Here is a 115,343-nt window from a genome sequence, read left to right on the forward strand (position 1 = left end):
AAATGGGCCGATCCTGAATATACCGGCTTTTTTTACGTTTTCAGAAAGGAAGGCAAGACATGAAACAGTATGTTCTTTTCCATCATCCCGACGGAGGGATGCCGGATGTTTGATCTGCTAGATTCTTTATTTTGGCTGAAAATATTTTTCGCGTCGCTTGCGCTTTGTTTGTTAAGCGCACTGCTCGTCCTGAATCGAAAGGTTCCATTGGCATATGTACGGATTCACGCCAAGATCATCGCCCTGCCGCCGCTTGCCGCGCTGGCAGCATTGATAACGGCAAATCCCGGGCAAGCTGGAGCTCCTTGGCGCTTGGATTCGCTGGCTTGGCTGATCGCCTTGTTTGTCTTGACAATCGGCTTCATCGTCCAGCGCTACTCTGTCCGGTATTTGTTCGGCGACCGCTCCTACCGTAAATTTTTTGTGCTGCTGACGCTTACAACAGGAGGCGCTTCATGCGCCTGGCTGAACGATGATCTTCGCTGGCTCCTCTTATGCTGGGGTATCACGCTTTTCGGCTTGACCGCGCTAATCGGCTTAAACGGCGCGTGGCAAGCGGCCAAAAATGCCGCTTTGTATGCGGGCCGGATCTTTGCGCTCAGCTGGCTGGCGATAGCAGCAGCCGCTCTTTGGCTGTCTCTCGCGACAGGACACTGGCAGCTATCATCCGCCATAGCGGAGGAAAGCCTTGTACAGCTCAGCTCATGGGAGAAAACCGGGATTGGCCTCCTTATCATTTTAACGGTGATGATTCCTGCGGCACAGTGGCCGTTTCATCGCTGGCTGCTCGATTCGGCAATCGCGCCGACTCCCGTTTCCGCGGTCATGCACGCCGGACTCGTAAATGTAGGCGGCGTCATGCTGACCCGTTTCGCACCGATGTTCAGCGGTGATGGGCTGCAGCTTATTCTGCTTGTTCCCGCCGTCTTTTCCGTCTTGCTCGGAACGGGCATGATGATCGTCCAGACGGACTACAAGCGGCAGCTCGCAGCTTCAACGGTCGCGCAGATGGGTTTTATGCTCGTCCAATGCGCATTAGGAGCCTATATTGCGGCTGTTATTCACCTCATTTTGCACGGCCTGTTCAAAGCCGCCCTTTTCCTGCAAGCCGGATCAGCGGTGCGCCGTTATGAATCGTTCGCCTCTAAACGGGGCAGACCGGCTCTTTTCTGGGACATGATAGGCGGCGCCTTTGCTCTTACTGTCGTCATCGGAATCTGGGTCTCAGCTGCGGACGATGGCTATCAATTGATCAGCGCCCTTGTTTTAGGCTGGGCATTGTTCATTGCTTGGAGACAGCTTGTCACAGCCAATGACGGTCGCGTCACACGAATGGCCGGGCTTTTCATTTTAACGGGGGCTTCACTCGCGTTTGCCATCATTCATTCCGGTTTACACGGGCTCCTGAAGGAAGCTGTTGTACAGGGGGCGCAACCGCCCGTCATGGCGGCCGTTTTAACGGTAGTCGTTTTGTTAGCTGGTACTGCGGCCAGCGCCTTGATCGTTCGGCAGCGGTTTGCATGGTCCGGCGCACTTTATCTGCGTCTTGTAAAAACGGGTGAGCCTCATTTTGAATCGGTCGAAGAACGGCCGAATTATCTTGACCAATATCTTACTCAAGGAGGTCGTCAATCATGAAAGCAGCACCCACATTGTCTAAACAATTGATCTTCAAATATGAACATCAGACAGCGGACTTTAATATTGATGAATCGGTTCAATCAGCAGCACGAGTCATTGCGCCGCTTTGGCCGATTGAAACCTTTGCCGCGCGCCATCCGTGGATGGGTCTTGAAGAACAGACATTTGAACAGACGGCCCGGCAGCTTAAACAGCAGCTTCAGGTTGATATATACCCAAAGTCCTCCATTTTCCGCTCCGCAAAACAAAGGGGAGAAATCGATGAGGCCATTCTTGAAAAAAAGCTGACGCATTGGCTCGATTCACATCAGCCCGGCATGCAGAGGGAAACAGCGGAAGCGTTTTGCAAAGCCGCGCTCAAGCTGGATGAAATCCCTGAAAAGCTCTTGAGATCCCGGCAAGTCGAAAAGCTTGCCAAACAAGCGGCGCGCGGGACAATCGATGATCAAAAAACACGCTTGATCAAACCGCTCAGCGTTTTTGCCGGACAAAAAACCGCTCACCTTCTTGATCATCATGTGATTAAATGGTGCAAGCTGTTTCTCGATGAATCACAATCGGCATGGCGGCTTCCACATCGCGAGAAAGGGTTTTACAGCGCTTGGCGGCAGCTTGTTGAACATGATCCCGCCCTGGCGCGAGCGGAACGCCAACGACTGAAAGGGTGGCCGGAGGAGCCTCGGGACGCGATGAAAAGAGCACTCCGAGCGCTTGATATTTCTGATGGAGACGTTCAGGCATACCTTGAAGCTCATTTGCTCTCTCTTCCGGGATGGGCCGGGATGATGCTTTGGCGTTCCCAGCAATCGCAGGACGAACAAGGGCTGCTTCTCGAGTATTTGGCCATCCGGCTTTCAATGGAATGGATGCTTATTGAACCTTATGTGCCGCTGTCTAAGCCAAAACCTGAAAAAGAGATGCAGATCGTTCCTTTGATTGCGGCCTGGCTGCATTGGGGCGGCCTGACGCCTGACGAATGGCTCAAACTTTCAGCAGCAGAGCAAAAAGCAAGATTAACACTCGCCCGCCGCTTTGATGATCTAACGCGCAGGCGCATCTGGCTGGAAGCATGGGAACAATCATACGCTGCTGAGGTAAGGAACCTCATCACGGCAAACAAACCTGCCGCTGCCGCCAAAAGTGAAGCGGCGCTGGCCCAGCTTGCATTTTGTATTGATGTCCGTTCAGAGCCGTTCCGACGGGCATTGGAAAAGTCAGGCCCTTTTGAAACGTATGGAACAGCGGGCTTTTTCAATCTGGCAATCGAAACGTGTGAACTTGGCACTAAGCACACTCACAGCTCTCTGCCGGTCATCCTTAAACCTCAGCATCGAGTAAATGAAACGGCCGATGAATCAAGCTTTAAATCGTATCAAGAACATAAAAAAGCAGCAGCTTCGCTGAGCTCCGCCTTTAAAAAGATGAAACAGAATCTATTGGCGGGTATGCTCCTTCCCGAAGTGAGCGGGCCATGGCTGAGCCTGCAAATGGCCGCGCGCAGCCTGGTCCCCCGCACAGCCGGGCAAACTTTCCGGAATGCGCGGAAAACATGGCTGAAAAAGCCTCAGGCAAAGCTCTCGCTTGATCGTATGGAAACATCTGATGCCGATATTCCGGTCGGATTTACGGATGAAGAAAAAGCCGCCTATGCCAGACAGGCATTAAAGATGATGGGGATCACCGACCGGTTCGCTCCGCTGGTTGTCATTTGCGGGCACGCCAGCAGAAGCACGAATAACCCTTATGCATCGGCATTGGACTGCGGCGCCTGCGGAGGCGCATCAGGCGCTTTTAACGCACGCGTCCTAGCCGCTTTATGCAACCTTCCGAGCGTCAGACAGAGGCTCCGCTCCGACGGCATTTTTATTCCGGATGATACGGTATTCGCCGCCGCAGAGCACATTACAACATTGGATGAACTGCAGTGGCTCTATGTACCTGAGCTTCCGGCTAAAGCTCAACAAGCGTTCGACCGCATCAACTCGGTGCTTCCTGATGTGAGCCGTACTGTCGGAGCCGAACGCTTAGAAGAGCTGCCGCAGCTCGGCTACCAAAATCCGCGGAATGAAGTTGAGCGCTTCGCCGAAGATTGGAGCGAAGTCCGTCCAGAATGGGGGCTGGCACGAAATGCTTCATTCATCATCGGCACACGCCGGCTTACACGCGAAGCTGATCTTGAAGGAAGAGCTTTTCTGCACAGCTATGACTGGCGGAATGACGAGGACGGCTCCATCCTCAGCGGCATCATTTCAGGGCCTGGAACAGTAGCCCAATGGATCAATCTGCAATATTACGCGTCAACCGTTGCACCGCATTATTATGGAAGCGGAAATAAGGCAACTCAAACCGTCACTTCAGGCCTCGGCGTCATGCAAGGAAATGCAAGCGATCTTTTGGCCGGTCTCCCGTGGCAGTCCGTCATGCGGTCGGATGACGAAATATATCATGCGCCTCTCAGACTCCTGATCGTGATCGAAGCACCGGATGATGCTATCGAACGTCTCCTTGACCGCGATCACAGCTTCCGGCAAAAGGCGGAGAACGGATGGATCCACCTGGCATCTATTAACCCGGAGGGAAAATGGAAGAACTGGACAAACACGATAAATGAATGAGGTGAAATGTCATGGAAGAAAACAAAAAAATACTGATGATTATCGGAATGGAGAAACAGCTTGAACAGACCATCTGCCGGGCAGGGAATATTCAGCCTGAGAACGCCCTTGTTTTAAAAAGCGTCTTCCCTGATATTTCACAGCCCTACGGTGATATGATGAGGGATATCATTACCCTTGTCCACCGGAACAAAGCGGAAGAAATTTGGATTGTCCGCGATAAATACGAGCAAACGGCAGATAAAGATATTTCTGACCTTTTAAATAGAAACAAAGATTTAAGCGATAGAATGCAAACTTTAGAGTACCTTTTCCAAAACTGCAGTCCGGAATTTCCGTACGGCAGCATCGATGAATGGCTGTCACCGAGCGAAAATGCGGCCGAAGGCGTCCAAAAAAGCGTCGCCGCCATCCGACAGCACCCGTTAATCCCTTCGCACGTCAATGTAAAAGGATTTCTAATCGAAAATTCGGTTTTAACGGAAATTGAAACCTTAAACAAAAACGGAGCCCGATAACAGGGCTCCGTTTTGTCTTAAACACAGGCATTCTTTACACAACAGCAGACCGCTGATAAAATCTCTGAATATGCATGGTAATATAGCACAGCTCTTTTTCCGGAAATTCAAAGCCATACTCCCGCTTCACAAATGCCCCGATTTCTTCTGCGCACATAAACGCTTGTCCAAACTTCTTTTTAATGAGGCTGATCATTTCACCATCCATTTCGTAAAATGTCTCTCCCGATTCAATATGCTGAATGGCGAAACGGAGATGGTTGACAAGCCGCTCATACGAAATCGTCTCATCCTTTATTTTAATGTTGAGTTTATCTTCGATAATCTCGATAATATCCTTGATCATCGTTGTGAGATCGAGCGTTTTTGTCATATCTCCCGCGTTTGTTTTCGCTGTATGAATATGAAGCGCAATATTGGCGACTTCATCCTCCGGAATATCGATCTTCAGCTTATCTTTAATGAGGGCCTTTGCCCAGCGGCCGATTTGAAATTCTTTCGTATAGAGGACTTTAACTTCCTGAAGCAGCGGATTTTTAATGACCATTCCCTTGCTTAACCGTTCTATCGCGAATGATAAATGATCTGAAAAAGCGACATGGATTCGCTCATTGATTTTGATCCCGAGCTCTTTTTCCGCATGAGAAATAATGTCCTCCGCCACCTGAATATGATCTTCCGGCAACGTTTTTAAGATCTCCTCGAATTGGCGGTATTCTGTTGAATCTTTCATCACAAATATTTTTTCAATTTTAGATCTATCGACAATATCATTCTTCTTTTTTTGAAATGCGATTCCGGAACCTAATACGATCTTTTCCTCGCCGCCATCCTTGACGACGAGCGCATTGTTATTTAAGATTTTTTTTACTTTCATAGCTGCCTTCCTTTCATCCTGTTTTAATGAATGAAAACGGAATTATTCTTTTTCATCTTTAAAGCCAAGACACAAAGTCGCAATGAATGCTGAAATCACCGCAATCGCAAAAGCGATTAAATAATGAATGAGATTGGCGGTGCCAAGAGGGAGAATGATTGAAATCATCGGGATGCCGGACAATCCGTAAGAGTTTGCCGCAACGTGTGTGAAGACGGCGTATGCCCCTCCGATGGCGCCTCCGATCGATGCGCCGATAAACGGTCTCGCGAGCTTCAGATTGACGCCAAACATGACAGGTTCGACGATTCCCAAAAAAGCGGTGAGAGAAGCCGGAATCGCAATCTTTCTGATAGCGGCATTCTTTGTTTTCAAAAATACGGCGAGCCCCGCTCCTCCCTGCGCGACATTGGCCATCGACCATATTGGAAGCAGAAAATTGACCCCATATTCGGGATCTGCAAGCAGCGACGCTTCAATCACATAAAAACTATGGTGCAGGCCGCTCAAAACGAGTAAGGAGTAAAGCCCGCCAAATAAAAATCCGGCGCAGGCCCCCGCAAAATGATAAACAAACCCGAGACAGTCGCTTACGAAATGAGCGATGATCAGTGAGAGCGGCCCCATGATAAACAGCGCGGCAAATCCGGAAGCCATGACTGTAATAAACGGTGCGACAAGCAAATCTAAAGAACGGGGGACGATTCTTTTTAAGAATTTTTCGATTTTGCTCATTATGTAGACGGATAAGAGAATCGGTATGACCGTCCCCTGGTATCCGATCAAAGGGACTTCAAGACCGAATACTTCGACGGATTCCGGCTTTTGGCTGCCGAGCAATGAAGGATCGAGTAAATCGGGATGGGTCAGAATTCCGCCGATGACAGCGCCTAAAAACGGATTCGCTCCAAACTGTTTAGCCGCACTGAACCCGATCAGCACAGGCAAAATGACAAACGCTGAGCTTGAAAAAATATCGAGCATTTTCATCAGCGGGCCGCCATAAGCGCCGAGGCTGAATTCTTTAAGCACACTGATGAGACCCATGAGCAATCCGCTCGCAACGATTGCCGGAATGATCGGCACAAAGATGTCTGACAGCGTTTTGGCAAATCGCGTCAATACGTTCATGTTTGGCGGCGCCTCCCGCCGGGCTTCTTCAAGAGGAGCCGGATCGCTGTATTGAATCATTTCCTTATAAATCTTATTGACTACACCTGTACCGAAAATGATCTGAAACAAACCGTATCTGAAAAAAGTCCCCTGCACAGACTCCATCTTTTCAATAGCAGCTATATCGATTTTTTCTTCATCTCTGACATTGAAACGCAGCCTTGTCGTACAATGGCTGATGCTGATGATATTCTCCGCGCCTCCAATGAGGGGCAAGAGAACTCTTGCAATCTCTTTATGCAGCACCCGGATCTACCTCCTCCAATTTTTCTATCCTATCAAATCAACAGAAGACGATCAAAATGAAAAATGTGCCATCACATCCAAAGACCCCCGGCGAAAGGAATAAAAAAAGACCTAAAACATGCGAAAGCATCAGCCGATAGGCGCAAAAAAAGCACACTAAGGTCTGTAGTTCCTTTAGCACATTTTAGGTCTTGCCTGCCTTACCAGTAACAATCCCGTCAATATTTGTTCTTAATATGATTCTATTCGCTTCGGCCTTGGACATCAATAGTGCAAACCGCCTATATATCCCCCGTATAAAAAAAGAGAAGGCGTTAAAGCGTCTTCTCTACATCTTCAATGGCTATCGCACGGTCCTTTAAAACATGCACACTGTACTTCACATAGCCTGGCCGGTCTTCCCCGTCTAAGCCCATACTGTCAATCTCAATGTTTTCATAATGGTAGCCGCTCAATAACTTTTTCACCACTTTTGCCTGGTCATAGACCTGCCTCCGGCCGTCCCGGCCTGAATTCAAGGTAACTATAACAGCGATCGGTTCTGTTTGCTTCAGTTTTTTCCAATTTGTATTGACATCATAGCTTCCTGATAGAGAAACTTGGACGTCAATTACGTTTTTCAGCTTTTTTTCAAGCTCTCTCTTGATCTCATTTGAGGCTTCTTTGCTTATTCTGGCTCTCGTCTTTTCCTGTCTGGCTTCTTTGATGCCATCGTTTGTGACAGCCGGGTGCAATCCGCCTTTCACGCTGAAAATGTACTCATCATTCCGCTCATCTGACACACGAAAAAGGTATTCAGCAAACTTGAAATTATAGGAGCTCCCTTTCATATTTAAGGTTTCACCGGCGTGTGCTTCCTGCAAGTATGCCGATAGCTTTTGTTCAGCCAGCGCGCGGCTGAACGGATTTCCGTAAAAGGCGTTATACACATAACAGCCTGTCACAAGAATCAACAACGAGAGACCAGTAATGATGGCTTTCTTTTTCAATTCAATCAACTCTTTCCAAATTCTCGCGTCCCGTCCATTATGAAGGAGAATTCGGACATTAGGCAAGCTCTTTCTGCTTCGTCTCCGTCCCCAAAAAGAAGATCGCCGCGACAGCCGCAATAACGGCGACGCAGAAGATCAAAAAGATCATTGAAATCTCTGTTCCCCGGGCGACGAGATAGCCGACAAGAAGCGGGCCCAGGATGCCGCCGATTCGGCCAAAGCCGGCTGCCATTCCTGCGCCGGTCCCCCTGATTGATGTCGGGTATTGTTCAGGCGTATAAGCATAAAGCGCGCCCCAGGCACCAAGGTTGAAAAACGATAAAAACATACCTGACGCAAGCAGAAGCGCCAGCGATTCAGCCGATCCGAAGAAGTAGGCGCTGACAGCCGTCCCTAACAAGTAGACGGTAAGCACCATTTTCCGGCCGGCTTTTTCAATCAGCCATGCCGCGGAGAAATAGCCGGGCAGTTGAGCCAGCGTCATGATCAAGACGTACTCAAAGCTCTGGATCATGCTGAATCCTTTCATCACCATGACGCTCGGCAGCCAAAGAAACATGCCGTAGTAGGAAAAGACAACGCAAAACCAGACAATCCACAGCATGGCCGTAGGCCGGGCATATTTGCGGGACCAGACGTTTTTCACATTTTCCACGACGGTCGGCTTCCTTTCCTGCGCAAGCTTCTCATATTTCGGAGAATCCGGCAGGGCGATCCGCAAATATAAGGCGTAAATAGCCGGTATCGCGGTTATTAATAAAGCAATCTGCCAGCCGTAGGCCGGAATAATAAAATACGAAATGAGCGCTGCGGCCAGCCAGCCGAATGCCCAGAAACTTTCGAGCAGGACGACGACTCTTCCCCTCCGCTCCGGCGCAACCGTTTCGGATACGAGCGTAGATGCGACTGGAAGCTCTCCCCCAAGCCCCATACCGACGAAAAAGCGCAGGACTAAAAATGCCCACAATGTCGTCGTCAAAGCGGATAACCCGCTGCCGATCGAGAAAAACAGCAGCGTAATCATAAAAACGTATTTTCTTCCGACACGGTCAGCCAAAAGGCCAAAGACAAACGCCCCGACTGCCATGCCGATTGAGTTGACGCTGCCGATCCAGCTCATCTCCTGCGGCGTCAACTTCCATTCCACGTGCAAAGCGGCGATAATAAACGATAATATGCCAACGTCCATAGCATCAAAAAGCCAGCCGAGACCGGCGATGCCAAGCAGTCTGCGCTCTGAAACAGGACGGTTCTTCTTCATACTCACTACACCTCTTTACTCTCTTAGCAGTTTACATGAGTATTAGTTTACACCTGTCTTTACACTTTTGTCACGAAGAAAATGAGGCGCCGTCTATTTCAGTTTAATGAATATGATGCTTGTGAAACTTTTCTTCTTGGTGCCTCAACTTTGGCAGAAACCCGTTTTCCCGCTCTTTTTCATAGCGCTTCTCAATATGAGATTTGATTTCTTTACCCCTCTCCTGATCAAGGATTCCGTACTCCACATACTTATTGATCAGCTGTTTTTTCTTTTCCACAATGTCCTTTTGCAAAGAAGCCAGTTCATTTTTTTGCTTGTCGGTCAACTCTTGATAAACGCGTGTTTCCCCGTAGGCAGAAGACATGACAGCCGTACATGACAGCGGAATGACGAGAAGCAGGCAAACGCACAGTTTGCGCATCATGCAACATCCTTTCTGATCTATGATTCATTCTATTTTTATCTGTTTTGCGGAGTTTATGCATAAAAAAAGCCGCTTGGTAAAGCGGCTTCAGATTGTTGACAAAATCCCAAAACGACTTTTAGTTTTGGGATTTTGTCATCCTTTCAGCGTGATTGAAAACCCTTGCAGTCTAGGAAGGCCGAGCATCGGAGCGGAGCGAATGTTGGAATTCGTGAGCACCGACGCGCAGGCCTGACAACGAATGCGAGGGTTTGTCGACACGCTGAAGCCGCTTGGTAAAGCGGCTGGGCTTTCTATTAAGGCTGCAGCGATTTCCGCGCCGTATATTCATCAATGCGCGCCAATGCGTCTATCATGTCCATGCAGTTGCTGAAGCTTTCATCAATTTTTTGAATGCCTTCCTGATACTTTCCGTCAGTAAGTACTTGTTCTGCTGCATCCCTCAATCTTTCAGCATTGACCTCTTCTGCAAACAGCGGATATCCAGCATTCAGTTCTTTCAGGCGCTGGGCGATCATCGGCTGATCTTTATCATGCGGAAGCACGACCATCGGGACACGGTAATGAATGCCTTCATTGACGCTGTTCATGCCGCCGTGGGTGATGAACACATCGGCTTCTTTAAGCACCTCTAATTGCGGCACATACGGTGCAATGATAAAATGCTCCGGCACTTCTTTTATATCCGCGTAGTTCGACTTTTCGCCGGCGGCGATGACAACCTTGCCGTCGAAATCACGGAATGCATCGATGCACATATTGAAAAAATCCTCAGTTTTACCAAGTACGGTTCCCATTGAAATATAAATGACTTTCTCATTCTTTAACGATTCTATCGGAAAATCGGTCTTGTCCAGGCGCTTCGGAAAACGCGGACCGATAAACAGCACATCATCCCCAAAACGGTCGCTTTCAGGCTGAAAATACCGGCTTGTATACACAACCGTCAACTCCGCCTGATTGCTCATAAACTGTCCTGTATGCCTAGGTGAGACGCCGTACTTTTCTTTCAGTTCACTAAGCATGTCTTCACATTCTTTGTCCAAGTGCAGCTCCGCGCCTGAATCCGGATGCAGCGGCAGAATCTTCATATGTTCTTGTCCGAAGAGAAATGAAGCCGACGAAGCGATTCCCGGAATGTTCAAATAATCCCTGACCAATTCACCTGCACCGAATGTGTCATAATACACGGCATCGAACGAAATGCTTTTGGACAGCTCTTTTACAATGTCTAAAATATACAGCGAGGTTTTGAGATGAATTTTTAAAAATTCAAGAAGGCCGGACGGTGAATTCGGATCAATATGCGCGTTTCTTACCAGATCTTTGTATAAATGGACGGTAGCCCCGACGCCCTCCAGCCTGTCTTTATACTTTTCTGTTGAAAGATAGTGCACATTGTCGCCTCTGTCAGCAAATGCTTTGGTGATCCCTAATGTAGGATTGACATGCCCTTCCGCCGGAAAATTGACGATTAAAATATTTTTCATGATTAAAACTCCTTTTTATCCTTTTTGAAACGGGTTGACATCAATTCAGCGCCTGATTAGACTGGTGTTAGTTACTACTAACTATCATAAAATGGGGGTATACACCTTTGCAAGAGACGAACGAACGGATCATATCTGCTGCTTTAGACTTAATGCAAAAATACGGTTTCAAGTCGGTGACGGTAAAGGATATCGCGCTCCATTCAGGCGTCAGCGAGATGACGGTCTATCGCCACTTCAACACAAAGCTCGGACTTTTGGAAGCGGCCGTTCAGCAATTTTCTTATATACCAGCCTTTCAGCGCGTATTTGAAAATGATATCACTTGGAACCTGGAGAATGACTTAACATTGATTGCAGAATCGTATTTGCTTCATATGGAAAAAAACAAGCCCCTCTACCTTATCGCTGTTCAAGACGGCGGAAGGATGACTGATCTTTTCGGTTCTCTGTTAAAGCATATGGAAGAACTCCTTCGTTATTTAACAGACTACTTTCAAACGATGCAGGACAAAAGCCTGATGAAAAAGGGAGATGCGGATTCACAGGCCTTCGCTTTTCTGTCATCTTTATACGGATACTTCTCTTCTGGCGCATTGGCTGACGGCCGGTTTCAAAAAGTCGCTAAAGACACTTATATTAAACAGATAACCGCCGCTTTCTGCGGCGGTTTGCACATCTGATCAAACCTTTCAGACTGAAGGATGGATCGCTACTCATTTAGCTCCTCAACATCCTTCAGCCTGGTATCCGTATTTTTTTCAAAGAAGGTGCTGTATTTGACATAGCCGGTCTCGTCGTCTTTGATATCTTCCCCCTCAAAAATGTTGGCATTAATCGTCACGCTTTCATAGTCGTACCTTTCTTCATTCAACAGGCGCTGAATCTTTTGCGCCGTTTTGTATACGTCTTTTCGGTCGGCATTTGCGGCATCAAGTAAAATATGAATCTCCATCGGCCGCTCTAAGCGGAGGCTTTTCTCCCATTTTGCGTCCTCTTTCAGCTTTCCTTTTAATACTTCCACATGCACGTCAACGTCTTTCAGATGGTTTATGTTTTTCGATAAAAACGTTTTGATTTCTTTTCCGGCTTCTTCTCCAAGCCGCTCCATCAGCGGTTCGTTGAGGTTCTCTTCATAGATACCGTCCGTGTGTACTTCTGGTTGAACAAACCCTCTCAAAGAAAACAGATAGGGATCTTTGCGCTTTTGATCGCCGGTATCCGTGACTTCAAATACATATTCGGAGAACTTGAAATTATAAAGCCCGCTGTCGATCCGCAAGTCTTTTTCAGGATAGCGGTCAGTCAAATAATGCTCAAGCGCCGTTTGAGACAGCTTCTTGCTTACGGGATTTCCGTTGAAGGCGTTATATGCGGCAAGCACAAAAGAAACGAGCAGCACGATCAATACGCTATACAAGATTTTCTTTTTCATCATATCAACTACTTTCTTTCAGCTTTAAGAACAGCCATCCGATCATCATCCCGGCCGCGGCGAAAAAACAGTGAATAACAGCAAGCATGAAAGCGCCAAAGACAGAATACAGCAGGTGCTCCACAACCCCTGTACCGTCGGCTGCATCCCAGCCGGCCAGAATATCCCCCATCCCCCAAATGAAAATCGGCGCAAAGGAGAGGAGAATCACAAGTTTCATATCCCGGTAAAACAAGTACACCGCAAGCCCAAGCACGGCGTACCACAAAATAAAGCCGAAGCTCTCATTTAACAGGGATGTGTGAATCGCGAGAAAAAACGAAATGGCTGTAAACATCAATTGGTACAAGGAGAGCTTCCGATTGATTTTTTTAAACATTTGACTTTCATGAACAGTCGATTCGATATGTTCCTTCGGAAGCTCGGCCTCCGTCATCTTCAAAAGCTTTTGAAGCTCTTCATCGTTTTCGGCCGCTTCCTCAATCCATTCAGCCGACTCTTTGCTTAACAGCCCCTCATGGTATAAAGGAAGCAAATCTTTGAATACACTGCGTTCCTTATCCTTCATCATAGCCCTCCATTTCTTGCTGTAGCTTGAGCTTTGCTCTGTGAAACCCGACCCTGGCATAGTTTTCGGTTTTGCCTGTGAGCATGCCGATTTCTTTAAATGATAATTCTCCGTAGATACGGAGGGTGACAATTTCCTTTGAAGCCTCATCAAGCCGGTTGATTTCCTCGAGAAGCCGCCGCTCTTTCTCGGTTTTCAGAAGGTGTTCTTCAGGAGATAAGCAAGCCGCTTCCTCATGCTGAAATATCATGTTTGTCCCGGCTTTTGACGCTCCTGAACGAAAGTGTTTTTTCAACACATTTTTAGCAATCGCAAACACCCATGTTTTGATTGTCGACTTTCCCGAAAATGTATGATAGCCTTTCACAGCCTGATAAAATACTTCCTGTGTTAAATCTTCCGCTGTTTCTTTATGAAATGTCTTAACGTAGAAAAAGGCATAAACGGAAGGCTGAATACTCTTGTAGACTTCCTCAAGCTTCATAAAGCCCCTCCCCGGCTGGGCTGCCGCTATTTTTCCATTCACTTATTAGTACCGCTGAACCTCTTTTTGTTACAAAAAATCGCATAAAAAAAGAGGCAAAAATGAATATTTCATTTTGCCTCCGGATATCCCAGCCGCCAAACAAATGCCTTCCAGATCATGCCCTGCCCTTATTTAGGCAAACCCGCCAGCGATTTTAAAAAACTCACTTTCTCTTCAGTTGTTTTCAGGTTCACTAAGCTCCCGGCCTTCATCGACAGCCCGCTTCAGCGCCTGCAGCATATAGCCGATTCCCCGATAGCCCGCCAGCGGGTAAGTGATCTGCTGGCGGCTGCCAAACACGTTCCTCAAAACAGGCCTGTATTTTTTCCCGCCGAGCATAACGATTTCGTCATAATCCATCAAGTTTTTCCGTTCACCTTGCGCCTTCAGCTCATCATCCGCCATAATCTCCGGGTGGTCCATCCCGAATGTGACATCATAGTTTTCAGGAACGATATCTTCCGGTTTTAAAAAACCGTGTTTTGCTGAAAGAATCACCCAATCCGCAAAAAACGTCTGCGCATATGCGCCGCACGCCCGATGAAACGGACTCAGATAGACATCCTTTGCGGCGGACGGGCCGATGCCCGGATCGACAACCCAGATTTTCTTCGCCCCGCACGGGATGATGCAGAGTCTTTTCATCATATGTCCCCCCTTTTGGTTCCGCTAAAAAACGCCTTTAAAAAGGCGTTTTATTTCAGCTTCAGCGATACGACCGATTCGACGTGCGCCGTCTGCGGAAACATATCGACAGGCTGAATGTATTCGACATGGTAATCCTTCGCTAAGTACTGCAAATCTTTCGCAAGTGTTGACGGATTGCATGAGACATAAACGAACCGCTTCGGCTTAACCTGCCTGATCGTATCAAGGAAGGTGCGGTCACAGCCAGTTCTTGGCGGATCGACGATGACGACATCAGGCCTGAAGCCTTCTTTAGTCCATTTCGGCAGCCAGTGCTCCGCCGTTCCTGTGACATAACGCGCATTATCAATTCCGTGCTTTTTGGCATTTTGGTTGGCGTCATCGATCGATTCTTTGATAACGTCCATGCCGCGGATTTCTTTTGCTCCGTCGGCGATCCACATTCCGATTGTGCCGACGCCGCAGTAGGCATCGACGACTTTTTCGCGCCCGCTCAGTTTCGCCGCTTTTTTCACTTCGTCATACAGCTTGACCGTCTGGATCGGATTAAGCTGAAAAAAAGCGCGGGCGCTCAGCTCAAACGTAACCTCGCCGAGAAATTCCTGAATGACCATATTGCCGGCTAGGAGCCTTGTATCATCGCCGAAGATAACCGATGTCTTGGCTTTGTTGACGTTTTGAATTACGGATGTCACTTCAGGCAGACGCTTTTTGATTTCTTCTGCAATGAGCTCCTTGCGCGGCAGGTCTTCTTTTGACGTGACAATGACAACCTGCACTTCCCCCGTCTCAAAGCCGACCCTCGTCACGATCGTGCGGACGTCGCCCGTTCGCTTCCGTTCGTTGTAGACGGAAATGCCGAAGTCTTCAAGAATCTGCTTGACGGTTTGTGTCGTTTTGTTCGTCGCCGGATGCTGAACGATGCATTCCGTAATCGGGACAAGCCGGTGTGAGTCAAGGCCGTACAGCCCTGCTACCATCTTTCCATTTTTCGAAAGCCCGAGTTGAAACTGGCTTTTATTCCGGTAGTGCCAAGGGTTTTCCATGCCGATCGTCGGCCTGATGTCCATTTTGCCGATGTCAAAACGGGTGTGCCGTTCGAGCGATTGAATGACGATGTCCCGTTTTCCTTTCAGCTGCTCTTCATAAGCCAGATGCTGGAGCTGGCAGCCCCCGCATTGCTCATAGATGATGCAGGGCGGCTTGACGCGGTGCTCTGAACGCTTGCGCACCTTTTTGACCCGCCCTTCGGAAAATTTCGGATGAACCTTTGTCGCCTCGACGACGACTTCTTCACCCGGCAGTGCGCCGGGGACGAAGACGACTTTTTTCTTGAAGTAGCCGACGCCTTCGCCATTGATGCCGAGGCGCTTGATCGTCAGCGGAAATTGCTGTCCGACTTTTAATTCTGCTGATGATCCTTTTTTGTCACGTTTCACTGATGTTCTCTCCATTTCTACTCAATGCTCCTCCATAAATACAAGGAAGCATAGCTTAAATAAGGGTGCCATTCTTTGCTCATTTCAAGCATTTGTTCTTTTGTCGGTTTATCGTTTAAGCCAAAATGGCGTTTGATGGCATTTTGGATGCCGATATCGGCGGCCGGAAACAGATTGGGTCGGCCGAGTCCGAACAGCAGAACGTTTTGGACGGTCCACGGGCCGATGCCTCTGATTTTCACCAGCTTTTCCATAATGTCTTCATCTGATAATTGATCAAGCTCATCAAGATTTAAACGGCCGTCTGCGATCATCCTTGATGTATCGATGACGTATTCAGCCTTCCGCATGCTGAATTGAAGTTCGCGCAAGTCGTTATAGTCGAGCTGTGCAATCGTTTCGGGAAGCGGATAAAACCAGACCCCGTCCTTTTGCTCTCCATAAGTGTGAACGAACCGCTCTGTGAGCGTATAAGCAAAAGACAGATTAAGCTGCTGGTGGATCATGCATTTCATCAAGCAATGATACAAATGAAAATCGAGCACCAGCGGCGTTCCGGCATGCTCTGCGAAAATTGATGACAAGCTTGATTGTGAAAAGTGATCCAGTACAGGCTGAAGATTTTCCTCCCATCTGAAGATCCGTTTCACTTCTTTCATCATGGCGTCTCGATCGTCTGTACCGCTGACGGCAAACGCCGGGGCTTCGACAGTTCCCGTCGCCTGCACAGCGACAATCCGGGGCTCTTTGTTTTGATTGCGGAGCGGCAGCTTGACCTCCCTTTTGTCAAGGTTGACCGCATTGAGCGGATCAAGCGAAAGCCTGTCCAAGACGCGGTCAAAATGATACGGCGGTGATACGCTTACAGTTTCCTTCCACATCGCTTCCCATCCCTTTTTCTTCTTTGTCCACAGTATACCATGTTTCAAATTCTCTTAAAAAAGAACAACATTTTATTTTTTCACCGAATGAATCACAGGGCATCGCAGCATCCTATGGAAGCGGAGGGGTGCCGATGATTAAACATTTTGCGATGACAAAGGACGGAAAACTTTTATCTACCGACATCAAAGCAGAAAGGCTGACAGATCAAGATATTGAGTGGTACTGGACGGACTTCGATCAGCCTTCGGATGAAGAAGTCTCTTTACTCAAAAGCCATTTTCACTTTCACCCTTTAGCAGTTGAGGACTGCGTTCATCATTTGCAGCGTCCGAAGCTTGATCAATACGAAGAATATCTTTTTTTCGTCATACACGCGTTGAATCAAAGGACGCTGGCGTCTGAAGAAGTTGACTTATTCGTTGGAAAAGATTTTATCATCACATTTCACTTTCATCGTTCAGACGGTATTGAAAAAGTAAGAAGACAGCTTTCGGAAAACAGCGAGTTGTGGAAAAAAGGACCGAGCCATATCGCCTATATGGTCATGGATCAGCTTGTTGACGAATATTTCCCGATTCTTTACAAAATAGAAGACCGCCTCAATGAAATTGCTGAAAGCGACAGCAGAAAAACGTATGGAACGCTGATGAATGAAGTGTTTGATATCCGGAGCGACCTTCTAAAGCTTAGGAAAACAATCATTCCGATGCGGGATTTGCTTTACCGGATTTTAAACATTGAAATCTCAAAAGAAAACCGCGAACGAAAAGCGTATTACAGCGACATTTACGACCACCTCTTGAAGCTGACCGAAATCGTCGAAAACAACCGCGACATGACCGCCGATTTAAGGGACAGCTACCAGACGCTCAACTCCAACCGGATGAACGCCATTATGATGACGCTGACGATCGTCTCAACGATTTTTATTCCGCTCACCTTCATTGCCGGAGTGTACGGCATGAACTTTGACAACATGCCTGAACTGCATTGGCGCTACGGCTATTTTTTCATCCTCGTCATGATGGGAGCCGTTGTCGCCGGCATGATCTTCTGGTTCCGGCATAAAGGATGGTTTGACATTTTCAAGTAAAACCGGAAACCTTTTTCCTCTCTGTTCGACTATTTCTATAACTGAGGGGGGAAAGAAATGAAGGTACATACAGGGCTTGCCGGCATCTTCTTGATCGTTCTCGGCTTGTTGATTAGCGCCGAAAATCATCAAAGCGTGTCTGCTGCAGACGCGCTTTCGGACTTTTTCAGACTGCCTGTCCGCAATTTAGTGGTTCTGATCTGCATGTTGATGCTCATCATCGGCTTCATTATGGCGTGGCGCCATTATTATGGAGTACCGTGGATCCGCTTTAAGCTGTTTTTGTTTATTATCGGCATTTCAGTATTTTACCCGCTGGTCACAGAACAGCTGATGCTCTTTCAAAAATGGAATGCACAAGGCGATGATGCCGTGGAATATATGAAAAAGAGAAGCACTTGCAGCTATCAGAGCGATATGGAGGAAGGAAACATGGACTGTGAGGTGAAAGTGAACAATTACGGAAAAAAGACCGAACGCATCCAGCTCATCCCTGATATAACGAGCGAATTTGACTTTCAGCCGGAAGAGCTGGAACTGTCTCCGCATTCACAAGAGACGTACAGCGTCACCTTTAAGGCTCCGGGAAATGAGGATGTGTATGAATCAGGGATAGAAGAAGAGCCGAGGATGAAGGTTGAAGTGGTGAAATGAGCGACTTCACTCGATTCAAGCAGCACGCTTTTGGAAACTTTTAAAAATATTACATGGAAGAGAAGGTTTAGAAGTAAAAGGTATACAGAAAAAACGAACTGCAAACAGCCGCTTCACAAACTAATAGACAAACCTCAAAGAAAAAAGCCGCTCCTTCACGGAAGCGGCTTTTCGTCTATTAATCGCGATAAGATTCTGCAATCGCGTTGGCGGCGACGATCGCATTGTAGACATCGTCAGGGGTGACTGGGAACGGCATGTTGCCCATTGTGTCGCCTTCTGCGCAAGCGCTTTGAGCGACTTGGCGCCATTCCTCTTCGACAAATTCGTCGACTCCGAGGTCTTTTAATGTCAACGGCAGACCGACGCCTTTGATAAAGTCAATGACGGTCTCCAGCTCTTCGGCTGGCGCGTTTTCAAGAACGAGCTGTGCCAAAAGGCCGAACGTGACTTTTTCGCCGTGCTGAGCTCTGTGCAAAGAAGGAACGGCTGTCATTCCATTGTGGATCGCATGTGCGGCGGCAAGACCGCCTGATTCGGCGCCGACGCCGCTTAAATAGATGGTCGCTTCTATTGTGTCTTCAACAGCTCGTGTAGAAACGCCATGCTTGATCGCCTGCATCGCTTTTACGCCGTTTTCCAATAGCGTATCGTAGCAAAGGCGGGCAAGTCCCAATCCAGTAGTTGAAGGCTTCATCAGCACGAGGTTGTCGCCGTTTGCTTTAAAGCAGGCGCGCGCTTCAAAATACGTCGCCAAGGCGTCTCCGATACCGGCTGCGAAAAAGCGCGGCGGCGCGGATGCCAAAATGTCAGAATCCGCGAGAACGACATCTGGGTTTGTCGGCAAAAACAGATATCGATCAAACGATCCGTCATGTTTATAAATGACGGCAAGGGCCGTACATGGAGCATCTGTTGAAGCAATTGTCGGGAAAATCACAACCGGCAGCTTCTCGTAATAAGCGGTGGCCTTTGCTGTATCAAGCGTTTTTCCCCCGCCGATCCCAACGATGATATTAGCGCCTGCATTGCGTGCAAGCTCCCGGTTACGATCGATTTCTTCCTGTGTGCATTCGTAATTGAATTTTTCAAAAACAGCTTGATTGCCGGCTTTCTGAATCGAATTCCCCGCTTCTTTTTGAGCGCGTTCCAAAATGAATTCATCGCAAATGATATATGCGTGATCACCATAATCTTCAATGTAATCGTTCAAGTTCTCAAGGAGTCGTTTTCCTGTAATAAATTTTTTAGGCGATGTGACTGATTTTACTAATTTTGACATGGTAATTCCCCCTTCACTATCAATGATATACCTATTTTCTTTTTAAATCTAGTAATATATGTATATAGAATGGATTTTTATTCTATGGAATTGACTAGGGGAAATAAAAGAGCCTGAACCATCAACTTTTCCGCTCAAAGCAAAAACCCCGTCTCAGCGTCCGGGGCATTTCTTTCAAAAGGGCTTTAGCATCATAGATTTTTCAAACATCAGGTCATCAAGGCTTTTAAATGTATAGCCTTCTTTTTTTAAGTCGGTGATCGCCTGATCAAGCGCTTCGGCATTGTCTTTCGAGACGGTGTGAAGCAAATAGACGGCGCCGGGATGGGCCTGTTTCATCATATTGTCGTACGCATAGCGCCACCCTTTTTGGGCATTGATTTTCCAATCGACAAAAGCAACAGACCAGAATACCGTTTGATAACCGAGCTTTTTCGTTTCTTCAAGCACCCGCTCGCTGAAAACGCCCCGAGGCGGCCTCAGGTAGAGATTGTTTTTTTCGCCTGTGATTTTGTAAACCTCCTCATCGACCGATTCCAATTCCTCTTGTATCACGCGGCTTGTTTTCGTCGTGAGATCCGGATGGTGATAGGAATGATTCCCGATGATATGTCCTTCCTCGGCCATTCGCTTGATCAGCTCCGGCTGATCTTTGACAAAATGGCCCGTCACAAAAAAGGCAGCTTTGACGTTTTGTTTTTTCAGAACATCTAGCACCTTAGGGGTGTAGCCATTTTCATAGCCGTTATCAAAGGTCAGATAGATCGTTTTTTCCTTTGTGTTGCCCAAATAAAAGGCGTCGTACTGCTGCAAAAGGCTGTTCAGCTCTTGTCCCGCATCTGCCGGCTGATGGTTTTTGCTTTTTGAAAAGCCCCAATGGATCGCCTTGTTGGAAATCGCTTCAGCATTGCCGCTGAAGGCCAGCATCAGCAGGAATCCGCAGCATAAGGCATAGAATCGTTTCATCATCTTCTCGCTCCCAGTTTTATTTTTTCTTATTGTGCAGAAGGGCTGAGCTTTTCATACCAAGCAACACTTGGAAAACAAAAAAACCGCGGCAAAGAATGCGGCGGTTTTATTTCCAGTCTTTTTTAAAGCGCTCGTATTTGGCTTCCAAGTCGTCGAGCATGCTGATCAGTCTGTCAATATCTTCAAGGTCGGTCGATTCCGGGTCTAAAGAATCGATGACTGACATAAACATATCCAATCTGTTTTTTAAATAATTGACTTGCTGTTCTTTGTCATGTACTGCGTTACCCATGATTCTCCTCCTTTTGTTCCTTTATCGTAGCCTATAAACGGCCTTTTTTCAATCATCCATGACTTGCACGCCTCAAGGATCAGGTCTAAAATGAATAGTTGGGCTATATTAGTATGTCCTATCATAAAGGAGTTAGATATGTCATGACAGAAAAAACGCAGGTTCGTCCGATTACCCCGGAATATGATCCTTGGGAAGCCTACATGGACGTTGACCAATATGGAGATATACAGCTGACGAACGTTGAATTTACGACGACGACTCTTTGCAATATGCGCTGCGAGCACTGCGCCGTCGGGTATACGCTCCAGACGAAGGACCCGGACGCGCTGCCCGTCAGCCTTCTGTTGAAACGGCTTGATGAGATTCCCCGCCTTCGTTCTTTAAGCATTACGGGCGGCGAGCCGATGCTTTCATTAAAATCCGTAAAGGAATATGTCGTTCCTTTATTAAAATACGCTCATGAACGCGGCGTGCGGACGCAGATCAACTCAAACTTGACGCTCGATATCGGGCGCTACGAGCTGATCATCCCCTACCTTGATGTGCTTCATATTTCCCACAACTGGGGAACAGTCGAAGACTTTGCAGAAATCGGCTTCGCCATGATGGATAAAAAGCCGACGTATGCCCAGCGGGCGCGCTATTTCGAAAAAATGATCGAAAACAGCCGGACGCTTGTTGATGAAGGGGTTATGGTATCCGCCGAGACGATGCTCAACAAACGGACGCTTCCTCACATCGAGCATATTCACCGGCAAATTGTCGAAGACATGAAATGCCAGCGCCATGAGGTTCACCCGATGTATCCGAGCGATTTTGCAAGCGCGCTTGAATCTTTAAGCTTACAAGACATGAGGAAAGCGATCCACCGCCTTCTTGACATTCGCGACGAAAATACGTGGATGCTGTTCGGCACCCTGCCGTTTTACGCGTGCAGCCCTGATCCTGAAGACCACGCTCTTTTACAGCGGCTGCGCGAAGCGAAAAATGTCACGGTCAGAAACGACCCTGACGGCAGATCGCGCCTGAACGTCAATATTTTTGACGGCAATATCATCGTGACCGATTTCGGAGATACTCCGCCGCTCGGCAACATTCAAACCGACAGCCTGCCAAGCGCCTATGCGAAGTGGAGAAAAACAGAGCTTGCCAAGGAGCTCAACTGCCACTGCCCGCACGTCCGATGCCTCGGGCCGAATGTGCTCGTCAAAAACAGCTATTATCAAGATGTTGATTTTACTTCCAGAACAGCAAGAGTATGAAAAAGCAAGCCGCAAAAGGCTTGCTTTCAGATTGTTGACAAGATCCCAAAACGACTTTTTGTTTTGGGATTTTGTCATCCTTTCAGCGTGATTGAAAACCCTTGCAGTCTAGGAAGGCCGAGCATCGGAGCGGAGCGAATGTTGGAATTCGTGAGCACCGACGCGCAGGCCTGACAACGAATGCGAGGGTTTCTCGACACGCTGAAAGCAAGCCGCAAAAGGCTTGCTTTTTTATTTCGGCTGATGGCTGAGCTGAAAGCCGAATGTGAGGTGATCCTGTACAGGAATCCAGGCGCCGATTCCTTGCGAGGTGATATTTTTGACGACCAGCTTTCTTTTGTTGCCTTTTAATACAATGTACACTTCACCGTAGGTGACCTTCCCTTTTTCATTGACGGCAGGTGCATAGGCGTGTAAATTCCCCAGCTTTTTCGGCTGCACTTTATAAATCTGATCGCGTTTTGTGCCGGCGCCGACGACTGTTTCAAAGGCGAGCGGCAGCTTTGTTTTTTCCATGGCTTCAAGCATCATCATGTTTTTGACATCGTCCGCTTTCGGGACTTTCGCTGTTAAGCCGCCTTTGATTTTGCTCGTCTGTTCCTGGGAATACGTGAGTTCGGCAGGTGCTTTCCCGCCCCGGTTGTCAAAGCGGTTTGTGTTGATTTTGCGGTATTCCCAGTTCGCAACGGTTTCATTCGAGGTATACCCGAGCGCCCATCTGCCCAAATAGATCGTCGCTCTGTAGCCGATTGCCAGCGGTGTGCCGGAAATGCTTGACTCATTCAGCATTTTGATGAGATGCGGATTTTCAATCGCGATATCGGTTGTTTTCAGCAGCTCTTCAGCCAGTTCGCTCGGCTGCAGCCTCGGCTGATCCTGGGAGGCGTTAGGGTATGTGTTCTCTTTGGAAATATTCGTGACAGAGCTTGGAATCTTGATCGGCTTGGCTGCATCAGCTTCCTGTACAGCGAAAAAACTAAAGGATAAAAACGCAGTTAGCGTAAAACACAAAAGCTTTTTCATACTATCACTCTTTCTGTTTCTTTTCCCTTATTGTTTTCCGGATGCTCTCCGTTTATCCCAATTTTTTTAAAGAAGGAAAAAACCGATTCCCATGATGATATAAGCAGCCAGCAATGTCGCACCCTCAAACCAGTTCGTATCCCCGTCGTTTGAAATGACGATCATCAAAAGGACGGCGGAAGCCATGGCGACGAGTTCCGGCAAGGTAAAGACGAGCGGCATGCTCACTGGAAAAAACAAAGAGCTGATCACAAGAACGGGTGCGACAAACATCGCGATCTGCAGCGTTGATCCGATCGCAATTTCAACTGCGACATCCATTTTGTCCTTATAGGCCATAATGACGGCAGAAGCATGCTCTGCCGCGTTTCCGACGATCGCGACAATGATGACCCCGATGAAAAGCTCCGACCAGCCGAATTGTTCGGCCACCGTATCAAATGTGTGGACGAGGTGCTCGGAAATGTAGGCAACGGCAATGGTCGCCAAAAATAAAATCAATGTTGCCCTCTTTCCCGACCATTCCGGCTCTTCATGCGATTCTTCCCGCTCATTTTGATTCGTCTGGTAAACCCCGCGGTGGCTGACAAGCTTGAAATAAAGCGCTGCCAGGTAAAGCAAAATCATGATGATGCTGATGCCGACGCTCATCGACAGCTTCCTCGGCTCTGTCATTTCGGCTGAAAATACTTCTGGGATGACGAAAGCGACAATCACCGCGAACATGAGCAAACCTGAATTGTGTCTCGCATCATACACGTTGAATTCCTGGCGCTTATATTTCAGGCCCCCGATGAAAAACGACAGGCCGGCGACCAGAAGAAGGTTGCCGAGGACAGATCCTGTCAGCGATGCGAGCACAATGCCGGTCAGTCCTTCCCGCAACGCGAAGATCGAAATGATCAGCTCAACGGCGTTTCCGAACGTCGCATTTAAAAGGCCCCCGATCCTCGGACCCGCAATAATCGCAAGGCTTTCGGTGGCTCTTCCCATATAGCTTGCAAGCGCGATAATCGTCAGGCAGTATATGATGAACAATAAAACCTGCGGCCAATGCAACATGCTCCCTGCGACAGAAAGGGGAACTCCCGCAGCCATCATCCAAAAGAAAAAACGGCCCATTTTTCATTCCTCTTTTCTTTTTTGGTGTAGGTTATTTTTGTGCGAACTTTTCAGTTTATATACGGCATACTGATCTATTCCGCATTGACGCAGGTTTTTAAACATCAGCGAATCTGAAATGTTTCGATGATCTTGATGCTGTTTTCAACAGATCTCACCATGGCACAATTTTTCATCGCTACTTTCAGCGCCTTTTGAATTTGTTCTGCACCGAGGTTTTCTCCCTTCAATATGAAGTGAAGATGGATGCTTTTGATGCGGCCCGCCTCTTCGGAAATGCGTTCTTCTTTTGTCTCGATGGTCATATCTTTCAGCTGTATCCTTTTCTTTTCCAATATGTTATGAAGAACGGTTCCGCTGCATGCCGCAATCGAAGCGGCCAGCAATTGATAAGGCCTGAATCCTGCTTCTTCATTGCCTGATATCTTAAGCTTTCCATATTCCAGATCAGCCTCAAAGCCGTTCTGATTCCACACGATTTCCATGATTCACACCTCTTTTGACAGAAAAAGAAAAATCGCCTTGCCTAAAAACTTGTGAAAGTTGTACGATCAAAGAAGGATTACGGATAAGGAGAATCGGCCGATGACTAGATTTCACTTTTTCATTCTCGTTTTGATTGTCAGTATATCAGGTTTTTCGCAAGGGATGCTCCTTCCTGTCATCTCTGTTATTTTCGAACAGGAAGGCCATTCGGCTGCGCTGAACGGTCTACATGCGACAGGCCTCTACATCGGCGTCCTGATCGCTTCGCCGTTTATGGAAGCACCGCTTCGCAGGCTCGGTTTTAAACCGCTGATCGTCATCGGCGGGGTGATGGTGTGCGCGAGTTTGTTCGCCTTTGTTTTTATTCAGTCGTTTATCGTCTGGTTCTTTTTACGGCTCTTGATTGGAATCGGGGATCATATGCTGCACTTTTCAACGCAAACTTGGGTGACCACATTATCGTCTGAAAAAAACCGCGGCCGCAATATCTCTTTGTACGGCCTTTCGTTTGGTTTGGGATTTGCTGCCGGTCCTTTTTTAACGCCGCTTGTCAACATTGCCCCGTCATTGCCGTTTATCGTCTCAGGTGCATTCAGCCTGCTGGCGTGGCTGTTTATTTTTTGCCTTCAAAACGATTTTCCTGAGAAAAGCGGCTCTGAAAGCCGCAGCGATAACAGCTTGAAGCGCTTCGTCCAAGCCTTTCTACTAGGATGGGTCGCGTTTTTGCCGACATTCGGCTACGGCTTTTTGGAAACCGCCCTGAACGGCAATTTTCCCGTCTACGCGCTCCGCTCGGGCATTTCCGTCGAAGGCCTATCAATTATTCTTCCGGCTTTTGCGATCGGAAGCATCGTCTTTCAGTATCCGCTCGGCGTGTTGAGCGACAAGTATGGAAGACGAAATGTGCTCCTTGTCATATTGGCTGTCGGGGCAGGCTGCTTCTTTGCGGCAGGCTTTTCCGATTCCGTCCCCTTGCTTGCGGCATGTTTTTTCATAGCCGGAATGGCTGTTGGATCAACTTTTTCACTCGGCATCAGCTTTATGGCCGACCTGCTTCCAAAACGCCTTCTCCCGGCCGGAAACTTGATGTGCGGAATCACCTTCAGCTTCGGAAGCATTTTCGGCCCGGTTGCCGGCGGCTGGTATATGCAGACATTTCATAACAGCAATCTGTTTTATTTGATTACAATCGTGATGGTGTTGATCTGGATCGGGGTGCTCTTTGGCAAAACGAAGAAAAACGGCGCTCTCGAACAATCTGAGGCGGCGCCAATGTAAAAAAGGCCGGCTGCTTACTATAGGCAGCCGGCCTTTTCGAAAACGTCAGGCAGTTTTAATGATATCCGTTTTGTCCGTTGGCGCTTCCGCTCGTTTTGTTTTTCGAACTTTGCTTTGAATTTTGTTTATTATGGCTGCCGCCTTTTTTCGTGTGTTTTGTCATGATGATCCCTCCGCTTTTGAACTCATGAAACGTTCTTTTATAGATTGCTCATTTCCGCGGATTTTCTTCAGGAATGATTTTACGTTTATGTAAAAGGGCATTGATCTCCCCTCCAAGAATAATCATCATTCCGCTTAAATAAAACCAGATCATCAGGACGATGATGCCGCCGAGGCTTCCGTATGTTGCGCTGTAGTTTGCAAATTCGCTGACGTAGTATGAAAACAGCATGCTGACGAGGATCCAGCCGGCTGTCGCTGCAACGGCTCCCGGAAGCACGAATTTAAATGACAGCCGCTTATTCGGGGCAAAAAAGTATAAAGCCGTAAAGACGATCAGCAGCACAAGCGGGCTGATTCCCCAGCGGAGCGCTGACCATGCCGCTAGAAACATTTCCGGCGTACCGTCCAGATTGGCGATGAAATGGCCGATGGCCCTCCCGAATACCGGAAGAAGAAGCGCGACCAATATGGTGAAAACCATCGCGGCGGTCAGGAGGAGTGATGTCAGCCGAACCATGATGAATGAGCGGTTTTCCTCCACTTCATAAGCATGATTAAAGGCCCTGACAATCGCGTTCAATCCGTTTGACGCAGACCAGAGCGCCGCGATGATCCCGAAAGAAAGCAGGCCCCTGTTTCCTGTATTGAGCGTCTCTTCAATAACGGACATCGTGTCTTCTGGAGCATACTGTTCAATCAGCCCGATGACATCGCCCGTTTTGACAGGCAGGTAGCCGATCAAAGTCAATAGGAAAATCATAAACGGAAACAGGGACAGCAGGAAAAAGTAGGCAAGTTCCGCCGATTTGCTCGGCCCTTCATGAAGGAAAAAACGCCAAGCCAGCTCTTTCAAAAAGCTCATTCTTTTTCCGGCTCCGTACGCCCTTTGGATTTAGCTGTGAAGTGATCCCTCGTTTCCTCGATCAAACCGATCACTTTTGGCGTCGTCTCTTTCAGTTCTTTCATCTGTTGATTTAAGAAGCTTAAATCGTCCGATATGGAAGCGGTCAGTTTTTTGGCTTCGTCCATTTTTTCTTTCACGCATTCGGTGAACATTCCGGGATTTGCGCGGTAAAGGCGGACTTTGTTTTTGCACGCGTCAAGCTTTGCGCCGCACGCTTCTCTGGTCGGTTTGTGCAGCAGTGACATAACCGCCCCGACCGAAGCGCCGAGGAGGATATTTCTGATGAAAACGCGGTCGTTTTTCATAAAAAATCTCTCCCTTCGTTTTTTATAATTTGTGTTCTTTTCGAATGTCATTTAGCAATTCGCTGCATCCTTTCGCGACGAGTTCGTACACCTCATCAAAGTTCCCGGTGTAGTATGGATCAGGAACATTTGCCGTCTCACAGTCCTCGACATAGTCGAGCAGCCTCCGGATGACGGCTTTGCTCCCGTAGCCGGCAAGGCTTCTCACATGGCCAGCGTTTTCGGCATCCATCGCGATGATATAATCGAACGCTTCCGGGTCTTTGTCGGTAATCTGCCTCGCGTAAAGGCCTTCGCAGTTGATCTTTTTTGCAGATAGCAGCGACCGTGTGCCTTCATGAGGCGGTTTTCCGACATGCCAGTTCCCTGTCCCCGCCGAATCGGCTTCAATTCGGTCCTCCAGGCCGCTTTTTTTGAGCATGTCGTTAAATACAGCTTCTGCCATCGGAGAGCGGCAAATATTGCCGAGGCAGACAAATAGCACTTTGATCATCAAACAAGAGCCTCCTCTATTCTTTCCCCACATTTCAGAAAGAAAAAACACTTTTGCTTTTATACTAAAGATTTTTTTGTTTTTTTCAACTTTGGGAAGAAAAGATGACAATGCTATTGACAAATCTAACAAACTTTCAGAATATTCTAGTTAGACACAAAATTAAAGGGGGATATTTCGCCTATGGATTTTATTTCACATATTGTAGATACAATGAACGGTTTTTTATGGGGACCTCCGCTTTTGATCCTCATTGTTGGAACAGGTATTTATTTGACTTTCAGGCTGGCTTTTTTGCAGATCAGACTTTTGCCTTACTCATTAAAGCTTGCCTTTTCAAGACGTCAGGATAAATCCTCCGAAGGCGATATTTCCCACTTTCAGGCGTTGATGACTGCCCTTGCCGCTACGGTCGGTACCGGGAATATCGTCGGTGTCGCCTCAGCTGTCATTGCCGGAGGGCCTGGCGCCGTGTTTTGGATGTGGCTCGCCGCCTTTTTCGGAATGGCCACGAAATATGCCGAAGCGGTGCTTGCTGTCAGATTCCGCGTGAAAGACAAAAACGGCGAAATGTCAGGCGGCCCGATGTATTATTTGGAACACGGCCTCAAGCAAAAGTGGCTTGGTGTGTTATTTGCCATATTCGGGGCGCTTGCCGCTTTCGGAATAGGCAATATGGTTCAGTCAAATTCTGTATCCGGAGTCATGAGCTCCACATTTTCCGTGCCTGCCTGGGTAACCGGAATCATTGTCACGATTTTTACAGCACTTGTCATTCTCGGTGGGATTAAAAGCATCGGCAAAGTCACCTCGCTGTTCGTGCCGATCATGGCTTTATTTTATGTCATCGCCGGATTGATCATTCTTGTCACAAACTTTGAACTTGTCCCCGGCGCGGTCGGTTTAATTTTTTCTGACGCGTTTACCGGCCAGGCCGTGGCAGGAGGCGCGATCGGAACCGTGATCCGCTGGGGCGTGGCGCGGGGCGTATTTTCAAATGAAGCAGGGCTCGGCTCGGCGCCGATCGCGGCAGCCGCGGCAAAAACTGATATGCCGGCTCGCCAAGCGCTTGTCTCTATGACCCAGGTTTTCATCGACACATTGATTGTCTGCTCGATTACGGGGATATCGATTGTCATGGGAAACATGTATCTGACAGAAAAAAACGATGCGCTGACATCGATGACATTCGCACATTTTCTCGGCCCTGCGGGATCGACAATCGTTGCGATCGGTCTGCTGCTGTTCGCTTATTCGACGATTTTGGGCTGGTCGTACTACGGAGAAAAATGCTTCACCTACCTGCTGAATGAAAAATATGCGATCGTCTACCGTGTCATCTTTGTGATCGCCGTCTTTTTCGGAGCGGTCTTTAAAAATGACTTTGTCTGGGCGCTCGCCGATATGCTGAACGGTCTGATGGCGATACCGAACCTGATCGGCCTGCTCGGTTTGACAGGGATTGTCATCTATGAGTCCAAACAGATCCTTGCCAAAATCAAAGCCGAAAAAGCGGAAAAGCAAAACAGCGTATCCGTTTAAGCCGGAGATGCTTTTTGACAGCCGTCCTTTTCTTCTCGCTTAATTCTGTTACAATAAAGACTACAAAATCAGTGAGAAAGGATGTGCCTTCTTGTCAGAGCAGAAAACAGCCGAGCTTAACAAAATGATCGAAGAGATCTCGCAAAAACTAAACATGCTGAACATCGGCGTCATCAAAGCTGAAGCCTTCAGCAATGAAAAGCTTGAAGATCTTGAATACCTGCACAAAATGGTGATGAAAAAGAAATCTTTCAGTCCGAGCGAAATGCAGGCAATCGCAGAGGAACTGGCTGCACTCCGAAAATAAACATAAAAAAGACCGGAAATCTATTCCGGTCTTTTTCATTAGCCGAGCAGCTTCAAAGATTCGCGTGTAAACGCAGGGATGTCGTCAGGCGTCCGGCTTGTGACAAGCTGGTTCTGGCAGACGACAACTTCCTCATCCTTAAATTGAACCCCGGCGTTTTCCAAATCGACTTGAATCGATGTGTAGCCTGTTGCACTGCGTCCGTCCAGAGCCTTGGCGGTGATTAAAAGCTGCGGGCCGTGGCAGATCGCAAACACCGGTTTTTTGTCATCCATAAAGGATTTCGCAAACGATACGAAACGCTGGTCGGCTCTGAGAATATCCGGCGAAAATCCGCCCGGAATCAACAGCGCGTCAAAATCGGCCGGGCTGACTTCATCAATGGACGCATCTGTTTCCACTTGCGCCTCGCCTTGCTTGCCTTTCAGCGTTTTGCCTTTCTCTTTTTCAATAACCGTAAGCTGGTGCCCGGCGTCTTTGAACGCTTTCGCAGGCTCGGTATACTCCGAATCCTCAAAGTAATCTGTCAGAACAACTGCAATGTTTTTGCTCATATTGATCACCCTCCCAAAAGCTTCTGTCTACATAAATCCATTTCCCCCTGCCACACTAAATAAAACATCCGCACGTTCCTCGCGACAAAGTACCTAAGTCACCCGGCAGACAGGGACAGACTTTGGAATCATTTTCTGAGTGTTTACAATATTCGCAACGAAAGTTCTACAAAACTTTACAAAAAGTTCTTACAATAGAAATTGTTACTCTAATCTGAAAGGTGGAGAAATGGTGGGAATACAGAAAAGACGGTTTTCAAGGAAAAACATTCTCCGTATTCTGCTAACCTCAGTGATGATACTCAGTTTACTCATTCCAAACACCCAGACATATGCAGAAGAACCAAATGAACACCCGCTGATCAACCTCAGCATCCTGGGTACGACAGATATCCACGCCCATATCATGGACTATGACTACTATGCCGACAAAGAGACGGCAGAATTCGGACTGGTCCGCACGGCTCAGCTGATCGAAAAGCACCGGAGCCGGAATCCGAACACGATTCTTGTCGACAACGGCGACTTAATTCAAGGGAACCCTCTAGGGGAATATATCTTCAAACATGAACGTGAAGCAATTATCTCCGGAACGAAAACACACCCGATCATTGATGTCATGAACAAACTGCACTATGACGCCGGCACGCTCGGAAACCACGAATTCAACTATGGCCTTGAATTCCTTGACGGCACGATAAAAGGCGCCGAATTTCCCATTGTCAATGCCAATATAAAAACATCGGACGGAAAGAACAAATATACGCCATATCATATTGAAGAGCGGACGCTGACGGATGAAAGCGGCCAAAAGCACCAGCTTAAAGTCGGCTACATCGGCTTCGTTCCGCCGCAGATTTTAACATGGGATAAAAAGCATCTGGACGGCAAAATCACGGTGCAGGACATCACCGAATCAGCGAAACAAACGATTCCGAAAATGAAGCAGGAAGGCGCCGACGTGATCATTGCGATCGCCCACTCCGGAATTGAAAATGGCGGACAGGCGGCGGGAGCAGAAAACGCCGTATATGACCTGGCTCTCAAGACGGAAGGAATAGATGCGATCATCTCCGGACACCAGCACGGTCTGTTCCCCGGTACGGACTATCCAGGAAATGGCGTGATCGACAATCAAAAAGGAACGATCAACGGCATCCCTGTCGTCATGCCGAAAAACTGGGGCAGCCATTTAGGAATCATCGATATGCAGCTTGAACAGGACGGCAGCAAATGGACAGTGAAAGATGCCAGCGCAAAAACGGAAGCGATTGCCGGAAATGTGACGTCACGACACGAAACCGTCGTTTCCACGATTAAAGACACACACGAAAAAACGCTTGAATACGTCCGCGCGCCGGTTGGCCAAACGGAATCTGATATTAACAGCTTTTTCGCACAAGTAAAAGACGATCCTTCGATTCAGATTGTCACAGACGCACAAAAATGGTATGCGGAAGATGTCATGAAGGGAACGGAATACGAAAACCTGCCGATTTTATCAGCGGGCGCGCCATTTAAAGCAGGAGGGCGTAACGGTGCTGATTATTATACAAACATTAAAGCAGGAAACCTTGCGATCAAAAACATCGGCGATTTGTATTTGTACGACAATACGCTCTATATCGTCAAGCTGACGGGAAGCGAAGTGAAGGACTGGATCGAAATGTCGGCCGGGCAGTTCAACCAGATCGACCCTTCAAAATCGGGTGAACAGGCGCTCCTCAACCCCGATTTCAGGTCGTATAATTTCGATGTCATTGACGGTGTGACCTACCAGATCGATGTCACACAACCGGCAAAATACAATGCGTCAGGCGGGGTGAAAAATCCGCAGGCCAACCGCGTCAAACAGTTGTCTTACAACGGAAAAGCCGTCCGCGACGATCAGGAATTCCTTGTGGTCACAAATAATTACCGCGCGTCCGGGGGCGGCGGATTCCCGCATCTGACGCAGGACAAAGTCGTTTATGCGGCGGCTGATGAAAACAGGCAGGTGCTCATGAACTACATCATGGAAAAGAAAACGGTCAATCCTGCCGCCGATAACAACTGGTCGATCGCTCCGATTAAAGGAGCCGATGTGACATTCGAATCTTCTCTCCTCGCCAAACCGTTTGCTGAAAAAGCGAAGGACATCGATTTTGTCAGAGAATCCGAAAACAGCGGATATGGCGTCTATAAGCTGAACTTTGAAGGTACAGAGCCTCCGGTTGATAATGGAAACTGGACGTTAACAGTCATGCACACGAACGACACGCACGCCCACCTTGATGAAGCGGCAAGGCGCGCTGCCAAAGTGAAAGAAATCCGCAGTGAGGCAGAAAACAATGTGCTGCTCGATGCCGGCGATGTCTTTTCCGGTGACTTGTATTTTACAAAATGGAACGGACTCGCCGATTTGAAGCTGATGAACATGATGGGCTATGACGCCATGACCTTCGGCAACCATGAATTTGATAAAGGGCCGAAAGTGCTCGCAGACTTTCTGAGCGGAAACAATGCGGCCGTCGATCCGTTAAACAGACACCAGCTGGAAAAGCCCGATTTTCCAATCGTCAGCTCCAATGTCGATGTATCAAAGGAGCCTCAGCTGCGAAGCTTTCAAAAAGAGCCTGCACTCTTAACAGCGGGAGAAAAGAAAGAAAGCGGCATCTATCCTTATATTCTGCTTGATGTAAATGGCGAGCAAGTCGGCGTATTCGGCCTGACGACGGAAGATACGTTATATACGTCAAGCCCCGGACCGAACATTGCGTTCCATGACGCTTATCTGTCAGCGGAGAAAACGGTCAAGGAACTGAAAGAAAAAGAAAAGGTCAACAAAATCATCGCCCTCACCCACCTCGGCTACAACCGGGATCTGGAGCTGGCCAAAAAAGTGAAGGGCATCGATTTGATTATCGGCGGGCATACGCATACACTCGTCGATCATTTAAAAGTGGTGGAGAGCGAAGAACCGACAATCGTCGCCCAAGTGAAAGACTACGGGCAGTTTTTAGGACGGGTCGATGTTGTGTTTGATGAGAAAGGCGTCGTTCAAACGGATCAATCAAGGTTCAATTTGATCGCGATTGACGGCAAAGTGGACGAAGATCCTCCAGCGAAAGAAGTGCTTGACGGCTTTAAAGAAGATATTGACGAACTGAAGAAGAAAAAAGTAGGCTATGCCGATGTCCCGCTTGACGGAAAACGCGAGCATGTCCGCTCAAAAGAAACCAACCTCGGCAATTTTATCGCGGACGGCATGCTGAAGAAAGCAAAACAAGCCGGCGGGGCTGACATCGCCATCACAAACGGCGGCGGAATCAGAAGCGGTATTGCCAAAGGCGACATCACACTCGGCGATGTGCTGACGGTCATGCCGTTCGGCAACACCCTTTATGCCGCTGATTTGACGGGTGCGCAAATCAAAGAAGCGCTTGAGCACGGGGTGAGCCAAGTCGAAGAAGGCGGAGGCGCGTTTCCGCATGTCGCGGGTTTATCCTTCACATTTACACTGAGCAAGCCAAAAGGTGAGCGCATCCTTGATGTGAACCTTGTCAATGACAAAGGGGATGCTGTTCCGCTCGATTTGGACAAAACCTACCGTGTGGCTACAAATAACTTCATGGGCGGCGGCGGAGACGGCTATTCCGTTTTTAAAGAAGCGAAAAACGGTGTCGATCTCGGTTTTACCGATTACGACATTTTTACAGAGCAGCTTGCCTTGTACGATTCTGTTTCACCGAACATCGAAAACAGAATCACAGAAGTGTTCCTTCCTGACCGTCAGACAGACGGCACTTGGACGCTTGCGGAAAAACCGTTCGAAACATACGCGAAAAACGCAAATCAGGTGATTGCTTATTTCCCTGACACAGAAAAAGACCACATCAAGCTGAATATGACAAAAGCACAGACTGACCTTGTCAAAGAAAGAATTGATGATCCAAGTATCACCCTGAAAAACGATCGCATTGCGATGCAGCTTCCAGCCGTTAATCTGGCAAGCGAAAAGACTAAAATCAGCATCAAAATCGCCAAGAATATCAAACAGGCGGTCACAAAGGTATATGATTTCAACATTCAGCAGAATGGAAAAACGGTCAGTACATTTAAAGAGCCTGTCGGACTGTTTTTCCAAGTCGAGGCTCCTGACAAACATTTGAGCGTCTATTATGTCGACCGCAAAAACAACAGCTTCACAAAAGTGACAAACGGCTATACGAAAGGCCGTACCGTTGCAGGCTATGTCGACCATTTCAGCGAGTATACCGTGATGAATGACAAAGATGCCGGGTCTCCTTCACTTCCGCCGGGTTCAGGCGATGATGACGGTCCGAATGGCGGCAGCGGCGGTCACCCCCCTGCTTCGCCCGGCGCCGGAAGCGGCGGAGACGGATCAGGCGGTCATGGCAGCGGCGGGTCAGATGACGGAAATGAACCTTCAGATGGTTCAAACGGCGGGTTTTTGCCTGACACCGCTTCAAACGCCTATCATTGGCTGATGCTCGGCCTGCTGCTGCTTATATCCGGAAGCGGTCTGTACCTTTACCAAAGGAAGCGGCGCAAACTCCAAATCTAAATAAAAAAGTGCGGTCTGCTAAAGGCAGAACCGCACTTTTTTTATTCAACCCATTTCACGATTTGATCAAGCGCCCGTCTCGTCTTCGGACGCGGTTCTTTCACGCGGTAACCGAAAGCGGCCATGACCGAGATGTCAAAGCGGCCGTCCTCCAACAATCCTTCTTTTTCAAGGATGTCGTGGACTTTGTCGTAGTTAAAGCCTTCAATCGGGCAGGAGTCAATACCGATCAAGGCGGCCGCCGTCATCATGTTGGCAAGCGCGATGTACGTTTGCTTTGATACCCAGTCAAACATCGCTCTGTCGCTTTCGTACAAATGAAAATCGCCGTCTTGGAAACTTTTCAGAACGCCGTCTTCTTTCAGCATATTTTCAATGATGTCCTCCGGCATTTTTTTCACATGCTTTAACTGATCTGCAACATACCCGGAATCATGCCGCATTTCCTTAGCCGTGCGTCCGAGCAGCAAAACGAAATGGCTGGCTGTCGGCAGCTGTCCCTGTGCGCCCCATGAGACCTGGCGCAGTTTTTCACGCAGCTCTTTATTTTGGACGACGACGAACTTCCACGGCTCGAGGCCGACAGAGCTTGGCGACAGTCTGCCCGCTTCTAAAATGAACTGAAAATCCTCGTCTGATATCTTTCTGTCCGGATCAAACTCTTTTGTCGCGTGTCTAAATTGGAATGCGTCAAGAATCTCCTGCTTCTTGGATTGCTGTGTCATGTTCTGTTCTCTCCTTTTGTCTATAGTTTATATTCCTTTCTTAATTTCATTCTAATCATTATAATAGCAATAAGAAAGTACGCACATTTTTGTGGCATAGTATCATTTTTTATACTAAGGAGAGAGGAAAATGAACAAGAATCCGAAGGCATGCGAAACACCGGACGGTTATTCATGCCCGGTGGAAGCAACGATCGATATCATCGGCGGCAAATGGAAAAGCGTCATTCTGTATCATTTGATCGATGATAAAAAACGCTTTAATGAGCTGCGTCGTTTAATTCCCGCCGTGACACAGCGGATGCTGACCCTCCAGCTTCGCGAACTTGAGCGCGACGGCATCGTCTGCCGCACGATTTATAAGCAGGTTCCCCCGAAAGTCGAGTACAGTTTAACTGAGTTCGGCAAGACGCTGATTCCGATCATCAGTCAAATGATGAATTGGGGAGCTTCCTATGCCGGCAAAATCAAGGAAGCGCGCCAACGATCGGCTGCCGCTGAAATGCTGGAATCGCAAGGCTAATTGGCCGGCTCGATTTTCAAGAGAAAGTCTTTGATTCTGCTTAAGTATTCTTCAGGATCGTGGCGAAATCCGCCGACATGTCCCGCGCCTTCAATCAAATACAGTTTCTTTATCCCTTTTTTCCGGTCATACAGGCTTTTGGCCATTTCCGGCGGAACAAGCTGATCATTTGTGCCGTGGATGATAAACAGCGGCGTGTCTGACTGCTCAAGATTGCTGACCGGCGATATGTCGGCAAGGCTCCAGCCGTGGCGCCGTTTGATCAGCCCGCTTGCCAACGGGATGAGAAACGGCACGGACAATTTGACGGCGGCTTTCAGCTGAAAGCGGCATAGCTCTGTTAAATCGCTGAAGCAGGAATCGGCAATACAAAACTTGATTCTCCTGTCCTGTTTCATCAGCTCGATGGCAGCCGCGGCTCCTAGCGATTCGCCAAGCACCCCGATCCAAAGGTCTTTGCCGAACCTGTTCTCAAGCTCGTCAGCCCACCTCGCCAAATCGTCCTTTTCGTAAAATCCGTAAGAAACGTGTGAACCGCCGCTCAATCCGTGGCACCTGCTGTCGCAAAGCAGAACATTGTAGCCGATGGACTGGAACAGCTCGACGTATTTATACCCTCCAAACAGCGACCACTTGATGCCGTGGGAAACGATGACGACTTTCCTGCTCTTTTGAACGGGAAAAAGCAGCGCATGCAGCCGGCATCCATCCCCCGCCGTCAAAAACAGCTCTTCTTTGTCGTGTGACTCAAACACATCATCGATGATCTCGCCGTGTTTGAGACCGCTGAAAAAGGTTTCTTCATATGTGCTCCTGTTCGGCATAACAAACAAATAGCTGACAATCAAACTGACGGCAAAAATACTGATCCCAATTCCAAAGACCATCAACAAAATTCCGATCCACACGGCCCTCACCCTTTACGTTCTTGTTTTAACTTATTGTATTCCGAACGGGTCTGGGCGTGAGTCGCGGAAAAAAATTGGCGTCAAGAGCACCCGTTTCCGAGCTGGATGACTTTCGCTTTTCCTGCTGCTTCTCTCAACACGCCTCTTGTATCAAATATCACGGTTGCATGGTTTAGTAACAGCTCTTTCGGAAGTGCGTCATGATCGGTCAAAACGACAACACAGTCGTACGCTTTCAGCATCTCTGAATCTATCGGCATGCTTGCCATTTTTTTGCCGCTGAGGTCGAGTTCCGGAACGTGCGGATCATGGTAGGAAACATCAGCCCCCATGCCGATCAGCTTCTCTATAATATCAAGCGATTTTGATTCGCGGACATCCGCTATATTACGTTTATAGGTGACGCCATAGATTAAAATGCGGGCGTCTGTCGACTTATCTTTCGCTGCCAGTTGCAAGGAACGCTCTGCGATATAGCGGACGATTCTATCATTTGTCGCTTCCGACAGCTCGATAAAGTCGCTCGATAAACCGCTTTGTTTCATGACAAACTGCAAATACAGCGGATCGACGGGGATGCAATGGCCGCCGATGCCGGGACCTGGATAAAACGCCGCAAAGCCGTACGGCTTCGTGCTTGCCGCCTCGATGACTTCCCATACATTCACCCCGAGCTTGTCGCATATCATCGCGAATTCATTAATGAATGAAATATTAATAAACCGGTACGTATTTTCCAGCAGCTTTGTCAGCTCCGCTGTTTCAGGCGATGTGACAGGCACAACCTCTTCATAAATGCCGCTGTATAATTGATGCACCTTTTCAAGGCATGCCTCCGTCGCGCCTCCCACTACCTTCGGCACGACTTCAATCGGGAATTGATTGCCCGGATCAACGCGTTCTGGAGAATAAGCCAAATAAAAATCCTTTCCGCATACAAGGCCGCTTTCTTCGAGGATCGGTTTGACGATGTCCCTTGTCGTACCCGGATATGTCGAGCTTTCCAACACAACGAGCTGCCCTTTTTTCAAGTGCCCTCCAATCGATTGCGCCGCTCTTTTCACATAAGTCAAATCAGGACCCGCATCATCATTCAGCGGCGTCGGTACGCAGATGATGACGGCATCCGCTTCGCCGATTAAACCGTAGTCCGAAACAGGACGAAAGAAACCGGTGCCTATTCCGTCCTGCACCGCTTGATCGTTGATATCTGAAATATAGCTGTTCCCTTTCCGTAATGCCTCGACTTTCTTTTTATCCAAATCAACACCGATAACCCGAATTCCTTTTGATATCAACAACATGGCCAAGGGCAGACCGACAAACCCCAAGCCGATGACCGCTATCGTTTCGTTATGCATTTCCTGTTTGCTCATTTATCAAATCGCCCCTTCTGTACATTCCTTTAATAAACTATGTTTTAAATCTTTTTTTGAAAGGGACGATCTACCAAATCAAAACCTATTTATTTTTCATATCAGATGTTTGAAACGAAGAAAGAGGCAGCTGCACCGGCTGCTTCTGCAGCACAGACTGGTAGATTCCAAAAATCGTTTCAATCGCCTTTTTCCCTTCATAACCGTCAACCAATAGTGTGTCTTGGCGCTTGACGGCGCTTATAAAGTTTTGGTACATGGCGGTTTGTTCGCCGCCGAGATCAATCAGCTGCGCCGCTTCTTCAGCAGCATCCTTCTCCCCGTGGATATACCAGCGGCTGATCCGGTTTAATGCCGGGCCTTCCAATGAAATCGTTCCATGTTCTCCAAAAATCGAGAGAGAGCTTCCGATATTGTTTGGCTGTGTGACGATATTCGCTTCTACTACTCCTTTCGCCTGACTGGCAAACGTCAGAACACCGACAGCAACATCTTCCGTTTCTTTTGCTCCGGAACCGCCCAGTATATCTCCGTAAACGCCTTTTACATCACCTAAAAACCATTGCAGCAGATCGATCAGATGTATCCCTTGATTGACCAGCATCCCGCCGTCTTTTTCCCAGCTTCCCCGCCAGGTTGCCGCTTCATAATAAGCGGGTGACCTGTTTAAGCGAAGCGATACTGTGCCTAAGTAGATCCTTCCCAGTTTTCCTCTCTCAATCGTTTCCTTCAGTTTTTTCATGATCGGCCGGTGGCGCATCTGGTGGCAGACCATGAGCTTCAGCCCGTTCTGTTCCGCCAGTTCTATCAGCTCATCGGCATCCTGTAATGACAAGGTGATCGGTTTTTCGACGATGACGTGCTTGCCTGCCTGCAGCGCAGCTTTGGCCATTTCGGCGTGCAGTCCCGAAACCGCCGCAATAATGACCGCTTCTATTTTAGAATCTGAAAGCAGCGCTTGATACTGCTGATAACGGGTCATTCGGCTTTCATCTCCGGCGAAGGAAGCATAGTATTGTTCCGCCTCCTTCATCCGTTCTACCTGCAAATCACTGACGGCCGACAACTTTGCATCACCGCACCCGGCCAGTGCTTGAAGATGTTTTCTTGACATATAGCCGCAGCCGATTAAACCGAAATGAACCGTCACTTTCCCCCTCCTCCTTTTTTCAGCAGCGCGGAAATAATTTGCTCTTGTTCCTCAGCGGCTAGAAAAGGATCCATCGGAATCGCGAAAAGGGTTTCGGACAAGGACTCGGCTATAGGGAAATCGCCTTTTTTGTACTGCAATGAAGAATAGACCGTTTGCAAATGAAGGCAGCAAGGATAATACACGCCTGAATGAATGTTCTGCTCTTTCAGCGATTGAATGAATTCGTCGCGGTCTTTCGCGCCGATACAATAGAGATGATAGATATGTGTGCGGTCTTCTTTCTCAGCCGGCAGTGTGAGATGCTCCGCCGTTTTCAAACCTTCCTTGTAGCGGCTGGCAACTTTTCTTCTTTGTTCATTCCAGCCGTCGATTTTCTCAAGAAGAATGAGCAAAGCAGCGGCATGTAATTCATCAAGACGGCTGTTGAAACCGATTTTGTCATGGAAGTATTTTTTGCTTGTGCCATGGGTTCTGAGTGTTCTTAATTGCCGGGCCGCATCCGGATCTGAAATCGTCACCATTCCCCCGTCTCCCAACGTTCCTAAGTTTTTTGTCGGGAAAAATGAAAAACAGGCGGCATCCCCGATGCTGCCGACAGGCCGCCCTTTATACGATGCGCCGAACGCTTGGCAGGCATCCTCAATCACAAGCAGTCCGTGTTTTTTGGCAATCGCCATGATCTCGTCCATATCAGCCGGCTGTCCGAAAATGTGGACGGGAATGATCGCTTTAGTAGCAGGGGTGATGTTTTCTTCTATTTTTTCCGGATCAAGGTTGCAGGTTTCACGATCAACATCAGCAAACACCGGCTTAGCCCCCACCCTTGAGACAGCTTCGGCGGTCGCAAAAAAAGTGAACGGCGTCGTAATGACCTCATCCCCTTTGCCGATACCGAAAGCTTCGAGCGTCAGCACTAATGCATCCGTTCCGTTGGCGACCGCGACCGCTTCTTTTACACCAAGCTTTTCGGCTATTCTTTTCTCCAGCTCTTCAACCTTCGGCCCCAATATATATTGGCCGCTGTCCAACACATGCTCAAACTCTTGTAAAATATCTTCTTTTACCGTTTGAAACTGGCGTTTTAAATTGATTAACGGGATCATCTCTGTTCCTCCTCTAAAATCAAAAAGTTCCAAAATAAGTTATGATGCCTGCCGGTAATTTGGCACGGCTTGATTTTTTTCATAAAAAAAGACCTACTTGTTCAGTAAGTCTTGACCATGCTTATTTGTTAATGCCTAATTTCCCTTCCAGCAGCTGTTTGTTATGAAGGACGGATTTGTCATCGGGACGGTATTTTCTCGCCTCTTCATTGTGCTGATACGACTTTTCAAAGTCTCCTAAATTGTAGTAGCACACGCACATTTGCAAGTGAGGGTACCAAGTGTAATATGCCGGATAGGTGAAGCTCCATTTATTCGAATCAGGCACCAGTGTTGTCGCCAGCTCATACCAGTAGATAGCGGCATTGTATTCCCGCCGCCGCTGAAAGTTATAGCCGATTCTTGAGCATGTTTCGGCACGAGGCGTTTTGGAAAATTCAAATGACTGGAAGAGCGATCTCAGCTCATTATCCAAGTCGCCGAGAAAGCGGTGGCAGTCGGCTTTGTTGATGCAGGCGTATACTTTGTCTTCAATCCATCCTTCTTTCATTTCAATGTTTTTATTGTAGCTTTCAATTGCTTTTTCGTAGTGTCTGTTTTCTCTTAATTCATTTCCGTAGTAAAAATAGTCGCGCGGGGTAAACGTGTCGCCGCGATCGATCTTCTTTTGGTAAATATTGAGGTTTCGTCCGACAGAGTGGCGGATTTTTTTATGCGTCACCGAGATATCGGCATTGATAATGTTCCCGAATACCTCCAAATATTGATGGCAGTCGCCTTTCCATTTAAAGTTTTTCTCCCTTTTTACCAGGCGGTTGCGGCGGTACCTTAATGTCACATTTCCGAATTCGTCAGTTCCCGCATCATAGTACATGGACACGGAATCAACGGAAGGATCAAGCGTTTCCTTCAACTCTTTTAATTTTTTCTGATCTTCCTCAAGCAACACATCGTCCGCATCCAGATAGAGAATATAATCCTTTGTGGCGTGTTTAAACGATTCATTGCGGGCTGCCGCAAAATCGCCGATCCATTCAAAGAAAAAGACGCGGTCTGTGTAGCGCTTCGCAATTTCTACGGTTTGATCTGTCGACCCCGTATCCACAATGTTAATTTCATCTACAATGTCTTTCACAGTATCAAGGCATCTCGCTAATACTTCTTCTTCATTTTTGACAATCATACATAGACTGATTGTAACCAAAGCCTTCACTCCCTGAGACTCTTTTTTAAAATCTACCCATAAAATATGAACCAGCAGCTGATCGCGTTTGTGCCGCTGTCACTGTTTTAGCTTTTCAGGCTGTGCCATTTCCGAAGTATTTTTCATAGAACTTTCTTTTCTCGCTTGAATATAGATACTACTAGCGAAAATGTGTTTAACCAGGAGGTTTCAGATGGATAATGAATTGGAATATTTGCTAGACTCTGTTGGGCTTAGCTGGAGAGAAACCGAAATATCCCAACTGATATTTCAACACAAATGGCACGATGCTGCGCAGAAGCTGGAAGAGAGGCTGGAAGCCGCTCCCTTCGATCCCGGCTTACTGATAAGCGCTGCTTTTGTTTATGAAAAAAAGCAGCAGGTTCAGAGAGCGTCTGAATTATATGATGATGCCCTCCTGTTTGTCAGGAGCGAACATCAACATCGCCTCATGAAGGAGAAAGAAGACCTTTTCAAAAAAATGGTCAGGCGTCCAAAGATCATTTTTTTCGTCAAACCGGATTTAGACCGGTTTTTGAATGCTGTCGTTGAGCGCCTTTCCGGAACTTACCGGACCAGAAAAATCGCGGTTCATGATTTGAATCAAATCGACACTGGTATGCAATGGGCGGATATTTGCTGGTTTGAATGGTGCGATGATTTATTGATCCACGGGAGCAAAGTCCCTTCTGCAGCGGCCAAAACATTAATATGCAGGCTCCACAGCTATGAAGCATTTACTTTTTATATTAAAAAGGTATATTGGCAAGCGGTGGATCAAGTGATCTTTGACGGGGAACACATGCGGGAATATGTATTAGATCAAGTTAAATCGTTGAAAAAAGAGAAAACGGCCGTCGTTCCAAATGGAATCAAGTTAGACGAATACACCTTTCAGCAAAGGCAAAAAGGCTTTCATATCGCATATGTCGGCTATATCAACTATAAAAAAGGTCCGATGCTTTTGCTGCAGGCTTTCAAGGCACTGATTGACAAAGACTCAAGATACAAACTGTTCATCGCCGGGACGTTTCAGGACGCCCGCTATCAGTTGTACTTCAAGCAAATGATTGATGAACTCCGGCTGACTGACAGCGTCCAATTCGACGGATGGCAGGATGATATGAATCAATACTTGGAAGATAAGCATTACCTGATTTGCACGAGCCTTCTTGAAAGTCAGCATATGTCGGCCATGGAAGCGATGGCTAAAGGCATTAAACCGCTGATCCACAACTTTTACGGCGCAAAGACGATATACGATGAATCAGTTGTTTGGAATACAATAGATGAATTCGTGGCCATGATCACAAGCGGTGATTATACATCTCTCCATTATCGGTCGTTTATTGAAGAGCATTATTCATATGACCTGAGCATGCGCAAAATTGAAGAGATGATTTCAGGCTTTGCAAAGCAGTCAGAGTTGACGGTTATGCCAAATCCGCCGCTGATTACGGTAGGCATCATCAACTATAATTACAGTAATTTTATTGATGAATGCCTTCAATCCGTTTTAAATCAACTCTACCCTAATATCGACATTCTGATCGTTGACGACCACTCAACTGACGACTCGATGCAAAAAATCAGCAGCTATCAAAAAACGCATCCGCACATTCGAACGATATGCCACAGCGAAAATACAAAACTTCCTGATCTCGCTTTTAAGGAAATCTTCCAAGAGGCAAAAGGCGAATATGTTTTGCTTTTAAGCGCAGATGATTTCCTTCCGCACAATTTGGTGCTCCATGACTTTATGCAGTGCTTTTTTGGAGAAGAGGGATTAGATTATGTGTACGGGGACCTTTTGCTTGTTGATCAACACGGAAAAAATGCGGGGCTGTGGACGTATCAAGAGTATGGCGATGAGGAGCTGGTGAGGACTATTTTTCAAAGGGGCGGCTCAGGCATTGTCCCGATGGTGGGCATGTTTAAAGCATCTTATTATCAGCAAAAAGGCTTTACTTGGCTGGTTGATCCGCAAAAGCCGCTTGCAGGGGATGTGCTGAATTGTTTGGCCAACACGAAGCGCGGCTGGAAGCGCCGCTATTTAAGAAAACCTGTATTGTGCTACCGCCGCCATCAAAACAATATTTCCTACCAATTGCATAAAAGGATTCAATCGCTTGTGTACGTCATCGACTATATTGTGAAAGAATTTGACGAAAGCGTCTATTTTCCCCATATCAAATGGAAGGAGCTTGAGGAAAATCAAAGACAGTCCTTGAAATATTTCAGCATCGGAAAAACCTTTTGGAGAATGGCCCGGAGATACGCACAAAACGGATATACCCGGCATTTAGATCAAGACGCCAAAAAAGAATGCATTCAGCCGCTTCTGGATAAAATGGATGAATACTTCCAATTAAGCCTCGCTTCAGACAATCAGTATGAACGATATATGAAAAATATTAAAAAAATCCAGCTGATATAATGCCTTCCGCTCTGTGGAAGGTTTTTCTCTTATACTCTCGCACAAATACACAGTCATATAGATTCATTTATACGTATGATAGAGCGCACAAAGCGTTTTTATTCTGCCATTAAAAGGAGAAATTGAAAGCAGCGTGATCGATGGGAGGTCATCATGAAAGATTTCAAGTCAGACATCATTCATTGTCTGGAACAAAAAGATTGGAACAAAGCCATGAAGCGCTTAAAAGAGTGGGAAGCCGACGGCTCGCATAACGAGCCCGATTTTTATTTTCTTCAAGCCTCTCTTTCTGTCTATCTCGGCCATGACCATAACGCCTGGCTATGGCTCTGGAGGGGGCTTGACCTTTTTCCTGATAACAGATCTTTAAATCTGCTGATGGGAAAAGTGTGCCTGCGCACCGGAAGGGAAAAAGAGAGCGCGGCCTATCTTCAAAAAGGAGATGGAGCAGAAACCGAAAGCGGGCCAAAGCTTGATCTTCCTGTTCATGAAAAAACCGAGCCTCCGGCTGGGCAAATCCGCGTTTTGCAAGGCACAATGGAAATCGCCAACCAAATGAACACCTTGGCTAAAGGGCTCTCACAGCATGGCGCGCTTGCCCACACTTTAAATTACTATCCTTATTATTTAAATTACGCTGCCGACTACACCTGGTCATTGCTGAAAGAACGCAATACGCCCGCCATGAATGCGAAGCTGAGAAGGCTTGCCAGTGATCTCTTGCCATCCTATGATTTGTTCCATTTTCATTTTGGCACAAGCTTTACGCTGGACATGTCGGATTATCCCATTTTAAAACAGGCGGGTAAACCAATGATCATGCATCATTGGGGCAGCGATGTGAGGCTTTATTCAACATTGGCTAAAACAAATCCATACGCCGTTGTCAAAACGAAAAACGAAGCGCGAATTCGATATCACCTCAAACGAATTTCACAATATGTCCAGCACTGCATCGTCGCCGATATGGAACTTTACGAGTATGTAAAAGACTATTATGAGCATATCCACATGATTCCTACCATGATCCAGCTTGACCGCTATATTCCCGACTACAGGTCAAATGAAAAACCGCTCATCGTTCATGCCCCCACCTCTCCAGGAATAAAAGGAACCCGCCATATCCTTAAGGCGGTGGAGTCTTTAAAAGAAAAATACGATTTTCATTTTCACCTAGTACGAGGGGTTTCTCATGAACAGGCAAAGAAAATCTATCAAAAGGCGGATTTGATCATTGATCAGCTTCATATCGGCAGCTATGGATTATTTGCCGTCGAATCGATGGCAATGGGGAAACCCGTTATCTGTTGGGTCAGTGATTTTATGAAGGAGCACTATCCTTCCGAACTGCCTCTCATAAGAGCAAATCCCGACAACATTACAGAAGTGATTGAAAATATGCTGAAAAACCGGGATATGCTGCCGGAAATCGGCCAGAAAGGAAGAAAGTATGCAGAAGTTCATCATGATATGGTGAAAAACAGCAAAAAAATGCTGGCTGTTTATCAGACGCTACTTTCGGGATGATATTGAACACCTTTCGCGTCGCGGGATTTGTAATTCAAAAAAACGAAACAAGCAGGTGAACAATTGATGAGCGATATGACAGAGTTATCCGGCCAGCATATTTTCATAACTGGCGGAGCAGGCTTTATCGGATCCTCTTTAATAGGAAAACTGATAGAGCGCAACAGCGTCACCGTATACGACAATTTTTCAAGAGACTCCCTCCGGTATAAACCTTACCGGGACCATCCTCACTTGAAAGTGGTGCAGGGAGACATTTTAGATGTGAACACGCTTAAAAAGGCGATCCAGGGAGCCAGCCACATTGTCCACGCCGCCGGCATCGCAGGGATTGACACGGTCATTCAAAATCCCGTTAAAACGATGCAGGTCAACATGATCGGTTCAGCCAATCTGCTAGAAGCGGCTGCAGGTTTAACCGAATGCAAAAGGGTCGTTTGTTTCAGTACGAGTGAAGTGTTCGGCCAAATCGCTTTCAGAGCGCGCGAGACCAGTCATACTGTTTTAGGAGCTGTGGGAGAAGCTCGCTGGACATATGCTGTCAGCAAACTCGCCGAGGAACATATGGCATATGCCTATTTTAAAGAACTGGGGCTCCCGACCGTCACCGTCCGCCCTTTTAATGTTTATGGACCGGAACAAGTCGGGGAAGGCGCCATCAAAACGATGGTTCACAGAGCTCTGTTAGATGAGCCGATTTATATTCACGGCGACGGAACGCAAATCCGGGCCTGGTGTTATGTAGATGACATGATCGACGGAATATTGCGCTGTTTGACGATGAAAGAAGCCATCGGAGAGTCTTTCAACATCGGCAATGAACGGACTGTGATCACTGTATACGGATTGGCAAGCACGATTATCAGAGTTCTTGGATCAAAATCGCAAATCTTCTTTGGAGAGAAAAAAGAAGCCGATATTGAACTTCGCATCCCTCAGGTCAATAAAGCAAAAGAAATGCTCGGTTTCAGCGCAAAAGTAGATCTGGAAGAAGGGATCACAAGAACAGCTGAAAGCATTCGAAAAAATTTGGATCAATAAGAAAGGAGGCGCTTTTGTTGAAACAATGGAAAAGCGAAGGAAAAGGTGAATTTACCCTTTCCCAGCTTGGAGGGTGCGGCGAAAATGTCGTTATTGAAGACGGAGTCCGCATTTTTCATCCGGAAAATATCTATATCGGAGATAACGTTTATATCGGCCATGACACGATTTTAAAAGGCTATTATAAGCATGACCTGATCATCGGCTCAAACAGCTGGATCGGTCAGCAATGTTTTATACACGGTGCCGGCGGGGTTACAATCGGAGAATTTGCGGGAATTGGTCCGAATGTCCGGATACACGCCGCCTACCATACCGATCCTGATATACCCGATAGTACCATTTTGTTTTCGCCGCTTACATTCGCTCCCATTCATATTGAAGAAAACTGCAACATCGGGATCGGTGCGTCTATTTTAGCAGGCGTTACGATAGGCGCCCACTCCAAAATCGGAGCAAACGCCGTCGTCAATCGTCATATTCCCCCGTACAGCATAGCGGTAGGCGTGCCGGCAAAGGTGATCAAAAACCGAAGGATGAAAGATGAGGAGCCCTCATGATCAGATTGATCGAGCCGTATATTACGTTTGAAGAAGTGGAAGCAGAATTAAAAGAAATATTTTCTTCCGGCATCCTGACAAAAGGCCCTTATGTCAGAACATTTGCTGATCATATTAAACAGTATGTAAGTGCAAAGCATGCTTTTTTAACAACATCGGCTACAACGGCTTTATCGATGTGCCTTAAAAGCCTTAACGTCCAACCCGGAGACGAAGTGATCGTCTCAGACTTTTCGTTTCCCGCCACTGTCAATGTAATAGAAGATTTAGGTGCCAAGCCGATTTTTGCCGATGTTGATCTTGAAACATTTAACATGCTTCCAGAAGAGCTGGAAAGTCAAATCACGTCCCGGACAAAAGCCGTTCTTTTTGTAGATGCTCTTGGAAACCCGACAGGTATCACAAACATCAAACACATTTGTGAAGCGTACGGCTTACCGCTTGTGGATGATGCCGCTTGTGCGATGGGCAGCAGTGAATACGGTTGTAAATCCGGAAAAATTGCCGATCTTACCTGTTTTAGCTTTCACCCCAGAAAGCTGCTTACGACAGGCGAAGGAGGGGCAATTACAACCGACCGGGAAGCGTTGAAAGATTGGTTTTCAGTCAAGTTAAACCATGGCGCCGCTATCTCTGACGGCCAATTGGATTTTATGGATTTCGGCTACAACTACAGATTATCTGATATCCAAGCCGCTCTTGGAATCAAACAGCTCCAAAAACTAGATGACATCATTCATCGCAGAAACCTTCAGCAGAAAGCATATAGTGAACAGCTTGAACCCCTCGGATTCCAAAGTCAAAAAATCGGACCTGACGTTGTACACAATACACAATCCGCCGTTTTCAAAATTCCAAAAAACATCGTTCGCGACGAATTGATTCAATATTTGAGCGACTGCCATATAGAGTCGACTTTCGGCACCTATTGCTTAAGCGGCACTACCTATTACCGCCGCAAATACAGACAGATTAAACCCAATTCCATTTTTCTTGAACAAAATACGATCACCCTCCCCTGTCATGACCAAGTCAATGTGGAGCAGGTAGTCTCAGCCATTCAATCATTTAGCCAACGTAAAGTCTAATCAATCAAAAACATCCCTTTCACAAAATAGTGACAGGGATGTTTTTATTCTTAGAAATAAGCAATAGAAAAAAGGCAGTAAACCATAGGTTTACTGCCCCCTGAATCATTCGCATAGCATTCCAGCGAAGTTCCGGAAAAACAAACGGAAAATATTTGCTAATAGTCGTTAAATATTAAGCGCCGGTTGGACCTGTTGGGCCGGTTGGACCTGTCGGGCCAGTTGGACCTGTCGGGCCAGTTGGACCCGTCGGGCCAGTTGGACCTGTCGGGCCAGTTGGACCTGTCGGGCCAGTTGGACCTGTCGGGCCAGTTGGACCTGTCGCTCCGGTTGGACCTGTTGGACCTGTCGCTCCCGTTGCTCCGGTTGGACCGGTTGCTCCCGTCGGACCTGTTGGGCCGGTTGGACCTGTCGCTCCGGTTGGACCTGTTGGACCGGTTGCGCCTGTCGCTCCCGTTGCTCCGGTTGGACCGGTTGCTCCCGTCGGGCCGGTTGCTCCCGTTGCTCCGGTTGCCCCGGTTGCTCCCGTCGGACCTGTTGCTCCCGTCGGGCCGGTTGCTCCCGTTGGGCCGGTTGCTCCCGTTGCTCCGGTTGGGCCTGTCGGACCGGTTGCTCCTGTCGGACCGGTTGCCCCGGTTGCTCCTGTCGGGCCAGTTGCTCCCGTCGGACCTGTTGGGCCTGTCGCTCCTGTTGCTCCTGTTGGACCTGTTGCTCCTGTCGGGCCGGTTGCTCCTGTCGCTCCTGTTGCTCCTGTCGCTCCCGTTGCTCCTGTCGCTCCCGTTGCGCCTGTCGGGCCGGTTGCTCCCGTCGGACCGGTTGCTCCTGTCGCTCCCGTTGCTCCCGTTGGGCCGGTTGCTCCTGTCGCTCCCGTTGCTCCCGTCGGGCCGGTTGCTCCCGTCGGGCCGGTTGCTCCGGTTGCGCCTGTCGCTCCCGTTGCTCCCGTCGGACCGGTTGCTCCCGTCGCTCCCGTTGCGCCTGTCGCTCCGGTTGCTCCCGTCGGACCTGTTGCGCCTGTCGCTCCGGTTGCGCCTGTTGGACCTGTTGGGCCGGTTGCTCCCGTCGGACCTGTTGCGCCTGTCGCTCCCGTTGCTCCCGTCGGACCTGTTGCGCCTGTCGCTCCCGTTGCTCCTGTCGGGCCGGTTGCTCCCGTCGGACCGGTTGCTCCTGTCGCTCCGGTTGGGCCTGTCGGGCCGGTTGCTCCGGTTGCGCCTGTCGCTCCCGTTGCTCCCGTCGGGCCGGTTGCTCCCGTCGGGCCGGTTGCTCCGGTTGCGCCTGTCGCTCCCGTTGCTCCCGTCGGACCGGTTGCTCCCGTCGCTCCCGTTGCGCCTGTTGCTCCGGTTGCGCCTGTTGGACCTGTTGGGCCGGTTGCTCCCGTCGGGCCGGTTGCTCCGGTTGGGCCGGTTGCTCCCGTCGCTCCCGTTGCGCCTGTTGCTCCGGTTGCGCCTGTTGGACCTGTTGGGCCGGTTGCTCCCGTCGGACCGGTTGCTCCCGTCGGACCGGTTGGACCTGTTGGGCCGGTTGCTCCCGTCGGGCCGGTTGCTCCTGTTGGGCCGGTTGCTCCCGTCGGACCGGTTGCTCCTGTTGGGCCGGTTGCTCCCGTCGGGCCGGTTGCTCCTGTTGGGCCGGTTGCTCCGGTCGGGCCGGTTGCTCCTGTTGGGCCGGTTGCTCCAGTCGGGCCGGTTGGACCTGTTGGACCTGTCGGGCCGGTTGGACCTGTTCCTCCGCCTTCTACATCTAATAGTGCTACATCATCTACAATGACATTCGCTGTACCTGCCTGCGGCAAAGTATTAATCAAAATGAAAGCCATAGTAGAGCCAGCTGGAGCTGGGGTCGTCGTTTGATAGACTTCAAGCCATGTATTATTCTCAACAATTGGTAGTCTGTTGAACGGGATATTTAAAAAGAGACCTTGGCCTAGAAAATTAAATGAACTATCAAAATAAGACACTTGAATTTGCACCTGAGGCGATGGAGCAGGAAAACCTTCTTTAGCTAGAGAAACTAAAAATTCCAAACCTTCTCCTGCATCTACTGGAACAAATTGTGCAATAAAAGAAGTAACAGCCCCGCCCAGTAATCTTGCCGACCAAAAACCTGAATGGGAAAATTGAGTTGTGACGGTTGCATTTTGGCCTACCCAGGGTGGAAGTGCCCCGTTTTCAAAGCCGCCATTGACAACCAAATTTTGGATCGACATCTAGGATTTTACCTCCCTTTCACTAGATTAGCCTCAATTCTCTTTTCAAGAATGAAGCTAACATATACTATGTCTCCCTGCTAAGCTCGGTCACGTTATTTTCCATATGATTAAAACACATTTATAGCAGCTAAATCCGAGAGAAGCAAAATATATTAATTTTAACAACAACGTCCTTTTACTTAATATGAAACTTCAAAAGGGGAAAGCTCCATTTAGCTTTCCCCCTCCCTTTAAGGGAACCGAATGAGATTTAAATTTCTATTGAATGCTGCAGCAGAAGTAACGTTTGAAGCCATTGTTACCGCTACCCTAACGGAATATTCAACTGTTGCGGTGGCAGGAATTGTATCAACAATTGTGCTGGCTAATGGAAACCTTTGAGTGCCGGCAGCCGCGAGACTTCTATTAAATATTCTTGTTTGAACTAAAGTTCCACCTCTATATAGCCTTATTTCAAAAATTATATTACTGTTTGCAGTATTTACGGCTTCTATCGCCAATGCATAATCCACCTTAATATTTTGCCCACTAGTGACCGATACATTAGGAACCGACACAACAGTTACTTCTGTATTTAAAGGAATCGTTGGTGGATTGTAAACAGTAGTAGACCCAAATAGATTGTTAAAGAATATAGCGGTTTGTGGACTAGCTGGTCCTGTTGGGCCGGTTGGACCAGCTACTACCATTACTCCTACTTCACCCGGCGGACCCGTCGGACCCTGTGGACCTGTTGGGCCGGTTGCTCCTGTTGGACCTGTCGCTCCCGTTGCTCCGGTTGGACCCGTTGCTCCGGTTGCCCCGGTTACTCCTGTTGGACCTGTGGCTCCTGTTGGACCCGTTGGTCCTGTTGCCCCTGTTGGACCCGTTGCTCCTGTCGCCCCGGTTACTCCTGTTGGACCTGTCGCTCCGGTTGGACCCGTTGCTCCTGTCGCCCCTGTTGGACCCGTCGCTCCCGTTGCCCCGGTTACTCCTGTTGGACCTGTCGCTCCGGTTGGACCCGTTGGTCCTGTCGCCCCTGTTGGACCCGTCGCTCCCGTTGCGCCTGTGGCTCCCGTCGCTCCGGTGGCTCCCGTTGCCCCGGTTACTCCTGTTGGACCTGTCGCTCCGGTTGGACCCGTTGCTCCGGTTGCCCCTGTTGGACCCGTCGCTCCCGTTGCCCCGGTTACTCCTGTTGGACCTGTCGCTCCGGTTGGACCCGTTGCTCCTGTCGCCCCTGTTGGACCCGTTGCGCCTGTGGCTCCCGTCGCTCCGGTGGCTCCCGTTGCCCCGGTTACTCCTGTTGGACCGGTTGCTCCTGTTGGGCCGGTTACTCCTGTTGGACCTGTGGCTCCGGTTGGACCCGTTGCTCCTGTCGGGCCGGTTGCTCCCGTTGGGCCTGTCGCTCCGGTTGGACCCGCTGCTCCTGTCGGGCCGGTTGCTCCTGTGGCTCCCGTTGGTCCTGTTGGACCCGCTGCTCCTGTCGGGCCGGTTGCTCCTGTGGCTCCCGTTGGTCCTGTTGGACCCGTTGCTCCGGTTGCCCCGGTTACTCCGGTCGGACCTGTCGCTCCTGTTGGACCCGTTGCTCCGGTTGCCCCGGTTACTCCGGTCGGACCGGTCGGACCTGTCGCTCCTGTTGGACCCGTTGCTCCGGTCGCTCCGGTTGATCCCGTTGCACCTGTGGCTCCCGTTGGACCTGTTGGGCCTGTCGCTCCGGTTGATCCCGTCGGGCCTGTGGCTCCGGTTGCTCCTGTTGGACCTGTCGCTCCGGTCGGGCCGGTGGCTCCGGTCGCTCCCGTCACTCCCGTTGGACCCGTCGGTCCTGTCGCTCCCGTTGGACCTGTCGCTCCCGTCGGTCCGGTCGCTCCGGTTGCACCAGTTGCTCCTGTTGGGCCTGTTGAGCCTGTCGCTCCCGTTGGACCCGTTGGACCTGTCGCTCCCGTGGCTCCTATTGGACCTGTCGCTCCCGTCGGACCTGTTGATCCAGTTGCACCTGTTGCCCCGGTTGCTCCCGTCGGACCGGTTGCTCCTGTTGGACCCGTCGCTCCGGTGGCTCCCGTTGGGCCTGTTGCCCCTGTTGGACCCGTTGCTCCGGTCGCTCCCGTCGCTCCGGTGGCTCCCGTTGCGCCTGTGGCTCCCGTTGGACCTGTTGGGCCTGTGGCTCCCGTTGGGCCAGTTGCGCCTGTCGCTCCTGTTGGGCCTGTCGCTCCCGTGGCTCCTGTTGGACCTGTCGCTCCCGTGGCTCCTATTGGACCTGTCGCTCCCGTCGGACCTGTTGATCCAGTTGCACCTGTTGCCCCGGTTGCTCCCGTCGGACCGGTTGCTCCTGTTGGACCCGTCGCTCCGGTTGCTCCCGTTGGGCCTGTTGCCCCTGTTGGACCCGTTGCTCCGGTCGGGCCGGTTGTTCCTGTCGGACCCGTTGCTCCTGTGGCTCCCGTCGCTCCGGTTGGACCTGTCGCTCCCGTGGCTCCGGTTACTCCTGTTGGACCCGTTGGACCAGTTACTCCGGTTGCGCCTGTGGCCCCGGTTACTCCTGTTGGACCTGTCGCTCCCGTCGGACCTGTTGATCCAGTTGCGCCTGTGGCCCCGGTTGCTCCCGTCGGACCTGTTGATCCAGTTGGACCCGTTGGTCCTGTCGCCCCTGTTGGACCTGTGGCTCCGGTTGGACCCGTTGGTCCTGTCGCCCCTGTTGGACCCGTCGCTCCCGTTGCGCCGGTTGCTCCTGTCGGGCCTGTCACTCCCGTTGGACCAGTTACTCCGGTTGCGCCTGTCGCTCCCGTTGCGCCTGTGGCTCCCGTTGGACCTGTTGGGCCTGTGGCTCCGGTTGCTCCGGTTGCTCCGGTTGCTCCTGTTGCTCCTGTCGGACCCGTTGGTCCTGTCGCCCCTGTTGGACCCGTTGCGCCTGTCGCTCCCGTCGCTCCGGTTGCTCCCGTTGCGCCTGTGGCTCCCGTTGGACCTGTTGGGCCTGTGGCTCCGGTTGATCCCGTCGGGCCTGTGGCTCCGGTTGCTCCTGTTGCCCCGGTTGCTCCCGTCGGACCGGTTGCTCCTGTTGGACCCGTCGCTCCGGTTGCTCCCGTTGGGCCTGTTGCCCCTGTTGGACCCGTTGCTCCGGTCGGGCCGGTTGTTCCTGTCGGACCCGTTGCTCCTGTGGCTCCCGTCGCTCCTGTTGGACCTGTCGCTCCCGTGGCTCCGGTTACTCCTGTTGGACCCGTTGGACCAGTTACTCCGGTTGCGCCTGTGGCCCCGGTTACTCCTGTTGGACCTGTCGCTCCCGTCGGACCTGTTGATCCAGTTGCGCCTGTGGCCCCGGTTGCTCCCGTCGGACCTGTTGATCCAGTTGGACCCGTTGCTCCTGTTGGGCCGGTTACTCCTGTTGGACCTGTGGCTCCGGTTGGACCCGTTGGTCCTGTCGCCCCTGTTGGACCCGTCGCTCCCGTTGCGCCGGTTGCTCCTGTCGGGCCTGTCACTCCCGTTGGACCAGTTACTCCGGTTGCGCCTGTCGCTCCCGTTGCGCCTGTGGCTCCCGTTGGACCTGTTGGGCCTGTGGCTCCGGTTGATCCCGTCGGGCCTGTGGCTCCGGTTGCTCCTGTTGCTCCTGTTGGACCTGTCGCTCCGGTTGCACCGGTTGCTCCTGTTGGACCCGTTGCTCCGGTTGCCCCGGTTACTCCGGTCGGACCTGTCGCTCCTGTCGGACCCGTTGGTCCTGTCGCCCCTGTTGGACCCGTTGCGCCTGTCGCTCCCGTCGCTCCGGTTGCTCCCGTTGCGCCTGTGGCTCCCGTTGGACCTGTTGGGCCTGTGGCTCCGGTTGATCCCGTCGGGCCTGTGGCTCCGATTGCTCCTGTTGCCCCGGTTGCTCCCGTCGGACCGGTTGCTCCTGTTGGACCCGTCGCTCCGGTTGCTCCCGTTGGGCCTGTTGCCCCTGTTGGACCCGTTGGTCCTGTCGCCCCTGTTGGACCCGTCGCTCCCGTTGCGCCGGTTGCTCCTGTCGGGCCTGTCACTCCCGTTGGACCAGTTACTCCGGTTGCGCCTGTCGCTCCCGTTGCGCCTGTGGCTCCCGTTGGACCTGTTGGGCCTGTGGCTCCGGTTGATCCCGTCGGGCCTGTGGCTCCGGTTGCTCCTGTTGCTCCTGTTGGACCTGTCGCTCCGGTTGCACCGGTTGCTCCTGTTGGACCCGTTGCTCCGGTTGCCCCGGTTACTCCGGTCGGACCTGTCGCTCCTGTCGGACCCGTTGGTCCTGTCGCCCCTGTTGGACCCGTTGCGCCTGTCGCTCCGGTTGCTCCCGTTGCGCCTGTGGCTCCCGTTGGACCTGTTGGGCCTGTGGCTCCGGTTGATCCCGTCGGGCCTGTGGCTCCGGTTGCTCCTGTTGCCCCGGTTGCTCCCGTCGGACCGGTTGCTCCTGTTGGACCCGTCGCTCCGGTTGATCCCGTTGGGCCTGTTGCCCCTGTTGGACCCGTTGCTCCGGTCGGGCCGGTTGATCCCGTTGGGCCTGTCGCTCCTGTTGCTCCTGTCGGACCCGTTGCGCCTGTGGCTCCGGTTACTCCTGTTGGACCCGTTGGACCAGTTACTCCGGTTGCGCCTGTTGCCCCGGTTACTCCTGTTGGACCTGTTGATCCAGTTGCGCCTGTTGCCCCGGTTGCTCCCGTCGGACCTGTTGATCCAGTTGGACCCGTTGCGCCTGTGGCTCCTGTCGGGCCGGTTGATCCCGTTGGGCCTGTCGCTCCTGTGGCTCCTGTCGGACCCGTTGCGCCTGTGGCTCCGGTTGCTCCTGTTGCCCCGGTTACTCCTGTTGGACCTGTGGCTCCGGTTGGACCCGTTGGTCCTGTCGCCCCTGTTGGACCCATCGCTCCCGTTGCGCCGGTTGCTCCTGTCGGGCCTGTCGCTCCTGTCGGACCTGTTACTCCGGTTGGACCTGTTACTCCGGTTGGACCTGTTACTCCGGTTGGACCTGTTACTCCGGTTGGACCGGTTGAACCCGTTGGACCTGTTACTCCGGTTGCTCCTGTTGCCCCGGTTGGGCCTGTCGCTCCTGTTGGACCTGTCGCTCCGGTTGATCCAGTTGCGCCTGTCGGGCCGGTTGCTCCTGTTGCTCCTGTCGGACCTGTTGGGCCTGTTGCTCCTGTCGGACCTGTTGGGCCTGTTGCTCCTGTCGGACCTGTTACTCCGGTTGGACCGGTTGAACCCGTTGGACCTGTTACTCCGGTTGCTCCTGTTGCCCCGGTTGGGCCTGTCGCTCCTGTTGGACCTGTCGCTCCGGTTGATCCAGTTGCGCCTGTCGGGCCGGTTGCTCCTGTTGCTCCTGTCGGACCTGTTGGGCCTGTTGCTCCTGTCGGACCTGTTGGGCCTGTCGCTCCGGTGGCTCCTGTTGGACCAGTTGCTCCCGTTGGGCCTGTCGCTCCGGTTGCTCCCGTCGGTCCTGTCGCTCCGGTGGCTCCTGTTGGACCTGTTGCTCCCGTAGGACCTGTGGCTCCGGTTGGACCCGTCGCTCCTGGTTGATCAATTGTTATCATTGCAACATCATCAATTAATATCGGTGCCCCCCCACTAAGAGGGAGTTTTTGAATAGTTACCACTCCTATAACGGTTCCAGGAGGAGCACTATTCGTTGTAGCATATATTTCATTCCACACATTTACTGCAGATAGACGGTTTACTGGAATTGTTAAGCTTAATCCCTGCGACAAAAAGTCAAAAGAGGAGTTGTAATAATCTACTGTTATTACAATCGCAGGAGAAGGAGCGCTGCTAGCTTTTGAAATAGATATAACAAATTCAAAATTCTCTCCCGGGTTAACCAGAAAGCTCTGAGCTAAGATTCCAATCGATGAAGTTACCAAGTTAACACTATAAATCCCTGAATGGCTGAAATTAGAAGTAACTACGGCATTAAATCCTGTCCAAGGCGGCAGAGAACCGGTTTCAAACCCTCCATTTATTATTCGATTCTCAATGGTCAATCAAGTTTCACCACCCTTTCTCAAAAATTGAGATAATAATATCCCTCAAACAAAATATGAAATATCTATGTATACCGTTTGGATAAAACTCTATTTCTTTGAATTTTTATAACGCCAATCACTATAAATGATAAATTTTATAATTTATCATTAGAATCTTTTAAACAAAAACCCCCTTTAAGCTTTATGAAAACTTAAAGGGGACTCTTCATTTTACAATCAATCAAAGATTACAGCATTTAGCGCTCTTGTATTAACATTGGCTGCCAAAAGGTTAGTCCCTGTTACATTAATTCTAACCTCATAAGTTTGTGTTCCTGCCCCTGGTGTATCAACCCATGTAAGGTTAGGAATATCACCATATACACGAACCGAACCTGCCGATTTTTCATCCTGAGAATCAACAGACACTTGTGCGATAGCGACGTCATTTCTATACAATGTAAAAATTATACTGTATTCAAAAGTAGTAGCTGGCCCTATGATAATATCAACTTCAGCCATAGAATCGAGTTTTATATTCTGTCCAGCTGAAGAGGTAACAGTTGTCGTTAGAATTGGTGTTTCGCTGCCAACTGTGAGTGAAACAGGGTCAGTTGACTGCGCCGGTGTTCCCAACAGACTTCCCGGACCCGTCGGACCTGTCGCTCCTGTTGGACCTGTCGCTCCCGTCGGACCTGTTACTCCTGTTGGACCTGTGGCTCCTGTTGGACCTGTTACTCCTGTTGGACCTGTGGCTCCTGTTGGACCTGTTGGACCCGTTGCGCCTGTTGGACCTGTGGCTCCTGTTGGACCCGTTGCTCCCGTTGCTCCCGTTGGACCTGTGGCTCCTGTCGGACCTGTCACTCCCGTTGGACCTGTGGCTCCTGTTGCTCCGGTGGCTCCTGTCGGACCCGTCGCTCCTGTCGAACCTGTCGCTCCCGTCGGACCTGTTGATCCAGTTGCGCCTGTTGCTCCCGTTGGACCCGTCACTCCCGTTGGACCCGTCGCTCCTGTGGCTCCCGTTGGACCTGTTGATCCCGTGGCTCCGGTCGGGCCTGTTGATCCCGTTGCGCCTGTTGATCCCGTCGGACCCGTCACTCCCGTTGGACCCGTCGCTCCCGTCGGTCCTGTCGCTCCCGTTGGACCTGTTGATCCCGTCGGTCCGGTCGCTCCGGTTGCTCCGGTCGGGCCTGTTGATCCCGTCGGGCCTGTTGCGCCTGTCGGGCCTGTTGATCCGGTCGGACCTGTTGATCCGGTCGGACCTGTTGATCCGGTCGCTCCCGTCGGGCCTGTTGATCCCGTTGGGCCTGTCGCTCCGGTTGCCCCGGTTGGGCCTGTTGGTCCTGTTGGGCCGGTGGCTCCCGTCGGACCTGTCGCTCCGGTTGGACCTCCTCCACCCTCAACACTCAATAGAGCAACATCATCCACAAGCACACTTGCAGTTCCCGCCTGCGGAATGTTGTTGATCAAAATGAATGCCTGGGTGGTGCCGGGGGGAGCCGGTGAAGTTGTTTGATAGACTTCAAGCCATGTCCCATTTTCGGCTGCCGGTATTCTGCTTGACGGCACAGTGGCAAACAGCCCGTATCCGAGAAAATTAAATTGACTGTCAAAATAAGTAACTTGTATCGTTACAGAAGGTGCCGGGAGAAATCCCGCTCTCGCAAGAGAAACAAGAAATTCGCTTCCTTCCCCAGCCCTGGCCGGAACAAATTGAGCAATATATGATGTGGCTGTTCCGCCCAAAAATCTCGCAGAGAAAAATCCCGAGTGCGAAAACTGGCTTGAAACAGATGCGTTTACGCCTACCCAAGGCGAGAAAGCACCTGTCTCAAAACCACCGTTCATCACCGCGTTTTGAATGGACATTTTTCCACCCCCAATTCTTTTCATTTTCTGGCTGCAATGATCTTTAAAAGATATTGAAGCTCTATATCCTATGATCTCTCTTTTTTTGCAGACACGTTATATAACACGGCTAAGATTGAAAAACCGTCATTTCAGCAACCGGCCTGGATTGCCCACAGCCGTTTTGCCTGCGGGAACATCTTTTGTTATGACGGCGCCCGCTCCGATGACCGCATGCTCCCCGATGACGACCGCCGGCAGCAATGTTGCGTTGTTTCCGATTTTCGCTCCTCTTTTAATAGTTGGACCTTGATACGGGTAGTTTCCCATTCCCATATATTTATCATTTGATGTGGAACAGCAAGGACCGATAAACACTTCATCTTCGATCGTCATATCAGCGGTGATATAACAGCCCGTTTGAATCGTCACTCTCTTTCCAATTTTAGTATTGTTTTCAACCATCGCGTTGCGTCCTATAATGCTTTCTCTTCCGATCGCAACATTTTCGCGAATGCTCGCCATGTCTCCCACAAAAACGCCTTTTTCCAACAGCACGTCCCGGTATATAACAGCACTCGCACCGACTACGGCATCATCTTCTATCCGCAAAGGCGCTCCCGCCTGCTTCGGCTGGCGTGCCATTTTTTTATTTGAAGAAGCCGCTTTGCCAAGGACGGCCAAATCGCCGATTTTCACCCCGCTGCCGATCTGAGTATCCTTTTTAATAATGGCATGATGACCGATTGTTACGTTGTCCCCGATGACCACATTTTCTTCAATGACAGCCTGCTCTCCCAATACTACGTTCTTTCCGATCTTTACGGTTTCATGAATCATTGATACATCCTCCATTTCTCATTTACACCTGCTGTAGCATATTCAATGCGGACGTGATGAGAAACGGCTGCATAAAAAAACACGGCCGCCGTCAGGCGCACCGTGCTACTTTTCTCTTCTTGCAAAATCGACAAAACGGAATTTATCCAAGCGGTGTCTGCTTTCCGTATATTGAAACAAGGTTGTATCATCAAGGAAAACAAAATTCTTCACAACCACAATGTGTTCGTATCCGTTCAAATCCAAATATTCTTGATCCTCAGCCGTACATGGCTCGACCACAATTTCCTTATGGGCATAGCTGATGACGAGCCCGCATTCACCTTCAAGGTATTGGTAGATCGAGTCCTCGCATATTTCTTTCGTCAAGAGCGGCACATGCTTGCGGATAAAATAGTCTTTATCCAGGATGATGCGCTCTCCGTTAATATTCCGCGATCTGACGACCCGCCATACCTCTTCATCTCCAGAAGTGCGAAGCTGCTTTTGAATATATGCATCCGGATGCGTCAAGCCGAACTCGTGGACCGTCGTGCTTGTCTCTTTGCCAAGCGTTTCTGAAAGTTCCTTAAAGCTGACCAAACCGGAAACCGGGAACTGCATTTTCTCCCTGTGCAGCACGACTGACCCTTTTCCTTTGATCTTTTGAATATATCCGTTCTGGGCAAGCACATTCAGCGCTTTCCGAACCGTTTCCCTCGAGGTGTCGTGCTGTTCGGCAAGGTCGTTTTCAGACGGCAGGATATCTCCGGCATTCAGTATGCTTTGATCGATTTGTTCTGCAATTTGTTTGTAAATCATCATATACTTGTTGATCTTCATTTTTTTACCACCACGCTTAGTTTAGCATGGTTTGGCGAGATGATAAACAATCGATTGATACGGTTTCACTTTAAAGCGTGTAAATGACTCGGGAAGATCGGTGTCATTGGAAATGAGAACCTTGGCATCATAGCCGTCAATATCAATATCATCAGGGAGCTGAAACTCGGTCTCTTTCCCGTAAAAATTATTGATCACCAGCAGTTTTTCATCCGCTCCGTTTCTCAAATACGCATAAAGTGCTTGATCGTCTTCCAGAATCAGCTGATAATCTCCGGTTGTGATGATATCGAATTCCTTGCGGAGCTTATTCAGCTTTTTATAATGGTAGAAAATCGAGTCAGGATCGCTGAGCGCTTTTTCTGCGTTGATTTCTTTGTAGTTGGCAGGCACCGAAATCCACGGTGTCCCCGTCGTAAACCCGGCATTTTTTTCTCCGTTCCACTGCACCGGCGTCCTTGAATTATCACGGGACTTCGCTTTCAGGATTTCGATGATTTCGGCTTCCGGCTTTCCTGCTTCTTTCAGCAGACGGTACATATTGAGAGATTCGACATCCCGATAAAGAGAGATGTCATCGAATTTCGGGTTGGTCATCCCGAGCTCTTCTCCCTGGTAAATGTATGGCGTTCCCTGAAGCATATGAATTGCGGTTGCCAGCATTTTCGCAGATTTTATGCGGTATTTTCCGTCGTCTCCGTAGCGTGAGACGATCCGCGGCTGGTCGTGGTTGCACCAGAACAATGCGTTCCACCCGCCTCCTTTATGCATTTCAGTCTGCCATTCAGAAAGAATCTTCTTCAGCTTTAGAAAATCAAAATCCGCCAGCGCCCATTTTTCCCCGTTTGGATAGTCGGCCTTTAAATGGTGAAAGTTAAACACCATATCGAGCTCCCGGCTTTCAGGGTTTGTATACCGGATGCAATCTGCGATTGTCGTCGATGACATTTCCCCGACCGTCATGCTGTCGTATTTTGAAAAGACCTCCCTGTTCATTTCATTCAAAAACTCGTGAACCCTCGGCCCGTCCGTATAAAATCTGCGCCCGTCCCCCTCGTCATCATCAGGGAAACGCTGGTCTTTTGAGATGACATTGATGACATCAAGTCTGAAGCCGTCGATTCCTTTTTCAAACCAGAAATGCATCATCTCGTACACTTTTTTTCTGACTTCATCGTTCTCCCAATTCAAATCCGCCTGTGTCACATCATAGAGATGGAGATAATACTGTCCGGTCTCTTCATGAAACTCCCACGCCGAACCGCCGAACTTCGATTCCCAGTTTGTCGGCGGGGCACCGTCCGGCTTCATGTCCTTCCAAATATAAAAGTCGCGATACGGATTTTCTTTTCCGGACGCTGCTTCTTTAAACCATTTGTGCTCTGTTGATGTATGGTTGACGACAAGATCCATGATCACCTTTATGCCGCGTTTGTGAGCCTCTTCTAGAAGCTCTTCAAAGTCGGCCATTGTTCCATATTCTTCATGAATGTTGTAATAGTCGCTGATGTCATAGCCGTTGTCATTTTGCGGCGATTGATAAATCGGCGTCAGCCAAATGACATCACAGGCGAGCTCCTTGATGTAGTCGAGCTTTTCGATGATGCCGCGAATGTCGCCGACACCGTTACCTGTTGTATCTTTAAAGCTTTTCGGATAAATCTGATAGACGACTGCTTTTTTCCACCATGGATTTTCTTTCGTTTCCATTTTCAACACCACCGTTTTCTTCTTTATGAAATGGGAAAAGGGCTGACAAATATGCGCGCCCCTCTCCCTCTCTTATTTCATTTTTAATTTTGCATAGAGGTATGTTCCGGCGAACGGCGCGATCAGCACAATCGCCATCCCGATTGCAAACGCTCCCCAGTATTGGCTCATGATAGAGAAAATTCCGGGTACACCGCCGACGCCGACAGAGCTTGCCAAAACCCCTTGCGAGGAAATGAACATTCCGGCAATCCCCGAGCTGATCATCGCGATCACGAACGGAAATCTGTATCTGAGATTCACCCCGAACAGCGCCGGTTCGGTAATTCCAAGATAAGCTGAAATGCCGGATGTCAAGGACAGACCTTTCTGCTTCTCATCTTTGACAATAAACATCATCGCAAGCGCGGCTGAACCTTGTGCGATATTGGACAGCGCCAGCATCGGCCATAAAAATGTTCCGCCGAGCTTTGATCCGATCAGTTGAAGGTCAACGGCAAGGAATGTATGATGCATTCCGGTAATGACGAGAGCGGCGTAAAGTCCGCCGTATAACAGTCCGCCCAGTACGGCAAATTGTTCAAAGACAGCAATAAGGCCTGATGTTAAGACATTTCCGATGGCAAATGTAACCGGTCCAATGACAATAAATGAAGCAAAACCTGTGACAAGCAGCGTAATCGGCGCCACAACAAGGAGCTGAATGCTCTCAGGCGTCCGCTTTGTCAAAAAGCGCTCAATTTTTGCAAGCAAATAAGATGCGAGCAAAATGGGAAGCACCTGCCCCTGATAGCCGACCTTCTGCACTTCCAGACCGAATAAATTCCAGACAGGAATCTCTCCGCTTTGCTCGGCAGCCCCGTATCCCCAAGCGTTTAACAAATCAGGATGCACAAGCATGACGCCCAGCACGATGCCGAGCAGCGGATTTCCGCCAAACCGCTTGACGGCCGACCAGCCGATTAATGCCGGGAGAAATGCGAAAGCCGTTCCCGCAATCAAGTTAATCATATTGGCGAGATCCGCCCATTCAGGATAGACTTCAACGATCGATTTTCCGCTGAAGAAAATGTCTTGAGCCGTCAGGATATTGTTGATTCCCATCAACAGTCCGGCGGTGACAATCGCCGGCAATATTGGAATAAAAATATCTGCAAGCGTTTTCACAGCACGCTGTAAAGGATTCATATTTTTCTCTGAGGCTTTCTTGACGTCATCTTTTGACGATTCGCCGATTCCTGTGGCCTTCACCAGCTCCGCGTATACATTGTTGACCGTTCCTTGGCCGATCACCACTTGGAATTGGCCGTTCGTTGAAAACGATCCTTTGACAACATCTATTTGCTCCAACACCTCTTGATTGACTTTGCTTTCATCGAGCAGTGCAAATCGCAGACGCGTCACACAATGGGTTACCGCTGCAATGTTGTCCGCACCGCCGACAGCATCGACAATCCGTCGCGCTGATTGATTTAAATCAGTCATTCCAATCCCTCCTTCTCCTCTTATAACTTGTATATACATGTTATACCTATATTGTATTCTTGTATATACAAGTAGTCAACATATTTTTATAGCGCTTTCAAAAATAAAAAAAGCCCGGCCGTTCCCTTCATAAAACGAAGGACAGCAAGGCTTCCTCCGATTTATACGCCGGGAACAACCGGCTGAGATCATAAATTGTTCACTTTTTCATCACGTTCATCAGCGCAGTCCTGCTGACCGATGTCTTTCAAATAATACTTTTCTGATGTAAAAAACTCATCATATAAAGACCTTACTTTTTTGCTCAAGAGCAGCACCGCCAAAATATTCGGAATAAGAATGAAAACGAGCGCAAGATCAAGGAATCCCCATATTGCCTTTGCTCCTCCGGCAGCTCCGATGATGACGGCGCCCAGATAGACGAATTTAATCATATGCCCCGCGAGCCGTCCGAACAGAAATTCAGCTTGTTTTACTCCGTAAAAAATGACCACTGTGATCGTTGATAAGACAAAGAAAACGAGCGAGACGGAGACGAAGTATCCGCCCACAGGGCCGAAATAGCTGCGGAATGCGGCTGCCGCCAGTGCCCCTGGATTGCTCGCAGCATTTTCAGCGGTCCAAACGCCTGATGCGAGCACAACGAAGGCTGTGGTCGTGCATATCAGCAGCGTATCGACCACAATGCCGATCACCGCCCAGAATCCCTGTCTCACAGGGTGGTCGGTCATCGCCGCCGCATGCGCAATCGGCGCCGTCCCCATCCCGGCTTCGTTGGAATAAAGTCCACGTGCAAATCCCCAGCGAACGGTTTCAGCAACCGCCGCACCTGCAAAGCCGCCGAATGCCGAAGAGGATGTAAACGCATTCGAAAAGATGAGAGAGAAAAATGCGGGTACAGAAGAAAGGTTCATGACGACAATCAGGAAACCGGCCCCAATGTACGCCCCTGCCATAAGCGGAACCGCAAGCTCTGTCACTTTTCCAATCCGTTTAATCCCTCCGATCACCACTAAACCGATCAAAAAAGCAATCCCGATTCCGGTGTATAAACGATTGAATGAAAACGACTCAGCTAATGATGCGGAAACCGAATTTCCCTGCACCATGATGCTCGGAACGAGCTCGATCATCAGCGCGACCGAAAAAAAGACGCCGAGCCATTTCATAGAGAGTCCTTTTGTAATGTAATACATCGGCCCCCCGACATATTCGCCTTCTTCGTTTTTTTCTCTGTAGTGGACGGCGAGGACGCTTTCCGAAAACTTGATCGCCATGGCAAACAGAGCGACCAGCCACATCCAAAACACGGCTCCCGGACCGCCGAACATGATCGCCGCAGGCACACCGACGATATTGGCGGCGCCGACTGTTGAGCTGAGAGCCGATGTCAAAGCTTGCAACGGTGTAACTGTCCCTTCTCCTTTCGGCTTTTTGCCGACGCTTCCGATCGTCTGCTTAAAAATATAGAGAGGATAGCGAAATTGAAAAAATTTCAGCAGGATCGTTAAATAGACTCCCGTCCCTGTCAGCAGTATGATGAGCGGCGGCCCCCAAAGCCAATCTGATATGTATTCAACCCAGTTCAACAATCGTTCCATCCTATCACCCTTTTATTCGTTTATGGGTCAATACCACTATAGGACAGAAATAAACCTGCTCAGCGCTTTTTTATTTCCCGCTGAGCCTTCGGTACACTTTTTCTTTATAAAACGCTGAGGCTGGTTTGGAAAACATGCCTTTTTTGTCGGCGAGCCTGTCGAGCCTGAGCCGCGTTTCTGTTTTTCTCTCAATTAAACGATCGCGCTCGTCTTCATCCGCGCACTTTGCGATTAAGTCGTCAATTGTCATCAGCTCTTTCTTCAAAGCCCCTTCGTCCCCCGTCATTCCGGCGTTTTTCATCACCCGGTAAGCCATGCGGAGATGCTCTGGAACATGGGCGGCATCGTCTTTTTTCAAGGGTTTCCCCATTCCCGGAAGCCCTTCGAATTCGCCGTCCTTAATGGCCCGCTTAATCTTATCTTCAGAAACGATGCTCGAAAAATCCATGGTCTACATCCTCCCCTTTTGTTCATATACTAACAACAGTCTGCCATAAAGATGCGTTCCCGCCAATGCAAGACAAGCGTAAAATATTCCCAAATGTTTTTCAGAAAACTGTAAAACCCTGATTTACCAGGGGTTTTGCGCTTCTTTTCACAAGGTTGATTTCCGCTTTTCTAAATCGGTATTTCATGGTATATTTTATACATTCGTTTTTTTCTTTCGTTCCGATGGTTTTTTACTGATCCGGAAAAAAGGAGTGTAACAATTGAAAAGATTTATTAAGGAAAGAGGTCTTGCCTTCTTCCTGATAGCCGCCATATTGCTATGGCTGAAAACTTATGCTGCGTATGTAATTGAATTTAATTTAGGAATAACCAACACAGTACAACAGATTTTGCTTTTTGTGAATCCGATTAGCTCAAGCTTGTTCTTTCTTGGATTAGGACTCTTGTTCAAGAAAAAAATACAGCAGACAGCGATTATAGTGATTCATTTTTTAATGTCTTTTTTGCTATATGCAAACGTCGTATACTACAGATTTTTCAGCGACTTTATCACGCTGCCTACGATCATGCAGGCAAAAACAAACGGGGGGCAGCTCGGGGACAGCATCTTCTCGCTCATGCACCCGCTTGATGTTTTGTATTTCATCGATACCTTTATTTTAATCGGGCTGGCTGTTTTCTATAACAGACCTTCTGAAACAACAACGAAGCGCCCGTTTAAAATTGTGATGGGAACAAGCGTCCTTGTCTTCCTCGTCAACCTGGCCGTTGCCGAGATTGATCGTCCGGAGCTTCTGACCCGTTCTTTTGACCGCAACTACCTTGTGAAATATTTGGGAACCTACAACTTCACAATCTATGATGCGGTGCAGAATATCAAGTCAAACAGCCAGCGCGCACTGGCAAGCTCCAGCGACGTGACGGAAGTAGAGAACTATATTAAAGCCAATCATGATAAGCCGAATGCCGAATACTTCGGAAAAGCGAAAGGCATGAACGTGGTTTACATTTCACTGGAATCACTTCAGACGTTCGCGATCGACTATAAGATCGACGGCAAGGAAGTCACGCCGTTCTTAAATTCACTGGCGCATGACAATGAAACGTTTTATTTTGATAACTTTTTCCACCAAACAGGACAAGGTAAAACGTCTGACGCGGAATTTATGATGGACAACTCGCTGTATCCTTTATCACAAGGGTCAGTGTTCATTAATAAAGCGCAAAACACGCTGCAGTCGACTCCGGCCATTTTGAAGTCTCAAGGCTATACATCAGCGGCATTCCACGGCAACTACAAAACGTTCTGGAACCGCAATGAAATGTATAAAGCCATCGGTTATGACAAATTCTTTGACGCTACGTATTACGATATGAGCGAAGATAAAACGAAAAACTACGGATTGAAAGATAAACCGTTCTTTGAAGAATCAATGCCGCTGTTGAAAAGCCTGAAACAGCCGTTCTATACGAAGTTTATCACCCTTTCGAACCATTTTCCGTTCGAGATGGATGAAGGCGATACAGACTTCCCTGCCGGCGATACCGGCGACAGCGTCGTTGACCATTATTTCCAGTCGGCCAACTACATGGATCAGGCCATTGAACAATTTTTCAACGATCTGAAAAAATCCGGACTGTATGATAATACGATTGTCGTCATGTACGGAGACCACTACGGTATTTCGGAAAATCACAACAAAGCGATGGCCAAAGTATTGGGCAAAGACATCACACCATATGAAAATGCCCAATTGCAAAGGGTTCCGCTGTTCATCCACGCGCCTGGGGTCAAGGGAATCAAATCCAATAAATACGGCGGCGAAGTCGATGTAGCCCCTACCCTGCTTCATTTGATGGGCGTGAATACGAAAGATTACCTGATGAGCGGTTCAGACCTTCTGTCACCGGAACACCGTGAAGTTATTCCGTTCCGCAACGGCGATTTCGTTTCTCCGGAATATACGAAAACGAACGGTAACTACTACGACACGAAAACAGGAGAGCTTCTGAACGAAAAAGACATCGATCCGAACATCGATGAGTCCGTGAAAAAAGAACTCGAAATGTCGGATAAAATCGTCGACGGAGATTTGCTGCGCTTTTATAAACCGAAAGGCTTTAAAGCGATCAACCCGAGCGACTACGACTACACCAACCACAATCCGAAAACATCAGAATCTGATGCGGCGCAAACTACGAAATCAGATTCCGGACAATAAACAGACAGCACCCGCTTATTTATAAGCGGGTGCTTTTTTTTGTCTTGAAGCCGCTCTGTTCCTTTTTCGCAAGCAGATATGGTAAGCTTGAAATGGAATATAAAAAAAGAAAGCGGGAATGAATTGTGATTGTAACAAATGACCAAGAGCTGGAAGGGCTCAAGAAAATAGGCAGAATCGTCGCTTTAGCCAGGGAGGAAATGAAGGCAAAAGCAGCACCCGGCATGAGCACAAAAGAGCTGGACCTCATCGGTAAAGAAGTGCTTGAGGCTCATGGCGCCGCACCGGCTCCGGAAAAAGAATACGATTTCCCAGGAACGACGTGCATCAGTGTGAACGATGAAGTCGCCCACGGCATCCCAAGCGAATCCACGATTTTAAAAGAAGGGGATTTGATCAACATCGACATCTCCGCTGAATTTGGCGGCTACTATTCTGATACTGGCATTTCATTTGTACTCGGAAAAGGCGATGAAACGCTGCACAAGCTTTGCCAAAGCGCGGAAAGCGCATTTCAAAAGGGACTTTTGCAGGCGCGCGCCGGCAAGAAACAAAACCAAATCGGCAGAGCCGTATACAATGAAGCAAAAGCAAACGGATTTACCGTCATTAAAAACCTGACGGGACACGGGATTGGAAAGAACCTCCATGAAGCGCCCAACCATATCTTAAATTACTATGACCCGTTTGATAATGCGCTCTTTAAAAACGGAACCGTCATCGCCCTTGAGCCGTTTGTTTCCACAAAAGCCGAGCATACCATCGAAGCCGGAGACGGCTGGACATTCAAAACGCCTGACGGCAGCTTTGTGGCACAGATCGAGCATACGATCGTCATTACGAAAAACGAACCGATCATTTTAACACAGCTTGACTGATTACGTGAAAAAGCCCGGCTCATAGAAGTCCGGGCTTTTATGCTAAAATAAAAGACAAACTGTGCCGAAAGGAGCTTTACCGCATGCTGTTTGCCATCATCGGGCTGATCTTTTTCATCGAGAGCATCCTGTTAATCGTATATGCTCATAAAAAAAAGAACGGCTTCTTAAAATATATCGGAATCGTCCTCAGCATCTCAATCATTGTGATGATCGTCACCAGTTTGACACACAGCTGAAGCCTTCCTCAAACTTCCAAACTACGACGAAAGACTCAGTTTTTAAAAATTGCCGCCTATCCCTTTTCAGTGTTTTTCTATAGATGTTAGAATGCCAATTGCATCGAATTATAGAAGGGAGTTTTCTGCCATGCATTACGGAAGCAAAGGCTGGTATGTAGAAGAACTGAAAAAGCTGGGAATGACAAAGTATGAAGGAAGAAAGCTTCAAAGCTATAAAAAACACTTTTTGGCCAACCTGCTTGAAAGCGTCAAAAAATAAACATGTTAAAGCCGTGCTCCTTTTCGGACACGGCTTGTTTTTATGCGCTCAGCTCCTTTAAAAATGAGCTTCTCCAGCTTTCCGACAGCGCTTCAACCTCAAGGATCTTCCGAATGGCGGGGTGATTGCCCCTGTCATGGTACATCAAATGGTTGGCGTACGAAACTGTGGCTTCATGCGCATCTCTTGAAACGAGCTGCAGCCCGGAATCGGGCGCAACGATTCCTTCTTCGAGAACCCTGAAATAAAATCCGCTGAACCCGGTGTCCCTCACCTGTAACACCATATCTTTTTGATTCAGCCGTTTGGCAAGCTTGAAACAAGGCTGGCGCGGCTGGCTGACTTGAACAAGAGCCTCCCCCAGCTTGAAGATATCACCGATGCACACATCTTTTTCGGTGAGCCCTTTAACCGTCACGTTTTCTCCAAATGCCGCCTCCGGCAGCTTCCGCTTCAAGACACTTTCCCAATACATATAGTGGTCCGCCGGATAGACGCACACCGCTTTATCCACTCCTCCGTGGTGAATCAGATCCGCCTGCCCGTCCCCTTCAAAATTCGTACGGCTCAAATATACGGGTCCGCCGACAGGCTCCTTCACGATTGCCGTTTCCACCTGTTTTCCGTCGAATTCGTATGTGTGCGGACGGCCTACATGAATAGATAAAATTTCATACTCTTGATGCTCCAAAACCTCACGCCCTTCCTTTATTTTCATATTTTAACGATTTATCCGAAACATGTCTATCCCATGATCTCAAAATGAGAAATGTGGTAGCATAAAAGAAAAGGAGTGTTCTCGATGCTTCAATACAGAATCATTGTAGACGGACGCGTTCAGGGCGTGGGATTTCGCTATTTTGTTCAAATGGAAGCAGATAAGCACAAATTGACCGGCTGGGTCCGGAACCGCGACAACGGCACAGTTGAAATCCGCGCCGAAGGACCCGAGGAAAGCCTGAAGCCATTTTTAAAAGCGATTCAAAAAGGAAGTCCCTTCTCAAAAGTAACGGACGTGAATGTCGAAGAAACAAAAGAGATTGACGGATTCCACAAGTTTAATATCAGCTATTGAAAAATCCGCCGGAGATGGCGGATTTTTCAAACGAATCTTGACTAAATTCCTCTTTTATTTTAGTATTTAGTTAAATAGCTAAATACTTAATTCCAAGGATGCTGAATATGAACCAAACCTTTAAGGCTCTAGCTGACCCGACGAGAAGAAAAATTTTAAATCTGCTGAAGGATCGGGATATGACCGCCGGTGAAATATCTGACCAGTTTCAAATGTCTAAACCAAGTATATCTCAGCATTTAAAAATTTTAAAACAGGCTGAATTAATTCAAGATGAAAAAAAAGGCCAATACATCATTTACTCGCTGAACACCACAATATTTCAAGAAATCATCGGCTGGGCTTTCAGTTTTACTGAGCAAGCCGGCAAAGATAAAGGGGATGCCAAATGAGAAAACACATCTTTTCACTCGCTATAATCGCCATAAATCTAATCATGTGGGCCATCGCTTATCCGCACATTTCCGATCAAGTTCCAATTCATTGGTCATTTTCGGGAGAAGTCGACAGTTATGCTTCAAAAATGGAAGCAATGCTTATCATGACCGGGCTGCTCGTTTTTGTGTATGTGTTGATGTTCTTAACGCCAAAAATCGATCCGCGCAGAAAAAACTATCAGCTTTTTTCAAAGACTTATTACCTTCTCATCAATGCCATGCTGATTCTATTTTCCCTGATCAACGTGCTTGTAATCATGACAGGGCTCGGGTATGATCTGCCCGCTGGCAGCATTGTACCGGTTCTAGTAGGCGCTCTACTCATTGTCATAGGCAATTACCTCCCGAGAATCCGCTCAAACTTTTTTTTCGGGATCAAAAACCCTTGGACATTGAGCAGCGATTCAATCTGGAAAAAAACCCACAGATTTGCGGCGAAAGTATTTACTTTAGCAGGACTGCTGATCATTGCGGACGGATTGTTATCTATCAGCCCAGAAATCATGCTTCCGGTTATTTTAGCAACGGTTTTCGCGCCCTATATTTATTCTTATGTCTTGTATCGGAAAGAAATCAATATGAAAAGCTGACATGAGAATAAATGAAAAAGAAGGCTCCGAATTGGAGCCTTTATTTTATTCCCTTCCGCATCGCCTGCCAAAAAGAGGCCGATTCATGTCCCATCGAGTAGACGGAAACTCCTGCGATTTTATATCGCATGGCCAGGCGGCTTTTCGCCGCAATCGTTTTTTCATCTTCATACCAAACGACATGGCGGTGTTTGTGTTGATCTGTATAAGAAAATCTCATCGACCCCGATCTTTTATCATATACAGGCTTAGCCTTCACTTTTTTCTTAAGCGCCTTCACGTCGTTCCACTGCTTCAATTTGCTGTTCTTTCGGGATGTTAAATCCCAATCATTCCCGTATGAGGGGATGCCCATAATGACTTTTTCGGCTTTGATCGTTTTCACCGCATATGCTAATGAGCTTTTGACCCAGTTCATTCCGGCAACAGAGCCCGGCTCGCTCCAGATCCCGTGTTCATCGTAGGTCATGACTTGAACATAGTCAGCTGATTTTCCGATTTCCGCATAATCATACGGCCAGCTCCATCCATCTTTTCGGTCATCTGCACTCTTCGCCGGTACCGAAACCATCGTTTTGATCTTGTGTTTTTTCAAAGCGGCTGCGACATGACGGATGAAGCTTGAGTATTTAGCTCTCTCGTTCGGCTTTACAGCTTCAAAATCAATATTAATTCCGGTAAACGACTGCTTCTTCGCAAGCGTAATAAGCTGTTCTGTAAAGTGCTGACGCGCCGTTTTGCCGGACATGACCTTTGATGCCAGATTCCCGTCAAAATCGTGAATGGATTCGTTGTAGTTTGAAATGACCGCCCACGTCTTGAGGCGTTTCTTCTTTGCAAACGATATTTGTTTTTTCGGAGTGTCTCCGATGATATCTCCTTTTTGATTAAACGCGTAGGTGTCGAGAGCTGCGGCATTGATATAGTGATGGTATGCCGTCAGCGATTGATAGGAAGCTGCTTCCCCTGTTGTATAGCCGAGTACGATTTGGGCCGCTTTTGCTTCTGTTTCTGTATATGTAAGCATCGTTAAACATACAGCGAATACGCTGCATAGCAAGTAGATTTTTCTCATTGTCTATTCGTCCTCTCAATCGTTCGAATAAGGCTTTTCCTGATAAAAGTAATTCGGTTTAAGCGTTTTATGTTCATAATAGCTGTGAAAGATATGGGTCGCTGCCGGAGATAACGGCGGAATCAGCCATGTCCAGCTTGCTGAAAGCTCCCTTCCCGCTTCAGCTTCCTGCTCCTCGAACCGCTTGAATTGGCTTGCCGCGGTATGGTGGTCAACAATGCTGACGCCGGCATTTTTATAAGAGTGAAGCACCGCCGTATTTAATTCAACAAGCGCCTTGTCTTTCCACAGCGAAGTATTCCGTTCCGTATCAAGTCCCATAATGGCTGCCACTTTTTCGAGTACATTATAGCGGTCTGTATCCGCGAGGTTGCGCGCTCCGATTTCCGTTCCCATATACCAGCCGTTAAACGGGGCGGCATTATAATGAATTCCTCCGACCTCCAGCTTCATATCGGCTATAATCGGCACACCGTACCACTTCAGCCCCAAACTTTTGAAGCTCTCGATCTCCGGATGTTCAATCCTGACCTCTTTGACGATTTCACGAGGCAGCTCATACCACACAGGGGGATGGCCATCTATTTGAAAAACAAGCGGCAAAACGTCAAAAGGCGTACCTTCGCCTTTCCAGCCGAGCGCTTCACACGCTTTTGTCAGTTCCAATGATGCCGGATCGCCGATGACACCTTGCTCCGTTTCATACCCCGCATACCTGATCAGCTGATGGTTCCAAATGGACACTTTTTTTTGCCCGCTTTGTTCCGGGGGAAAAATCGTAATGAACGGTCTGATTTTCCCTCCGTTTGTCGCAAGCTCGATATGGTGAAAAAGCGCATCCCGCACCTCTGCCTCAGTTTGAACGCCTCTTTGATCGATGACAGTAAGAGAGTGCCAAAACAGCCGGCCGATGCAGCGGCTGCTGTTTCTCCACGCCATTTTCGCGCCATGTTCGATTTCTTCTAATGTATGTGTATAGCTTCCGGTTTCTCTGATTTCTTCGTCTATTTTATGTAAGCGCATCCTTGTTTCTTCTTCGGACTTCGACAGTTCCCCGTAGCAGAGCTCGATGAAGGTCTTGGCTTCCCTCCATAATTCTTCATATGATTCCAACCGGATTCTCTCCTTCCAGATTTCAGACTGATATTTATTGTATAGGTTTCAATCTCAGTTTAAAACCATTATGTATGAAAAGACAAAAAACTGCTAAAAAGCATCCGTCAAAGACAGATGCCTGATGATTATTCCTTAATGTTAAGCGTTTTGGTGTTCAGCATGAAGCGGTAAACCGGCAGCTGTTTGCCTGTTTGAGAAGGGATGTAACCCGTGCTTACATAACTGTCAACCGATTCCGGCTCAAGCGCAATCGACAGCAGATTGCTTTGCGGCTGTGCTGTAAAATAGATTTTTGTTCCTTTTGGAAACTCTTTTTTCTGTTTTTTAAGCTTCGTTTCCACCTTGATCACAGGCCGGCCCTCAGATTCTCCCGATGTTTCTTTCGATAAAACCTCATACGCTTCAGCGGTGAGCTTTTGTTTGAAAGGAAGTGTCACGCTTTTTAATCCCTGATCCTTCAGCTTCTGCTCAATATCTTGATGGCCCGGAAGGACAAGGTAAGCGGTCGGACGTGTTCTTGACAGCACAGGGACGGCTTCCGAAGCGCTGTAATATTGGACAGGAACGTCAACTGCTTGTCCTGAAGCGATATCAGCGACTTTCAGCGTTTCTTTATACGGCCCTGCAAACTCACTGTTGATGATCACTTGGTCTTTATCGCTCACTTTTGCACCATTTTTTATCAGCTTTAATTTTTCTTTGGCGACAAGGCGCTTGATCTCGGCTGCATGCTTCGCTGTCGTGTCGATGATTGTCTCATGAGTAGCAACCTGAGCCGCGACTCTTCTTTCAAAATTTTCGCGTCCGATGTCTATCCCCCTGCTTTCCACTAGGAAGGAAAGAGCAGGCTGGAGGCCGAATGCATTACGTCCGATTCTCGCTTCAGTACCTCCTTCATAGATTTCGATTTTTCCGTCCTTGCTTTTTCCTGTCGTATAATATGCATCATTAGAAAATCCTTTTTCATCAAGTTTAGCTCTGACGCCGTTCACATAAAGGCTGTCAGACGCATACCTGATCGATTCGGGAATGTTTAAGTTTTTTCCTGATAAAATTAAAATATCATGGTATTTTAATGACCCTTTTTCGCCTACGCTTTGAAATTCGTTTTGGCCGACACCGTATTCATGGGCATCAATAACGACTTCAGGCGAATATTGATTGAACTCCTGGTGAATGGCGCGGACTTCCGGAGATTCAAGCTTAACATGATCCCTGTTTCCGTCGATTCCGCTCGCCAGCCGTCTGTTAAACTGATACGAGCCGTCAGGATTGACCCGCGGAACGACGATGACATTGATCTTGTCCAACACTTTGTCGCCGTACGACCCGGCCAGTTTTTCAGCCATCGCCAGGACCGATTCTCCCGCTGCCGGCTCATTTCCGTGTATCTGTCCTTGCAGCCAGACGGTCGGTTTTTTTGATATGGAACGTATTTGCTTATCCTTTGTGAAATAAAGCACGGGAATATTTCTTTTTTCAATTGAAAAACCGATATTCCCGATTTTGACATTCGGGCTTTTCTTTGTCAGACTGGTTATAAACTTCATCATTTCTTCTTGTGTCGTAAAGGCTTCCCCTTCTTTCACAAAAGCAGGGGTCGAGAAAGTTTCTTCCGGCTCCGGATATAATGATGACACTTGCTCTGGCTGAGTATAGTTCTTTCCATAGTAAGGGGTTTCCGCAGCGTGAACCGCATCAGACACCATCAGTCCTGCAAACATTGCCGCAGCTGCCAGCAAAGCTTGGACCCTTTTTTGAATGTTCATCTTTTCTCAGCTCCTTTCAGGCATACCTGCATTATAAATGAAATATCAGCTTATTTTGTCTAAAATTTCAGAAAATGATTCCTTTGGTATACAACAACATCCGAAATATAGAACGATGGATGGCCATCATCACATGTAAATGGTTAGTTTTTCCCTATAAAAAAACATTCAGCCTGGCTGAATGTTTTAAGGGCAGCATATGGCATTTTACGAATCAGAAGCGGGAAGGCGGCCTGACAGATCAAGGAGCTCTTTGGAAAAATCGTTTCCTTTCATCGGTACACCGTGTCCCGTCAACAATGCAGCCGGTTTTAATTCTGACAGCTTCCGAACTGAGTCCGCCGCTTTTGTCCAGTCCATTGTGAAATAAGCCGGGGGTCCGTTCAGCTCCTGCTTTTGAATCGCCACTTCAAACAGAGATTCCTGCTCTACAGTTGTAACGGCGTCGCCTGCGATCAAGGTTCTGTCCGACTGCCGGAAAAGCGAAACATGACCCGGTGTATGTCCCGGCGTCTCAATCCATTTCCACCCTTTAAGAAACGGAAGCGAACCATCTTCAGAAAGCTGCTTTACATGGGACGAAAAGTTGATTGAGTGCCTCGGAAACAACGGAGACATCTTTGCAACCAGCCCGCTTTTTACTTGCGGTTTGGCAGGCGGATAATCGGCTTTTCCCGTTAAATAAGGCATTTCTTTTTCATGGGCGTAAACTGGAACCTGCCATGTTTCGAGAAGACCTTCCAAAGCGCCGACATGGTCGAAATGTCCGTGCGTCAAAACGATTGCTTTTAGGCTAAAATCGCCGAACCGCTCCTTTGCCTCTCTTAAAATAAATGGAGCGGACTTGGGCATTCCGGCATCGATTAAAACGGCTTCCCGCGAATCGGGATCGAAAATAAAATACACATTGACGATTTGCACCGTCAAACCGAATACGCCTTCGGCATACTCTTCCAGGACCCCGCTGTTGATGGATGTCAAAGGCATGTAAGGATCACTCATTATGTTCACCACACTCACTTATCATATATTTTATTACTTTGCACATTTGACTTGAGGATATGCATGGATAAGCACCTTTGAAAAAATGAAGGAGGGACAAACCAATGGGAGATGGTCAATGGTTTACTGTAACAGAGCTTGATGAATCCACATATGCGATCAGCGAATGCGGGCATTGGGAAAATGTGCACTCTTACTTGCTGATTGGGGCGAAGGAAGCCGTTTTAATTGATACAGGTCTTGGTATCGGCAGCATGAAGACGGTAACGGATAGTCTGACCGATCTGCCGGTCAGCGTCATCACAACCCATGTCCATTGGGATCACATCGGAAGCCACGGTGAATATCAGCGCATTTACGTTCATGAAGCCGAGAAAGACTGGCTGACGGATGGAATCAAAGGGCTTCCGATCGAGCACATTCGCCGCGATGTCTCTCGAGATATCACCAAACCTGTACCGGCCGGCTTTTCCGCTGAAACATACACCCCGTTCAGAGGTGAACCGTCGGGAACGCTGCAAGACGGCGACACAGTCGGCTGCGATTCAAGGCCGCTCGTTATTTATCATACGCCCGGACACTCCCCGGGGCATATCTGTATCTTTGATCCGGCGTCAGGCTACTTGTTTACCGGCGACCTGCTGTATACCGGAGCCCCCATCTATGCATTCTACCCGACGACTGATCCGGTCCAATTGATTCAGTCGCTTGAAAAAATCTCGGCTATCGGGCGCGTGAAAAAGGTTTTCGGCGGGCATCATCAGCTCGGTCTTGCTCCTGACATTTTGCAGGAAGCCGGGCATGCGGCCCAGCATTTGAAGATGCATGGTCTGGCAAAGCATGGCACAGGCATGCACCGATTTAAGAGCCTGAGCTTTCAGTTTTAACTAAAAAAGATGATTGCCCAGCCGGGAATCATCTTTCGCGCTTTCCTCAAAAATGCAGACCTTTCCTGCGGTAACCTGATCCTTTAGCTCCGAACATGAAAGACGTCAGGCAGAAACCGATTACACCGCCGGCCGTATTTAAAATTAAATCATCCACATTAAAGGTTCTCGCCATTATGAATCCAGTCACAGATAGCACAAGCTGGAGACTCTCAATCAAAAAGCTTGTCAAAAAAACAAAAACCGCCGCTTTTTTCAGCGGAATTTTCCTCCATAGAACGGAAAGATACACACCTAAAGGAATGAGCAATAAAACATTAAAAAATGTAAGCTTGACAGAATTCCAAAAAAACCAATCAAACCCGCTCTGCTGATGCATTTGCACCCATTCAGCAACAAAATAAAACGGAATGAGCTGAATGTTCATTTGAGCGTATGCCGGCTGCGGCGGAATGTTGATTCCGCCTATCGTATAGTGATAAACGACGCTCAAATAAACAATAAAACTGGCAAACACCATTTTTCTAAAAAAACTTGTTTTTTTTCGGTTTTTCACAATGTCGTACAAAAAGTAGACGATTGCGCACATGAAACCGAGCAGCATTAAATCAACTGACCAAAACATTAAAATTCACACCTTTATTTTTAGTCACTATACTAACAAGTTTTGTGGATTTTCACCATAGCTCATAAACACTAATTACCAAACTATTCTTCCTTAGTTTTTAAAGCGTCAGAAATACTTATTTTTTTCAATACAAAAAATAAGATAGACAGTGAAATCAAAGATAAAGTACTTGTGAAAGCAACTGAATAAAAATAATATTTGAAATAATTATAATTATTATAGTTTTCAGGCATTGATAATGTAAGAAAAAGAATGATCGTTCCGCTTAAAAGAAAAGCTAATATTAAATAAATAGTCATTTCAATTATCAGGTCTTTCAAGACGGCTGTGACGCTTTTTCCAAAGGCTCGATTAATTGCAATTTCAGCTTTTCTTTGAATGATTCTAGAATACATTGTTGCAGCTAATGTTAAAACAGAGTAAAATGCAGTAACTGCAAATAACACAGTCCCAAGTATGGATAGGTAATTAGAAATTGACTCAAGTCTCTTATTATCTTCTGTTTCTGAATAATACAGACTTCCAGGAATTGATGAAACCATTTGTTTCGTCTTATTAATAATTCCCTTCTTTTTTTGTTTAGAAATTGAATGGTCAGTATATATTGTCAATTCTTTATAGCCATCAAAAACCCCAATTTTTTTAGCCACTTCTTCATAAATTAAAACTGTAATTCCCTCACGTTCTTGAGAAATCTGATTTTGTTTCATCAAGTAAGGAGACAAGATAATCCGTTCTACCTTCAAATCCCAATTTTCAAATTTTGGTTTTTTTTCATCAGAATATGCAATCCTGCCGATTTTCACTTCGTCTCCATTTATAATTTTATTATTCATTTCTTTTTGGTTTATTTCAGGAAAGAAAATAAAGGCTGATCTTGATTTTTTCACTTTCCTTACGGAACTTTCATCAAAACTATACATGCGTTGGAGATGTTTAAGTTCACTGTCATTCACTAATACAAAATTCACGTTAGGAATAGGTATAAGATTATTTGGTACTAAATTATCTATTGTGTGCTCAGATATTTCAACATTTATATTCTCCAGCTTATAGGTATTTATCCAAGATTTAATATTGGGTGAAAGTTGTTGTTTGGTTAGGAGCAAGGTGCTCCCTAGGGAGTTTGGAACTTTATCAATATAAACAACTCCTGGCAAGCGTTGAAGATCTTCTACACTTTTATAATCAAAAGAAACAGATTGATTGGTTTCGATAATATAGCCATTTACATGTTCCTCAGCAGTCAGTTGCTTAGATGAAAGTATAAAATCCGGTGTTGTTTCTTCGGATTTTTCAATTGTTTCATCGGCTATTAACTGGGTGAAGAAAAAAATCATGATCGAGAAAGACAGTATAACAATAAATAATATAGAAGATTTCCATCGAAACGTAAGTTGAATCACCAAAGACTTCAATTTAAAAGGAAACTTTTCTATAAATTGATAAACACGGTATCCTTTTGCTATAAGCGGATTCCCTTTTAAATTAGTATGAATTGTTTCTTTGCTTATTTTTTCCGTTACAATTAGTGCTGTTATACATAATGAAAAAAATAATAAGGTGAGCCAAATCGTGACGAACAGAGTAGATTCCAACAGAGGTGAAGAACTGTAGTTTTCAGTACGATATGTTTGATGATTTAATATCTTTTTCAAGTACACCCCAACAGGAAAAGATATTAAGAAACTCACTAAAACAATAATGGTACTCTGAAAAAAAACAAGAAGCCTTATATGATTTTTTTTTGCTCCGTGGGATCTCAGTATCGCAATTTTTTGCCGGTAATTCTGATAGAACACCTCAAATATTCGAAAACAGCAACACAACGAACCAAATATTAGAATGATTGAAAAAAATAAACATATATAGAAAATCCTATTATAGTTTTTATATCCTTCATTAAAAAGATTCTCATTTTCATATAATTGTTCAGGGCTAGATAAATGTTGCTCAAAATTTTCATTTATTTCTTGTTCGATCTTTTCTACATTTTCATTTTGAAGTGAAAAGATAAAACTTTTTTGTATATCAATGTGCTTATCTGCATTAAATTTTGTCGGACTTATAAAAACATTTGGATATGTATTCTTTCCTTTTTCTATATTTATTGGAGTAGACCAATTTGAGGAATAATTATTCACAATACCTACTATTTGATAAACTTCCTCAACAGCACCTATTTTTAATTTAACATCCGCTCCAATAACGTCATTTGTTTTAAAAGAGTCAGTTAAAAATGATTCAATGGCAATCTCATTTTTGTGTACAGGCATCCTCCCATGTAAAATATGTATATGCCCTAATTCTAAAGCACTTTTGTCAAACCATCCAATAGAAGCTCCGACTGAAGATTCATTAAAATCTTCAGTGTAACCAACTAAAAAAATTCCTCCTCCTTTTTTTACACTATGTATTCCTTTTAACTCTTTGAACTCCTTTTCACTAAGATTGTTAATTATAGCATGATGCTCACCATATTTTTCATAGGCCTTTTCTTTTGTGTATTTCAGAATTTCTTCTGTAGCGCTGTTCACCATAATAAGAAAGACCATTGAGATAGAGATTATTAAAACCATTAAATAAGATATTTTTCTTCTTTGGAACAACGACTTAAAAGCTAATTTAACCCAAAACATATTTCAACACCTTTATAAAGTTTTGACTCGTCCATCTTCAATTAAAAAAAGCTGATCTGGCCTCTCTATCAAGTTCTCTTCGTGTGTAACAATCACTAATGTTTTATCAAATTCTTTGCATAAAGAAACTAAAAGTTCAATAACTTTTTCCGCATTTTTTTGATCTAAATTACCAGTAGGCTCGTCCGCAAAAATGATTTCTGGATCATTTGCCATTGCTCTTGCAATAGCAACTCTTTGTTGCTGACCACCTGACAGTTGGAAAGGAAAAGATTTCAACTTGTGCCCAATCCCTAAAATGTTTGTCAGTTTCTTAATGTCCGAAATGTCTTTTTCCTTTTTATTAATCATTAGTGGTAGGATAATATTATCAAACACTGAAATTTCAGGTATTAAATGATAATTTTGAAAAATGAAACCGAAATTATTGCCTCTAATATTAGCTTGTTCAGGATCCTTTAATTTGTAAAAATTTTGCTGTTTAAACCACACATGGCCGTTGGTAGGTTCCTCCATGCCACCAAGAAGACTCAGCAAAGTTGTTTTACCTGATCCACTTTTCCCTAAGATTACATTAATTGAACCCTTGCTTATAGAAAGAGTAGTAGGGTGCAACGCATTAAATAATGAAGCACCCTCCCCATATGTTTTTGTTACTTGATTTGTCGATATTATAATTCTATTATCTTGTCTCATAATATTCTTATTGTTTAATCCTTCCTCCACCTTTTATATTAATTCCGTAATCTGAATATGTGTGCTTCGTAACATTAACTCTGTAAGTTCCTTTAGCCACTTTTCCTACATTTTTGCTATAACTTTTTCCGGTGGTTAATCTACCGGTACTGTAGCTAGTAAATACTCCTTTGCTAATTGTGACAGTATATTTATGAGTTTGTGACAGAGTTTCACCAGTTTCAGCCTTAATAGTTCTTGCACTAGCAGTTATAGTGGTAGATTTATTGCTTAGTTTATGTTTAGCTTCTCCAGTTACTGCTGATCGGATATTGAAAGAATATGGCTCATTATAAGCTAAACTCACCGTACTAAAGCCGAAAATAAAGACCAAAGCTACCACAGAGAAAGTACCAAATATTTTCTTTCTCTTTAATAATCTTTTCATAAATAATCCCCTCTTCCTTTTTATCTTCTTTTTGATTGTCCAATCAGAAACAGATCTGTCATATATTAGGTTAATATGAAAAATAATGTAAGTCAATGCATAAATTAGATTTCTATATCCATCATTTGTTTCAAAGAAATAACTAATATAAAACGGATATATGATGATAGATAGGCTAATTCCAAAGCTTTTAATTTATTACGACTTTTAACCGCAAGTGTGGAATTTCAAATCAACAGCATCGAAATGGACATAAAAGAAAGGACAGGATCTCTCCTGCCCTTCATTTTACCATATACCCAACAATTTCCACCATAGCCCTCCGACAACAAGCCATGTCACAATATGAACAATCGACAGGATAAAGCCGATTGACCACCATTTGCTTTGTGGAATATAGCCGGCCCCGAAAAAGACGGGTGCCGCTCCAGCTCCGTAGTGTGTCGTCGAAGCAAAAAGGTTGCTGAAAAACGCAAGGCTTAATGCTGCGAGGAGCGGCGGAGCGCCTGCAGCGATAATCACGGCGAGAAAGGCCGAATACATCGCGCTGATATGAGCGGTTGCACTCGCAAAAAAATAATGCGAATAATAGTAAACCGCAATTAAAATGAGAAATGCGCTGACCCAGGAGAATCCTGAAACATACGATTTCATCGCATCGCTGAACCAGCCGACCATGCCGAGTTCATTCAAAAAGCTCGCCAGCATGACGAGCGCGGCAAACCATGTCAGCGTATCCCATGCGCCTTGCTCTTTCTTAATATCGTCCCACGTCAGAACCTGTGTCAAAAGCAGGACGGCTAAACCGATCAATGCCGTTGTCGTTGCGTCAATTTTCAGGTTTCCGCCGAAAATCCATAAAAAAAGGACGAGCAAAAAGACCGCGACCATCGAGAGTTCCGATTTTTTGAACGGGCCCATTTCTTTCAGCTTCTCTGTTGCGATTTTCGCCGCATCAGGTGTTTCTTTCACCTCAGGCGGATACAGTTTATAAATGACAAGCGGGGTGATGATCAAGCTGACAAGTCCCGGGACGATGGCCGCCACAGCCCAGCTTGTCCAGGTCAGATTCACACCTGCCACATCATGGGCAAGTTTGGCAATCAGCGGGTTTGCCGCCATAGCCGTTAAGAACATCGCTGAAGTGATCAAGTTCCCCTGAAAGCCCACCTTCAGCAAGAAAGCGCCAATGCGCCGTTCCGTGCCGTCCTTGGGCGTTGACTGAAAAGTTTCGGATAACGAACGGATAATCGGAAAAATAATTCCCCCGGCCCGTGCGGTATTACTCGGGATCGCCGGCGACAAAATCAAATCGCTGACAAGAAGTGAATACGAGAGTCCGAGTGTTTTTTTGCCAAACATCCGCACAAATAAATAGGCGATTCGCGCACCTAAACCGGTTTTAATGAATCCCCGTGAAATAAAAAAGGCAATAACGATCAGCCAAATCGTCTTGTTTCCAAAACCGCTGAGCGTTTCTTCAATCGACAGCGTTCCGGTCAGCGCCGTGACCGCCAATGCGAATACGGCGATTGCCCCCATCGGTAGCGGTTTTGAAATAAAGCCGATAATCGTTGCCACAAAGATTGCAAATAAGTGCCATGCTTTCGGGTCCAATCCGGCGGGCGACGGAATAAACCAAATCACCGCTCCGACTAAAATCGTGACCGCAAGAGGAATGATGTTCAATGCCGATTTTTGTTCTGCATCTTTTTCTTTAGCCAAAACCTTTTCCTCCTATTCATATCGTTTTCGTTTATTATTCTACTCCTTTCCTGCTATCATTCAAATTTTATTTTATTAAAAAAACTGCCGACCTTGTCGGCAGTCTCAGATTTTTGACAAAATCCCTTCAGCGTGATTGAAAACCTTTGCAGTCTAGGAAGGCCGAGCATCGGAGCGGAGCGAATGTTGGAATTCGTGAGCACCGACGCGCAGGCCTGACAACGAATGCGAGGGTTTCTCGACACGCTGAAACTGCCGACCTTGTCGGCAGTCTCAATTTATACCCAAGATTTCACTTTTTCATGATCCGTGACAAAGAGGAGGACTTTTCCTTCATCAAGCTGCTTCTCGAATTGTTCTGCTTCCTGTTTTGAAAAGCCGATCTCATGAATTTTATTGCGGAGTTCGTCCCCTTTTTTGTTGAAGATATTGCCCACGGCATTTTTAAGGCCTGTCTCTTCGGCTCCGATCGTATTGGCATCCGCGTTGTCCGCAAGTCTTTCAGTACGGTCGTCATCATGTGACAGAACGTAAATATCTTCTCTTGCAACTCCGATTTCCCTGAGTTCCTCAACATCCTTCATCAGTTTTTCATCATTAGTATATTGTCTTACTACTGGTTTCATATGAATCTCCTCCCTTTTTTCATGTTGTATTTAACACTTACCCTTTGTTTACGCGGCTAAACGGATGAATGCTCTGTCATGACATTTTCATTTCAATGTTACAATTGTTATAAATTTTCAGACAAAACGTTTGAAAGGATTGCCAATTCAGGTACATTACAAATAGACAAGGCTTTGAGATGGGGTGATTGAAGCGTGTATTATTTTTCACCGGAACAGCAATATAACGCATGGATCATTAGCGATTTGGTCAAGCAGATTTTTTCAAGGGAAGGTCATCAAGAAGTTGATACTCATCGATTTGAATCTTTTGCCGCCAGACGATTCGGCATCAATATCGATTACGTCTTTTCAATCATCATGAACATCGGCGATCCGGAAGAAAGGAGAACGGCAAGCAGCACCGAAGACCTCCTCTCTTCATATCTCCTGTCATTGCTTCCTTTTATCACAAAAGACATGTTTCAATTTTCGAGAGAAAATGCCAATCAATATCTTTTAAATGAAAGAAATGCTGATGTTTTTCATCTTTTTCTGCCCGATGCTGTGCTGAAAAAAACCTTTCATGTAACCCGCTGATCTTTTGCTAAACCTCTTTTTTACGTGGTAAGTTATAAGTAAAAGGAGGAATCATTATGTCGCAAAAACAAATTGAACTCGCAAGACGTCCGCAGGGCATACCTGTTATGGACGATTTTCGCATAAAAGAAACGGAAATTCCGGAAGCAAAAAACGGTGAAGCGCTTGTAAAAACGCTTTATGTCTCAGTGGACCCTTATATGAGGGGAAGAATGCAGGACACGAAATCCTATGTCGAGCCATTTCCGCTTGATAAAGTAATCACCGGAGGCGTGATCGGCGAAGTGATATCTGCAAAAGGAGACAAGCTCAAAAAAGGGGACATTGTTTTGGGCCGCTTGGGCTGGCAGGAGTATTCAGCGGTTCGCGAAGACAATCTGCAGAAAATCGATCCGTCCCTCGCGCCTGTTACCGCTTTTCTTGGGATTCTCGGCATGACCGGTTTGACCGCTTATTTCGGACTTTTGGACATCGGACAGCCAAAAGCCGGTGAAACGGTTGTTGTCTCCGGTGCCGCCGGAGCAGTCGGCTCCGCCGTCGGACAAATTGCCAAAATCAAAGGGGCGAGAGTCGTCGGTATTGCAGGCTCTGACGAAAAAACGGCATACTTAAAAGAAAAGCTCGGTTTTGATGAAGCAATCAATTATAAAACAACGGAAAATATGGCCTCAGCGCTTGAACAAGCTTGTCCGGACGGTGTCGATGTTTACTTTGACAACGTCGGAGGCACGATTTCAGATGCTGTCTTCCCCCTGCTCAATAAGTTTGCACGAATTCCGGTTTGCGGGGCGATTTCTTCTTATAACGTCAAAAGCGCAGAAGATGATATGGGGCCGCGTGTACAAACAGCCTTAATTAAAACAAGCGCCCTGATGAAAGGATTTGTCGTCAACGATTACAGGGATCGCTTTCCTGAAGGAACCAAACAGCTCGCCGAATGGGTAAAAAGCGGGCAGCTTCAATATGAGGAAACGATAACAGAAGGTTTCGAGCGGATACCTGAGGCATTTTTAGGCTTGTTTGAAGGAAAAAACCTCGGCAAACAGCTGATCAAAGTCGCCGATTCCGACAATGCCTGAGCATTCATATAAAAAAGAGGCCTGCCGGCAGCAGGCCTCTTTCTTATCTTTCAATAATCCGTCCTCTTTCATACACGATCCGCTGAAGCGGGATTTCAAGCTTCTTCGCCAGCTTTTTCAGCCTTTCCTCTTCAATGCGGTTGACAAGGCTGATCACGGTTCCTTCATTCCCCGCTCTTCCCGTCCTTCCCGATCGGTGGATATAGCCTTCAATGTTTGGCAAATCGGCGTGGATGACATAAGGGAGATCTTCGATGTCGATTCCGCGCGCTGCGATATCGGTCGCGAGAAGCAGTGTGAATTCGCCTGCTTCAAATGCCTGCAATATTTTGGCGCGCTCGATTTTTTTCGCCTCGCTGTGAAGAACGCCGATGTCGACATGATGAAATTTGAGCTTTTCGGCATACACGTTTAAGTTGCCGATGTCTTTGACAAAGACGAGCGCCTGCATACCTGGAAGCCGCGAGAATTTTTGCAGGATCTTCACCTTATCCCGCTGGTCGCATACGAGAAATTGGTGTTTGATTTTTGCAGATTCTTCTTTCGACCTCTTGATCCTGAGAACTTCCGCTTCTGTCGTCATGCTGCGGATCTCGCGTTCGGCGTCGTCTTTTAAAGTCGCCGAAAAACAGAGGAGCTGCCTGTCGCGGAGCGTCGATTTGATGATGCTTTGTATCGTCCCGCGATGCTCCGGCGTAAGCAGATGATCGGTTTCGTCAAGGACGATCGTCTTCACTTCATGCATTTTCAGTTTTTTCATTTTAATCAGCTCAAATACGCGTCCAGGTGTGCCCGCAATGATGTGCGGGTGTTTTTTCAGCTTTTCCTGCTGCTTTTTAACATTGGCGCCGCCGATCAGGGAAGCGGCTCTGATATCCGAGCCTTTTTTCCATTCGACGATCACATCAAAAATCTGCATGACAAGCTCGCGGGACGGAGCCAAAATCACAGCTTGCACGTTCTTTTGATCCGCCTCCAGCTTTTCCAGAATCGGCAGGACGTAAGCGAGCGTTTTGCCCGTTCCAGTCGGCGACTCGGCGATCACGTCACGCCCGTCCAAAATCAGATCGACTGCATTTTTTTGGACACTCGTCGGCTCTTGAAAGCCCGATGCCTTCCAGTTTTCTTGAATAAACGGTTTTGCTTTATTTAAAAATGGCCATCTTTCTGTCATGTTTTTCTCCTTTTATCAGGTTGATTCTGCTCCTAGTATCTCAAAACAAAAGCGGCTGCGCAATTTTTCTTTTATTGTTCCCTCTGAGTTCGATATAATCTTATAGAATACAGATTATATTTTTTGAGGTGCAAAACATGAGTTTACTTACAGTCACAAAGCTGAGCCACGGTTTTGGCGACCGGGCGATCTTTCATGATATATCCTTTCGCTTGCTGAAAGGCGAACATGTCGGTCTCATCGGAGCAAACGGCGAGGGAAAATCGACCTTCATGAATATCATTACAGGCAAACTTGAGCCTGACGAAGGAAAAGTGGAATGGTCCAAAAAGGTCCGGGTCGGCTATCTGGACCAGCATACATCACTTGAGCGCGGACAAACAATCCGCGACGTGCTGAGAAACGCTTTCCATTATTTATTTGCGATGGAAGAAGAAATGAATGCCATCTACACAAAAATGGGCGAGGCTGACCCCGATGAGCTTGAAAAGCTTCTCGAAGAAGTCGGAACGATCCAGGACGCCCTGACCAACAACGACTTTTACGCGATTGACGCAAAAGTCGAAGAAATCGCCCGCGGCCTCGGGCTTAACGATCTCGGCCTTGACAGGGATGTCGCGGATTTGAGCGGCGGCCAGCGGACAAAGGTGCTGCTTGCTAAACTGCTCTTGGAAAAGCCCGACATCCTGCTGCTCGATGAGCCGACAAACTACCTGGACGAACAGCATATCGAATGGCTGAAACGCTATTTGCAGGAGTACGAGAACGCCTTTATTTTGATTTCTCACGACATTCCGTTTTTAAACAGCGTCATTAATTTGATCTACCATGTGGAAAACCAGGAGCTGACCCGCTATGTCGGCGACTACAACCAATTCCGCGAAGTATACGAAGTGAAAAAACAGCAGCTTGAAGCAGCCTACAAGAAACAGCAGCAGGAGATTTCGGAGCTGAAAGATTTCGTCGCCCGCAACAAAGCGCGCGTCAGCACAAGAAATATGGCGATGTCCCGGCAAAAAAAGCTCGATAAAATGGATATGATCGAGCTCCCTTCGGAAAAACCGAAGCCTGAATTTCATTTTAAACAAGCAAGAACATCCGGAAAGCTGATTTTTGAAACGAAAGAGCTCGTCATCGGCTATGATGAGCCGCTGTCCCGTCCGCTGAACTTGAGAATGGAGCGGGGCCAAAAGATCGCTCTGTACGGAGCCAACGGCATCGGAAAAACGACATTGCTGAAAAGCCTTCTGGGTGAAATTTCACCACTGTCGGGAGAAGTCGAACGCGGCGAACACCTTCATATCGGCTATTTCGAGCAGGAAGTCAAAGAGACCAACAACAACACATGCATAGAAGAAGTGTGGAACGACTTTCCGTCCTTTACACAGTACGAAATCCGCGCGGCTCTGGCGAAGTGCGGACTGACGACAAAGCATATCGAAAGCAGGGTATCCGTATTAAGCGGCGGAGAAAAAGCAAAAGTCAGACTATGCAAGCTTATCAATTCGGAAACGAACCTGCTTGTACTCGATGAACCGACAAACCACCTTGATGTTGAAGCAAAAGAAGAATTAAAAAGAGCTTTGAAAGAATACAAAGGCTCCGTCCTGCTCATCTCTCACGAACCTGAATTCTATATGGACATCGCGACAGAAACATGGAATTGCGAGTCATGGACAACGAAAGTTTTATAAACAAAAAAAGCTTGTTTCCTTTTAGGGAAACAAGCTTTCAGATTGTTGACAAAATCCCAAAACGGCTTTTTGTTTTGGGATTTTGTCATCCTTTCTGCGTGATTGAAAACCTTTGCAGTCTAGGAAGGCCGAGCATCGGAGCGGACTTTCACAGGAGGTGATGACGGCGACGTTCAGGCAGGACGCCTGGGCGGTTAGTCGCCGATCCTTCCTCTATTCGTGAGCACCGACGCGCAGGCCTGACAACGAATGCGAGGGTTTCTCGACACGCTGATTTCATTAATGACCGGCTTTGATGCCTGCCAAATAACGGCGGCCTCCAGTCAAAACGGCCATGCCGGCAAGCACGGCGATGCATCCTGCAAAATAGGGAGTATGCGCAGTAAAATGATCGGCTAACACACCGGCGATCCAAGGCGCAATGGCCCCGCCGATGAACCGGATGGAGCTGTAGGCAGATGAAGCGACAGACCGTTCGACAGGCGCAGCTTCCATCACCGCTGTTGTCAAAATCGTATTGATCATGCCCAGAATCCCTCCGGCTATGATGATCGCCCCGATGACGAGCGCCATGTGCTCCGTCCAAATCCCGATCGCGAGCAAATCAGCTGCAAACAGCATAAACAGAAAGATCAGCGAGCGGACGGTTCCAAAGATCCGCTGTACGGCCGGAGCGATGAAAACGGAAGTGATCGCAAGAAACAGCCCCCAGCCGAAAAAGACGTAGCCGAGGCCCCGTTCATTTAAGTCAAGAACAAACGGCGAATATGCAAGCAGGGTGAAGAAACCGAAGTTATATAAGAATGCGGCGCCTGAAAGCGTCAATAGCCCTTTATAACGAAGCGCTTTGATCGGCGCGCTGACGGAAATTTTCTTCCGCGGCTTTTGGACAGGCGGCAAAAGAAAAAAGATGGCCAAAAGAGCGGCCGCCATTAAAACCGATACGCCGAAAAACGGCGCTCTCCACGATATTGTGCCAAGCTCTCCACCGGCAAGCGGTCCAACCGAAATGCCCAATCCCAAAGCCGCCTCATACAAAATAATGGCTTTTGCGCTTCCGCCAGATGCCACGCTGACAATGACGGCAAGCGCAGTTGAGATAAACATGGCGTTTCCGAGTCCCCAGCCGCCGCGAAAGCCGACGAGCTGAGAAATGGAATGCGAAAGCCCGCCCAAGCCTGCAAAAACGATGATCAGGATCAAGCCGCTGATTAACGTCAGCTTTGCCCCAATCCGGCTCGATACGGCGCCTGATAAAAGCATGGCGAAACCTGTGACTAGCAGATAGCTTGTAAATAAAAGCGAAACTTGGCTGGGGGAAGCATGCAGCTGCCGCGCAATCGCCGGCAGAATCGGATCGACAAGCCCGATCCCCATAAACGAGATCACGCAAGCAAAGGCCACGGCCCAGACCGCTTTTGGCTGTTTAAACATACTTGAGTTCTCAGGTGGTTGTTCATTCATGATCTATCAAACCTTTCTTTGCAAATAAAGAAACGCTATAAAAATAGCGTTTTTCTTGTTTAATCAATTGATTCAAGCGCATTCTCGGCTTTTGCCTGCATAGCCTCCAAGCGCTTCTTGAATGATTGAAATTTTTCAATCTTTTCATCAATCATTCTCATCTGTTCATTCAGCATCCTCTGAATGTCTTCGAGCTTTTCTTTTCGTTCCCGTTTGTCCAGCGATAAAAGGTATCCTTCTTTATTCATCTCCAAGTGCTTGCCCGTTTCCATGAACTGCTGGAGCTCCTGCAGCGAGAATCCCAGCACTTCCTTCGCGCTGATCACTCTTTCAAGCTCTTCAAGATCGTCTTCAGAGTAAAGACGGACACCGCCTTCCGTCCGCTTCGGTGAAGAAAGCAGACCGATTTCTTCGTAAAAGCGGATCGTTCTTTTCGTCAGGCCGCTTCGCTTGGCCATTTGATCAATCTTCATCCACTCCACGTCCATATCCCCCCGAGATTTTTCTTCTTTTCTATTATACTACTATTATACTTTTACGTAAACGTTAAGTTTTTTTCGATACAAAAAAAAGAACTGACTTGACATCATCCTGCTGCTGTAACGTATCATAGAATGGACAACTAAACAGGAGGACAAATAATCAGAGTGAACACTCATCAAAATCGATTTTCAGTTCAAAGTAAAGTTTCGGCATTGATTGAAAGCCGGCTGTTTCAGTCATTCATAACGACGGTCATTGTGTTGAATGCCATCTCGATCGGTTTGGAAACTTACGCTTTCTTTAAACCTTATCAAAAAGTATTTTTTATTGTGGATTGTTTGTTTTTAACGATATTTGTCATCGAACTATCTCTTAAACTATTCGTTCAAAAACAGCACTTTTTTAAAAACAACTGGAACGTTTTTGACTTCGTAATCGTCGCCGGCAGTTTGATTCTTTACAATACGAATTTCGTCAGCGTTCTCCGTATCTTCCGGGTGCTGCGGGTGCTGCGGACGATCACTTCCGTTCCCTCATTAAGACGGATCGTCAATGCGCTGTTTATGGCGATTCCGACTATCAGCAGCGTCATTATTCTGATGAGCATCATTTTTTATGTGTACGCCGTCATCGGTACGATGTTCTTTTCTGCTATCGCGCCGGAATACTTCGGCAACCTGCAGCTCAGCCTTCTGACACTGTTCCAAACCTTTACGCTCGAATCGTGGGCAAGCGGCATATTCAGGCCGATTTTTGCCGAGAGCGGCTGGTCATGGCTCTATTTCGTTTCATTTATCATCATTGCGACTTTCATTATGATCAACTTGATCGTCGGGGAAATCGTGAATAATGCACAAAAAATTTCTCAGGAAATAGAAGATGAGACAGGCGAGCTGAAAGAGGATACAAAAGAAATCAAAGAACTGCGCGCGGAGGTTAAAGAATTAAAAACGCTTCTGGAAACCTATATCACGCAAAATGAAAAGAAAGATTAAAAAGGGCCGGCACCTGTAAGCCAGCCCTTTTTTGTCTTTAATTGAGAATGACAGGCAGCTCGGCCAGCGATCTAAAGCCGATTAACCTGCGAAATGGAATGTCTGTTGAAGCAAGCTTCAACTTAGGCAGCCGCTCCAACAATGCGGGAATGGCAATTTGCGCTTCGAGCCGCGCCAATGCCGAGCCTAAACATATGTGTGCACCGGCTCCAAAGGCAAGGTGCGGATTCGGTTTTCTCGTGATGTCAAATACATGCGGATTTTGAAATATCTTCGGATCGCGGTTGGCGGCGCCTAAAAGGATGTATATGCGCTCTCCTTTTTTGATGATCTTCCCGTTGATTTCACAGTCCTCTGACGCGGTGCGCGCTGTCAGCTGTGTCGGACTTTCATAGCGCAGGCATTCTTCAACGGCTGACTCAATCAGCAGCGGATTTTCTTTCAGCGCGCTGAGCTGGCCGGGATGGTTCATGAGCAAAAACAATCCGTTCGTCAAAAGGTTGACCGTCGTCTCGTGCCCGGCAATCACAAGCAGAATGCACGTCGCAAGCACTTCATCTTCGGCGAGCTGCTCATGACCGGCGAATGTGCTGATCAGGTCTTGAGAAGGATGAGCTTTTCGCTTTTCAATCAAATCTTTAAAATACGCCGTCAGCTTGGCAACGGTATCCCCGCCTTTTGCCAGCACCTTTCGTGTGCGGGTCAAATCGATCGTTCGAATGAGATCCGCCGTCCATTGCCTGAATTGATATCTCTCCTCTGCGGGGACGCCGAGCATGTCGGCAATGATAAGGCTTGCCAAAGGAAAGGCGAATTCGGATACCATGTCCGCCGTCTTCTTGTTTTCAAGCTGATCGAGCAATTCATGGACGATTTCTTCTATAACAGGACGGAAAGATGCCGTCTTCTGCGGCATGAATTCTTTGCCGACAATCGTCCGCATCCGCTTATGGCCGGACTCATTTTGAAACAGCATCATATTCCGCTGCAATTCGTGAAGTTGTTCATATTTTGTAGAGGCTTCAGGGAGAGGAACGCGGTTTTTAAATACCGCGTCCCTCAAAATCGCCGCCGCTTCTTCATATCCGGTGACATACAATCCCGGATGCTTTAAAACGGTTCCTTTATATACAGGATGAACGGACCGCAGTTTATCGTAAAACAGATATGGATCTCTCCAAAAATCCGAATCCGATTTCAGACGCGGCCCTGCCTCGTGCAGTTCTGTCGTCATGCTATATCTCCCCCGTGTTACCGCTGTAAACTGGCTTTCATTTCTTCCACCGATTCGACTTCAAATCCTAAATCATGGAGCATCTTATGGTCCTCTGTTTCATTCTGCCCTGCCGTTGTTAAATAGTCTCCGACGAAGATCGAATTGGCGGCATACAGCCCCAGCGGCTGCAAGGAGCGGAGGTTGACTTCGCGCCCCCCTGAAATACGGATTTCCTTTGTCGGGTTGATAAAGCGGAACAAAGCCAAAACCTTTAAACAATAAAGCGGATTTAATTCATTGACCCCTTCCAGCGGAGTTCCGTCGATCGCATGCAAAAAATTAACCGGAATTGAGTCTGCATCAAGCGCCTTTAAGCTATTCGCCATATCGACGACATCCTGCTTCGTCTCTTTCATCCCGACAATGACGCCCGAGCATGGGGACATTCCGGATTTTTTGGCTGTTTCCACAGTGTTTACTCTGTCATCATACGTGTGGGACGTTGTAATGTTTGAATGATTGCTTTTTGATGTATTGATGTTGTGATTGTACCGGTCCACTCCGGCTTCCTTCAGCCGCTCGGCCTGTTCGGGCTTTAGCAGTCCGAGGCATGCACAGACTTTTAAGCCGTACGTTTCTTTAATTTCTTTAACGGCGCCGACCACTTGATCGACATCTCTGTTGGACGGGCCTCTGCCGCTCGCCACGATGCAATACGTTCCGATATTTAAATCGTGCGCACGCTTTGCACCTTCAAGCAGGGTCGTTTTGTCGACCATCCTGTAGCTGTCGATCGGCGCTTTTGATATCGAAGACTGCGAGCAGTAGCCGCAGTTTTCCGGACAAAGTCCGGATTTTGCATTCATAATCATATTGAGCTTTACTTTTTTTCCAAAGTAGCGTTTTCTGATTTGAAATGCAGCATGCATAAGCAGGAGAACGTCGTCATCCGAGCATTCCAAGATGGAAAGCGCCTCTTTTTCAGTTACTTCTCCGCCATCCAGCACCCGTTCTGCAAGTTCCATCCACTGATTCATGTTTCTGCCCCCATTTGCATTTGATTCATAATCAAGGAAACATCGACATGCTCCTTGATCATGTGGTGAATTTGTGTTGGTGAAACGTCTTCAAGCTTCGGCGTAACGCCGAGGAGCGGCACACCGCAAAATCTTTCAATCATGTCCGGATTCGTCTGTTCGTCAAGTCCGGGCCGGCTGCTGATGCCGTTGATCACGATGCCGATCACGCGTATCCCCATTTGTTTCGCGTATTGGACGGTTAAATACGTATGGTTGATCGTTCCAAGATTGGGACGCGCCACAATGACAGCCGGCAAATCGAGCGCTTTGATCAAGTCGCTGACGAAATAATCCTCTCCGAGCGGCACCGCAATCCCGCCTGCCCCTTCAACAATGAAGCAATCGTGCCGATCCTTAATCTTTTTCCAATGGTTCACGGCATCTTCCAGCCCGACGGTCCTCCCTTCGAGCTTCCCTGCTGTGTAAGGTGCAAGCGGCTCTTTAAACACGAAAGGTGTGATCTCCTCATCAGCGAGAGATGTTTCAGAGCTGTTCTTCAAAAGTGCTGTATCACTCTGCGGATCGCTGCTAAGCTCTCCGCTCAAAAACGGCTTGAACACGCCGACATCAACATGCTGCTCTTTCAACAAAGCGGCAAGGCCGCAAGCGATAAACGTCTTCCCTACTCCTGTATCAGTTCCCGTTACAAAAAAACCCTTCATTTCACCAAGTTCAACTCTCTTCCCACTAATTTAAACCCCTCTAATAGAGCTTCAATATCTCTTAACTTGCGATCTGCGGTGACGGTCAGCCTGATCCGGCTCTCTCCTTCCGCAACAGTCGGCGGGCGGATGGCCGGGGCCTCAATCCCTTTCTCCTTGAGGCCGTTTGCAAATCGAATGGCTTTTTGAGGGTCTCCGATCATAACGGGTATGATCGGCGTATCTTCTCTCTTGACCGTAAACCCGATATCCTCGAGACCCCGTTTGATCGTGGTCACCGATGATTGCAAAAGCCGGCGTTTATTCCGGCTGTCTTTAATGATGTCTAAAGCTCTGCATGCCGCCGCACAGCTTGCGGGCGGGACAGCCGTTTGAAAGATAAACGTTCTCGCATGATTCAGCAAAAAATCGATCAATGCTTTAGAGCCCGCGACGAAGCCGCCTTCCGCGCCTACAGCTTTACTTAACGTACCGATCACAACATCTGGGGAGACGCCGAAATACTCGCCCGTTCCCCTGCCGGCATCTCCCAAAACCCCTGTTGCGTGAGCATCATCAACGATGACAAAGGCCCGGTACCGCTTGGCAAGGAGCATGATTTCGTCAAGCGGCGCAATTGTGCCGTCCATGCTGAACACGCCGTCTGTCACAATAAAACGGCGAGCCCGGCTCTGTGCGGTGCGGAGTTTTTCTTCAAGATCATTCATATCCGTGTGGCGGTAAACAACCGTATCAGCTTTTGAAAGGCGGCAGCCGTCGATGATGCTCGCATGGTTCAATTGATCGCTTAATATGACGTCTCCTTTTTCAGGCAAAGACGAAAGCACGCCGATATTGGCCAAATATCCGCTTGAAAACAAGAGAGCGGCTTCTGTCTGCTTAAAACCGGCGATTTTCCGCTCAAGTTTTTCATGCCATTCGGTATTGCCGGACGTCAGCCTTGACCCTGTGCTTCCGGCTCCAAAGCGGCGGAAGGCCGTTTCTGCGGCATGAATCAGCCGTTTGTCGTTCGCCAGGCTCAAATAATCGTTTGACGCCCAATTCGTACGTTTCGCTTCCGCGTCAGCTTGAGGCGGTTTAAGCGAGCGGTAAAGCCCGGCTGCCTTCGTCCTGGCGAGCCGACTGCTGAGCCATTCGTCAATGTGCACGGCCTGTAACCTCTTGAATCGCTTCTTTCATAATGGACACCATAGCGCTCAGGTCATCGGCGGTGCTGGCGAGCGGAGGAAGAAATGCGATAACATCCCCGAGCGGCCTCGTCAGCATGCCAAGCTCCCTCATTTTCAAAGACACCCGGTATCCGATTCGCTCTTCAGGCGGATAAGGCTGCCTCGTTTCTTTCGACTGAACGAGTTCGATCCCGCTCATTAAACCGAGCTGGCGGATGTCGCCGACATGAGGGAGCACTGCAAGATCATGAAAAAGCGATTCCACTATTTTCGACTTTTCCGCAACTTGAGCGACGATTTTTTCCGATTCGAACAGGCGCAAATTTTCCAGAGCAACGGCGCAGCCAAGCTGGTTCCCCGTGTACGAATGGCCGTGGAAAAACGTTTTCAGTTTGTCATAGTCATCATAAAATGCCTGATAAATTTCCTCTGTCGCAAAAGTGACGGCGATCGGCAAATAGCCTCCGGTAATGGCCTTTCCAGCCGCCATCAAGTCAGGCTGAACACGTTCATGCTCACAGGCAAACATTTTCCCGGTTCGGCCGAATCCTGTCGCCACTTCATCGACAATCATTAAAACGTCATATTTCGTACAAAGCTCCCGGACGCCTGCCAAATATCCTTCAGGCATCACGATCATCCCCGATGCCCCTTGGACCATCGATTCGACCGACAGCGCGGCGATCTCACCGTGCCGCTCGCTCAGGAGCCGTTCGAGTTCTGCGAGGCATTCATCGCGGCACTCGTCCGGGTTGCCGCTTTTCGAGCGGTATACGTAAGGAACATTTACCTTAAAGCTTTCAAACATAAGCGGCCCGTATACATGGTGGAAGAGCTCGATCGCACCGACGCTGACAGCGCCGATCGTATCGCCGTGATAGCCGTTTTTCATCGAAATGAATTTTTGTTTCTCCGGCTTGCCGATGTTTTTCCAATATTGAAAGGCCATTTTCAGCGCGATTTCCATTGCTGCAGCGCCGCTGTCCGAATAAAAAACACGCGTCAGCTTTTCCGGTGTGATCTTGATTAACACCTCGGCAAGCTCTGTCGCCGGAACATTTGTCATCCCCAGCAATGTCGAATGAGCGATTTTGCCGAGCTGTTTATTGATGGCTTCATCCAGTTCCTTCTTGCGATGGCCGTGGACATTGAGCCATACTGAAGAAAATCCGTCATAGTACTCCCTGCTGTCGATATCTTTCAGTTTGATGCCCTCCCCGCTTTCGATGATCAGCGGGTTTTCGTCATAGTCTTTCATTTGGGTAAAAGGCAGCCAAAGATATTTTTTGCTTTTTTCAACGAATGATTGATTCATGTTTTACCTCCCGACCGAATGAATACAGGCTGTTTTTCCAAGCCGTCTATACAGCTCTTGATATCTGTTAATCCATCAACAAAAAAAATCCGGCAGCCGCTCTCGTCTCCATGCTCTTTCATCCTTGTTATCCGCTGATAACCCAGCTTTTTAGCTGCAACATAGCCCGTTATGTAATCAGGGTCATCTGACCAGCATAATTCGGCGACGACAGCCGGATGCTCACATACCTTAGAAGCGATGGCAAGCGCCTCTTTCAACCGCGGATTCGGCGGCATTCCGCACAAAGCCGCCCACATTTGAAAATCGGCTTCCGGCCAATCGAGCCGTGAGACGCGCACTCCTTTTTGTTTTCTTCCGTCAATCCTCCGGCCTGAATGAATGTCAAACAAAACGGCGCCCCTTACGTCCGAGTATTCGGCAATGCCTTGAAACGCTTTGTCTACCGCGTTTTTCGGTACGCCGGCGCGGCTGATCAGCTCACGGGCAAGCGCTTGTCCTTCTTCCGCTGATTTTGTTTCATTCGTTTCAATGCGCAGAGGCTGGACAAACTTTATCGGTTCGTTTACAAGATCGAAGCGAATTTGCATAAAGTCCGGCTTGCCCCGCGAATGAGACAATGCTTTTTCCAATAAATCGCTGACGGCATCCTTTACACCGATGAAAGGCGCAAGCCGCTCTCCTCCGGATATGTGTTTTCCCCCCTCTTCATGGGGACCGTTCTCGGAGGCTCTCATTCTCACACTGTAATACGCTTCTCCCTTCATGCTTTCATCCCCCCTCTAAACACCGCACTCATATGTTAACCTATAAATAATTTAAGTTAACATTACAATAAAATATTAGTATTCCTTTCCTGATATGTCAACATGGTGTACAAAACACCGGTTTGTTTGAAATAAAAAAAGACAAAAGAGATATCTCTTTTGTCTTAATGTGGAAATTCATTTATCTAGCTCTTTCAATCTGCCAATCGAACGGGTCAGATAAAAGCGACCAGTCGTCCGCCATCTCCGAATCTGTCAAAAGGCATCGATCCGCTTCGGCGGTAATTTCTGACGGGGACAGATCCAATCCGATAAAGACGAGCTTTGTGTGGCGGTCTCCGAATTCTTCATTCCATTCTTTTAATAGCTCTGGATTCTGTCTGAGGATTTGCTCCTGTTCCGCCTTGGACAGCGCGGCCACCCAATAAGAGATCGGTTCCAGCGACACGGATGGCCCTGCCTGCGACATCAAAAGGGCAAGGCTGTTGCGCGTCGCACACCAGGCGATTCCTTTCGCCCTGACGACGTTTTCCGGCAGCGAATGAATCCAGTTATAAAACCGCTCGGTATGAAAAGGACGGCGCGCTTCGTATACAAACGAAGATATTCCGTATTCTTCAGTCTCAGGCGTATGCTGGTGGTGTCCTTCGTTTAATTCCCTGATCCAGCCTGCTGAGCCGCTTGCTTCGTCAAAATTGAAAAGACCGGTGTTTAAGATGACCTTCGGATCGACCTCTCCTTTGACCGCTCTGATGATGTTTGCTTTAGGCTGCAACGTTTTCAGCACTTTCTCAAGCTTTTCCAGATCTTCCTCGGAGACAAGGTCGCATTTATTCAAAATCAGCACATCGCAAAACTCGATTTGATCGATGAGCAGATCGGCGATATCACGTTCATCCTCTTCACCGACAGCCTCTTTCCGGTCCAGCAGGCTGTCCCCCGACTGAAAATCGTGCCAAAAACGATTGGCGTCGACCACCGTGACCATTGTGTCCAAACGGCAGAACCGCGTCAAATCAATACCCAATTCTTCGTCGATGTAAGAGAACGTCTGAGCGACCGGGATCGGTTCGCTGATACCGGTCGATTCGATCACGATATAATCGATATTTCCTTGCTTCGCCAGTTTTTCGACTTCAACCAGCAAGTCCTCTCTGAGTGTGCAGCAAATGCAGCCGTTTGACATTTCGACCAGCTTTTCATCCGTCCTCGACAGGCCACCGCCTTGCTTGACAAGCCCGGCATCAATGTTGACTTCGCTCATGTCATTAACGATAACGGCGACTTTCAGCCCTTGGCGGTTTTGCAATATGTGATTCAGCAGCGTCGTTTTACCCGCCCCCAGGTATCCGCTTAACACTGTTACAGGAATCTTTTTACTCATTTTTTCATTCTCCTTCCTCTTATCAAATCGTAATTATTACGATTTATATTTTATTTCACCACAATTTATTTAAAAATGCAAAGTGTCAGCTTCCAGATGATCATGATGATCAAAACTGACACGACTGAAGTGGCCATCTGTTTTCCCATAATGGCTGCCGCCGTTTTCATCCCCAGTTCCTTGGCAATTGTCCAAACCGTCACCATGCATGGAGTAAAGGTTGATGCCAAGTAAATGAGCAGAAAGAGCGTTGCCCCCGGCAGCACATCAAGAAGCGCTCCATTCCCTTCATTGAACAAGAGAATACCGTCTTTCCTGATCAGAGAAAAAACAAGGCCCGGCGCCGCATCTTCCGGAGCACCGAACAGGCTTAAAACAGGCGAGACAAGCAATGTCACAAGACGGATGACACCGAGTTCATTCAATACTGTCGCCGCCAGGCAAATGATGAGAAAGATCGGCATCGCCTGAAAGATAAATTGCTGGAGCACTTCTTTTACTCGAAAGACGATCCCTTTCCAGGACGGCATCTGTAAAAACGTTTGCCGGCGCTCGAAGTAAGCGGCCCATTTCTGATCAATGCGATACCATATCCGGTTATGAGCGGCTGCTGCGGCAACAAGAACAGCGAGGTAAGGGATAAACAGCCACTCCCTTCCCGCAGCATGAAAAATCGACAGCGTCGCGCCGATTTGGTAGCTGCACGCTGATCCGAAAGAAATAAATGATACACAACGCTTTCTCGTACACATGCTGCACGACCGCGTCTGCTGAACGGCAACGACATTGCAGCCAAATCCGGTCAAAAGCGGAACTAAATCGCGGCCGTTCAGACCGATCTTCCGCATCAGCGGGTCCAGTGAATCGACGATCCGGTCCTTTAAACCCGAATCATCTGCTGCCGCATTTGCTATAGACATAAACAAAACGACAGGAAACGCCCAAACAAACGAGTAAATGCCAAGGGATAACAGGCCATAATTCCCCGCCAATGCCGCGCTCAGCCATGACGGCAAGCCTCCGACCGCATTTTGGAGAGGTTCAACCGCCCATTCGTCCGCGTATTGCTGCATCCACTCTGATGTATGATAAGCCAATATGATCGGCACCATAAATAACAAACATAAAAGTGCAGTACTCACAACAGGCCCAACTACGGGACGATGAAACACAAACTGCTGAACAGCCACACTTTCAAGTTCAATCTGTTTCATCCGTTTCCGTTTCAGCGGATGAAATTCAGCCTCTTTTCTTAAAAAAGCGATGATATGCTCTTTTTTATCGTCTGTCACAGTTCTCGTATCAACCAGCAGGACCGGGAGACTGTGCTTGGCCACTTGCTCAGAAAGCGTCCGGCGCATGGCGTCCGTCATTTTATCCTGAAACGTAACGATAAAGCAGACGCGCCTGGCATCCGGCGGAATCAGGTCCAAGACCGCGTTCAGCTCTTCTGAAAAATGGGTGCCGCGCAAGACGGCAACCACCTCATCGGCCTTTTCGATCTCTTTTTTCAGCGCTCTTTTCGACACGCTGTCATCCTCCCGAATGCCCGGTGTATCAATGGCTTGCCAGCCCGGAAGGCTTTTGATCTCCCGTTCAGCCGCAAATATCGTCGATCCTTTCACATTGGCTGCTTCGCCTGCTCTCTGATCTGTGATCGCGGAAAAAAGCGTTGTTTTCCCGACCGATTCGAGTCCGATAAAGAGCATGCGCTGCCGCCGCGTTGGCTCTTTCAGCATTCACACTGCACCTCACAACAGCTCAAATCCGTGAGAAACATTTGATTTTCCCTGTATTCTGTCAGCACCTTTTCATCAATCGAAAACTTTCGTTTTTCCAACAAATGCTCGACGATGACGGCGAATCGCTGCCTGAATTTATAAATGAAACAAAAGACGGCGTTTTGGTGCTGAACGCTCGGCCCGATTAAATAAAGACCGTCCGTCACGGTCGACATATCTTTATTCGTTAAAAGCGGTTTGCCGTTCTCTCCCCATTCAAACAAATGCTCGATTTGTTTTGCCCCGGAATGAAAGCCTGTCGCGATAATCGGCCGTGTTTCCGAGCGTATTTTCCTCCCGTCTGACAAATATAAATCATAGGCTGGTCCATTTTTCGCCAGTTTTTCTACCAGGGCTTTTTCCAAAAACTGAACCTTCCCTTTTTCATATGCATCTTCAAGACGCTCCCATGTATAAGGTGAAAGCGACCGGCTTGGATCGGCTTCAGCGTTTTCGCGGAGCGAATTCGGCATCACAACCGTCACATCGCTGCCATAGGACGCCAGTTGAACCGCCGCATCCATTGCGCTTTCATAGCCGCCTACCACGTAATAATGGGCTTTTTCAAATTGGCTCCATCTGGCGACCTTGCTGTTGTGGATGCCAATCTCTGCACCATGAAACGAATATTTCGGGAATTGGAATTCACCGGCTCCCCAAATAACGTCTTTGGCCATCATCATGCCTTTATTAGTTTCAACTGAAAAACCGCCGTCGTCTTTATAAACATTGCGAACCGATGTGCCTTCTTGAATTGGAAGCTGAAAATGATCGGCCAAAAGCGCCAAATAATCTCCATACTCCTGCCCGCTCAAGTGCTCGCGGTGAAAAGTAAAGGCAGGGGATGTTCCCGGAGCAACAGCATTTAAATCCAAAGCCCCGAATCCCTGCCCGGTAAAGGACGGTGTTATCAGTTTCATTTCTTCAGGCCAGCTTCGAAATGAAGCTCCTGCACGGTCTTTTTCCAAAATCGTAAACGATTGAAAACCGAGTTTTTTCAGAACGATTCCCATTCCAATACCTGCGGGTCCCGCTCCAACAATGACGATTTCGCTATGCTGCAAAACAACCACTCCCTAAACGAAATCATTTCGATTTAATTTACATGCTTTAGACATGACCACTTGATTTTATCACAGCATTCCCTCAAAATAAATAGGAACTATTTCGATTTAATACAGAAAGGGGTCTCATCAATGGAACGTATACTGCATTTGCCCGCAAAACCCGAACGCCACCGCCGCTTCGGATCTGTCGAAGCCGTGAAAGGAATAAAACCGAACGATAAAGAACAGATGAAGGATATTCAAAATACACCGAACGACTATTTTTTTGACATTGACCATGTCGGTGTCTCAAACGTTTCGCATCCGATTTTGATTGCATCCTCGCTCAAGCCGTTTACACAAACGACGATCGGCGCTTTTTCCTTTACGACGAGCCTTGCGCGCGGCCGCAAAGGAATCAATATGAGCCGCCTGACAGAACAGCTGCAGCGCTATCACGAAGCAAACTGGACGATTGATGTCCATACACTGAAAGATTTTGCAAAGGATTTAGCCGACAATATGGAACAGCAAAGCGCATCCGTCTCTGTCAGTTTTCCATGGTATTTCGAGCGCCTTAGCCCGGAAACCAAACTGTCAGGATTGATGCACGCCGATATCCATATGACAGTCTCTTATCATGAAAACAAAGGCTTTTCACAAACCGTCGGCATCACGGCCCATGTGACGACGCTCTGCCCGTGTTCAAAAGAAATCAGCGAATACAGCGCCCATAACCAGCGCGGCATAATCAAGATCACCGCACATATCAATGAGCAGGCGGAGATGCCGGACGATTTCAAAACCGAGCTTCTTGCCGCAGCGGAAACGAACGCAAGCGCAAAGCTCCATCCCGTCTTAAAAAGGCCCGACGAAAAAAGAGTGACTGAACAGGCTTATGAAAATCCAAGATTTGTAGAAGACGTCATCCGCTTAACGGCTGCCGACTTATACGAAATGAACTGGATCTCCGCCTTTGAGATCGAATGCCGGAACGAAGAATCGATTCACATGCATGATGCGGTGGCGCGGCTGTCGTTTTCCAAATGTTAAAAAGCTCGGCCGAAAGAATGGCCGAGCTTTTATCAATGAACAGGAATTTTAATGATGAGCGTGATCAAGCAGACGATGCTGAATATCATAAAGGACGCCATTAAGCCTCTTCTGTTTTCTTTGCGGTAACCCATTGCTTTTACAAACAAGAGAACACATAATGCGGCCATCAGCAGACAGCTGAGCAATTCTTCAAAAGGCATATTTGTTCAAACTCCTTTTTTCCACATCAAAACCGCCGGGATTTCCCGGCAGTCTCACTTACGATTGTTCCAGCTCCTCGATCATCAGAGACAGCTCGGTCCAGCGCTCCATTGCCGCATCGAGTTCTGCGGCTGTTTGCGCCTGCTCTTCCATCAACGTCTGAATCTTGGCGAAGTCGCTGCCGGCGGCGGCGATTTCCTCTTCAAGCCGTTTATGCTTTTCTTCCAGAGCGGCGATTCTGTCTTCGATGCCGTCCCATTCCAGCTGATCTTTATAAGACAGCTTCTTTCTTTTCTTTTTCTCAGGTTTGACAGGTTCTGCGGCTTCAGGCGCCGGCTTTTGACGGCTGGTCTCCTTTTGCTTCTCCATATATTCGCTGTATGAACCTTGAAAACGCGAAACGTTTCCGCTGCCTTCAAATACAAGCAGCCTGTCGACGACACGGTCAAGGAAATAGCGGTCATGGGAAACGGTCACGACAACGCCGGGAAACTGTTCCAAATAATCTTCCAGCACTCCGAGCGTCTCGGTATCAAGGTCGTTTGTCGGCTCATCAAGGAACAGGACGTTCGGCTCTTCCATCAGCACTTTCAAGAGATAAAGGCGCCTCTTTTCTCCGCCTGACAGCTTGCGAATCAAGTTGCGCTGCATGCTCCGCGGAAAAAGGAACCTTTCCAGCATCTGCTCAGCTGTGACCACTTGTCCGTCGGCCGTTTTGACGACCTCAGCCGTCTCCTTAATGTATTCGACGACCTGCAGCGCATCGTTCATTTCGCTGTGATCCTGTGTATAGTATCCGATTCTTACAGTCTGGCCGATCGTGATCTGCCCTCCATCAGGCTTGACGCGGCCGGCAAGCGCGTTTAAAAGCGTTGTTTTGCCGATCCCGTTCGGTCCGATGATGCCGATCCGGTCCCCGGGCACAATCAGTTCATCGAATGAACGGACAAGCTGATTGCCGCCGCGGCTGATGTCAACACCTTCCGCTTCAATCACCTGCTTGCCGAGACGGTGGGAGCCGATGGCGAAATCAAGGGAAGAGCCGGTTTCAGGCGCATCTTGTTCCTTTAGTTCCTCCACCCGCTGAATTCTTGCTTTTTGTTTTGTCGAACGGGCTTTGGCTCCTCTTCTCAGCCAGGCAAGCTCCCTTCGGAGAAGGTTTTGCCGCTTCGTTTCGCTTTGTTCGGCGAGCGCTTCTCTTTCGGCCCGCTTTTCCAAAAACACTTCGTAGTTCCCTTTGTATGTGTATAGGCGCCCGCGATCCAGTTCATAGATCCTGTTTGTCACCCGGTTTAAAAAATAGCGGTCATGGGTGACGAGGACGACGGAGCCCGGATACCCGCTCAAATAGCCTTCAAGCCATTCGATCGTTTCATTGTCCAAGTGGTTTGTCGGCTCATCCAAAATGAGGAGGTCAGCAGGCTGAATCAATGTTTTCGCAATCGCAACCCGCTTTTTTTGCCCTCCTGATAGCGAGCTTACTTCTTTTGCCACATCCGCGACGCCAAGCTTCGTTAAAATCGTTTTTGCCGCTGTATTCGCGTCCCAGGCGCCGTGTTCGTCCATTTTCCCCTGTGCCGCCAGCAGGTTTTCCTGCTTCTTCGGATCATCAGGCGAAGCATTCAGCTCCTGAAGCGCCTGCTCATACGCCCTCATCGTCCGCATCATCACGGAATCTCCCGAATAAATGTGCTCAAGTACGGTTTCCGGACCGTCCAAATCAGGATCCTGATCCAAGTACTCGATATGGAGGCTGCCAGGCTTGGTGATGTCTCCTTTTTCGGTCGATTCATGGCCAGCGATCACTTTCAGCAAACTGCTTTTTCCCGTTCCGTTCGGTCCGATCAAGCCGATCCGTTCGTTTTCTTCGATATGAAACGATATATGGTCAAATAATGTTTTATCTCCGTAAGTTTTATATAAACCTTCCGCTTTAAAAATGCTCATCTGTCTACCAATCCTAACGTAATGTCATAACCTTATTTTAATGCAGATGATGCAAGAAAACTAGTGAGAGCTTTTTCACGGACATTACAGGAAGACGGCCGGAAGCCAGAAATATACGCTGATCACGATCAAGACGACACCTGCGATATTGAGCCAAAAGCCCGCCCTGACCATGTCCTTCATCGTCAGCAGATTGGAGCTGAAAACGGCCGCATTCGGCGGGGTGGAGATCGGGAGCATAAAGGCGCATGATGAAGCAAGCGCAGCTGCCGCCATCAGCCCGTACGGCTCGACCTGAAGCGCGGCGCCAAGGCCGATCGTCATCGGAATCACCATATTGGCGACAGCCGTATTAGACATGATTTCGGTCATAAATAAAATCGCAGCCGTCAAAATGATCAGTACAAATAAGTAAGGATGGCCTTCCAACAGCTTTAGCTTGCCGCCGATCCATGCCGTCAGATTGGTCGCCGAAAAACCGGCCGCAAGCGACAAGCCGCCTCCAAACAACAGAAGAAGCCCCCATGGCAGCGTCTGCATATCCTTCCATTCCAAAATCCGTTCATCCTTTGTACTCGGAATTAAAAACAGCAAAACCGCTCCGAAAATCGCAATCGACGTATCTGAAATTTGAAACGGCAGGATGAATTTGAACATCCACAAACATGCGGTCAACAAAAAAACGGCAAAAACCGATTTTTCCTCCCTCGTCATTGCGCCAAGCGCCTTTAAATCATGATCGATAAAATCAGGTTTTTTTCCTTGAAAGGCGCTCACTTTAAATTTTATTTTCGTTAAATAAACATATAAAATAGCAAGAAACAGAACGGAAACCGGGAACCCGAATAAAAACCACTCAAAAAACATAATTTCGTGATTGAGCATCTGTTTTGACATCGCGGCAAAGACCGCATTCGGGACGGAACCGACCAATGTGGCAAGTCCGCCGATCGAAGCCGCATACGCGACAGCCAGCAAAATGCTTTTGCTGAACTTCTGCAGCGATTCGCCTTTTAAAATTTCTTTTTCCTGCACTTCTTTAATAACTGCAAGCGCTACGGGAAGCATCATCAAAGCGGTGGCAGCATTCGAAATCCACATCGATAAAAATGCCGTCGCCGCCATCACGCCGAGCACGATTCGATGGCTTTCAGCCCCGATCCGCTTCAAAATATGCAAGGCCATCCGTTTATGAAGATTCCATTTTTCGATGGCGATCGCAATGATAAATCCCCCCATATACATAAACACAATCGGATCGCCGTATGCTTTGGCCGTCGTTTCCATATCTAAACCGCCCAATGTCGGCAGCAAAATGACTGGCAAGAGCGATGCCGCCGGAATCGGCACGGCTTCCGTAATCCACCAGACGGCCGTCCAAGCTGTAACCGCAAGAACGATCCGCGGCGCGTAAGCCAACTCAGCTTCCGGTATCAAGCCGAGAATCAGCAAAAAACTGATCGGCCCCAATAACAATCCGGTCAGTTTAGTCGGTGTATATACTCTCATTTACCCCTTCCCCCTTTGAAAGCGATTTCCCATTCTTCACTTTCGCTTCGCCCGGGGAAAATTCCTCTAAAAAATTTAAAATAAAATTTAAATTAATGTATCACACTGAGCCTAGAAATTGAAAAGTACAACTTTTCTATTAAAAAGTCACTCAGAGGCTGAAAGCAAATTTTTTAGCGCTTTTCCATATAAATTCATCGGGACGCTTTCTCCATTAATAAAATTGAATATCGCAAGACCATTTTCGAGTGAAAAAATAGTCCAAGCGATTTCTTCCGAAGATAGCGTAACCTCATGATTCTCTTTCAACATTAGTTTCGCGACAGACTTGGAGATCCGGTCCACAGACTCCCTGATCATGCAAGACCATTTGTAGCGCACTGACTCATTACGCATCACATAAAGAAGAAATTCCATATTTAAAATCATCCACTTTTGATTTTCTTTCACCACTGAGACAAAATGATCATTCATTGTTTCAATAAAATATGAAAGTGAATGCTGATTATTTATGATTTGATCGATGTTATTCACTTGTAAATTCATTTGTTGTTCCAATAAGGCCAGAAAGAGCTCTTCCTTAGATTTAAAATTGGAGTAAACCGCTCCTTTGCTAAATCCGGCATGTTCAGCAATTTTTTCAACAGAAGCCCCATGAAAGCCAAGCTCCGAAAAAATCTCAACAGCCGATTCTAACAACAATTGACGTGTTTCCTCTTTTCGCTCTTTTTGGGTTAGCCTTCTTCTAAGCATTCTTCTTCCTCCTCTTATTGACAATCATACTGTTCAGAATTAACATACCATATAGTATGTATATTCTAAAAGGTATCACTAGCACTTCACTAAATCAACGTGTGGCCATTAAAAAGAGGAGAAGAATGATGCAAATTGAAAATAATATCAAAACGGATAAACGACCTGTGTCCATCATATTGTCAAAAACCATTAAAACAGGAATTATTAAATCTAACCTTATTCCGATGTTTTCTGGATTAACATTATCTTTATATACTTATAAAATCAGCCTTTCTGAGAAATTACCAGAAATATTTTTTGCATTAATTGGGTCTATTTTAGTAATGGGAGCGGCAGGAGCTTTTAACAACTTATATGACCGGGATATAGATTCTATTATGGAGAGAACCAAAAACAGACCAACCGTTACAGGAGAAATAAAGCCTAAAACAGTTCTATGGCTCGGTATCTTTATGATGATTTTTGGTGTAATAATCCTTGGTTTCACCACCTCTCTGGCAGCACTCCTAGGGTTTCTAGGATTGTTTTTTTATATTGTCCCGTATACCATGTGGAGTAAGAGAAGAACAGTTTACAATACAGAGGTCGGGAGTATCGGCGGAGCTATGCCGCCTCTTATTGGATGGTCAGCTGTCTATCCGGACATCACACATCCTGCTGTTCTCGGTCTTTTTGTGACATCTGTGATATGGCAAATGCCTCATTTCTATGCTATAGCCATTCGAAAAAATGATGAGTATAAGGCTGCGAAAGTTCCAATGCTCCCTGTTATCAAAGGAGTTAAAAGAACATATATACAAACTAATATTTATTTAATCATCCTTATCGGGACAAGTCTCCTTTTTATTTCTTTGAGCCTCGGCATTATGCTTGTTTCCCTTATATTAGGTGTCATATGGTTGGTTCTTAGTGTGTATGGTTACAAAAAAATGGATTCAGAGAAATGGGCAAAATCCATGTTTATTTACTCTCTGATTCATATGACAATTCTTTTTTCGACTGTCATTATCTATTCTCTTATTGGAGTTATTTTCAATATATAGTTATTTGATATCGTCTCTTTTACACGTTTGAAGGAATTCCAGTGTGACGGGAAAGAGCATACTCATGGGCCATATTTACGGCAGTCATTTCAATCGCTAGTGTAGTAGTGTTAGTAAAAAAACTGCCGACACATTGTCAGGCAGTTTTTTTCTATATCTAGTCTTCAAAATGGTGTTCCGCCATCTTGGCGAGGTTTTGCGCGTTGCTGCTGATCTCCTGCATGGTGGCGGAAATTTGTTCAACGCCGGCGGCCTGGCCGCTCGTATGTTCATTGATGACTTCGATCGATTGCTCAAGGTCTTTCAATAACGCGTGGATTTTCTTCGTGATTTGATCAATCTGACCGACGTTTTCTTTTGAGTGTGTCGCAAGCTTGCGGATTTCGTCGGCGACGACGGAGAACCCTTTTCCTGATTCTCCGGCTCTCGCCGCTTCAATCGCCGCGTTCAGTCCGAGCAGGTTGCTTTGATCTGAAATACCTTTTACGGTAACCGAAATTTTCTCAATTTCTCCGGCGCTTTCACTGACTTCTTTCGCCTGCTTGGAAATGTCGGACATTTGTCCGGAAAATCCGCTGACAGATTCGGCGATATCCTGAATGGCTGAGGCCGTCTGTTCGACGATGACCGACAGGCTTTCCGCGACGCGGTGAAGCTGATCCGATTTTTCAAGACTCGTGCCGAGTCCGACTCCGCCGATAACTCTTCCGTTCTCGTCATGGAGCGGGATCGCTCTCGCCGCAAGAGGAAAGCCGAACAGCTCCTTAGGCACCATGCTCACTTTCTTTTTGTTTTGGCGGATGGCGTCTGTAATAATATCGCCTTCCTGCAAAGGATCACCCGCTTTGACATCAAGGGAAAATGTCTTTCCCGGAATGTTGACGATCAGCTTTTCAGTATCGTAAATCCCCACTGTCACATCGTCCTGAATCAGCTGATTCAGAAACGGCGCCACTTTCACAAAAGCATCCAGCAGCGGGTGGATGTCCGTTTTTACTGCTTCATTCATGTATCAAATCCTCCTTTTAATATGGAAAAATCCTTTTCTGGTGCTGGACGGAAATCCATTTTAACGTTGTAAATTCGTCAAGGCTCCACTCACCGTTCAGCCTGCCGATTCCAGATTGCTTTTCACCGCCGAAAGCGACATGTGGCTCGTCGTTGATCGTTGTGTCATTGACATGGATCATGCCCGTCTCGATTTGCTTCGCGATGGCAACGCCGCGCTCCACATTTCCCGTGTGTACGGCTCCGCTCAGTCCGAACGAAGTGTCATTCGCGATCTCAACCGCTTCTGCTTCGGTCTCAAACGGCATGACGCACACAACCGGGCCGAACAGCTCTTCCTTGGCGACAGACATGTCAGACGTGACATCCGCAAGAATCGTCGGCTCGACGAGATTGCCTTTAATATCGCCTTTCAGAAGCGGTGTGGCGCCTTCTTCGATGCCTTTCTCAATCGATTTTCTTAAATGTTCAGCTTGGCGTTCATTAATGACAGGGCCGATCACAGTTTCAGGATCCAGCGGATCACCCGTTTTAAACCCGGAGATTTTTTGGCTGAACAGCTTTAAAAATTCCGGATACACTTCTTTTTGAACGAGAATCCGGTTGGCCGACATGCAGATTTGCCCCTGATGTGTGAAGCGGCTGAAAGCCGCGGCATTGACAGCGTATTCCAAATCGGCATCCTCAAGAACGATCAATGCGCTGTTTCCGCCGAGTTCAAGCAGCGGTTTTTTAAAATGTTTGATCGCCAGCTGCCCGATATAGCTGCCGACCTTCGTTGATCCGGTAAACGAGATGATTCTCGGAATCGGGTGCTCAACGAAGCTGTCGCCGATTTCCCCGATATCCGTGACGACAACATTCAGAAGTCCCTCCGGAAGACCGGCTTCTTCAAAAATCTTTGCAATCAGCGTGCCGCCGCAAATCGGTGTTTCTTCATGCGGCTTTAAGACAACGCCGTTCCCTGCGCCAAGCGCAGGTGCAACCGATTTTACAGATAAAAAGAACGGAAAGTTGAACGGACTGATGACACCGACCACTCCCGCCGGAATGCGGTATATCCGATTTTCTTTCCCATCAACCGGTGAAGGGAGAATTTTACCTTCCATTTTGAGCGGGAAACCTGCCGCTTCTTTGATCATATTGACGACAAGATCGATTTCAAAAGCCGCTTTCAGCCGTGTTCCGCCAAGTTCCTCCATAATGAGGTACACGATCGCTTCTTTATTGTCTTCAATATAAGCCGCGGCTTTTTCTAAAATCGCTCTTTTTTCATAGGGATTGATGTTATCCCATTTCTTTTTCGCCCCAAGCGCAGCTTTGTACGCCGCATCGACATCCTCCCGCGTCGCTTTCCGAAAAGAGGTAATCGTTTTATGGGTAAAAGGATTCAGATCGGCCAAGACGCTTTCACTTTGGCCGTCTCTCCATTCCCCTCCTATGTATTGACGGTTGAGGTCAGTCATTTGAATCATTCAGTCCATCTCCTATCAAACAGTTTTGGGAAAAGTTAGACTACATCTTATGTATCGGCAGTCTTTCAAGAAAATTCAATCTTATGGGTCTTTTGGATATAAAAAAAGATTTTACCGATAAATCGGTAAAATCCGGATACAAAGGGGAACAGCACCATCTTAGTTTTTCTGCGCAAGGTAAACGGTTGTGATCAGCATTGATAAACATTGCAGGATATATAAACCTGTTATTAAGAAAAATGAAAAGGAAATCCCTTGGAAAATAATTGCCAATGTCCAGGCCATTAAAATAGCCGCCATTGTAATGTTCCAGGAGAGCGCCTTAGCCTGATAATTAATTTTCTGCTGGCGTTCATCGAACAGCCTCTCTTTTTTTCCAATCCGTTTGTTCACACTGTATATAATTACGATCCCGAGCACGCCTATTCCTAAACCTGCTAAAGCGATCAGTGTGTTTGTCATCGTTTCAGTCAATATTTTCATCCCCCTCAAAAATAAATAAATCTTCAATCAGACATTCAAAAATTTGAGCCAGTTTATGCGCCAGAACAAGTGAAGGTTTATACTTCCCCTTTTCAAGGGAAATCACCGTTTGCCTTGACACATCGAGCCTTTTAGCCAGTTCTTCTTGTGTCATGTTCAGCGAAGTGCGCTTTTCCTTTATTAACGTTTTCATCTTTCCTCCATCGGAATGTAAAGTTTACTATACGTAAAGTATACTTAACAAAAAATCAGGTGTCAAGTTAACTTTACAAATAAAAAAAGATAGACAAAACAGACTTTCGCCTGTTCATCTATCTTTTTACTTCACGATTTCTTTTTACGCCCCTAAATCGACATTATGGTAAACTTGCTGAACGTCTTCCAAATCTTCCAGCGCGTCAATCAGTTTTTCAAACTGCGCGCGCGCATCCTCAGGAAGGGCGACGTCATTTTGCGCGAGCATGGTCAGCTCGGCCACCGTGAACTCTGTGATGCCGGCGTTTTGCAGCGCCTCCTGTACGGCGTGGAACTGATCGGGCTCGGCATAGACGATCACCGCATCGTCTTCTTCTAAAATATCACGGACATCAATATCCGCTTCCATCAATAATTCGAGCGTCTCATCAGCCGTTTTCCCTTCAAAGCCGATGACGGCCGTCGGATCAAACATGTAAGCGACAGATCCGCTCACACCCATGTTTCCGCCGTTTTTGCCAAATGTGGAGCGCACATCGGCAGCCGTGCGGTTGACGTTGTTTGTCAACGCGTCAACGATCACCATCGCTCCGTTCGGCCCGAAGCCTTCATAGCGCAGTTCGTCATAATTTTCTTCAGAACCGCCCTTCGCTTTTTCAATCGCCCGCTCAATAATCGCTTTCGGGACATTGTATGTTTTGGCGCGCTCTAGCACGAATTTCAGGTTCTGGTTCAGTTCGGGGTCGGGCTCTCCCTGCTTTGCCGCCACATAGATTTCGCGGCCGAACTTGGCGTAGATTCGGCTCGTATTCGCATCCTTGGACGCTTTCTTCTCTTTTATATTGTTCCATTTACGGCCCATGATGTAACCACTCTCTTTCAACATTGAATCTTTCATTCACAAAATCTATTATACCGCAGGGCCAGGCGATTTCATCAAATTGATGCATCGAATTTACGACATTTTTTTGGAAATCCGTCTTAAGATGCGAGTTTTCCGCTGTCTTTCTTCTGCTCTTTTTTCAAAACAGTAATGAAAATTCCTGCAATTACAAACACGATTCCGGTCAAATGAACCAGTGAGAATTGCTCCTTCAAAATGACGCCTGAGAGCACAACGGCCGATACGGGGAGAACCGAAGTGAAAATCCCGGAAACGCTCGCCGGCACTTTCGTCACGCCGTTGTACCATAAGTAAAAAGCAAGCACCGTAACAATCAGCGCGTAATAAAGGACATATGACCAATCAAGAAGTCCGGGAACGCTAAAATCAAACGAGACAGCCTCAATGACCGCAAACGGCAGAAAAAACAAAAAACCGAACAAGGAAACAAACGCCGAAATCGCCAATGCGGAAATATGGGGCGACAGCAATTTTGCCATTAGCGTAAACATCGCTTCACCGATCACTGCGGCCGCGATTAACAGATTTCCCATCAATGCATAAGGGCTCCCCGCTTCGCCGCCGGCCCCGAACAGGTTGATCGCCATCACGCCGATAACGGCCAGCACGATGCCAGCGGCCATTCTCTTTTCTATTTTTTCTTTTAATAAAAAGAAAGCCAAAATACCGACAGCCATCGGCGTCGTGCTCGTAATAATGCCGCTTTCCATCCCCGTCGTCAGCTTAACCCCGTAAAGCATGCAGATGCTGAACAGAAAGACACCCGTAAAAGACTGCAGCAAAAGAACAAAGACATCTTTTTTCGATAGAGCGGGAATGCCTTTCTCAATCCAAAAAAGCAAGATCATTAAAACGGCAGCCGCGATAAAAAAACGAATGCCTGACGACAAAAACACCGGAATCGTCTTCACCATCAGCTTGCCGACAACAACCGAACTCCCGACGATCGCCATGGCGAGAGCTAAAGAAAAATAAACTGAAATTGGGTTCCGCATAAGGTTTCTCCTGTCATGATGTATTTAAAATCCTTTTTAAGTTTAACAAAAATAAGGTAAAATTTATTTCTTTTGGAATAAATATTTTCAACTCATGCACATCAACCAGACAGCATTTTAATCAGTCCGCTTAATTGCGTAATCCCTTTCTTCAGGTCTTCACAGGAAGCAAATGCATATGACAGCCTCATGTAATCGCCTCTTTCCTGCCCGTATATGGCGCCAGAATTAAAGAGAATTCCTTTTGAAAGTGATTTGGCATAAAGAGTTTTCATGGATACCGGCGGCAATATCTTCAGCCAAATAAAGAAGCCGCCTGCTGGAACGCTCCATTCCGCGAGTCCTTCCAACTCTGTTTTTAACACATGCAACACAAAGTTTCTTCTTATTTTTAGCTGTTCTCTGACGTTTTCCAAATGTTTCTGATAAAGCCCAGATGTCAGCCATTCGGCTGCGACTCTCTGAGACAGTGAACTCGAGCCGTAGTCCGTCTGCATTTTAATATCTGATAAACGTTCAATGACCGGCTCCGGGCCGACGATCCAGCCGATTCTTAATCCCGGGCTCAACGTTTTCGAAAAACTGCCAATGTATAAGACGCGGCCGTTTTTGTCCATCGCTTTCATTGGAGCAGGCGGCGGTGCATCAATCCATAATTCGCGGTATATATCATCTTCAATGATAGGCAGGTGGTGTTGTTCGCTGAAAGCCAGAATCTCTTCCCTCCGCTTTTTGGACATTAACACTCCGGTCGGATTTTGAAAACAAGGGTTGGTGTACAAAATGGCTCTCGTCCGCATGTTTGGCGTCATCTTGATGCTTTCTGGCATGAGGCCTTCTTCATCCATTTGCAATCCGGCCATCCTCATTCCCGCAGATTGAAAGACATGCAGCGAATAAAGGTAAGACGGCTGATCAAGAAAAACGGTTGATCCGCTTTGCAAAAGCCCCATGGCGATTAACTGCAATGCTTGCAGCGCGCCGGAAACGATTAAGATGGAAGACGGGGAAGCGTGGATGCCGACCGTTTGTAAATAGCTGCTCAACGCCTCTCTTAAAGGAAGATAACCTTTTGGCTCCTCATACCCAAAGGCATCCATGTTATGAGCAACCTTCTCCATCATCTCCTTCATAATGTCCAGCGGAAACAATTCATTTGAAAGTTCGCCTTTGCTGAGCTGTATCAATGTTGAATTCGATTCAGATTGATTAATCTCCTGAACCGTTTTCCGGCTGGGCTGCTGGAATCCGGCTGCCACGTATTTATCCCAATCAGGGGTCGAATGTTTGGCCAACAATGTCCATGTATTGTTTATAACGATCGTGCCTTTCCCCATTCTGCCTTCTATTAATCCATCGGCTATTAATTCTTCCAAAGCTGTAATCACCGTGCTTCTGTTCACAGCGAAATGTTTGGCCAATGAACGCTGACTCGGAATTTTGGTGCCGATCGGCCATTCTCCATTTGCAATCTTCTCTTTTATAAATTGAATGATTTGTTTGTATTTTGGCACGCGGGGCATAAATGGATCTCCTTTTATCGATAAGTGGTTGGGTTTATATTCTCAAAACTGGTTGAAGCCATTTTACCAAACGTCTATTAAGATGGATACACACATTTAAACCGGTTGGTTTTTTTAAAAAGGAGATTGAAAAATGATGAAGAAACAGAGGATGTACATCATGTTGTCATACTGCCTGATGATCGGCTTTTGGGCTTCGGCTTTTCCGGGGATTCGAGTCGGGCTGGAGGATTATACGCCTCAGCACCTCACATTGCTTCGGCTGCTGTCAGGTTCTTCGGCTCTAATATTGCTGGCTGCTGCCGTCCGGATGCGCCTGCCGGAAGCAAAGGACATCCCCATCATTTTGCTGCTCGGTTTTTTAGGATTTTCCGCTTACCACACATTGCTCAATCAAGGCGAGGAAACGGTCAGCGCTGGAATGGCAAGCCTCCTGGTCACGACAACGCCTATTTTTTCAGCATTGTTAGCGAGGCTGTTTTTCGCAGAACGATTTGGTGCAGCGAA

The 115,343-nt window shown here is 47.6% G+C and carries 102 protein-coding genes and 3 pseudogenes (1 of these 105 only partly in view); 32 read left to right on the forward strand and 73 right to left on the reverse strand.

All coding sequences use genetic code 11. The features are described from left to right. The first annotated feature begins 105 nt into the window (after positions 1-105). From M1E06_RS17250 to M1E06_RS17260, 3 genes are read left to right on the forward strand one after another with little or no spacing between them, the layout of a single operon-like run. Entirely contained in the window at positions 106-1,638 is a 1,533-nt protein-coding gene (locus M1E06_RS17250) for an NADH dehydrogenase subunit 5 (RefSeq protein ID WP_080131285.1), read from the forward strand. Beyond that, on the forward strand, positions 1,635-4,256 hold the full coding sequence (locus M1E06_RS17255; RefSeq protein WP_216904522.1) for a DUF2309 domain-containing protein: 2,622 nt from the start codon (positions 1,635-1,637) through the stop codon (positions 4,254-4,256). The genes M1E06_RS17250 and M1E06_RS17255 overlap by 4 nt, the downstream gene beginning before the upstream one ends. 11 nt (positions 4,257-4,267) lie before the next feature. Next, complete coding sequence (locus tag M1E06_RS17260; protein ID WP_035339184.1) at positions 4,268-4,774, forward strand: carbonic anhydrase; 507 nt, start codon at positions 4,268-4,270, stop codon at positions 4,772-4,774. A gap of 34 nt (positions 4,775-4,808) precedes the next feature. Here the strand turns inward: M1E06_RS17260 and M1E06_RS17265 are convergent, their stop codons facing one another. The 6 genes from M1E06_RS17265 to M1E06_RS17290 form a co-directional block, all read right to left on the reverse strand. Beyond that, positions 4,809-5,651, reverse strand: a complete 843-nt coding sequence (locus tag M1E06_RS17265; RefSeq protein WP_020450591.1) for a PRD domain-containing protein — start codon at positions 5,649-5,651, stop codon at positions 4,809-4,811. A 42-nt stretch (positions 5,652-5,693) separates the two neighbouring features. Then, positions 5,694-7,070, reverse strand: coding sequence for a sucrose-specific PTS transporter subunit IIBC (locus tag M1E06_RS17270; RefSeq protein ID WP_020450590.1), 1,377 nt, complete (start codon positions 7,068-7,070; stop codon positions 5,694-5,696). Between the two features lie 314 nt (positions 7,071-7,384). Further along, the gene (locus M1E06_RS17275) at positions 7,385-8,125 is read right to left on the reverse strand and encodes a YfjL-like protein (RefSeq protein ID WP_125897657.1); all 741 of its coding nucleotides are present in this window, start codon (positions 8,123-8,125) and stop codon (positions 7,385-7,387) included. Further along, positions 8,118-9,323 carry an MFS transporter gene (locus M1E06_RS17280; protein ID WP_023855884.1) on the reverse strand — a complete coding sequence of 402 codons (1,206 nt, stop codon included), beginning with the start codon at positions 9,321-9,323 and terminating at the stop codon, positions 8,118-8,120. Before M1E06_RS17280 ends, M1E06_RS17275 begins: the two co-directional genes overlap by 8 nt. A gap of 103 nt (positions 9,324-9,426) precedes the next feature. Next, complete coding sequence (locus M1E06_RS17285) at positions 9,427-9,750, reverse strand: YckD family protein (protein ID WP_230459160.1); 324 nt, start codon at positions 9,748-9,750, stop codon at positions 9,427-9,429. Positions 9,751-10,046: 296 nt separating this feature from the next. Beyond that, the gene (locus tag M1E06_RS17290; protein ID WP_035339187.1) at positions 10,047-11,240 is read right to left on the reverse strand and encodes a macrolide family glycosyltransferase; all 1,194 of its coding nucleotides are present in this window, start codon (positions 11,238-11,240) and stop codon (positions 10,047-10,049) included. A gap of 107 nt (positions 11,241-11,347) precedes the next feature. On the opposite strand from M1E06_RS17290, the gene M1E06_RS17295 reads away from it, so the two are divergent. Further along, complete coding sequence (locus M1E06_RS17295) at positions 11,348-11,923, forward strand: TetR/AcrR family transcriptional regulator (RefSeq protein ID WP_025810226.1); 576 nt, start codon at positions 11,348-11,350, stop codon at positions 11,921-11,923. A gap of 29 nt (positions 11,924-11,952) precedes the next feature. Here the strand turns inward: M1E06_RS17295 and M1E06_RS17300 are convergent, their stop codons facing one another. The 6 genes from M1E06_RS17300 to M1E06_RS17325 all read right to left on the reverse strand — a co-directional run bounded on the left by M1E06_RS17300 (position 11,953) and on the right by M1E06_RS17325 (position 16,737). Then, on the reverse strand, positions 11,953-12,678 hold the full coding sequence (locus M1E06_RS17300; protein ID WP_025810228.1) for a YfjL-like protein: 726 nt from the start codon (positions 12,676-12,678) through the stop codon (positions 11,953-11,955). 1 nt (position 12,679) lies between these two features. Then, on the reverse strand, positions 12,680-13,246 hold the full coding sequence (locus M1E06_RS17305) for a hypothetical protein (RefSeq protein WP_231006255.1): 567 nt from the start codon (positions 13,244-13,246) through the stop codon (positions 12,680-12,682). Beyond that, positions 13,233-13,727 carry an RNA polymerase sigma factor gene (locus tag M1E06_RS17310; protein WP_035339189.1) on the reverse strand — a complete coding sequence of 165 codons (495 nt, stop codon included), beginning with the start codon at positions 13,725-13,727 and terminating at the stop codon, positions 13,233-13,235. Before M1E06_RS17310 ends, M1E06_RS17305 begins: the two co-directional genes overlap by 14 nt. A gap of 216 nt (positions 13,728-13,943) precedes the next feature. Beyond that, a complete protein-coding gene (locus M1E06_RS17315; protein ID WP_254115014.1) occupies positions 13,944-14,414 on the reverse strand; it encodes a DUF6884 domain-containing protein in 471 nt (156 codons plus the stop codon). Between the two features lie 50 nt (positions 14,415-14,464). Beyond that, positions 14,465-15,871 (reverse strand): 23S rRNA (uracil(1939)-C(5))-methyltransferase RlmD, encoded by a 1,407-nt coding sequence (gene rlmD / locus M1E06_RS17320; protein WP_206761258.1) that lies wholly within the window; start codon positions 15,869-15,871, stop codon positions 14,465-14,467. A 2-nt stretch (positions 15,872-15,873) separates the two neighbouring features. Continuing rightward, positions 15,874-16,737 carry a DNA-3-methyladenine glycosylase family protein gene (locus M1E06_RS17325; RefSeq protein WP_023855876.1) on the reverse strand — a complete coding sequence of 288 codons (864 nt, stop codon included), beginning with the start codon at positions 16,735-16,737 and terminating at the stop codon, positions 15,874-15,876. 134 nt (positions 16,738-16,871) lie between these two features. Here M1E06_RS17325 and corA point away from each other — a divergent pair, with 134 nt between their 5' ends. Then, positions 16,872-17,834 carry a magnesium/cobalt transporter CorA gene (corA, locus tag M1E06_RS17330; protein ID WP_020450578.1) on the forward strand — a complete coding sequence of 321 codons (963 nt, stop codon included), beginning with the start codon at positions 16,872-16,874 and terminating at the stop codon, positions 17,832-17,834. Between the two features lie 57 nt (positions 17,835-17,891). Beyond that, on the forward strand, positions 17,892-18,488 hold the full coding sequence (locus M1E06_RS17335; protein ID WP_020450577.1) for a hypothetical protein: 597 nt from the start codon (positions 17,892-17,894) through the stop codon (positions 18,486-18,488). Between the two features lie 178 nt (positions 18,489-18,666). Here M1E06_RS17335 and M1E06_RS17340 read toward each other — a convergent pair whose 3' ends face one another. The 3 genes from M1E06_RS17340 to M1E06_RS17350 all read right to left on the reverse strand — a co-directional run bounded on the left by M1E06_RS17340 (position 18,667) and on the right by M1E06_RS17350 (position 21,031). After that, complete coding sequence (locus tag M1E06_RS17340) at positions 18,667-19,770, reverse strand: glycerol dehydrogenase (RefSeq protein WP_035339192.1); 1,104 nt, start codon at positions 19,768-19,770, stop codon at positions 18,667-18,669. 174 nt (positions 19,771-19,944) lie between these two features. Beyond that, positions 19,945-20,736, reverse strand: coding sequence for a delta-lactam-biosynthetic de-N-acetylase (gene pdaA, locus M1E06_RS17345; RefSeq protein ID WP_031304965.1), 792 nt, complete (start codon positions 20,734-20,736; stop codon positions 19,945-19,947). 109 nt (positions 20,737-20,845) lie between these two features. After that, complete coding sequence (locus M1E06_RS17350; RefSeq protein ID WP_003179806.1) at positions 20,846-21,031, reverse strand: SE1561 family protein; 186 nt, start codon at positions 21,029-21,031, stop codon at positions 20,846-20,848. A gap of 143 nt (positions 21,032-21,174) precedes the next feature. Here M1E06_RS17350 and yfkAB point away from each other — a divergent pair, with 143 nt between their 5' ends. After that, on the forward strand, positions 21,175-22,296 hold the full coding sequence (gene yfkAB, locus M1E06_RS17355) for a radical SAM/CxCxxxxC motif protein YfkAB (protein ID WP_080131283.1): 1,122 nt from the start codon (positions 21,175-21,177) through the stop codon (positions 22,294-22,296). A gap of 231 nt (positions 22,297-22,527) precedes the next feature. Here yfkAB and M1E06_RS17360 read toward each other — a convergent pair whose 3' ends face one another. The 3 genes from M1E06_RS17360 to M1E06_RS17370 form a co-directional block, all read right to left on the reverse strand. Next, positions 22,528-23,319, reverse strand: a complete 792-nt coding sequence (locus tag M1E06_RS17360) for a YfkD famly protein (RefSeq protein ID WP_020450573.1) — start codon at positions 23,317-23,319, stop codon at positions 22,528-22,530. Positions 23,320-23,385: 66 nt separating this feature from the next. Next, positions 23,386-24,441, reverse strand: a complete 1,056-nt coding sequence (gene cax, locus M1E06_RS17365) for a calcium/proton exchanger (protein WP_080131282.1) — start codon at positions 24,439-24,441, stop codon at positions 23,386-23,388. 104 nt (positions 24,442-24,545) lie between these two features. Then, the gene (locus tag M1E06_RS17370) at positions 24,546-24,926 is read right to left on the reverse strand and encodes an OsmC family protein (protein ID WP_020450571.1); all 381 of its coding nucleotides are present in this window, start codon (positions 24,924-24,926) and stop codon (positions 24,546-24,548) included. Positions 24,927-25,026: 100 nt separating this feature from the next. On the opposite strand from M1E06_RS17370, the gene M1E06_RS17375 reads away from it, so the two are divergent. Continuing rightward, complete coding sequence (locus M1E06_RS17375; RefSeq protein ID WP_020450570.1) at positions 25,027-26,205, forward strand: MFS transporter; 1,179 nt, start codon at positions 25,027-25,029, stop codon at positions 26,203-26,205. Positions 26,206-26,416: 211 nt separating this feature from the next. On the opposite strand, the gene M1E06_RS17380 is transcribed toward M1E06_RS17375, so the two are convergent. From M1E06_RS17380 to M1E06_RS17390, 3 genes are read right to left on the reverse strand one after another with little or no spacing between them, the layout of a single operon-like run. Continuing rightward, entirely contained in the window at positions 26,417-27,232 is an 816-nt protein-coding gene (locus tag M1E06_RS17380) for a YihY/virulence factor BrkB family protein (RefSeq protein ID WP_020450569.1), read from the reverse strand. Next, positions 27,229-27,579, reverse strand: coding sequence for a hypothetical protein (locus M1E06_RS17385; RefSeq protein WP_020450568.1), 351 nt, complete (start codon positions 27,577-27,579; stop codon positions 27,229-27,231). Before M1E06_RS17385 ends, M1E06_RS17380 begins: the two co-directional genes overlap by 4 nt. Before the next feature lie 22 nt (positions 27,580-27,601). Continuing rightward, a complete protein-coding gene (locus M1E06_RS17390; protein WP_080131281.1) occupies positions 27,602-28,072 on the reverse strand; it encodes a low molecular weight protein-tyrosine-phosphatase in 471 nt (156 codons plus the stop codon). Between the two features lie 183 nt (positions 28,073-28,255). Between M1E06_RS17390 and M1E06_RS17395 the strand changes: the two genes are divergently transcribed. Further along, the gene (locus M1E06_RS17395) at positions 28,256-29,614 is read left to right on the forward strand and encodes an alanine/glycine:cation symporter family protein (RefSeq protein ID WP_023855866.1); all 1,359 of its coding nucleotides are present in this window, start codon (positions 28,256-28,258) and stop codon (positions 29,612-29,614) included. Positions 29,615-29,738: 124 nt separating this feature from the next. Continuing rightward, positions 29,739-29,921: a DUF1128 domain-containing protein gene (locus M1E06_RS17400; protein WP_031304963.1), complete on the forward strand. Its 183-nt coding sequence runs from the start codon at positions 29,739-29,741 to the stop codon at positions 29,919-29,921. 38 nt (positions 29,922-29,959) lie between these two features. Here the strand turns inward: M1E06_RS17400 and M1E06_RS17405 are convergent, their stop codons facing one another. After that, entirely contained in the window at positions 29,960-30,475 is a 516-nt protein-coding gene (locus tag M1E06_RS17405; RefSeq protein WP_020450564.1) for a type 1 glutamine amidotransferase domain-containing protein, read from the reverse strand. A gap of 229 nt (positions 30,476-30,704) precedes the next feature. Between M1E06_RS17405 and M1E06_RS17410 the strand changes: the two genes are divergently transcribed. Continuing rightward, entirely contained in the window at positions 30,705-35,042 is a 4,338-nt protein-coding gene (locus M1E06_RS17410; RefSeq protein WP_080131280.1) for a multifunctional 2',3'-cyclic-nucleotide 2'-phosphodiesterase/3'-nucleotidase/5'-nucleotidase, read from the forward strand. 41 nt (positions 35,043-35,083) lie between these two features. Here M1E06_RS17410 and M1E06_RS17415 read toward each other — a convergent pair whose 3' ends face one another. Beyond that, positions 35,084-35,767, reverse strand: coding sequence for an NAD(P)H-dependent oxidoreductase (locus tag M1E06_RS17415; protein ID WP_020450562.1), 684 nt, complete (start codon positions 35,765-35,767; stop codon positions 35,084-35,086). Positions 35,768-35,897: 130 nt separating this feature from the next. On the opposite strand from M1E06_RS17415, the gene M1E06_RS17420 reads away from it, so the two are divergent. Beyond that, on the forward strand, positions 35,898-36,290 hold the full coding sequence (locus M1E06_RS17420) for a winged helix-turn-helix transcriptional regulator (RefSeq protein ID WP_020450561.1): 393 nt from the start codon (positions 35,898-35,900) through the stop codon (positions 36,288-36,290). Here the strand turns inward: M1E06_RS17420 and M1E06_RS17425 are convergent. The 5 genes from M1E06_RS17425 to M1E06_RS17445 form a co-directional block, all read right to left on the reverse strand. Beyond that, on the reverse strand, positions 36,287-37,198 hold the full coding sequence (locus M1E06_RS17425) for an alpha/beta hydrolase (protein ID WP_080131279.1): 912 nt from the start codon (positions 37,196-37,198) through the stop codon (positions 36,287-36,289). The genes M1E06_RS17420 and M1E06_RS17425 overlap by 4 nt on opposite strands. A gap of 80 nt (positions 37,199-37,278) precedes the next feature. Beyond that, positions 37,279-38,574: a nucleotide sugar dehydrogenase gene (locus tag M1E06_RS17430; RefSeq protein WP_080131278.1), complete on the reverse strand. Its 1,296-nt coding sequence runs from the start codon at positions 38,572-38,574 to the stop codon at positions 37,279-37,281. An 85-nt stretch (positions 38,575-38,659) separates the two neighbouring features. Continuing rightward, complete coding sequence (locus tag M1E06_RS17435; RefSeq protein WP_080131277.1) at positions 38,660-39,724, reverse strand: Gfo/Idh/MocA family protein; 1,065 nt, start codon at positions 39,722-39,724, stop codon at positions 38,660-38,662. Then, positions 39,721-40,830 carry a DegT/DnrJ/EryC1/StrS family aminotransferase gene (locus M1E06_RS17440; RefSeq protein ID WP_080131276.1) on the reverse strand — a complete coding sequence of 370 codons (1,110 nt, stop codon included), beginning with the start codon at positions 40,828-40,830 and terminating at the stop codon, positions 39,721-39,723. The genes M1E06_RS17435 and M1E06_RS17440 overlap by 4 nt, the downstream gene beginning before the upstream one ends. A 121-nt stretch (positions 40,831-40,951) precedes the next feature. Next, the gene (locus M1E06_RS17445; RefSeq protein ID WP_031304956.1) at positions 40,952-42,034 is read right to left on the reverse strand and encodes a glycosyltransferase; all 1,083 of its coding nucleotides are present in this window, start codon (positions 42,032-42,034) and stop codon (positions 40,952-40,954) included. Positions 42,035-42,227: 193 nt separating this feature from the next. Between M1E06_RS17445 and M1E06_RS17450 the strand changes: the two genes are divergently transcribed. From M1E06_RS17450 to M1E06_RS17470, 5 genes are all read left to right on the forward strand, one after another. After that, a complete protein-coding gene (locus tag M1E06_RS17450) occupies positions 42,228-44,471 on the forward strand; it encodes a glycosyltransferase (RefSeq protein WP_035339204.1) in 2,244 nt (747 codons plus the stop codon). Between the two features lie 153 nt (positions 44,472-44,624). Continuing rightward, positions 44,625-45,998 (forward strand): glycosyltransferase, encoded by a 1,374-nt coding sequence (locus tag M1E06_RS17455; protein ID WP_043054179.1) that lies wholly within the window; start codon positions 44,625-44,627, stop codon positions 45,996-45,998. A gap of 66 nt (positions 45,999-46,064) precedes the next feature. Continuing rightward, positions 46,065-47,039: an NAD-dependent epimerase/dehydratase family protein gene (locus M1E06_RS17460; RefSeq protein WP_035339208.1), complete on the forward strand. Its 975-nt coding sequence runs from the start codon at positions 46,065-46,067 to the stop codon at positions 47,037-47,039. A 17-nt stretch (positions 47,040-47,056) separates the two neighbouring features. After that, positions 47,057-47,599 carry an acyltransferase gene (locus tag M1E06_RS17465; protein ID WP_035339210.1) on the forward strand — a complete coding sequence of 181 codons (543 nt, stop codon included), beginning with the start codon at positions 47,057-47,059 and terminating at the stop codon, positions 47,597-47,599. Beyond that, on the forward strand, positions 47,596-48,687 hold the full coding sequence (locus tag M1E06_RS17470) for a DegT/DnrJ/EryC1/StrS family aminotransferase (protein WP_035339212.1): 1,092 nt from the start codon (positions 47,596-47,598) through the stop codon (positions 48,685-48,687). The genes M1E06_RS17465 and M1E06_RS17470 overlap by 4 nt, the downstream gene beginning before the upstream one ends. A gap of 463 nt (positions 48,688-49,150) precedes the next feature. On the opposite strand, the pseudogene M1E06_RS17475 reads toward M1E06_RS17470, so the two are convergent. From M1E06_RS17475 to M1E06_RS17525, 11 genes and pseudogenes are all read right to left on the reverse strand, one after another. After that, a pseudogene (locus tag M1E06_RS17475) lies at positions 49,151-50,446 on the reverse strand (NTTRR-F1 domain); the annotation flags it as partial. Continuing rightward, a pseudogene (locus M1E06_RS17480) lies at positions 50,429-50,887 on the reverse strand (NTTRR-F1 domain); the annotation flags it as partial. The pseudogenes M1E06_RS17480 and M1E06_RS17475, both read right to left, overlap by 18 nt. Positions 50,888-51,120: 233 nt before the next feature. Further along, entirely contained in the window at positions 51,121-56,376 is a 5,256-nt protein-coding gene (locus M1E06_RS17485; protein ID WP_456270557.1) for a beta strand repeat-containing protein, read from the reverse strand. A 51-nt stretch (positions 56,377-56,427) separates the two neighbouring features. Further along, positions 56,428-56,823: pseudogene (locus tag M1E06_RS17490) on the reverse strand (NTTRR-F1 domain); the annotation flags it as partial. A 219-nt stretch (positions 56,824-57,042) separates the two neighbouring features. Further along, on the reverse strand, positions 57,043-58,674 hold the full coding sequence (locus M1E06_RS17495; protein WP_216904485.1) for an NTTRR-F1 domain: 1,632 nt from the start codon (positions 58,672-58,674) through the stop codon (positions 57,043-57,045). 126 nt (positions 58,675-58,800) lie between these two features. Beyond that, positions 58,801-59,493 carry an N-acetyltransferase gene (locus M1E06_RS17500; protein WP_023855753.1) on the reverse strand — a complete coding sequence of 231 codons (693 nt, stop codon included), beginning with the start codon at positions 59,491-59,493 and terminating at the stop codon, positions 58,801-58,803. A gap of 105 nt (positions 59,494-59,598) precedes the next feature. Further along, positions 59,599-60,315, reverse strand: coding sequence for a trehalose operon repressor (gene treR / locus M1E06_RS17505; protein WP_020450546.1), 717 nt, complete (start codon positions 60,313-60,315; stop codon positions 59,599-59,601). 21 nt (positions 60,316-60,336) lie between these two features. Next, positions 60,337-62,025, reverse strand: a complete 1,689-nt coding sequence (treC, locus tag M1E06_RS17510; RefSeq protein ID WP_020450545.1) for an alpha,alpha-phosphotrehalase — start codon at positions 62,023-62,025, stop codon at positions 60,337-60,339. 72 nt (positions 62,026-62,097) lie between these two features. Further along, positions 62,098-63,510 carry a PTS system trehalose-specific EIIBC component gene (gene treP, locus M1E06_RS17515; RefSeq protein ID WP_020450544.1) on the reverse strand — a complete coding sequence of 471 codons (1,413 nt, stop codon included), beginning with the start codon at positions 63,508-63,510 and terminating at the stop codon, positions 62,098-62,100. A gap of 188 nt (positions 63,511-63,698) precedes the next feature. Beyond that, positions 63,699-65,111 (reverse strand): alanine/glycine:cation symporter family protein, encoded by a 1,413-nt coding sequence (locus M1E06_RS17520; RefSeq protein ID WP_020450543.1) that lies wholly within the window; start codon positions 65,109-65,111, stop codon positions 63,699-63,701. Between the two features lie 70 nt (positions 65,112-65,181). Next, positions 65,182-65,559 (reverse strand): DnaJ family domain-containing protein, encoded by a 378-nt coding sequence (locus tag M1E06_RS17525; protein ID WP_020450542.1) that lies wholly within the window; start codon positions 65,557-65,559, stop codon positions 65,182-65,184. A gap of 262 nt (positions 65,560-65,821) precedes the next feature. Here M1E06_RS17525 and M1E06_RS17530 point away from each other — a divergent pair, with 262 nt between their 5' ends. From M1E06_RS17530 to M1E06_RS17545, 4 genes are all read left to right on the forward strand, one after another. After that, positions 65,822-67,783 (forward strand): LTA synthase family protein, encoded by a 1,962-nt coding sequence (locus tag M1E06_RS17530; protein WP_035336953.1) that lies wholly within the window; start codon positions 65,822-65,824, stop codon positions 67,781-67,783. A gap of 125 nt (positions 67,784-67,908) precedes the next feature. Continuing rightward, positions 67,909-68,661: a type I methionyl aminopeptidase gene (map, locus tag M1E06_RS17535; RefSeq protein WP_035336955.1), complete on the forward strand. Its 753-nt coding sequence runs from the start codon at positions 67,909-67,911 to the stop codon at positions 68,659-68,661. A gap of 83 nt (positions 68,662-68,744) precedes the next feature. Beyond that, positions 68,745-68,900: a hypothetical protein gene (locus tag M1E06_RS17540; protein ID WP_165389274.1), complete on the forward strand. Its 156-nt coding sequence runs from the start codon at positions 68,745-68,747 to the stop codon at positions 68,898-68,900. 130 nt (positions 68,901-69,030) lie between these two features. Beyond that, on the forward strand, positions 69,031-69,162 hold the full coding sequence (locus M1E06_RS17545) for a DUF2639 domain-containing protein (RefSeq protein WP_003179731.1): 132 nt from the start codon (positions 69,031-69,033) through the stop codon (positions 69,160-69,162). Positions 69,163-69,202: 40 nt separating this feature from the next. On the opposite strand, the gene M1E06_RS17550 is transcribed toward M1E06_RS17545, so the two are convergent. Then, on the reverse strand, positions 69,203-69,853 hold the full coding sequence (locus M1E06_RS17550) for an MOSC domain-containing protein (protein ID WP_035336959.1): 651 nt from the start codon (positions 69,851-69,853) through the stop codon (positions 69,203-69,205). A gap of 111 nt (positions 69,854-69,964) precedes the next feature. Between M1E06_RS17550 and M1E06_RS17555 the strand changes: the two genes are divergently transcribed. The 3 genes from M1E06_RS17555 to M1E06_RS17565 all read left to right on the forward strand — a co-directional run bounded on the left by M1E06_RS17555 (position 69,965) and on the right by M1E06_RS17565 (position 71,264). Continuing rightward, positions 69,965-70,237: an acylphosphatase gene (locus M1E06_RS17555; protein ID WP_020450537.1), complete on the forward strand. Its 273-nt coding sequence runs from the start codon at positions 69,965-69,967 to the stop codon at positions 70,235-70,237. Between the two features lie 107 nt (positions 70,238-70,344). Then, a complete protein-coding gene (locus tag M1E06_RS17560; protein WP_020450536.1) occupies positions 70,345-70,629 on the forward strand; it encodes an autorepressor SdpR family transcription factor in 285 nt (94 codons plus the stop codon). Next, positions 70,626-71,264, forward strand: coding sequence for an SdpI family protein (locus M1E06_RS17565; protein ID WP_020450535.1), 639 nt, complete (start codon positions 70,626-70,628; stop codon positions 71,262-71,264). The genes M1E06_RS17560 and M1E06_RS17565 overlap by 4 nt, the downstream gene beginning before the upstream one ends. A 40-nt stretch (positions 71,265-71,304) precedes the next feature. Here the strand turns inward: M1E06_RS17565 and M1E06_RS17570 are convergent, their stop codons facing one another. The 4 genes from M1E06_RS17570 to M1E06_RS17585 all read right to left on the reverse strand — a co-directional run bounded on the left by M1E06_RS17570 (position 71,305) and on the right by M1E06_RS17585 (position 76,226). After that, positions 71,305-72,339: a glycosyl hydrolase family 18 protein gene (locus tag M1E06_RS17570; protein ID WP_048350544.1), complete on the reverse strand. Its 1,035-nt coding sequence runs from the start codon at positions 72,337-72,339 to the stop codon at positions 71,305-71,307. Positions 72,340-72,354: 15 nt separating this feature from the next. Beyond that, positions 72,355-73,452 carry a nitric oxide synthase oxygenase gene (locus tag M1E06_RS17575; protein WP_035336963.1) on the reverse strand — a complete coding sequence of 366 codons (1,098 nt, stop codon included), beginning with the start codon at positions 73,450-73,452 and terminating at the stop codon, positions 72,355-72,357. A gap of 128 nt (positions 73,453-73,580) precedes the next feature. Next, positions 73,581-75,224, reverse strand: a complete 1,644-nt coding sequence (locus tag M1E06_RS17580) for a M14 family metallopeptidase (protein WP_035336966.1) — start codon at positions 75,222-75,224, stop codon at positions 73,581-73,583. Between the two features lie 207 nt (positions 75,225-75,431). Then, positions 75,432-76,226: an MBL fold metallo-hydrolase gene (locus M1E06_RS17585; RefSeq protein WP_023855763.1), complete on the reverse strand. Its 795-nt coding sequence runs from the start codon at positions 76,224-76,226 to the stop codon at positions 75,432-75,434. A gap of 104 nt (positions 76,227-76,330) precedes the next feature. On the opposite strand from M1E06_RS17585, the gene M1E06_RS17590 reads away from it, so the two are divergent. Next, positions 76,331-77,113, forward strand: a complete 783-nt coding sequence (locus tag M1E06_RS17590) for an MBL fold metallo-hydrolase (protein WP_048350543.1) — start codon at positions 76,331-76,333, stop codon at positions 77,111-77,113. A gap of 46 nt (positions 77,114-77,159) precedes the next feature. Here the strand turns inward: M1E06_RS17590 and M1E06_RS17595 are convergent, their stop codons facing one another. From M1E06_RS17595 to M1E06_RS17620, 6 genes are all read right to left on the reverse strand, one after another. Beyond that, positions 77,160-77,738 carry a VanZ family protein gene (locus M1E06_RS17595; protein ID WP_020450529.1) on the reverse strand — a complete coding sequence of 193 codons (579 nt, stop codon included), beginning with the start codon at positions 77,736-77,738 and terminating at the stop codon, positions 77,160-77,162. Positions 77,739-77,821: 83 nt separating this feature from the next. Further along, positions 77,822-80,380, reverse strand: coding sequence for an ABC transporter permease (locus M1E06_RS17600; protein WP_020450528.1), 2,559 nt, complete (start codon positions 80,378-80,380; stop codon positions 77,822-77,824). Between the two features lie 12 nt (positions 80,381-80,392). Beyond that, entirely contained in the window at positions 80,393-81,106 is a 714-nt protein-coding gene (locus M1E06_RS17605; RefSeq protein ID WP_223254876.1) for an ABC transporter ATP-binding protein, read from the reverse strand. Continuing rightward, the gene (locus tag M1E06_RS17610) at positions 81,084-81,503 is read right to left on the reverse strand and encodes a hypothetical protein (protein ID WP_026578901.1); all 420 of its coding nucleotides are present in this window, start codon (positions 81,501-81,503) and stop codon (positions 81,084-81,086) included. Before M1E06_RS17610 ends, M1E06_RS17605 begins: the two co-directional genes overlap by 23 nt. Before the next feature lie 288 nt (positions 81,504-81,791). Next, positions 81,792-83,228, reverse strand: a complete 1,437-nt coding sequence (locus tag M1E06_RS17615) for an anion permease (RefSeq protein WP_039073282.1) — start codon at positions 83,226-83,228, stop codon at positions 81,792-81,794. 278 nt (positions 83,229-83,506) lie between these two features. Beyond that, positions 83,507-83,854: a general stress protein gene (locus tag M1E06_RS17620; protein WP_026578903.1), complete on the reverse strand. Its 348-nt coding sequence runs from the start codon at positions 83,852-83,854 to the stop codon at positions 83,507-83,509. A gap of 195 nt (positions 83,855-84,049) precedes the next feature. Between M1E06_RS17620 and M1E06_RS17625 the strand changes: the two genes are divergently transcribed. Continuing rightward, the gene (locus tag M1E06_RS17625; protein WP_035336969.1) at positions 84,050-84,433 is read left to right on the forward strand and encodes a DUF3212 family protein; all 384 of its coding nucleotides are present in this window, start codon (positions 84,050-84,052) and stop codon (positions 84,431-84,433) included. Between the two features lie 50 nt (positions 84,434-84,483). Beyond that, complete coding sequence (locus M1E06_RS17630) at positions 84,484-85,512, forward strand: NADP-dependent oxidoreductase (RefSeq protein WP_105979179.1); 1,029 nt, start codon at positions 84,484-84,486, stop codon at positions 85,510-85,512. Positions 85,513-85,555: 43 nt separating this feature from the next. Here the strand turns inward: M1E06_RS17630 and M1E06_RS17635 are convergent, their stop codons facing one another. Further along, positions 85,556-86,686, reverse strand: coding sequence for a DEAD/DEAH box helicase (locus M1E06_RS17635; protein WP_035336973.1), 1,131 nt, complete (start codon positions 86,684-86,686; stop codon positions 85,556-85,558). A gap of 137 nt (positions 86,687-86,823) precedes the next feature. Here M1E06_RS17635 and M1E06_RS17640 point away from each other — a divergent pair, with 137 nt between their 5' ends. Next, positions 86,824-88,380, forward strand: coding sequence for an ABC-F family ATP-binding cassette domain-containing protein (locus M1E06_RS17640; RefSeq protein ID WP_020450520.1), 1,557 nt, complete (start codon positions 86,824-86,826; stop codon positions 88,378-88,380). Between the two features lie 279 nt (positions 88,381-88,659). Here M1E06_RS17640 and M1E06_RS17645 read toward each other — a convergent pair whose 3' ends face one another. Both M1E06_RS17645 and M1E06_RS17650 read right to left on the reverse strand, forming a co-directional pair. After that, entirely contained in the window at positions 88,660-89,844 is a 1,185-nt protein-coding gene (locus M1E06_RS17645) for an MFS transporter (protein ID WP_020450519.1), read from the reverse strand. A 59-nt stretch (positions 89,845-89,903) separates the two neighbouring features. Then, positions 89,904-90,326, reverse strand: coding sequence for a MerR family transcriptional regulator (locus M1E06_RS17650; RefSeq protein ID WP_035336978.1), 423 nt, complete (start codon positions 90,324-90,326; stop codon positions 89,904-89,906). Between the two features lie 165 nt (positions 90,327-90,491). Here M1E06_RS17650 and M1E06_RS17655 point away from each other — a divergent pair, with 165 nt between their 5' ends. After that, on the forward strand, positions 90,492-91,322 hold the full coding sequence (locus tag M1E06_RS17655; protein ID WP_035336980.1) for an ion transporter: 831 nt from the start codon (positions 90,492-90,494) through the stop codon (positions 91,320-91,322). Between the two features lie 37 nt (positions 91,323-91,359). Here M1E06_RS17655 and M1E06_RS17660 read toward each other — a convergent pair whose 3' ends face one another. From M1E06_RS17660 to M1E06_RS17700, 9 genes are all read right to left on the reverse strand, one after another. Continuing rightward, positions 91,360-92,556: a cytochrome P450 gene (locus tag M1E06_RS17660; protein WP_035336982.1), complete on the reverse strand. Its 1,197-nt coding sequence runs from the start codon at positions 92,554-92,556 to the stop codon at positions 91,360-91,362. Positions 92,557-92,573: 17 nt separating this feature from the next. After that, positions 92,574-93,575: a biotin synthase BioB gene (bioB, locus tag M1E06_RS17665; RefSeq protein ID WP_020450515.1), complete on the reverse strand. Its 1,002-nt coding sequence runs from the start codon at positions 93,573-93,575 to the stop codon at positions 92,574-92,576. Then, positions 93,572-94,279, reverse strand: coding sequence for a dethiobiotin synthase (gene bioD / locus M1E06_RS17670; RefSeq protein ID WP_020450514.1), 708 nt, complete (start codon positions 94,277-94,279; stop codon positions 93,572-93,574). Before bioD ends, bioB begins: the two co-directional genes overlap by 4 nt. Continuing rightward, positions 94,276-95,427 carry an 8-amino-7-oxononanoate synthase gene (bioF, locus tag M1E06_RS17675; RefSeq protein ID WP_035336985.1) on the reverse strand — a complete coding sequence of 384 codons (1,152 nt, stop codon included), beginning with the start codon at positions 95,425-95,427 and terminating at the stop codon, positions 94,276-94,278. Before bioF ends, bioD begins: the two co-directional genes overlap by 4 nt. Next, positions 95,417-96,763: an adenosylmethionine--8-amino-7-oxononanoate transaminase gene (bioA, locus tag M1E06_RS17680; protein ID WP_035336987.1), complete on the reverse strand. Its 1,347-nt coding sequence runs from the start codon at positions 96,761-96,763 to the stop codon at positions 95,417-95,419. The genes bioF and bioA overlap by 11 nt, the downstream gene beginning before the upstream one ends. Next, entirely contained in the window at positions 96,760-97,530 is a 771-nt protein-coding gene (gene bioW / locus M1E06_RS17685) for a 6-carboxyhexanoate--CoA ligase (RefSeq protein WP_020450511.1), read from the reverse strand. Before bioW ends, bioA begins: the two co-directional genes overlap by 4 nt. Before the next feature lie 181 nt (positions 97,531-97,711). After that, a complete protein-coding gene (locus tag M1E06_RS17690) occupies positions 97,712-98,914 on the reverse strand; it encodes a GTP-binding protein (RefSeq protein WP_035336989.1) in 1,203 nt (400 codons plus the stop codon). Positions 98,915-98,979: 65 nt separating this feature from the next. Continuing rightward, entirely contained in the window at positions 98,980-100,653 is a 1,674-nt protein-coding gene (locus tag M1E06_RS17695; protein ID WP_035336991.1) for a nucleoside recognition domain-containing protein, read from the reverse strand. Continuing rightward, the gene (locus M1E06_RS17700) at positions 100,647-101,759 is read right to left on the reverse strand and encodes an NAD(P)/FAD-dependent oxidoreductase (RefSeq protein WP_035336993.1); all 1,113 of its coding nucleotides are present in this window, start codon (positions 101,757-101,759) and stop codon (positions 100,647-100,649) included. Before M1E06_RS17700 ends, M1E06_RS17695 begins: the two co-directional genes overlap by 7 nt. Before the next feature lie 132 nt (positions 101,760-101,891). Between M1E06_RS17700 and folE2 the strand changes: the two genes are divergently transcribed. Beyond that, positions 101,892-102,794, forward strand: coding sequence for a GTP cyclohydrolase FolE2 (folE2, locus tag M1E06_RS17705; RefSeq protein WP_026578908.1), 903 nt, complete (start codon positions 101,892-101,894; stop codon positions 102,792-102,794). Between the two features lie 32 nt (positions 102,795-102,826). Here folE2 and M1E06_RS17710 read toward each other — a convergent pair whose 3' ends face one another. The 4 genes from M1E06_RS17710 to M1E06_RS17725 all read right to left on the reverse strand — a co-directional run bounded on the left by M1E06_RS17710 (position 102,827) and on the right by M1E06_RS17725 (position 107,207). Next, a complete protein-coding gene (locus M1E06_RS17710) occupies positions 102,827-102,997 on the reverse strand; it encodes a hypothetical protein (protein WP_186440166.1) in 171 nt (56 codons plus the stop codon). A 58-nt stretch (positions 102,998-103,055) separates the two neighbouring features. Then, the gene (locus tag M1E06_RS17715; RefSeq protein ID WP_035336994.1) at positions 103,056-104,945 is read right to left on the reverse strand and encodes an ABC-F family ATP-binding cassette domain-containing protein; all 1,890 of its coding nucleotides are present in this window, start codon (positions 104,943-104,945) and stop codon (positions 103,056-103,058) included. Positions 104,946-105,029: 84 nt separating this feature from the next. Further along, positions 105,030-106,454: an SLC13 family permease gene (locus M1E06_RS17720; RefSeq protein ID WP_023855784.1), complete on the reverse strand. Its 1,425-nt coding sequence runs from the start codon at positions 106,452-106,454 to the stop codon at positions 105,030-105,032. A 147-nt stretch (positions 106,455-106,601) separates the two neighbouring features. Next, the gene (locus M1E06_RS17725) at positions 106,602-107,207 is read right to left on the reverse strand and encodes a TetR/AcrR family transcriptional regulator (RefSeq protein WP_020450502.1); all 606 of its coding nucleotides are present in this window, start codon (positions 107,205-107,207) and stop codon (positions 106,602-106,604) included. 128 nt (positions 107,208-107,335) lie between these two features. Between M1E06_RS17725 and cyoE the strand changes: the two genes are divergently transcribed. Beyond that, the gene (cyoE, locus tag M1E06_RS17730) at positions 107,336-108,253 is read left to right on the forward strand and encodes a heme o synthase (protein WP_023855785.1); all 918 of its coding nucleotides are present in this window, start codon (positions 107,336-107,338) and stop codon (positions 108,251-108,253) included. Between the two features lie 157 nt (positions 108,254-108,410). Here cyoE and M1E06_RS17735 read toward each other — a convergent pair whose 3' ends face one another. The 7 genes from M1E06_RS17735 to pdxR form a co-directional block, all read right to left on the reverse strand. Beyond that, positions 108,411-109,262: a methyl-accepting chemotaxis protein gene (locus M1E06_RS17735; RefSeq protein WP_043054169.1), complete on the reverse strand. Its 852-nt coding sequence runs from the start codon at positions 109,260-109,262 to the stop codon at positions 108,411-108,413. 16 nt (positions 109,263-109,278) lie between these two features. Beyond that, positions 109,279-110,736, reverse strand: coding sequence for an aldehyde dehydrogenase family protein (locus tag M1E06_RS17740; RefSeq protein WP_043054168.1), 1,458 nt, complete (start codon positions 110,734-110,736; stop codon positions 109,279-109,281). A gap of 159 nt (positions 110,737-110,895) precedes the next feature. After that, positions 110,896-111,210 carry a DUF2178 domain-containing protein gene (locus M1E06_RS17745; RefSeq protein WP_023855788.1) on the reverse strand — a complete coding sequence of 105 codons (315 nt, stop codon included), beginning with the start codon at positions 111,208-111,210 and terminating at the stop codon, positions 110,896-110,898. Continuing rightward, positions 111,203-111,412, reverse strand: a complete 210-nt coding sequence (locus M1E06_RS17750; RefSeq protein WP_020450493.1) for a helix-turn-helix transcriptional regulator — start codon at positions 111,410-111,412, stop codon at positions 111,203-111,205. The genes M1E06_RS17745 and M1E06_RS17750 overlap by 8 nt, the downstream gene beginning before the upstream one ends. A gap of 144 nt (positions 111,413-111,556) precedes the next feature. Next, entirely contained in the window at positions 111,557-112,276 is a 720-nt protein-coding gene (locus tag M1E06_RS17755) for a YebC/PmpR family DNA-binding transcriptional regulator (protein ID WP_003179658.1), read from the reverse strand. A gap of 119 nt (positions 112,277-112,395) precedes the next feature. Next, positions 112,396-113,313 carry a DMT family transporter gene (locus M1E06_RS17760; RefSeq protein ID WP_216904488.1) on the reverse strand — a complete coding sequence of 306 codons (918 nt, stop codon included), beginning with the start codon at positions 113,311-113,313 and terminating at the stop codon, positions 112,396-112,398. A 101-nt stretch (positions 113,314-113,414) separates the two neighbouring features. After that, positions 113,415-114,836, reverse strand: coding sequence for a MocR-like pyridoxine biosynthesis transcription factor PdxR (gene pdxR, locus M1E06_RS17765; RefSeq protein ID WP_216904490.1), 1,422 nt, complete (start codon positions 114,834-114,836; stop codon positions 113,415-113,417). Between the two features lie 136 nt (positions 114,837-114,972). Between pdxR and M1E06_RS17770 the strand changes: the two genes are divergently transcribed. Continuing rightward, positions 114,973-115,343 carry the 5' end (the start) of a DMT family transporter gene (locus M1E06_RS17770; RefSeq protein WP_043054559.1) on the forward strand. Its footprint extends 517 nt past the window's final position, so 371 of the gene's 888 nt are visible here — the first part of the coding sequence; it begins with the start codon at positions 114,973-114,975; its stop codon lies beyond the right edge, outside the window.

It is taken from the genome of Bacillus sp. AK124 (assembly GCF_053903085.1).

Coding starts and splice junctions, on each gene's coding strand:
- M1E06_RS17420 (WP_020450561.1), top strand. CDS start 35,898: ATGAACAAGAATCCGAAGGCATGCGAAACACCGGACGGTTATTCATGC.
- M1E06_RS17385 (WP_020450568.1), bottom strand. CDS start 27,579: ATGAAAAACGACCGCGTTTTCATCAGAAATATCCTCCTCGGCGCTTCG.
- M1E06_RS17405 (WP_020450564.1), bottom strand. CDS start 30,475: ATGAGCAAAAACATTGCAGTTGTTCTGACAGATTACTTTGAGGATTCG.
- M1E06_RS17255 (WP_216904522.1), top strand. CDS start 1,635: ATGAAAGCAGCACCCACATTGTCTAAACAATTGATCTTCAAATATGAA.
- M1E06_RS17310 (WP_035339189.1), bottom strand. CDS start 13,727: ATGAAGCTTGAGGAAGTCTACAAGAGTATTCAGCCTTCCGTTTATGCC.
- M1E06_RS17455 (WP_043054179.1), top strand. CDS start 44,625: ATGAAAGATTTCAAGTCAGACATCATTCATTGTCTGGAACAAAAAGAT.
- pdaA (WP_031304965.1), bottom strand. CDS start 20,736: ATGAAACGATTCTATGCCTTATGCTGCGGATTCCTGCTGATGCTGGCC.
- M1E06_RS17335 (WP_020450577.1), top strand. CDS start 17,892: ATGAAGGTACATACAGGGCTTGCCGGCATCTTCTTGATCGTTCTCGGC.
- M1E06_RS17710 (WP_186440166.1), bottom strand. CDS start 102,997: ATGCCTTTTGAAGAATTGCTCAGCTGTCTGCTGATGGCCGCATTATGT.
- M1E06_RS17620 (WP_026578903.1), bottom strand. CDS start 83,854: ATGAAACCAGTAGTAAGACAATATACTAATGATGAAAAACTGATGAAG.
- rlmD (WP_206761258.1), bottom strand. CDS start 15,871: ATGGAGAGAACATCAGTGAAACGTGACAAAAAAGGATCATCAGCAGAA.
- M1E06_RS17290 (WP_035339187.1), bottom strand. CDS start 11,240: ATGAAAAATATTTTAATCGTCAATTTTCCGGCGGAAGGGCATGTCAAT.
- M1E06_RS17285 (WP_230459160.1), bottom strand. CDS start 9,750: ATGATGCGCAAACTGTGCGTTTGCCTGCTTCTCGTCATTCCGCTGTCA.
- corA (WP_020450578.1), top strand. CDS start 16,872: ATGATTAAACATTTTGCGATGACAAAGGACGGAAAACTTTTATCTACC.
- M1E06_RS17500 (WP_023855753.1), bottom strand. CDS start 59,493: ATGATTCATGAAACCGTAAAGATCGGAAAGAACGTAGTATTGGGAGAG.
- M1E06_RS17350 (WP_003179806.1), bottom strand. CDS start 21,031: ATGGGTAACGCAGTACATGACAAAGAACAGCAAGTCAATTATTTAAAA.
- treR (WP_020450546.1), bottom strand. CDS start 60,315: ATGAAGATCAACAAGTATATGATGATTTACAAACAAATTGCAGAACAA.
- M1E06_RS17740 (WP_043054168.1), bottom strand. CDS start 110,736: ATGATTCAAATGACTGACCTCAACCGTCAATACATAGGAGGGGAATGG.
- M1E06_RS17755 (WP_003179658.1), bottom strand. CDS start 112,276: ATGGGCCGTAAATGGAACAATATAAAAGAGAAGAAAGCGTCCAAGGAT.
- M1E06_RS17375 (WP_020450570.1), top strand. CDS start 25,027: ATGACTAGATTTCACTTTTTCATTCTCGTTTTGATTGTCAGTATATCA.
- M1E06_RS17725 (WP_020450502.1), bottom strand. CDS start 107,207: ATGCTTAGAAGAAGGCTAACCCAAAAAGAGCGAAAAGAGGAAACACGT.
- pdxR (WP_216904490.1), bottom strand. CDS start 114,836: ATGCCCCGCGTGCCAAAATACAAACAAATCATTCAATTTATAAAAGAG.
- M1E06_RS17750 (WP_020450493.1), bottom strand. CDS start 111,412: ATGAAAACGTTAATAAAGGAAAAGCGCACTTCGCTGAACATGACACAA.
- M1E06_RS17360 (WP_020450573.1), bottom strand. CDS start 23,319: ATGAAAAAGCTTTTGTGTTTTACGCTAACTGCGTTTTTATCCTTTAGT.
- M1E06_RS17305 (WP_231006255.1), bottom strand. CDS start 13,246: ATGATGAAGGATAAGGAACGCAGTGTATTCAAAGATTTGCTTCCTTTA.
- M1E06_RS17735 (WP_043054169.1), bottom strand. CDS start 109,262: ATGAATGAAGCAGTAAAAACGGACATCCACCCGCTGCTGGATGCTTTT.
- M1E06_RS17640 (WP_020450520.1), top strand. CDS start 86,824: ATGAGTTTACTTACAGTCACAAAGCTGAGCCACGGTTTTGGCGACCGG.
- M1E06_RS17520 (WP_020450543.1), bottom strand. CDS start 65,111: ATGGAACGATTGTTGAACTGGGTTGAATACATATCAGATTGGCTTTGG.
- M1E06_RS17555 (WP_020450537.1), top strand. CDS start 69,965: ATGCTTCAATACAGAATCATTGTAGACGGACGCGTTCAGGGCGTGGGA.
- M1E06_RS17635 (WP_035336973.1), bottom strand. CDS start 86,686: ATGACAGAAAGATGGCCATTTTTAAATAAAGCAAAACCGTTTATTCAA.
- M1E06_RS17260 (WP_035339184.1), top strand. CDS start 4,268: ATGGAAGAAAACAAAAAAATACTGATGATTATCGGAATGGAGAAACAG.
- cyoE (WP_023855785.1), top strand. CDS start 107,336: ATGCAAATTGAAAATAATATCAAAACGGATAAACGACCTGTGTCCATC.
- cax (WP_080131282.1), bottom strand. CDS start 24,441: ATGGGCCGTTTTTTCTTTTGGATGATGGCTGCGGGAGTTCCCCTTTCT.
- M1E06_RS17395 (WP_023855866.1), top strand. CDS start 28,256: ATGGATTTTATTTCACATATTGTAGATACAATGAACGGTTTTTTATGG.
- bioA (WP_035336987.1), bottom strand. CDS start 96,763: ATGAATCAATCATTCGTTGAAAAAAGCAAAAAATATCTTTGGCTGCCT.
- M1E06_RS17660 (WP_035336982.1), bottom strand. CDS start 92,556: ATGACGACAGAACTGCACGAGGCAGGGCCGCGTCTGAAATCGGATTCG.
- M1E06_RS17400 (WP_031304963.1), top strand. CDS start 29,739: ATGATCGAAGAGATCTCGCAAAAACTAAACATGCTGAACATCGGCGTC.
- M1E06_RS17280 (WP_023855884.1), bottom strand. CDS start 9,323: ATGAAGAAGAACCGTCCTGTTTCAGAGCGCAGACTGCTTGGCATCGCC.
- bioD (WP_020450514.1), bottom strand. CDS start 94,279: ATGAAGGGTTTTTTTGTAACGGGAACTGATACAGGAGTAGGGAAGACG.
- M1E06_RS17325 (WP_023855876.1), bottom strand. CDS start 16,737: ATGTGGAAGGAAACTGTAAGCGTATCACCGCCGTATCATTTTGACCGC.
- M1E06_RS17370 (WP_020450571.1), bottom strand. CDS start 24,926: ATGGAAATCGTGTGGAATCAGAACGGCTTTGAGGCTGATCTGGAATAT.
- M1E06_RS17610 (WP_026578901.1), bottom strand. CDS start 81,503: ATGAAAAGATTATTAAAGAGAAAGAAAATATTTGGTACTTTCTCTGTG.
- bioB (WP_020450515.1), bottom strand. CDS start 93,575: ATGAATCAGTGGATGGAACTTGCAGAACGGGTGCTGGATGGCGGAGAA.
- M1E06_RS17720 (WP_023855784.1), bottom strand. CDS start 106,454: ATGAGAGTATATACACCGACTAAACTGACCGGATTGTTATTGGGGCCG.
- M1E06_RS17715 (WP_035336994.1), bottom strand. CDS start 104,945: ATGAGCATTTTTAAAGCGGAAGGTTTATATAAAACTTACGGAGATAAA.
- M1E06_RS17300 (WP_025810228.1), bottom strand. CDS start 12,678: ATGATGAAAAAGAAAATCTTGTATAGCGTATTGATCGTGCTGCTCGTT.
- M1E06_RS17470 (WP_035339212.1), top strand. CDS start 47,596: ATGATCAGATTGATCGAGCCGTATATTACGTTTGAAGAAGTGGAAGCA.
- M1E06_RS17690 (WP_035336989.1), bottom strand. CDS start 98,914: ATGAGTAAAAAGATTCCTGTAACAGTGTTAAGCGGATACCTGGGGGCG.
- M1E06_RS17495 (WP_216904485.1), bottom strand. CDS start 58,674: ATGTCCATTCAAAACGCGGTGATGAACGGTGGTTTTGAGACAGGTGCT.
- M1E06_RS17565 (WP_020450535.1), top strand. CDS start 70,626: ATGAGAAAACACATCTTTTCACTCGCTATAATCGCCATAAATCTAATC.
- treC (WP_020450545.1), bottom strand. CDS start 62,025: ATGGAAACGAAAGAAAATCCATGGTGGAAAAAAGCAGTCGTCTATCAG.
- M1E06_RS17570 (WP_048350544.1), bottom strand. CDS start 72,339: ATGAGAAAAATCTACTTGCTATGCAGCGTATTCGCTGTATGTTTAACG.
- M1E06_RS17460 (WP_035339208.1), top strand. CDS start 46,065: ATGAGCGATATGACAGAGTTATCCGGCCAGCATATTTTCATAACTGGC.
- M1E06_RS17545 (WP_003179731.1), top strand. CDS start 69,031: ATGCATTACGGAAGCAAAGGCTGGTATGTAGAAGAACTGAAAAAGCTG.
- M1E06_RS17585 (WP_023855763.1), bottom strand. CDS start 76,226: ATGAGTGATCCTTACATGCCTTTGACATCCATCAACAGCGGGGTCCTG.
- M1E06_RS17560 (WP_020450536.1), top strand. CDS start 70,345: ATGAACCAAACCTTTAAGGCTCTAGCTGACCCGACGAGAAGAAAAATT.
- M1E06_RS17590 (WP_048350543.1), top strand. CDS start 76,331: ATGGGAGATGGTCAATGGTTTACTGTAACAGAGCTTGATGAATCCACA.
- M1E06_RS17410 (WP_080131280.1), top strand. CDS start 30,705: ATGGTGGGAATACAGAAAAGACGGTTTTCAAGGAAAAACATTCTCCGT.
- M1E06_RS17430 (WP_080131278.1), bottom strand. CDS start 38,574: ATGAGCAAACAGGAAATGCATAACGAAACGATAGCGGTCATCGGCTTG.
- yfkAB (WP_080131283.1), top strand. CDS start 21,175: ATGACAGAAAAAACGCAGGTTCGTCCGATTACCCCGGAATATGATCCT.
- M1E06_RS17315 (WP_254115014.1), bottom strand. CDS start 14,414: ATGAAAAGACTCTGCATCATCCCGTGCGGGGCGAAGAAAATCTGGGTT.
- M1E06_RS17525 (WP_020450542.1), bottom strand. CDS start 65,559: ATGGATTTTTCGAGCATCGTTTCTGAAGATAAGATTAAGCGGGCCATT.
- M1E06_RS17390 (WP_080131281.1), bottom strand. CDS start 28,072: ATGATCAAAGTGCTATTTGTCTGCCTCGGCAATATTTGCCGCTCTCCG.
- folE2 (WP_026578908.1), top strand. CDS start 101,892: ATGGAACGTATACTGCATTTGCCCGCAAAACCCGAACGCCACCGCCGC.
- M1E06_RS17485 (WP_456270557.1), bottom strand. CDS start 56,376: ATGATAACAATTGATCAACCAGGAGCGACGGGTCCAACCGGAGCCACA.
- M1E06_RS17250 (WP_080131285.1), top strand. CDS start 106: ATGTTTGATCTGCTAGATTCTTTATTTTGGCTGAAAATATTTTTCGCG.
- treP (WP_020450544.1), bottom strand. CDS start 63,510: ATGACTGATTTAAATCAATCAGCGCGACGGATTGTCGATGCTGTCGGC.
- M1E06_RS17415 (WP_020450562.1), bottom strand. CDS start 35,767: ATGACACAGCAATCCAAGAAGCAGGAGATTCTTGACGCATTCCAATTT.
- M1E06_RS17450 (WP_035339204.1), top strand. CDS start 42,228: ATGGATAATGAATTGGAATATTTGCTAGACTCTGTTGGGCTTAGCTGG.
- bioW (WP_020450511.1), bottom strand. CDS start 97,530: ATGAAGGGAGAAGCGTATTACAGTGTGAGAATGAGAGCCTCCGAGAAC.
- M1E06_RS17340 (WP_035339192.1), bottom strand. CDS start 19,770: ATGTCAAAATTAGTAAAATCAGTCACATCGCCTAAAAAATTTATTACA.
- M1E06_RS17380 (WP_020450569.1), bottom strand. CDS start 27,232: ATGAGCTTTTTGAAAGAGCTGGCTTGGCGTTTTTTCCTTCATGAAGGG.
- M1E06_RS17580 (WP_035336966.1), bottom strand. CDS start 75,224: ATGAACATTCAAAAAAGGGTCCAAGCTTTGCTGGCAGCTGCGGCAATG.
- M1E06_RS17595 (WP_020450529.1), bottom strand. CDS start 77,738: ATGTTTTGGTCAGTTGATTTAATGCTGCTCGGTTTCATGTGCGCAATC.
- M1E06_RS17645 (WP_020450519.1), bottom strand. CDS start 89,844: ATGAATGAACAACCACCTGAGAACTCAAGTATGTTTAAACAGCCAAAA.
- M1E06_RS17440 (WP_080131276.1), bottom strand. CDS start 40,830: ATGATCCCGTTAATCAATTTAAAACGCCAGTTTCAAACGGTAAAAGAA.
- M1E06_RS17600 (WP_020450528.1), bottom strand. CDS start 80,380: ATGTTTTGGGTTAAATTAGCTTTTAAGTCGTTGTTCCAAAGAAGAAAA.
- M1E06_RS17540 (WP_165389274.1), top strand. CDS start 68,745: ATGCTGTTTGCCATCATCGGGCTGATCTTTTTCATCGAGAGCATCCTG.
- M1E06_RS17265 (WP_020450591.1), bottom strand. CDS start 5,651: ATGAAAGTAAAAAAAATCTTAAATAACAATGCGCTCGTCGTCAAGGAT.
- M1E06_RS17760 (WP_216904488.1), bottom strand. CDS start 113,313: ATGCGGAACCCAATTTCAGTTTATTTTTCTTTAGCTCTCGCCATGGCG.
- M1E06_RS17695 (WP_035336991.1), bottom strand. CDS start 100,653: ATGCTGAAAGAGCCAACGCGGCGGCAGCGCATGCTCTTTATCGGACTC.